We start from the raw sequence: 111,880 nt of genomic DNA, 5'->3' as shown, positions 1-111,880 counted from the left end.
CGTGGCTGGCGCTACGTCACCGACGAGGCGATCGCCCTCGACCCGGACACCCTGGCCGTGCACCCGTACCCGAAGCCGCTGGCGATCGACCCCGGCTCGTGGGAGGTCCTCGCCGACCTCAACCCGGGGCACCCCCCCGGTCTGGCCGAGCGCTTGCCCAAGCAGTGGCAGGTCGCGCCCGAGACGATCCGCGCCGACGCGGTCTCGGCGGGCGGACAGCCACGGCTGGTGGTGTTCCCGAGCTACGAGCCCGGTGCGGCGACCTCCGTCGAGCCGATCTCGCGCGCGGACACGTTGCTCGAGCTCACCCGGTGCGCGTTCGAGTTCGCCCCAGAGCGTGACCTCGCGGTGCTCGGGCGCCTCGCCGCCACCAGCGCGGGCTATCGTGTGACCTTGAGCGACCTCGACGCGGGCTGCGAGGCGGTCGAATCGCTGTGGGCCGGGGACGCGACGGACCGGAAGGGTGAGTAGCGATGACGGGCGCGCCCGGGATCGATCTCGACACGGTGATCCGGCGCCGCGACGACCTCGCCCACGTCGAGCTCGACGGCGAGCTGGTCATCCACTCCACCGACCACGGCACGACCCACAAGCTCGAACCGCTCGCCGCGGGGCTGTGGCACTGCTTCGACGGGCGGACGACGCTGCGCGACCTCGCCACCGCGCTCGCCGGCGAGTTCGACGAGGACCCCGAGGTCGTCGCCCGCGATCTGATCGGCTACGCACAACAGCTGTGCGACAACGGCCTCGCGGAGCTGGTCGGCGCGCCCGATCCCAGCGGCCGGGGCGAGGCGTAGCGCGCGCATGACCAGCGTCGTCGTGCCCGCCCACAACGAGGCCGCGAGCATCGGCGGTTGCCTCGACGCGTTGCTGCCCCAGCTCGCGCCCGGTGACGAGGTGATCGTCGCCTGCAACGGCTGCACCGACGACACCGCCGCGATCGTCCGAGCGCGCGCCCCCACCGCACGGGTCCTCGAGCTCGCCACCTCCTCGAAGATCGCCGCGCTCAACGCCGGGGACGCGGCCGCAACCCAGTACCCGCGCCTCTACATGGACGCCGACGTGCAGTTGGCGCCGGGCAGCGTCGCCGCGATCGTCGACGCCCTCGCCGGCGAGGACGTCTGGCTCGCCGCCCCGGTGGCCGCGCACGACCTCTCCACGAGTTCCTGGGCCGTGCGTTCCTACTACCGCATCTGGTCGCGCCTGCCCTCGGTCCGCGACGACACCGTGGGCAGCGGGCTCTACGCCCTGTCGGACCGTGGCCGCGCACAGTTCGACGCGTTCCCCGACGTCACCGGCGACGATCACTTCGTGCGCGACGCTGTCCCCCCGGAACGCCGACACGTCGTAACCGCCGCTCGCAGCACCGTGCAGGCACCGCGCACCTTCGCCGGGATCCTGCGCCGCAAGACGCGCACCGTGCTCGGCAACGCCGAGCTCGACCGGCACGATCCGCGCACCCGACAGCGCGCGGCCGGGCGACGTCAGCAGTGGCTCGAGGTCGTTCGCGCCAATCCGATCCTCGTGGTCGACCTGCCCGTGTTCCTCGTCGCCGCGTTGTGGCCACGGGCGATCGCGACGTGGCGTCGACGCGTTGGCTCCCCCACTGGCTGGGACCGCGACAACAGCCGTCGCCCGGATTGACACCGAGCACGGCAACTGCCACGAACTGTCAGAAGGACGGTCGAGTCGGAGAAGGTCTGCACCGAGCGATCGTGTGATTACTCTCCGTGTATGCATCTCGACCCGTGTGCCCTGGATATCCGCACACTCCACACCTCGACGCATTCGCGCATTGACGGACCGTGATCAGAGCGGCAAACTACGATCACAGTGATGAGGGCGGGTTGTGCGGTTCGAGGGATTCTCGGGCACTGAACGTGACTGCGGCGGGAACCGAGCACGACCAGACGCAAGGACAAGCGCGGTGGACGATCTGCGGGACACAGAAGCAGGGCGCGGAGCGAACGACGCTCCCGATGGCTCCGAGTCCGTCGAGCGCCGCGGTGTTGCGAACGCCGTCGTCTCTCGCCGTAAGGCCATGCACCTCGGCGCGGCCGTGGGTCTGGTGTGGGCCGCCCCGGGCATCAAGACGCTGACCGCAAGCCCTGCGTACGGCGCCACCCCTCCACCGAGTGACGATCCCGACCCCGATCCAGACCCAGATCCCGATCCCGACCCAGATCCCGACCCGGACGATGAGCCCGACCCGGACAATGAGCCCGACCCGGACAATGAGCCCGGCCCGGACGATGAGACCGGCCCGGACGATGAGACCGAGGTCGAGGACGACACCGACGAGTCGGAGGACGACGAGGAAGACGACGGCACTCCGGAGGACGAGGACGAGACCGAGGTCGAGGACGAGGACGACACCGACGAAGACGAGGACGAGCCGGACGACGACCCCGACCGCGAGCCGGAGGACGAGACCCGGGTCGAGGCCGAGCCCGAGGACCAACCCGAGGAGATCGCGCAGACCGGCCGCGACATCGGGTGGCTCACCGCGGCGGGGGGCGCTGCACTCGCGGGCGGGGCGGCGGCCCTGCGGGCGAGCCGCAAACGGCAGGCGGCAGCTGAGCCGGCCGACGGGACCACCGACACCGGCGCGTTCCGTCCCGAGACCGGCGAGCCCGACGACACGTAAGCCCACCGGCAGCGGCTGACGAACGCCCCGGGGAGATCCGGCGCCCGCTGACGAAGGCCCTGGAGCGAACCGGCGCCGGCTGACGGACCCGATCCGGGGGGTTCGGCGCCTGCCGGCGGGGCGGTGCCGGCCAAGGGGGATCGAGCGGCGGACCAGCACGCCGGCGGACGAACCACCGCTCGAACGCCGGGGGAGCCGGTCGGCGGCACGGGGGAAGCGAACAAGGCGGGGCGTACGCGTCCCACGAGGGAGGCCTGATTCGGTGGGAGCTCGTTGGGGATGGCGCGCAGCGGGCGCACCGCTCCTGCTCTCCGCCGCGGTGCTGCTCGGCCTGCCGAGTGCCGAGGCCATCGAATCGCGCGTCTACGAAGGCGAGGACACCGAGGACGGCGAGCAGGAGACCACCGCGTTCGTGTGGCACGTCGAACACGCCGAGGACAGCAACGCGATCGAGGAGGCCCGCGACTGCAGCGGCGCGCTCGTGGCACCCGACTGGGTGGTCACCGCCGCGCACTGCGTCGCCGAAGACGACCGCACGACCTACGTCGGGCTGGGTCTCGATACCACCGACCAGGCGATGCAGCTCGGCGAGTTCGTGACCGCCGAGCAGGTCGAGCGCCACCCGGCCGCCACCGACCCGACCGAGCATGCCGACCTCGCGCTGCTCCGGCTGCCCGAACCGGTGGAGGCCGAGCCCCACACCGTCGCGGGCTCACAGCCGCCCGAGGGCACCGACACCACGATCGCGGGCTGGGGCCGCAGCGGCCCGGGCCAGGACGACTACCCCGATCGGCTGCAGGTCGCCACCGCGCCCGTGGTGGCCGACGAGGTGTGCGACGAGGCGTTCGGACCGGCCTACATCGCGGACACGATGATCTGCGCCGGCGAGGGTGGGCCCGACAGCCCTGACACGTGCGCGGGCGACAGCGGCGGGCCGCTGATCGACACGCGTAACGGCGCGGTGGCGGGGATCACGAGCTTCGGACAACCCGGCTGTGATGGCAACGCCGTCGGCGTCTACACCGCCACCAGCGCGCACCTCGACTGGCTCGACGAGGTCACCGATGGCGCGATCACGGTCATCGAGGACGAGACCGAGGTGCGCGACGACGACGTCACCGATCCCGACGACGACCGCGACGGTGCCTCCACCGAGCCCCGCCGCCTCGCCGGCGACGACCGGATCGGGACCGCCCTCGCGGTCGCCGAGCAGTGGGATCGCGCGGACACCGTGCTGCTCGCCACCGCCCGCGACTTCCCCGACGCGCTCGCCGCCGGCGCGCTCGCGCAGGCCGAGGGAGCGCCGCTGCTGCTCACCGAGCCGCACGGCCTGCCCACCGACGTCCGCGACGCGCTGGTGCGCCTCGACCCGGACGCGGTGACCGTGCTCGGGGGATCCCGCGCCGTGGCGCCCGCGGTCGAGGACGAGCTCGCCGCCCTGGGCCTGGAGGTCGAGCGCGTGGCCGGGCAGACCCGCGCCGATACCGCCGGACGCCTCGCCGTCCACGCGGGCGCGCCCGGCAACGAGGTCGTGCTCGTGGACGGCCACGGGTTCGCGGACGCGGTGAGCGCCGGGGCGCTGCTCGCCACGGAGACACCCCCGCCCACCCTGCTGGCCGCGGGCGACGGGCTGCCGGCGGGCACCCGCGATGCGCTCGACGAGCTCGAGCCGTCGACGGTGACGATCGTGGGCGGCGAGGCCGCGGTCCCACAAGCGGTGGAGGACGAGCTCACCGCCCAGGGGATGGAGACCCGCCGGCTCGCGGGCGGCGACCGATACATCACGTCGCTGGCGGTGGCGGCAGAAGCGCTCGCGCGACAGGACGCCGAGGGCGTCCCCCCGGACCACCCGCGGCCCCTGATCACCGCGACGGGCGCCGGCTTCGCCGACGCGCTCAGCGCCGGCGTGCTCACGGGTCACCAGCGCGGAGTCCTGCTGCTCACGGCGAGCGGTAGCCCGGCCCCCGCCGTCGCCGACACGCTCGGCGCTTACACGTGGTCGACGTTGACGGCCGTGGGCGGCACCGCCGCGGTCTCCGACGAGACGCTCGAGCACCTGTACGCCACGGTGCGCGAAGAGCCCTGAGCGGTCGCGGTCAGGCGAGCGCCCGACGCGCCTCAGGCGTCGTCGGCGTCGGGCTCGGGGGAGGCGATGAGGTCCGGGAGGTCGAAGGCGAGGTCGGCCAGGTGACCGGCGCAGCAGCGATGCGCGTCGAGGTGGCCGGGCATCTCCTGCTCGACCGCCTCGCGCAACGCCCGCACCCGCGCCGTCGCGTCCTGAGGTACCAACTCAAGCGCGTCGGTGCTCTCGACCGCAGTGTGGACCACCTTGCGGCAGCAGGCGAAGACGGGCGTGTCATCACGCCACGCGCCCTCGAACTCCTGCGTCAGGCGGTTGGCGGCGGTCAACGGTGTGGCCGTCATTCTCGCTCCCGTCTGCGCGTGCGCCGTCTACCGTGGACTCTACCCGGGGTCTGGCAACCCGCAACGGCTCTCGTGTTGCGTCTTGATTTCCACGGCCGAGCTCGGGGCCCGTCAAGGGCCAGCCAGGGTCCCCCACCCAGGCAGGGTCGCCCCGCCGAACACCGGTCATCCCGAGGCGAGCTCCTCGCCGCGGCGCTTGGCGGCCTCGACCGCGTTGATGAACGCCGCGCGCACGCGCTCCTCCTCGAGCACGCGGATCGCGGCGATCGTCACCCCACCGGGGGAGGTCACCGACTCGCGCAACTCGACGGGGTGGCGGCCCTGGTCGCGCAGCATGTGCGCGGCGCCGACCATCGTCTGGGCGACCAGGTCGGTCGCGTCGTCGCGGCTGATGCCGAACAGGATCCCCGCGTCGATGAGCGCCTCCGCGAGCAGGAACAGATACGCCGGACCCGACCCGCTGATCGCGGTCACTGCGTCGAGCTGGTCCTCGGGCAGCGTGATGACCCGACCCACCGCGCCGAGGATCTCGCGGGCGACCTCGACGTCGGCGTCGGCAGCGTGCTTGCCGGGGGCGAGCACGCTCATCGCCTCGTCGATCTGGACCGGGACGTTCGACATGACCCGCACCACGGACACGTCCTCGGGGGTGGCGGCCTCGATGCGGCGGGTGCGCACGCCGGCGGCGACGCTGATGACCGTCTGCCCCGAGTGCATCTTCGGCCCGACCTCGTCGAGCAGGGCCCCGAGGTTCTGGGGTTTCGCGGCGAGCACGATCACGTCCGCCTCGGCGGCGGCGCTCGCGCTCTCGGTGCGCGCGTCGACGCCGTAGGTGTCGGCGAGGTACTGCGCGCGCTCGGCGCCGCGCACGCTGCACCGGACCTGATGGGGCTTGACCCAGCCCACCCGCAGGAGGCCGCTGAGCAGCGCCTCCCCCATGCGGCCGGTACCGAGGATCGCGAGTTGTCCGTCCATGACGCGTCAGCCTAACTGCGACCGGCGCGGTCGCTCACCCCTCCGCCCGCGAGGTCCAGGCGGCGTCGATGCGGTAGGCCAGCTCGACGAGCCCGTCGTCGCCGGCCTCCTCCGCCGCGGCCCGGGCCAGCTGCGCGTCCAGGCCCTCCCGGTCCTCGTCGGGCAGCGCCGCCACCTCGGGCAGCGCGAGGAAGCGGCCGGCGACCGCCTCGGGCCCGAGCAGTTCGACGTGCTGGAAGACCTGCCAGCGCAGGCGGGCGAACCTCCGGTCGCCCTCCAGGGCCGCCGGCCACGCCCGCACACGTTCGCGGCGGCCCTCCTCGACGCGGGGGTCAAGCATGCGCTCGAGGTTTCGCACACGGCCGTCGCGACCGTCGAGCACGACCTCGGCGACCCCGATCCGCCCGCCCGGCACCAGCACCCGCAACACCTCGTCGAGGGCGTCGCGCGCGGTCGTGTGGTCGCTGATCCCCGCGAGCACCACCGCCGACGCGCCCCCGTCGGTGACCGGCCACACGGGGCGGGCCGCCGCCGGATCACGGGGCTCGATAACCCGGGGACAGCGCGAACGCAGCGCATCGACCGTGGCGGAAGTCGCGCTCACCGCGACCGGGCTGGCGGCATCGAGGCGCAGCTCGTCGACGAACCACTCGATCACGGCCTGCGGCGGGGCGGGCTGACCAGATCGTTCGGGTTGATCGGGTGGTCCGGGCTGGGCGGCCATGGCTAGGAGATCGGGTTGCGGGGCAGGCCGCTGCGGGCGCGCCATTCCTGCTCGCGCTCGATGTACGAGGCGAAGCCGGTGCGCAGGGCGTGGACGAACGCCTCGTCGGCGGCGGTGAGCAGCTGACCGACGAGGCGGTCGAGCTCCTCGTGGGTCACCGCAGTGTGGGGCAGGACGCCGACGAGCAGTACGTCCCCGTCGGGGTGCAGCGCGAACCGCAGCGCGTAGGTGCGCAGGTTGCGGCGCAGGAGGTACTCGTAGAGCTCCTCGGCGTTCTCGTCGGGGGCGCGCATGAAGAACGACTGAAGGGTGAGGGTGTGCTCGCCGAGCTCGAGGTGCACCGGGATCGTGCGCTTGTGGTCGCCGGCGAGCATGAGGTCCCACCCGGTCGGGCTGACCCGGGTGGCCTGCAGGTCCTCCGGCTGCGCGTCGACCCAGGCGGCCACGACGTCGCGCGTGGCGTCCTCGGGCATCGTGGCCTCCGCTCAGCAGGCGCCGGCGTGCGCGTCCGCGACCGCCTCGACCGGCTCGGCGCGTGCCTCGTCGAGAACCTCAGCGTAGACCCCGGCCGCCGCCGCGGCCGCGCGATCCCAGCCGAGCCGCTGCGCGTGCCGGGCCCCGGCGAGGCCGGCGGCCGCGAGGCGGTCGGGCTCGCTCACGAGGCTGGAGACCGCGGCGGCGTAGTCCTCGGGCCGGTGACCGCGGACGAGCCGACCCGCGCCCTCCCCCAGCGCGGCTCGCAGTCCTCCGACGTCGGCCGCGACGACCGCGGTGCCGCAGGCCTGCGCCTCGAGCGCTACCAGGCCGAACGACTCCGAGCGACTGGGCATGAGCACGACGTCGGCGGCCCGGTAGAGGCTGGCGAGCGCCCGCTGCGGCCGGGGCTCCAGGAACCGGACCGCGTCCTCCACCCCGCACTGGCGGGCGAGGCTCGCGAGCCCCTGCGGGTCGGTCGTGCCGACGCCGGTGCCGCTGGCGCCGCCGACCACGACCAACTGCGCGGCCGGCTCGCGCTCGCGCAGCGCCGCGAGGGCCTCGATGGCGACGTCCGGGCCCTTCAGGGGCTGCAGGCGGCCCACGAAGAGCAACAGGGGTCCGTCGACGCCGAGCTCGACGCGGGTGCGCTCCCGGTCGGCGGCGTCGGGCGCGAACACCTCGGTGTCGACCCCGAGCGGGGCGACCCGCACCCTGCCGGCGCTCGCGCCGTAGCAGGTACGCAGGAGCGAGGCCTCGTCCTCGGTGGAGGCCAGGACCGCGTCGGCCTCCTGAGCGATGCGCTCCTCGGCGGTCGTGCGCAGCGCCGGCTCCGGCGCGTCCCCGGGCGCCAGCGCCGCGTTCTTCGCGCGGGCGAGCGTGTGGAAACTCTGCACGAACGGGACGCCGTGACGCTGGCGCAGCTTGCGGGCGACCCAGCCGCTCATCCAGTAGTGGGCATGCACGAGGTCGAGCTCGTGAGCGATCGGGTCGACCGCCATCGACAGGTAGAAGGCGCAGAGATGGTTGGCGAGCTCATGCTTGGCAAGCTCCGGAGGACCCGCGGGGACGTGGTGCACCCGCGCGCCGTCGCCGATCTCGACCGTTCCCGCTGACGCGTCGTCGGTCGCGCGGGTGAACACCTCGACGGTCGCGCCGCAGCGCACGAGCTGACGACCGAGCGCGCAGACGGCGACGTTGAGGCCGCCGCTGTCGCCGGTGCCGGGCTGGGCGAGCGGCGACGTGTGCACGCTGAGCAGCCCGACGCGTGTCCCGGAGAGGTCGGGCGTCGGCTGGTGTGGCCAGGCAGCCGGTCCCGCCACGTCCTCGACCCGCACGCGCGCTCCTCGTCCGCGGTTGTCGGTCAACACGTGCCCTGCGGCGACGAGCCGGGGTTCGACTCGTAGCGGCCGTGTCAATCGTCCGGGACGGCAGGCATCCAGGATGGCAGGGCACGGACCCGTCCGAGGATACCTACCCGCCGCTCGCTCACACGCCAGCGCTCTCGACGGTCCCCGTCGCGCGCACGCGAGCCGCCGGCGAACGGGCCCGATGCGCACACGCGAACCGCGCGCGAACGGCCCCAGTGTCGGCATGCATGCACGCCACACCGGGGCCGCGGTCCCCGCGAGCAGCTCGTGCCCGCGGATGGTGGGCTACTGGTACTGCTCGAGTGCGCGAATGAGTTCGGCCTTGTTCATGCCGGTCCGGCCCGGGACGTCGTGCTGGCGAGCGAGCTCGCGCAGCTCGGCCACGGTCCTGTCCTCGAGCAGCCCCTCGACGGGAGGGCCGGTGCCCACCGTGCTGGCCGCGTGGCTGGCGGCCTCGGCGGTGCGCTCGGCCGCGGTCCGGGTCGCGGTCGCGGCGCCCTTGGCGTGGCTCACGGTCTGCTCGGCCTGCTCGCCGGTCCGCTCCGCCTGCTCGCGGACCTCGCCGACCTGCTGGCGGGCCCGGCCGACGGTCTTCTCGGCGGATTCGGTGGCAGTGTCGACCGTCTTGCGGGCACTGGTCACGACGCCCTTGGCCTGCGCCTGGGCCTGCTTCGACTGCTCGCGGGCCCGTTCGGTCACGGGGCTGTGGCTGAGACGGTCCACCACGGTGCGCCCGCGAGCCACCAGCTGCTCGTACTCGCGCTGCGCCTGCTCGCGCAGCTCCTGCACGCGCTGCTCGACCTGCTCGGGGTCGGCGGTCTGCTTGACGGCCTCGGGCGCCTCGGTGCGGGCAGCGCGCAGCCGCTCACCGACCTCGCGCAGTTGGCGCACGACCGCGTCGCCGGCGCCGACGGTCGCGTACGCGCCGTCGCGCAGGACCGTCGTGACGGTGCGCTCGGTGTCCGAGCCCGCGGCATCGGCGGCCCGACGCACGTTGGTGGCGGTCTCGGTGACCGCCTTGCGGGCCTGGCCGGCCACCTCGTCGACGGTCTTGCGGGCCTGGCCGGCCACCTCGTCGGTGCGCTTGCGGGCCTGCTCGGTGAACTCGTTGAAGTTCGGGATCGTTGGCATGGTGCAGCTCCTCTCGTGCGGATAACGGATGGCTGTGCGGGGCGGTAGGCGCTCATCCGGCGTGTCGGTGGGGTTCACCGCGAGGCGGCATCCCCCGTCCCCTCGGCCTCACCGGACGCCCGGAACGAGCGGTAGATCTCGTGCAGCGCCCGCTTCTGCACCTCGGTGAGGTGCGGGTCGGCGAGGATCCGCTCGCCGAGGTCGTCGCTCGGCTCGTCGAGGATCCCGGCCTGGATGTACAGGGTCTCGGCGCTCACCTCGAGCGCGTCGGCGACGCGCTGGAGGATGTCGGCGGACGGCTTGCGCAGCCCGCGCTCGATCTGGGACAGGTAGGGGTCGCTGATGTCGGCCATGCGGGCGAGCTTGCGCAGGCTGAGTTGCGCGGCCTTGCGCTGCTCGCGGATGTAGCTCCCGACCTCGCGGACGGTCGCGGCGGCAGCGCCGGGCGCTTCACTCGGTTCCACTGGCGCGACCTCCCCCGGACGGCCCGTGCCCCTCCCTGATGCTTCCCGAAGTTATCCACTTCTTAAACTTTTGCAAGCAGTTCACGCTGCCCCAGAGGGGTAGCCCACGCCGACCCGGGGTCACGGTTGCCCGGTTCAGAGCCCGGTTCAGAGACCCAGTGCGGCCGTCAGGGCGTCGGTGGGGGCGAGCGACCCGTGCGGCTCGCCCCCACCGAGCACGGTCGGTGTACGCACGCCGTCGGGCACGCGCGCACCCACCGACGCCAGCGCCGCCGCCGCGACCGGACCCGCCGCTCGACCCGCCCCGTCCTCGACCTTGACCGCGATCCCGACCGGGCCCGCGGGGGCGAGCACACCCGCGACGAGCGTCCCCTCAGCGCCGCGCTTCGCGAGCACGCGCTCGTCGCCGAGCATCAGCGCGCTGTCGGGCGCTTGCGGTCCCCCAACGAGCAGCGGGTACGCGCCCATCGCCTCGCGCACGCGCGCGAGCGGGCCGCGGGGGGCCGCCACGAGCCGCGCCATCGCCCTCGCCAGTCCGTCCAGCGGGAGCCGCCACGCGGGCGCGCCACAGCCGTCGACCCCGGGCCCCTCGGGCCGCACGCCGCACGCCTCGGCGAGCACGTGGGTGACCCGCTGCTGGATCGGGCTGTCGGGATCGCGGTAGCCGTCCGGCCGTCCGGTCGCGACCGTCTGCGCCCACGCCATCGCCGCGTGCTTGCCGGAGCAGTTGTGCGCGAGCCGCAGAGGCCGCTCCTGCTCGCGCACCGCCGGCATGTCCGCCGGCCACGCCGGCGGGCAGCCGAGCGCGTCCTCGTCGAGCCCGCCGAGCGCGAGGACCTGGGCGACCTCGACCTGGTGGTCGATGCTCGCCTCATGGCTCGCGCACGCGATCGCGAGGCTCGGGCCCGAGAGCCACTGGCCGACGACCTCGACACAGGCGGCCGCCTGCAGCGGCTTCACCGCCGAACGGGGATAGCACCACACCGCGGGGTCGCCGGCCCCGCCGACGAGCTCCCCCTCGGCGGTCGCGAGCGCCACGTGGGCCCGGTGGCGCGCCTCGACGAACCCGTCCCGGGTCGCCTCGACGGCGAGCACCGCGGGCCCGGAGGCACTAGCCCCGGTCGTCATCGCCGGCGCGGTCCCCACCGGACGGCGCTGACGGCGACACCACCTCACCGATGTGTGCACGGCCGTCGCGATAGCGTGCGACGAGCTCCGCCTGCAGCCGGTCGAGATGATCCAGCACGACCCGCCGCTGCTCACTCACGCGCCGCTCGACCTCCTCGATCTCGGCGAGGAACTCGGCCAGCCCGCGCTCATCGAACTCGGGCAGCTGCGCCAGCGCGGAATCGTCGAGGACACGGTCCTCCACGCGCCGGCCCTCGCGCTCGCCCGGCTCGTAGAACCCGAGCGCCCGCGCCGCGCCGCGCGAATTCTCGTCCCCGGCCAGGATCTCCGGGAGGCGCGCGAGGATGTCGTCATCGTCGCCGCTGCGTCGCAACGCCTCGGCGCGGGCGATGTCCAGCCGCCCGTGCAGCAGCCGCCGCGTGTACGAGAGGCGCGCCTCCTCCTCTCGGCACTCGTCCCGCAGTTGGCGGACCCGCCCGGTCGGCAGCTCGGGTATCTGGTTCGGCAACGACGGATCGGTGACGCGATCGATCCGCCGGCGGCCGGTGCCCGCCCAGGTCTCCCCCTCGGCTCCGCTCATCGAGGCTCCCTTGCCGGTCCGGCGCCCCCGGTCGCGGTGGACGCCCTGCGCGAGCCGCAGTGTAAAGCCCCCGTGCGGACGCGGAGGCTCCACCGGCCGGCGGACTCGGTGGGGCGGACAATCACGGTCGAAGCTGGTGGGCCGGGCGCTGCGAGCGCGCCTAGTGTCCCGGCCCGTCGGGGCTGCACAGGTCGCGGGCCAGCGGATACGGGTTGACGCGCTCGTCGCCCCCGACCCGCAGCTCCCAGTGCAGGTGCGGCGGAGTGCCGCGCGCGTTCCCGGTGTCGCCGTTCGCGCCGATCTGCTCGCCCGCCTCGACACGGTTGCCGGTGTCGACGTGCAGCTCGGACAGGTGGGCGTAGTAGTAGCGATCGCCGTCGTCGGCCGTCAGGTAGATCACGAGCCCGCCGAGACGATTGCTCGAGGTCCTGACCTGGCCGTCCTCCACCGCGTAGATCGGCATCCCGTGCTCGGCGAACATGTCGATGCCCTGGTGCTGGCGACCTCCGGGGCGCGGCGCCAGCCACGAGTCGGTGAACCCGTGCGGGCTGCCGATCGGGCAGACCATCCCGTCGACCGCCGGGGGCGGCTCGGCGTCCTCGGCGGCCTCCGCCGCCTCGACCCGTCGTCGCACGGCCTGCACCCGGTCGCGGGCGGCCTCGACCCGACCCTCGACCTCCTCCAGGTCCTCGCCGGCCTCCGCGGCCGCCTGCTCCGCGCGGATCGCGTCGCTCTCGGCGCGGGCCGCGGCCTCCTCGGCGTTCGCGAGCGCGAAGTCGAGCTGCTCCTGTGTCTCCTGCAAGCGGTCGGCGGCGTCGTCGAGCCCGACGGCGACGACGTGGTGCTGCTGTGCCTCGTCGGTCGTGCGCTCCTCGAGGTCGCGCGCCGCGAGGAGCCGATCGGCGCCGAGCTCCGCCGCCCGGCCGACGAGGTCCGCGCGGTGCAGCGCGTCGGCAGCGTCCTCGCTCGCGAGGACGAGCTCGATCATGCCGAGGTCCTGCGGGGGGCGCTTGTAGACCTCGGCCAAGTGCTCGCCGAACGACGTGGCCTGCTCGGCCTGGGCCTCGGCCGCCGCCTCGACGCGATCGACCTCTCGATCGCGTTCGCCGGCGACCTGCTCGTAGTGGCCGCGGGCCTCCTCGTACGCCGCGACCGCCTCGTCGAAGGCCTCCTGGTGCTCGACGACCCGCGCCTGCGCCTCCTCGGCCTCCTGACGCGAGACGTCGGCGGCCTCCTCGGCCTCCCGCAGGCGTTCGCGCGTGGACTCGGCCTGCTCCTCGGCCTCCTCGACCTGCTCCTCGACCTCGTCGATCGACGCGATCGCCCCGGGGGCCGCGGCCGCGAGGAGCGGCAACGCAGCGAGCCCGCAGCCCGCGATCGCGACCCGCACAACCCGATTCATCACGGTACGTGATCGGCATCGCCGCGTCGGACCTTGAGCACGAGGACCCTGGAGAGCGCTGCTAAGCTGCCGATGTGGACGCCCGAGCCGGGGACTTGGCGGGACGCGGCGCAGACCAGCTGCTCCGCGACTTGGCCGCTCGTCGGGCGACCGGGCGGCTGACCCTGGGATCGGACGCGCACACCGCTCGCGTCTGGATGCGCGACGGCGCGGTGCTCACCGCGAGTGCCCCCGAGGCGCGGGCCCGCCTCGGCGACCGGCTGACCGGCGCGGGACTGCTCACCCAGCACCAGCTGGACGATGCGCTCGCGATGCAGCGCGGCCTGCGGGAGCGCCGCCGGCTCGGGGAGCTGCTCGTCGAGCAGGGCCACATCGACCGCAGGACGCTCCGCGAGTACGTCGTCGATCAGATCACCGACTCGGTGAGCGCGCTACTCGCGTGGCGCGAGGGCTGGTGGGCCTTCGACCCCGGCGTCGAGACCCACGAGGACATGGCGCTCGACACGAGCGTGGAGAACCTCCTGATGGAGGCCACGCGCCGCTGCGAGGAGTGGCAGGTCATCCGCGACGCGCTCGGGTCGCTCGACTCGGTCGTCGACTTCGTGCCGCGTGAGTCGGGCGCCGAGCTGGCGCTCACCCCCGACGAGTGGTCGCTGCTCACCCGTATCGACGGCAGTGCGACCGTGGCCGAGATCGCCGAGGAAGCGGGCTACGGGCAGGTCGAGACCGCGCGCATCGTCTACGGGCTCGTCACGGCCGGGGTGGTGCAGGTCGTCGACCGGGGGGACGCCGACACGCAAGCGGGTGCGCCCGGCGAGCGGGCGGCTGGCGGTGCGGGCGGCGGGGACGCGGCTGCCGCCGGCGACGCGGCCGGTGGGGACGCGGCTGCTGGCGAGACGGGAGTCGGGGAGGCCGGGTCGCAAGGCGGCCGACCCGAGGGGGCTCCCGACCGCGAGCGGCTGCTCGCCGAATTCGCCGGTCTCGACGACCCGCCCGCCCGCGGCGCGCCACCACCCAGCGGCACGCGGAACCCGACGGGCGACCCCGCGCGGCAGGCGCGTCGGTCACCTCCCCGCCGCGACGAGCGGAGCGAGGGCGACGACCGACGGGGCGGCTTGTTCGGTCGGCGGCGACGCCGCTAGTGACGCGCTCGGGTGTCGCCGCTCGCGGGCCGCGGACCCGGGCGGTCACCGACGAGACCGGATGGACGTGGGTCGAGCCACGAGCCGCGCTACGACGTGCCGCGGCGGCCGCGGTCGTCGTCCCCGGGATCGTGATCGCGGCGTTGCTCGCTGCGGTCGTCGGGCAGCTGCCGACGTTGTTCAGCCTGACGTTGGTGCTGCTGCTGCTCGCCGCGGTCGTGTTCGCGGGGCGGTGGCTCTGGCGCCTGGCGAGCGCGCGGGCAGCCGTCAGCCCGATCGGGTTCGCGGTGCAGCTGGGTGCGGCGCCCACGGAGTTGGCCTGGCGAACGGTCGAGCGGGTGCGCGCCAGCGAGCCGAGCGCCTGGGGGCTCGTCCGCGTCGAGATCGTCCACGAACGTCAAACGACCACCGTGCCCGTGCGCCTCGACCGACGGGTGGCGGCCGCGTGGCTGGGGCGGGCCGCCGAGCTCGCTCCCCCGGGCACCGACGTCGACGTGCCCTCGGCGTAGCGGGTCGACGTAGCGGGTCGAGGTAGCGGGTCGACGTAGCGGCCAGGGTCGCCCGGACGAGGCCGGTCGCCCCCGGATCACTCAAGGCGTGAACGCGACCTCCCACGGCATGATCGGCGCGCGGGGCAGGTTGCGGAAGCGCTCGTAGTCGGCCTCGAGCTCGGTGAGGGCGTCCTCGCGGCTGCCAAAGCCCTCGATGGTCACCCCCTCCTGCTCGAGGTCCTTGTAGATCGAGAAGAAGTGGGCGATCTCGTCGAGGAGGTGCTTGGGAACGTCCGAGAGCTCCTTGACGTACGACCAGCGCGGATCGCTGTCGGGCACGCCGAGGATCTTCGTGTCCCGCCCCTTCTCGTCGGTCATGTAGAAGACCCCGACGACGCGGGCGTCGATCGTGCAGCCCGGGAACGTCGGGTCGGACAGGATCACCATCGCGTCGAGCGGGTCGCCGTCCTCCCCCCACGCGTTGGACACGAACCCGTAGTCACCCGGGTAGTGGACAGCGCTGAAGAGCATCCGGTCGAGCTTGAACCGGCCGCTCCTGGTGTCCCACTCGTACTTGTTGCGCGATCCCTTCGGGATCTCCACGAAGATCTCGACCACATCGCTCATCGTGCGTTCCCCAGTGCCGTGACAGGTGACAGGTGACGTGACAGCGACCCGCGAAGACTCCCCGAGAGTCGGTCGCCGACCCGCAGGGTAGCCGTCGGTGCGCGAGTTTCCCTCGTCGGGGCCTCGTCCGCCGCTGCCGCCGCCGCCGAGGCCTCGCCCGCCAGCACATCGGTCGCCCGCCGGGGCCTCCGCCGCCGCGTCGCGATGGCTCGCGACCCCCCACCCTGACGCGGCGTACACCTCCCCGCGCCTGCGCGGGCAACCGCACCATCCCGCGGCGCGGCGCGGGTAACTGCACCACGAGCGCGCAGCCCTCCCCCGCACACCCGAGCCACCGTGCGGTTACCCGCGCGGGCGCGGGTAACCGCACCACGGCCAGGAGCCGCCCACCTCCGGAGTCCCGTCGCGGTACAGCAGCCCGCGCCGACGCGGGTGACCGTCAGCGCCGAAACGCCCTCGCGGGTAACTGCACCACGAGCGACACGTGCATCCCTCGCCCCGAGCGGGCGCGACCGCGTGACACCCATGGGCGCCCACCCGAACGTCACGATCTGGCCCCGACCGAACGTGACTACCGGACCACGACCGGTAGTCACGACCGAGCCTCGCCCCCGCTACCAGCCGAGCGCGTCGAGCCGGCTGCCCACCGCCCCGGCGAAGCCGGCACCGAAGAGCTCCACGTGCACGAGCAGGTGGTAGAGCTGCAACGCGGGGCGACGGCGCTGCCACCCCTCGGGGAGTGGCCACGTCTCGGCGTACCCCTCGTGGAACGCCGGGGGAAAGCCCCCGAACAGGTCGGCGAACGCCAGCTCGAACTCGCGGTCGGCGCGGTGCACCGCGGGGTCGATCAGCCACCGACCGTCGACAACGTTGCCGTTCCACAGGTCTCCGTGGACGAGGCTCGGGGGGTTGCCGGTCGCGAGCAGGTCCTGCAGCGGCCCGTCGAGGGCTCGCTCGAGGCGGCGCCGCAGCTCCTTCGGTAGGGCGGTGGCGCCGAGCCACGGACGCAGCCGCCGCTCCGCGTAGAACCGCGGCCAGTCGTCATCGGGGTCGTTGGCCTGCGGGAGGCTGCCGATCAGGTTGTCCCGATGCCAGCCGTAGGCCTCTCCCGTATCGGCGTGCATCCCCGCGAGCGCACGGCCGAGATCCCGCCACTCGGCCTCGCCCGGCGGGCCCGCTCCGACCTCCTCGAGCACGAGCACGTCGTCCCCGACCCCCAGCACGGCCGGGACGGGGGCGCCGGCGGCGGCGAGCGCGGCGAGCCCGTCGGCCTCGACCCCCGCGGGGTAGGGCGTGCGCTTCAGCACCGCGGCCCGGCCGTCGGTCAGCTCGACGCGCCAGACGTCGCAGATCGAGCCGCCGCCGAGCGGACGGCCGTCGCGAGCGGTGAGCCCTTCGGGCAGGTCGGGGAGTCGCATGAGTGTCCGGTTAGCGCATGCGTGGCGCTGTCCGGGCGGGCTCGTGTGCACCAGTGCACATGCCTCCGCCCGAACAGACTGCGCCGCTGTCGGTCCGGGCGGGATCGTGTGCATGAGTGCACCGAGGTCCGCCCGGGCGGTACACCGTCGGGCCGGTCACGCGGCCTCCGGCCCGCCACGAACCTGCGCGGGCGCCGTCGGGGCGGTCACGCGGCCTCCAGCTCGCCACGGACGTGCGCGACGACGCCGCGGGCGGCCCGGCGGGCGAGTTCAACGACCTCCTCGAAGCCCTGCGGCCCTCCGAAGTAGGGGTCGGGCACCTCCGCGTCGGCGGGCGCCTGCGGATCGAACTCGCGGAACAGCCGGATCCGTTCCTGGGCATCCTCGGGCGCCATGCGCTGCAGGTCCCGCAGGTTCGCGCGATCCATCGCGAGGACGAGGTCGGCGTGCTCAAGGTCCTCACGCGTGACCTTGCGGCCCTTGCCGTGCAGGTGTAGGCCCGCCTCCTGCGCGGCGCGGCGCATCCGGGAGTCCGGGGGCTCACCCTCGTGGTAGCGACTGGTCCCCGCGCTGTCGACCTCGACGCGAGCGTCGAGCCCCTCCTCGGCGAGCGCTTCCTCTATCGCGGCCTGCGCGGTCGGCGATCGGCAGATGTTGCCCAAGCAGACGGTCACGATTCGCATACGGACGAGCGTAGTACGCAGCGCGCCGCGAAACCGGTTCGCGCTCAGCGCGCCGAGCCCGGCTGGCGCTCGGCGCCGGGTTGCGGCAGCCCCTCCCCGACGCGTGACCGCACTCGCCCGGACACACCGTCGACGGTGACCTCCCCCTCTCCGCGGAGCGCGCCCTCCCGGTCCACCGGCACGAGCGCGAGCGCGATCGAGCCGGCTCCGTCGGGTGCGGCGCTGGTGACCTCGCCCTGCTTGCCGCCCGCGTCGAGCGCAGCGCCCGCGGTCACCGGGGCGTCGAACTCGACCACGCAGAGCGACCGCCGTGGACGACCCAGGTTGTACGTCTTCGCGATCGATTCCTGGCCCGGGTAGCAGCCCTTGTCGAGGTGCACGTGGGTGGGCAGCAGGCCGAGCTCCTGCGGGCGACGGCCGGTGGTGATCTCGGCGCCCCAAGCCGGCTCGCCGAACGCGATGCGCCAGCGGTGCCAGTCCTCGGCCTCCGCCTCGGGCAATCCGAGCGACTCGGCCGCCTCGGCCACCCAGGGAGCGGGGCCGGCGAGATCGATTCCGCCGGACCGGTCCCGCAGCACCACGCCATCCACGCCGACACGAGCCCGCATCGGCGCGTCGGGCGCCCCGACCGCGGAGCCGTCAACGGGCTCTGGACCACGGGCCCGCGCGATGACCCAGTCCGCCGACCGGTCCTCGTTGGGTGCGTCGAGCAGGAACGTGTACCGCGCCAGCTCGTCGGCCAGCGGTGCCGCGACGTCGGGGGGCGTGAGGAGCAGCACGTCGTCCTCGCGCACGACGAGGCGACCGGTGGCCTTGGCGTTGCCCTTCGCGTCGAGGTAGAGGAAGTCGGCCACGTCGCCGGCCTCTCGGCGCTCGGCGTCCTGGCTGAGCAGCGACTGCAGGTAGTTCAACCGGTCGGCGCCGGTCACGACGACCGCGCCGGTGTTGTCGCGCACGTAGGCGGGTGTGTCGACCAGCGGGCTCGCATCCATGCCGCAAGTGTGGCGAGCGCGGGCGACCCCTGCAGCCGCGCACCGGGGCCCGCGCGCGCTGCAGCTCCGGGACGCGGCGGTATGGGGTCGCCGGCGTCCCGCACCGTGGGCCCGCGCGACAGCTCGCAGCCAGAGAGAGGCGCCGGCAACCGCCCTCGGTGGGGGTCGTCGATCGGTCAGGTGGGAGCATGTGGACCACCGATCGTTGCCGTGCGGCGCTGCGACTGTCATGCTCTGAATCACGACGGAAAGGAGGTGGTCCAGTCAATGCATTCCGATACGGCTGTGACGGTCGAGGTGACGAGGCGCTAGGCGTCTCCCGGTCGTACGAAGCTTGAGGCATCCGACCGGATTCTGAGGTGCCTCGCGAATCCAACCTCGTCGCCCGCCCGGCGTCCGTGGGAGCTCGTCACACCCACCCACTCGGACCACCTCCGGTGATCCGAGGCCGAGAGTAAGGAACGGCGGGCGCGAGATGCCTCGCGGCCCGGGCCCAGTGGCCCGGGCCGCTTGCATGTCCAGGGGGGTCCGGAGCGCCCCGACCGGGTCCCGCCGGGAGTTCCGCGGCAGACTCTCCCCGCCATCCGAGGGCCTGGGAGCTACCAGTTCAGCACGGCGTCGGCCTCGGCGAGGCATCCCGCGAGCCGGTCCACCTCGAGCAGCTCAACGCCGTCGACGAGCGCCGCGACGCCGAGGCCGCGCGCGGCGGCGTCCTCGGCGATGGCCTGAACCCGCACCCCGGACTCGACGAGCCCGCGCAGGTCCGCGGCCGAGCTCGCGAGCACGCTCGTCTCGCGCCCGGACGGGCCGGCGACCGCATGCTCCACCGCGTCACCGCGGAGCACGAGCACGAGATCCACGTCGACCGCCAAGGCGTACGCGGTCGCGTCGAGTGCCGGATCCCGGACGCACCACGCCGCGGGCCCCCGCCGCAGGATCGCCACGACCTGTCGCGCCATCAGCGCTCCTCCCCGGCGCCGTCGGCGCGGCCGTGCCCCGGTTGGTCGGGCGCACCGGGCTCCCGCTCGACTCCGTCGGCGCGGCCGTCCCCCGGTTGGTCGGGCACGTCGGACTGCTCCCGACCGCCGGGGTCGGCGGGCCACGCTTCGCCGGTACCCGACCCGGGACCGCCCCCCGAGCCCGGGGAGAGAACGACGTCGGCGGCGCGGACCAGCGCCCACAGCTCGCCGGCATCGCCCTCGACCACCCCGGCGACGTGCCCACGCTCGCCCGGTCCGGACGCGCCGTCGACGCCCGAGCCGGAGGCGCCGTCGACGACCCAGTCGACCGGCGCGTGCTCGACCCCGCGACGCAACAGCCCTGAGATCCGCTCGGCGGCGTGGCTGCCGTGGTGCGACAGCTCCGTCGCCTCGCCGTGCGCGGCGACGCTCACCCGGTGCCCGCGCGCGTGCAGCCGCTCGGCGAGATCGAGGGCCGTGCTCGCCGACTCGTCGCAGCCGCCGAGCACGATCACCACGCGTCGACCCGCCGACGTCACAGCAGCACCACCGCCGCCAACATCACAGCCACACCACCGCCTCCGCCTCCTCGGCCACCAGCACCGCGAGCGTCTCGGTGTCGCATACCTCGACCTCGGTGACCGGGGCGCGCAGACCGCGACGCGCGAGCGCCGCGTCATGCGCGAGCACCCGCACGCCATCGGCACGGGCCGCCCGTAGCGCCGGGCCGTCGACGTGACCGGGCCGCGCGCAGGCCACCGCCGCGTCGAGCAGCGCCACGGTCACGTCGTCGCCCTCGCGGGCCCACCGGCGGGCGGTCCGCAGCTCACGGGCGGGATGGTGGGAGACCAGCAGCGCGCGACGGCGCGACCTCCGCGCCGCGGTGCTCACCGGTCGCCCTTGCGGATCAGCAACCGGATGCCGGGTCGCCCCTGCTCGTCGGTCGCGCGCTCGACCGCCAGCAGTTGGTGCGCCGCCCGGTCCGCCCATCGCGCGAACGCGGCGGGCGAGCCCGGCCCTCCGGCGATGACCTCCAGAACCTCACCGGGATCGAGGGCCGTGATCTCGCGCATCGCGCGCACCACGCCGCTCTCCCTTGGGAGGGCGCGCGCGTCGAGCCGTCGCGCGATGAGCGGCCCCTCCGACCCTCCGCGCGCGAGGCGGAGGCGGCGCACCGGCTCACCCTCGCGTGCGGGACCGTCGCTCACCGACACGGGCAGCTCCGAGCCGGCGAAGACGCCCTCGAGCAGGCCACGCTCGAGGGCATCGGCGAGTTCGGGGCGCTGCTCCCGCACGAGCTGGAATGCGGTGGCGACCCCCGCAACGTCGACGTGGTCATCCCCGGCACCCACGACACGGGCCTGGGGCGCGTGCGGGCGGAGCGCGCCGAGGCCCGACCGCACGGCCGCCTCGAGGTCCTGCGACGGCGGGTCGGGGAGGTCGGCCGGGAACTCCTCGGCGAGCCGTCGTCCCTCGGCGACCGCGATCGCCCGGGCTCGGGCGTCGGCGGGGCGGGGCTCCCCCTCCGCGGGCGCGTCCGCGAGCGCGGCCAGCAACGCCACCTGCAGGCGTGCCCCCGGCAGCACACCGGTCGTCGCCGCGGCCGGGGCGCCGTCGTCGGCGCGGTAGACCTTCGCGGGTCGTCCGCCGCTGGGATGCTTGCGCCGGCCCACCGACAACAGGCCCGCGTCGGCCAGCAGCTCCAGATGGCTGCGGGCGACGTTGGGGTGCAGGTCGAACGCGTCGGCGACCTCCCGCACGCTCCAGGGCTCGCCGTCGGCCAGGAGCCGCTCGTGGATCTGCGCGCGCGTCTGGCTCGCGAACGCGCGATCGACCGACACGGTCTGCTCGCGCCGCTGCCACTGGTCGGCTGGCGCCGTCGTCGTCACCCAGTCCTCCACCACGGGCTCGGCCGCCCGCCTCGGCGCGCCGCACGCTCGGTTTGCACCGTCTGCCAGGTTCCCACTACCTCGACCATGCCAGTATCGGCCAGCACAGTGGGGGAGGCTGCGCGGAAACGGTCACAATGCCCACCCCGTCGATGATGCGAACAGTGCAAACCCGCCCCCGCTGAACGGCGGCAGGAGCGCGACCTCCGCCCCGTCCTCGACCGGCGTGTCGGCGTCGTGGTCGACCGTGTTCCCGTCCACGAGGACGGAGGCGAGCGCGAGGCGGCTCGTGAACGGCTCCCCGTACCGGCGCCGCACCTCCGCGAGGACCTCGGCGACGCTGCCGGCGGGCACCTGGGTCTCGGTCTCCCCCGCGGCCTCGCGCAGGGCCGCGAACATCCGTACCGTAACCGCCACGAAACACCTTCCTGCCATCATGGGTCGCTGAGGGATCCTGGCGGCCCTCCCCTACGAGTCTCGCGCGCCGGCCCGAGGCTCGCCCGGGGTGCGTGGGCCGCCCCGCCGGTCGACGGGCGGGCTGCTACCGTCCGCGCCAGGGACACATCGGGAAGGATCGTTGCGTGCGACTCCTCGTGTTGTCCGACGACACCGCTCGGGCCAAGCAGATGCTGCCCGCACTGGACTTCCTCGACCACGAGCTGGCCACGGGGGACCTCGCCGCCGCGGCCGCCGAGGCCCAGACCGACGTCGACCTCGTCCTCGTGGACGCCACCCGCGACCTCGCCGGGGCGAGCACGACCTGCCGCGAGCTGGCTGCTCGCGACCTCGAGATCCCGGTTCTCGTGGTCGTGTCCGACGGTGGTCTCGCGGCGCTGAAGGCCTCGTGGGGCTTCAACGACTGGTTGCTGCCGAGCGCTCAACCCGCGGAAGTCGAGACCCGGATGCGCCTCGCCGTCGACCGGCACCAGCGGGAGGCCCCGGCGCGCGCCGCGAACGTCGGTGACCTCCAGATCGACGAGGAGACCTACATCGTGCGGCTGCGCGGCCGGCCGCTGGACCTGACCTTCCGCGAGTTCGAGCTGCTGAAGTTCCTCGCCAATCATCCGGGGCGGGTCTACACACGCAGCCAGCTGCTGCAGGAGGTGTGGGGATACGACTACTTCGGCGGCACCCGCACCGTCGACGTGCACATCCGGCGTCTCCGCGCGAAGCTCGGCGCCGAATACGAGCAGCTGATCGGGACGGTGCGCGGCGTCGGATACAAGCTCGATCCTCAGGGGGCGGCCGCCGGCGGGCGCCCCGACGAGCACGGCCAGCAGGGGGACGGGTCCGAATCGCGTTGACCCGGCCCGTTCCCCGAAGCGCATTGACCCGGCCCGTTCCCCGAAGCGCGTTGACCCGCCTCGTTCCGCCGGGCGGCGTCAGCCAGCGGGGCGGCGCAGCTCCGACTCGGGGGCATCGATGGCGGGCGGGACGTTCCGCTGGTAGCAGACCTCGGAGTAGCGCACCGTGAATCCGCGAGCCTCGTAGAGCCGCACCGCCACCTCGTCCTGCCGGTCGACGTACAGCACCGCGATCCGGCATCCGCGGTCGTGCAGGTGGGCGAGCCCCACGTCCAGCAGCGTCCGGCCGAGGCCGCGGCCCTGTACCGCCGGGTCCACGCCGAGGACGTAGACCTCCCCGACCGGCTCGTGCGCAGGCACCTCGTCGGCGTCGTGTCCGTGCCACTTCGTCCAATGGAACCCGAGGAGCTGGTCGCCCTCCCAGGCCATCAGGAGATCCTCCGGGTCGAACCAGGCCAGGGCGCGGCGGCGCTCGAGCTCGGCATGGTCCCAGTTGCCGTTCTCGGGATGCCCCTCGAACGCGGCGTTGTTGACCCGCAGCAACTCCGCGTCGTCGTGGCCGGGGCGGTGCGGGCGGATCTCGACCCCCTCGGGGATCCGCGGCTCGGGCCGCTCGGTCAAGGGGCGGCTCATGAACGCGAGCTCGCGCTGCACCTCGTAGCCGAGCTCGGCAGCGACGGTCCGCCGCGGATCGCTGACCCGATGCACCCACAGGAACATCACCCCGCCGCCCGCGCGGGCGAGCACCCCCTCGGTCTCGGCGAGCAACGCCTGCGCGACCCTGCCGTCGGCGCGCCACTGCGGGTGCACGACGACCTCGACCGCGACCCGCGGGTAGTCGCCGAGCGCGTTCCAGCGCGTGTGGGCATAACCGACCAGCCGGTCGCCCTCGTAGGCCAGCACCCCGGTCCACCCGGTCGCGCCGACCACGAGATGGGCGTACTTGTGCTCCCCGACGGGCTGGTGGCCGTCGAGGCGCGTCGTCTCCTCCAGCAGCTCGACGATCGTGTCGAGGACGTGCTGCTCGAGGCTGGTGTGAAGCTCGATCCGGGCCATGGAGGCGACAGGCTAGCCCGCGACGGGCATCATGCGGACATGGACGTTGGCCAGCGGCTTCGCGATTCCGGGTACCGACTGACGCCCCAGCGGCAACTCGTCTGGGACGTGCTCCGTCACGCCCGGGGGCACCTGACGGCCGAGGAGATCCACGAGCGGGTCTCCGAGACCGTCCCCGACTTCAACGTCGCGAGCGTTTACCGGACGCTGTCGCTGCTGAGCGAGCTCGACCTGGTCCAGGAGGTCAACCTCGGAGACGGCAAGGGACACTGGGAGATCGCGCACAGCGATGAGGACTTCCACCTCGTCTGCCGCGGCTGCGCGACGGTGGAGCACCACACCGGGGACCTCGTGGAGCGACTGCGCGGCCACCTCGGCGAGCAGCACGGCTTCGTCGCCGAGCAGGTCGACATCGTCGTCCACGGCGTGTGCGAGGCCTGCCGCACCGGGGAAGCGACTGGCTAGCGAGCCCCGCACCGGCTCGCTACACTCTCGTCTGCTGCTGCGGCGCAAGCCATGCGTCGTGGGCCGTTAGCTCAACGGGTAGAGCTCCGGACTTTTAATCCGGCGGAGCGGGTTCGAGTCCTGCACGGCCCACGCTCGTGCGGCGGCGAGACCAGGTCACGCTCCGAAGCGAGCGCGGCAGCGCGAATCACATAGGGACCTGTGGAGCAGTCTGGAGTGCTCACCTCCCTGTCAAGGAGGAGGTCGCGGGTTCAAATCCCGTCAGGTCCGCCCTTCGGCCGGCGCCGTGAAGGCGCCGGCCGCATCACCGGGCCACCCGGTCACCGGCCGGGTCGGCAGGTGACCGGGTCAGGTAGCTCAGTAGGTAGAGCGTCCGCCTGAAAAGCGGAAGGTCGGCGGTTCGACCCCGCCCCTGACCACCAGCCACATCGCCTTCTGACCTGCACTTCAGTGTGGTTGACGCTGCTGTGGGTGTCATCGTCGCTCCCTCCTTGCTCACGAATTGCTCACGAAAGCTCTTCGGGGGGCTCGTCGCCGGGGCCCAGCACGAGGTCCGCGATTCGCTCCGCTGCCTGCTGCTGCATGCCGGGGATCACGTGCGAGTAGATGTCGAGTGTGAAGGCCGTCGAGTGATGGCCCAGGCCGGCTGGCTGACCGCCGCTGCGGCGGCCGGCACGGCCCGGATCAAGGTGAAGATGGACCAGGCGGTCGAGTTCGCTGCCGTCTACGGCAACGACTCGGTGGATACCGCGCTGGCGGCCGCGGCCACCGCCGGGCGGTTCGCCGAGGGCGACCTCGCCTCGATCCTGCGCCACCAGCAGCGCGCCGCTGATCCCGACCGGGTCGTGGTGCCCATCAGCGAAAGCCGCAGCCTGCAGCCGGGCACCGCCCAGTGGAAGGAGCTCAGCTGATGAGCACCCCCACTTCCACTTCCACTTCCGAGCAGCTGGCCGGCGAGGTCGACGCGCTCGCCCGCCAGCTGCGCCTGCCGCACCTGCGCAAGGCCGCCGCCGACGTGCTGCCCACCGCCAAAGCCCAACGGTGGGACCCCGCCGAAGTCGTGCGCGTCCTACTCGACGAGGAAGCCCAAGGCCGTGCTGCGGCCACCATCCGCAACCGCCACCACCGCGCCGGGTTCCCCGCCGGCAAGACCTTCGACTCCTGGCACGAGCACGCCTCAACGATCCCCACCGCCACCCAACAGGCGCTGCGCGGCCTCGAGTGGCTCGACCGCGGCGAGAACCTCGCCGTCGTCGGCCCCTCAGGCACCGGCAAAAGCCACCTGCTCGAAGCGCTCGGGCACACCGCCATCGACGCTGGCCGCACCGTCGCCTGGTTCACCATCGAGGGCCTCGGCCGACTCGTCGCCGGCCACCGCGCCGACGACACCGTCACCAAAGCCATCAACCGCGCCATCAAAGCCGACCTCGTCGTCATCGACGACATCGGCCTGCTCCCAGTGCCCACCGAAGCCGCCGAAGCGCTGTTCCGCGTCATCGACGCCGCCTACGAACGCCGCTCCATCGCCATCAGCTCCAACGTCCACCCCGGCGGGTTCGACGAACTCCTCCCAGCAACCATCGCCACCGCCGCCGTCGACCGGTTCATGCACCACGCCCACATCGTCATGACCGAAGGCGACTCCTACCGCTTCGCCCAAGCCCGCGACGGCAAGGGGCTGACCCCACTGACCTGACCCCCGTGGGGAGAACTCGTGACCGCCACTGGGGAGAACCCATGTCCGCCAGCGGGGAGAACTCACGACCGCCACTGGGGAGATCCAGATGTCCGTTGACACTGGAGGACTCCGTGGCGAGGTGTCGCTGGGAGGATCCGCCACGCCCGGAAGCGCAGCGGCAACCCACCCGACGCGCACGAAGCGGCCACCGACCGCCACTCCGTGCTGCCCGCGAACACGCAGGCGCGCCCTCTCGCACCCACCCGCGACGCCTCACGCCGACGACGAACTCAACCGAAGGGTCGCCACCCCCACCCCGGAACCCTTGCGAAGCTGCACGAACAATCTCGGCAAGCCGTTCGGGATGGACGTGTCCGACACTCCCACGCGGATCCAAGAGTTGGCCGTGTAACAATGCCGGGTCGTCCTACATATGCGAGGTGAGAACCTTGGACCGGAGAGGAGCGGTGGCGTGGGCGACCCGGCGTCGTGGCAGCGATTCACGCGCCTGTTTGAGCAGCACTATCGTGCTGTAGTGGCATACGTCTGGCGTCGTGCCGGCGAGCAGGTCGCGAAGGACACTGCGTCGGAGGCCTTTCTCGTGGCGTGGCGACGGCTCGATGAGCTGCCTGGGGGGATGGAGCGGGCGTGGTTGTTCCTCACCGCGCGAAGGGTGCTGGCCAACCACTGGCGCCGACACCGGGAAGCGCTAGGCGACGGGGCGACCTGGGAGTCGCCGGGGGAAAGTTCCGCCGATCCCGCAGACGAAGTGGTGCACCGGCTGCAGGCTGACCGGGTCCTGAGCGCACTGCCTGACTCGGATCGCGAGGTCGTGATGCTCGTCGCTTGGGAAGGGCTCTCCCTCCAGGAACTCGCCGTGGCACTGGACTGCCGGCCCGGGACAGCCAGGGTGCGCTTGCATCGCGCGCGACGCCGTCTCGAGCGGGCCTTGGCTGACGGCGACGGGGAGCCCACGCGGATCGCGTCTGGCCGCAATCGGGAGAGCGCACCGGAGAGGTGAGTGTCAATGAAGCGGATCACGCGGGCGACCGACGATGCGGAAGCGATTCGCGTGCACCTCGCGAACCGCAACCCCTTGGGAGAGGACGAGGTTGCCGAGCGGGTGGACCTGGCTGCAGCCCGCGAGGAACTCGAGCGGGCGATCTCCGATGAGCCGCCAACAGCCGAATCGACCCGCCCGTCTGCGGCGTGGCGCCGGCGCCCGATGGCGACGGCGGCCACCGTGGCGGCGGTCGCCGTCGTCGCCGTGGCGGCACCCGCCCTGTGGCCATTCGGCGAGCAAGGCAGCCCGGGCGCACCCGCGAGCCTCGCGCCGCAGGCGCTCGCCTACTCAGACCAGGCGTACGACAGCGCCGAGGAGCTTGTCGCCGCACTACCCGAGCCCGGCGTGCCGCCGCCGGACCGACCCGTACGCTACGTCCAGGGCGAGGGCATCGGCCTCGACCAGGCGGTGGCCGACGGCGACACCGCGAGCCGCATCGTAGCCAGCCACACCGAGGACTGGATCACCCCCGAGGCGCAGCGGCACACCGTTCGGGGGCACCAAGCACCGACGTTTCCCTCCAGCGAGGACGAGCGCCGCTGGCGCGAGTGGTTCCCCCCGGACGAGGCCGAGCCTTCCGAGCACAGCACCGATCTCTCCGCGCGAGCCGAGGAGATGCGCGAGTTGCCCGCCGAGCCGGACGCCTTGCGGGACCACCTGACCGAGCATTACGAGATCGATGAAAGCAATCAGTCGAGGTTGGTCGGCATCCTCGATCAGTACCTTGGCTCGCCGGTCGCACCTGCCGAGCTTCGGCGCGCCGCCGCCGAGGCGCTGGCCGCGGTGGACGGAGTCGACGCGCTGGGCCAGACGAGCGACCGACTCGACCGCGACATCGTCGCGCTCGGATTCGAGTCCGACGCCTCCGGCTGGCACACCCGCCAGGAGTGGCACTTCGACCCGCACACCGGCGACCGCGTCGGGCAGGAGGAGGTCCTGCTAGAAGATCGCTCCGAGTTCGACCTGGAGCGCGGCCAAGTCATCTCTGGTGGGTGGGTCCTGGAGACCGCATGGGTCCGCGAGGTAGGCGACCGTCCCGACTGACGGGACCGGGGCCGCGCTTCGGGCTTAGGGGACCAGGGGCTCGCCGCAGTCGTAGAGGGCCTTTCATCGCTTGGCAGACCTCCCCGACGGTCGGCCTCGCAACCGAGCCCATGGGCAGATGTCAGCATCGTCACCGCCCTTGCCGGTTCTTGCCTCACGAACACGAGCCGCCCAGAGGACCGAGTGTGCCCCCACCTCCACTCTCTTCGCCGGGCTCGAGGGCACCCCACAGAGGTGGTCGTGGCAGACGACGCGCCCGAGATCCGCGCCGCAGCGCAACCGCGCTGGCCCGACGCAGGCCGCCACCGCGGCGCCAAGCCCTACCCTGCTCGCGTGCCACTTGCACCTCGCCCGGCGCCTGCGCGAGCTGCTCGCCCAACACGAGCTCGACCCCGCGACCCTGCCGGTGGGCGAGGACCTCGCCGCCGCGCTCGACGGCGCCGAGGCCTGGGCTCAGCTCAACGCTCGGCTGCGGCGGGTCGGGTTGTCGCTGGCGTCGACGATGCGCACGGCGCGATGGTCGGCGTTGCCGTCCACGCGGGACGTGTCCAGGCCGTTTCGCCCGGGGAGCGGGCCGGGTGGGGAAGATGGCGGTGAGATACCAGCCATCGCCCTTGCGCGCGTCCGGGTCATAGCCAGCTGGTAGCTCGCGGGCCGCTCGCGCGGCGGCGGGGTTGTCACCGCGGTGAGCGGACGCGGCCGGGTGGCCGTTCTCGTCGACCCACAACAGGCGGCTGCCGCCCGACGCGCACTGGTGCCAAGAGGCGCGCAGGTTGCCGCGGCGGACGGTCCACTGCATGAGATCTGGACCTGGGCACCTTGATACACCGCCAACTGCGGCACGCGACCAAACCACCGGAAACCTGCCCATGATATTGACCGGCATGATAATAGTCCAACGGATACATCACCCTACGCATGCGTCCATGGGCAGTTCATCAGCATCTTCATGTCAAGTGCCCCTCTAGCCGGGCATGTAAGTCACCGAAGCAGTTGCACGGACGGTCAGGCAGCTACCGCACGACCAAAGGAGGGTCACGCGACCAGGCCCGCAAGGAGCGCAAAGGCTGTAGACCAAGAGAATCGGACGCACCTGAGAAGTCTGGCAACTGGTCCCACCCACGTGTGGAACGAATCAGCAAGGCTGACACGAGGAGATGAGAACATTGCCCACTACACGAGTTAACATGATGTCACTGCCCATCATGCTCCTTCTCTTGCTCATGGTGGCGGGTGCCCTCGCGCCGGCCGCGCAGGCCTCCGATCGCGAAGCGAGTGCAGACGAGTCCCAGATGACTACGCCCGCCACCTTCGAAGGCGACCAGATCGATCTCGCGGAGGGGTGGGGCGAGGCTCGGATCTGCCTTGTCTATACCGAGGACCATATCGAATGCTTCGGGTCCGAGACCGATGTGGAGCAGCACTTCGAGGAACGAGCTCGCGCTGCCGGCATCGACCCGGATGAGCAGCCTGCTCCGCAGAACGTCGGTGCGGATGCGTGTCCGGGAGGGTGGTTCGAGGACGAATGGTTCTGCCTCTACGAGTACCGGACCTTCAACGAGGATGCCCCGGCTGGGGTCACCCCGCGGCGCTTGCAGTTTCAGGACGTTGGGCCGTGTCAGAGCCTTTCCCCGTACGGGTTCGCGGAGCAAGCGACATCATGGGTCAACAACCTATCTAACGATACCCGAGTGTTCGACGGTGCCGACCCGAACTGCAACCAGACCGCGGGCTTTCTGACCCTTTCGGGTGAAGCTCAAAGTGCACACCTTGGTGCGTGGAACAATCGCATTTGGTCAATTAGGATCCTCCCCTAGCCCTGACTATTCGCGGGGGTGAGGCGCGGGGTGGGCCGCCTAGGATGAGATGGACCCCCTGGCCTGCGAGGATGCTGCTTGTCGAGAGCACATCCCCAGAACCAGGGGGTTCATAGTGCGGGTGAAGGCTAGCAGCACCGCGGGGCGTTTCGACGTCACCGGCGACAGCGGCGGGGTGGAGGGTCGCGCGGGCGTGTAGGTCGCCAATTGCACGGAGCTGACGCGGGCGCTGTCGGGCGCGCGGTCGGGGGTGCGGTCGTGGCGCGAGCACGACCCTGGGGTGGTGGTCCGCGATTTGGCGGTGATGCTCATCGACGGCGGCGAGTGCGTCTCCGACCTCGCGCTCAGGGATCCTTACTTGTTCGGTGAGCGCGCTGGGCAGGCGACCGCATCGCAGCCCACCGCGTGGCGCACCATCGAGGCCATAGGCGGTAGTGCGGTTCGCTGAACTGCTCCCCGGCGATGAGCTTCTCCTTGAGCCGGGTGGCATCGCCGCGGCCCAGCGGGTTCCACACACCGGGGCCCTCGGGGGTCCACTGCGCGAACGGCACGCCGGCGTGGGCGGCTTCGCCGCGCAGCTGCTCGGCGACCTCGGGGTCGCCCTTGAGGTCGATCACGGCCACGGGGTGCTGCTGGTGCACCAGCGTCCCGGTGAGGTGCAGCGCGGTGGTGGTCTTGCCCGAGCCGCTCGCGCCGACCAGCAGCGCGTGCGCGGCTAGCTGCTCGGTGGTCACCCGCACCGGGTCGCCGCGCGGGTCCATGCCCAGCACCACCGCACCCGCCGGGCGCGACGCGTCGCGCTCGAGGCGGCGGCGCATGCGCGCCGCGCGCCGCGGGTTCGCCCGCGCGGTGGACGATTCGGAGCGCCACGACGGGGCCCGCAACACCGCCCAGCCGCGCGTCGCGGCGGCAGCGAGGCTGCCCGCGGCCACGCTGGCGGGCGCCAGCGCCAACACGCGAGCGGTCCACCCGTCGGCGAGCTGGTCCCACCGTTGCGCAGCGACGAGTTCGCCGAGGGTGCGGTAGACCGCCGCGTACTCCTCGACGATCTCCTCGAGGCCCACCCCGAAGGTCCAGGCCACACCGATGCCAGCTGGCAGCAGCCCCCACCACCAGCTCGCCTGGGCGACCTTCAGCAAGCCGTGCAGCACCAGCCAGACGGCCAGCGCCACCGCCGCCGCGGCGACGACCGCGGCCGCCCCGGCGGCGCGCAGCAGCGTGTCGCGTTGGCGCTGCTGCTCGGGGTCGGCGCCGCCCGATGGCTGCCAGGTGCGCGGCGCGCCGCGGGGGGCCTCGCGAGCGGTGTCGGTCATCCCACCTCCCCGATGCCGTCGCTGGCCGGTGGGCTCCACCCCACGACGCGGACCAGGTGGGTGGCGTCGAGCTCGCGCGCGACCCGTTCGACCAAGCGGCCGACCGTCGGAGTCGGCGTGTAGTAGGTCACCCCGCGCTGCAGATGCCGGCTGCGCACGAACGCGCGCAAGATGCCGCGCAGCCGGCGGGTGCGCTTTGCGGTGAGCTCGAGCTCGACCGCCTCCAGCTCGCCGTCGGGGTGGCGCAGCACCAGGTCGGGGATGTGCAGGTGCGGACGCGGGGACGCGCCCGAGCGATCAGCCAGCGCGACGGCGTACTGCAGCTCGCCGCGCGACTGCGCCGACCCGTCGGCCCGGCGGATCTCGCGCTCGGTCCACAACGCCTCGGCATCGGCCTCCAGGTCGATGGCCAAGCTCACCAACGCCAGGGAGTGCCGGTAGGTGCGCAGGTCCACCGTCGCCGCGGTCAGGTCGACGCCGGTCATGCGCAGCCCCGCCCGCGTGGCGAAGAACACCCCCGGCGCGCCGTGCAGCACATGCCGATGGCCGACCAGGCCCAGCTGGCGCAGCTTGGCCAGCCGCCGGTAGGCCACACGCCAGTGCACCTCCCCAGCGGCGCTGCACCTGCCTGGCCGTCGCGAACCGGTGCCGGCCCAGCCACGCCACGATCTCGCGATCGCGTTCGGTGACCGCCGCCCGCGTCCCCGAGCCCCGCACCGACCCGCCACCGCTTCCCTGCGATCCCGCGCCGCGCCGACGCGCCCGCGCCAGCTCGCCCGAGCCCTGCGGCCAGGCCCACCCGGCAGTGCCCTCCAGCCCGTGCAGTTCCTGCTGTTCACCGTGCTCCCCCATCACCACCGCACCCCGTCCCGCTGCTTCGACTCGCCCGACTCCCCCCGACCGTTCTGGTCTCCGCACCCCGGCCGCTCCAGAGGGACGAAGAGCGGGCGGGGTGCGGAGACGACGAAGGAGAAGAACGGGCGGTCAGCGGGCGATTCGAAGCAGCGGCCTGTACCACCCCGTTGTATAGCGGATTCTACACCCCTTCTGCAATTATCGTGCTGATTATACCCAAACAGCTACTTCCACCGAGCCGGTAGTTCTCGATGGCTCCCCAAACCAAGAGGTAGGCGAAGTAGTAGGACAGGGGCACGACGAGCTCGTCGGCGATGCGCTGGTCGATGTGCTCGAGGTCGTCGGCGTGGCGGGTGACCTCGTGCTCGATCTCGGGAATGACGTCCTCGTGGGCGACAGTCACAGCGGCTCCTTTCACAGCCGGCGGCTGAACTCGGGCAGCGCGCACCGGTCAGCCAGGCGACGCGGTCCTCGTCGAGCAACAGCGCCACGGCCGGGTGGTCGCCGACGAGCACGACCAGCTCGTGGCAGCGGTGACCGACACACGCCGAGCCGTGGGGCGGCAGCGCGCCGCACACGCATCGGCCCTCGGTCCAGCCGGCCCGCTGGCGCCGTTCGTTGAGGTGGATCGCGGGATCGCAGTACACGCACCAGCACGCGCCCGACCGCCCGCCTAGCGCCGCGACCGTGCGACACCCGACGGCTCGGCGGCGGTCCTCATCGGCGCGTCGGCGCTGCCGCGCCGCGCGGTCGGCCTCGGCTCGCGAGGCCAGCGCGCGCTCGTGCTCGGGATCCAGGTAACGCGCCAGCCGACCCGGGTCGCCGCTGGCGGGGTGGCCGGTGTTGGCGGCCGCGAAGCGCACCGGCAGCGGCCAGCCCGCGGGCGTGCGCAGCTGCTGCACCTTCGCCGCGGTGACCACGTCGCTGATGCGCTGCTGGTCGTGGCGGCCCGCGAGGTCCGCGGCGACCGCGGCCGACACCCCCAGATCGCGCAGCCAGTCGACGGCCGCAGGCTCGCGCTCGGGCGGTTGCTGTTGTTGTTCTGTAACAACATCAACATGTCTATAGAGGTGTCCGAAATCACCATGTCCGGTGAACTCGGACACGGGCTCACGCTCGCCCGTGTCCGAATCCTTCGGACACGGCTCACCGCTCCCGCTGGGTGTGTGGGTGAACCGCTCCACACACGCCGACGGGTCCAGGACGTAACGGCACACCTCCCACCGGCCCCGCGCGGGGTCGCGGTACTCCTCCTGGAACACGAAGCCGTACTCGCGCAGCCGGCGCAGGTGCTTGCTGACCGTGTCTTTGTTCAACCCAAGGTTCTCGCCGATGCGGCGCACGTTGGTCTCCGACACCAACCGGCCGTGCTGGTCGATCACCGCGTCCAGCGCGATGTCCTCGAGCACACACCAGGCCGCCAGGCCCACCGCGCGCTTGACCTCGCGGCTGCTGGCAAAGACCTTCGCGAACGGCTCCGCCCGCCCGACGATGCGGCCGTCGGAGAGCACGCGGCCGGTTTCCTGACCGAACGCCATTGCATCGCGGGCCTCGGTGGGCTCCACCCGGGTCGTTTCCTGCGCAGCCACGGGGCTACCGCGTGCCGCGTCCGGCCGCCTTGCTCCTTTCTGGAGCGCTTGGTGGGGTCCGCGGCTGGGCCACCGGGATGCTCACGAGGTGCTCACGATCGCTGCGGAACCCGGAGGGCGAAGGGTGCCGATCGAGGTGTCCCGTGTCAGCGAAACCGCTGGTCAGTGACGCTACGGGAGATCGGGGGGCACGCCTTGGCCACGCTCGTGGCCGCCTGAAAAGCGGAAGGTCGGCGGTTCGACCCCGTCCCTGACCACCAGCCTCATCGCCTTCTGACCTGCAGCTCAGTGCGGTCGGCGCTGCTGCGGGTGCCATCGTCGCGGCTACGCGCTTGGAAGCGGTCCTTCCCGGCGAGGACCCAACTCCGCGGCAGCGCGGAGGGAGGTTGGACCGAGGTTCCTGCGGCTCTCCGCCCTTCGCACGGTGCTGCCCACCGGGACGACCTGGACGACGCTGGGCCGGTGCAGGAGGATGCGATCAGCGGTGACGATCACTGCGGGGTGTCGGAGAGCGGCTACGGAGCCTGCCGGAGGCGCACTTCCTCGTGGGTCGCGCGATCGATCCACACGGTCGTCTTATCGCTACGGGTAGCAGGTGAACCGGGCACCCGATCCGTCCGTAGTAGTGGGCGGGACCGCTCCGGTCGCTGCCCACTCTGATCGGAGTTGTATGGCCCGGGCCGGACGGCGGTTGCTGTACGCGGCGGCGACCAGCGATCGGCTGGAGGGGTTGGTCACGCGTTCTGCGTTCCTACGCCGGCGGGCCCTCGCGCACGCGCGGCGGTACGTGGCCGGCGAGACGCTCGCGGACGCGCTGACCACCACCCGCACCTTGGTCAGTCAGGGACTGGCCGTCAGCGTGGACCGTTTCGGGGAGGGGCTGCACGATCGCGAGGCGATCGGCGCGATCGTCGACGAGTACTGCGAGATGGCCCGCGCGATCGCGAACGTCGATGGGGACCTGGACCTGGAGGTCGTGCCCTCCCACCTCGGGATCGACCTTTCGGTCGAGTACTTCTGCGAGCAGATACGCCAGATAGCGGCGGTCCTGCCCGAAGCGGCTCGCCTGGAGATCAGCGCCGAGGAGAGCCACCGCACCCCGGGCATCGTCGACGCCGAGTTGGCGCTGGCCGCCGAGGGGGTGCCCGTCGTTGCGACCCTGCAGGCGAACCTGCGACGAACGGCCAGCGACGCGCGTCGGCTGGTCGACGCGCAGGTACCGATCCGGCTGGTCAAGGGCGCCTACCTGGAACCGGCGAACGTGGCCTACCCGTGGGGGAGATCGGTCGACGTCGCGTTCGTCCGGCTCGCCCACCAGATCAACCACGACGGTGGCAGGCTGACGCTCGCCACCCACGATGCGGTCATCCGTGAAGCGCTGCTGCCGGCCGTGGACGGTGTCGGGATCGAGATGCTGCTCGGCGTACACACCGAGGATGCGGTCGATCTCCTCGCTCGGGGACACCACGTGCGGATCTACGTGCCCTACGGCAGCGAGTGGTTTCGCTACTGGATGCGACGCGTCGCGAGAGCCGCGGCGCCTGACCCGGTCCAGACCTGCCGAGAAGTCACCAGCGCCGCAACGGTGCACTGATCGTCAACGGTTCCGGGGCGCGTCCGAAAGGCAGGGACCGAGGCAGGATCTCGTGGCTTCCGCGGGTTCGGTGTCCGCTGTCAGGTCTTGATGCGGCCCGTTTCGTAGGCCCACATCGCGATCTCGACGCGGTTCCGGGCGTCGAGCTTGCGCATGAGGCTGGCCAGGTGGGTCTTGACGGTGCTGATGCTGATATGCAGGTCGTCGGCGATCTCGCTGTTGGTCCACCCCTGGGCGACCGGCATGAGGACCTGCTCCTCCCGGCTGGTGAGCGGTTCGATCGGCTGCGGGGGGTTCGGCTGGCGCGGGTGTCGGCGAAGGCTGCGAGGAGCCGCGCGGTGACACTCGGCGCGATGAGCGCGTCTCCGTGCGCGGCCGCGTGGAGCGCCTGGGTGAGCAGGGCGGGGCCGGCGTCTTTGAGCAGGAACCCTCGGGCGCCGGCCTTCAACGCCGCGTACACGTAGTCGTCCAGGTCGAAGGTGGTGATCACCACGACCGCCAGCGGGTCGGCCACGTCGGGTCCGGCGAGCTGGCGGGTGGCCTCGATCCCGTCCAGGCGGGGCATGCGGATGTCGAACAGGCAGACGTCGGGGCGGAGCGTGCGGGCGAGTGCGACCGCCTCGCTCCCGTCGGCCGCCTCGCCGACCACCGCGATGCCCGGCTGGGCGTCGAGGATCATCCCGAGCCCCGCGCGGACGATGTCCTGGTCGTCGGCGATGAGCACGCGAATGGTCATCGCGTCGCGACACTCCGCGGCAGCACCGCGTCGACCGTCCAGCCGCCCTCGGGGTCGGGTCCGGCTTGCAGCATGCCGCCGAGCAGGCTCGCACGCTCGGCCATGCCGATGAGCCCGTAGCCTCCCGGCTTCTGCGCGGTGGTGCGGTCAGCGCCGTCGTCGTGGACGGTCAGGCGTACCCGGTCGCCCTCGTCGGCGACCTGGACGATGATCCGGGTTGCGTGGGTGGCGTGGCGCACCGCGTTGGTGACCGCTTCTTGGGCGATCCGGTACAGCGCAGCCCCGACGGCGGGGCTCACGTGGTCGAAGGCGCCGGACAGCTGCACGTCGACACGGGGAGCTCCCCCGTCGCCGCGGGCGAGCTGTTCGATGTTCGCCACGCTTGGTTGCGGGGCGCGGTCCGGTTCTGCCCCCTCGCGTAGCACGCCGACGATGGAGCGCATCTCCTCCAGCGTCCTCGACGCCGCTTCCTCGATGGTTCCGAGCGTGACCAGAGCGCGGTCCGGGTCGGATGCTGCCACGGCGCGCCCGGCCTGGGCCTGGATGGCGATGGCCGAGACGTGGTGGCCCACCGTGTCGTGGAGCTCGCGGGCGAGATCGTTGCGCTGGCGGAGCGTGGCCTGCTCGACGTCGCGGATGCGCGTGTTGGCGTAGAAGCGGATCGCGGCGCCGAGCGCGGCAGAGAACAGGAAGAACCCGTAGCCGGCCACCACCTCGGCCGCGCCGGCCGGGTCGGCAACGTGAGTGGCGCCAAGCCAGACCACGACGATCCCGAGACCGATCGCGGCCTCGCGGCCGGCGCCCCAGCGAAACAGGGCGTAGGGCAGGAGCAGCGCAGCCGCCACGCTCCACAGCAGCCCAGTCTCGCCGGCGGCGAAGATCCTTGCGACGTCGACGACGGTGAGGGTTGCGAATGAGACCGCCACGGCGGCCAGGGGATGGGTGCGCCGCCACAACAGGCAGAGCGCGACCACGAGGCTGGCGGCGAGCATCACCGGGCGCCACGCCAGCTCCTGGCGCAGCAGCACCTCCATGAGCGACCACGACCCGAGCGCGCCGACGAGCGCCCAGTCCCACCACACCCGGACGGGCGCATGCGCAGGGCGGGGTTCGGTCCACAGCACCCGGAGGGCGTCTCCCACCATGCCCAACAGCGTAGGGACATCGCGCCCCTGGCGGATCAGCCAAAGGGACGAGACACGTGTCGTGCCCGCGGCCAGGACAAGCCGAGCCGGCAGACCGATGTGCCCATCGAGGTTCCCGGTCATCTTGAGGTCCATCCGCTCGATCAGGGAGAACCCATGTCAACGTCAAAGCACCTCGCCCGGACAGCCGGCGCCCTGTACCTGCTCATGGCGGTCCTGGGCGGGATCGCCCACCTCGGTGTCCGCGCCGATATTCGCGTGCCGGGCGAGGCGGCCGCCACCGCAGCCAACATCGCCGCCAACCCGACCCTGTTTCGGTTCAGCCTCGTCGCCGACATCGCGATGGCCACAATCTTCGTGTTCGTTGGCGTCGCGTTTTACCTGCTGCTACGCCACGTCGACCGGCACGCCGCCGGGTTGCTCGTGATCTTCGTGGCCGTGGCCGCCGGGATGATCCTGGTCAACCTGGTGTTCCACCACGCCGCTCTGCTCGTCGCAACCGACCCCGCCGCCTACGCTGTCGACGCCCACAGCGCCGACAGCCTCGCGTTGCTGCTGGTGGACATGCACCACCACGGCTACACGATCGCCGGGGTCTTCTTCGGCCTGTGGCTGCTGCCGCTCGGCTACCTGGCCTACCGATCCGGTCTGTTCTCCAGGGTGCTGAGCGTCCTGCTCGTCGTCGCGGGTGCCGCCTGGATCGTCGGCACGCTGGTGGAGGTCCTCTGCCCCGACCTGCCCGCAGTCGTTCACGCGATCATCAGCGCGCCCACCATCGCCGAGTTCTGGATGGTCGCCTACCTGATCATCAAGGGCGTGCGGACACCGACGTCCGACCAGCTCGCCACCCCGGCCACTTGAGCGGCCCCGATCAAGGAGCCGCCCTGGCCTGGCCCTTGCCCTGACAGGGGTCCACCACGAGGCTCGAGTGAGGACGATCGCAGGTCCACGGTGGAGGATGCGATGGGGTACAAGGAGACGTTCATCCTGGTGGCGGCCGACTGCCCGGTCGAGACCGCCGTGACGCCCCAACCTCGCGGCGGCAAGCCTACGATCGCCACCATTCAGCATGAGTTGCTCTCCGCACGGCCCTATGCCCTGACACAGGAGGACGTGCTGTTCGAGACGCACCTGCGCCACAAGGCCGTGCCGGAGGCCCAAACCGCGGCGCGACGCGACGAATCGCGCGAGGAGTTCTTCGCCAAGCCGCAGCCCTGCCTGCGGACGTCACCGCTGCCGAAGCGCTACGGGTGGGGGTTGCACTTCGACGTCCAGGGCCGCATCGGGCTGTGGCCGAGGGAGTCCGAGGAGTACCAACGCCTCGCAAGGGGCGAGCGGGGCGTAAAGGTGCTGCAAGCCATGCGGACCCAGCGCTCGTGAGGGCCGCACCACGCCGAAGGCTCTGGTCATGGGCGTGCACCGCGCCTCGGGGCTGATCTCAACCGCCCACGAGGAGCAAGCCCGCGGCAGCAGGCCCGCGGACGGCCCGCCAAGCGGCGGCGAGATCACCGTTTCCACGCGGTGATGGGGTGTTGGAACGTCGCGCGGACGTCAGTAGGGGCTGGTCAGGTGCGGGAACATCGGGAAGTGCTTCAGGTTGCGTGTCCAAAGTTGAGCTTCGAGTTGCTCGGCGGTGGCCGCGATGATGTAGTCGTTGGGATCGACGCCGGAATGGGACCGCAGAAACCGGTTCGCCATTTGCCCCGCACGCTCGGCGATGCCGTCATCGACGGCGATCCACTCCACAGCGCGGAACAACGTGCGGGTGGCCTCTTCCTCGGAGGCTCGCATGCCCGCGAGGACCTCGACCTTGGTGACCACCGAGGCCGTGAGGGGCTCTCCGTGACTCAGCGCCCTGCGCAGCGCTTGCCTCGCCTCCTCGCGGCCGCGCAAGTGGTCGACGAGCACCGAGGTGTCCAGCAGCACCGTCATCGGACCGTCAGGCGCCGTTCCATCCCCCGGCGGAGCTCGTGGACGTAGTCGGCAGCGTCGTCCTCGTGGTCAGCCCAGGCGCCGAAACTCGCCTCCAGCGCCTCGATGCGTTCGCGCTGCGGTGTGGTTCCGTACGTTCGATCCAACGCGCGACGCACCAGCTCCGCGAGCCCGGTGCCAGTGCGCTCGGACTCCGTCCGGAGCCGTTCGTACTGCTCATCGCTTAATGTGATCTGCGTACGGTGGCTCATGATGTAAGCTTACATCATGCGTCGGCGCTGATCAGCGCCGGAGTTCGAGCCATCCCGGCAGGGACCGCACTCGGCGAGGGTTTGGAGGGATATTGGGCCGTGTTCGGCCGCCGATCCGTATGCGATGCCCAGGGGCAGCCGACCTTCAAACCGTGACCCGACTGGGCTGGTAACGCAGAGCGACTGCCCCCGCCCGGAATTCCTGGCGCCCCACGAGCTGCAGCTCGAGCCGCTCGCTCAGGCCGGCGAACAACGTCGGCCCGTGGCCCGCCACGATGGGCTGCACGACGAACTCGTACTCGTCGATCAACCCCAGATCCGCCAAGGCCAGCGGGAGGGTCACGCCTCCCACGAACAGGCCTTGGCCAGGCTCGCTCTTGAGCTGCCGAACGGCCTTCTCCAGGTCACCCTGCACGAGTTCCGCGTTCCAATCGGCCTGGTCCAGGGTGCCCGACACGACATACTTCTCTGCCCTGTCGATCGTCCGGGCGAAGGGGATCATCCAATCAGCCATCCAGTCAGGCCACGTTCCCGTCGCCGGCTGTCGCCACGCTGCCTCCATCATCTCGTAGGTCACCCGACCGAAGAGCAGGGCATCGGCTCGTTCCAGCTCGTCGGCGAAATGGCGATGCAACTCTTCGTCCGGCACCCCCACTTGGTGATCGCAGCAGCCGTCGAGGGTGACGTTGATCGAGTATCGGAGCGGTCTCATAGGTTGCTCTCCCTCGCTGCGGTCGCAGGTATCTGGCGGCACGTAACCAGACCGGCGCCGCCGCCGTTTCTCATCGGTTCCCCCGGCCGGACCTGCTGGGAAGGCGCGAGGATCCGCACCCGTGGCACTGAAGGGCCGCGCCCGCCCCGAATAGCCGGTGGAGGGCGGCACCGGCAGGGCTGTCGTGACCCCCCGCCAGTCCCCTGCAGACGTGAGGCCCGTGAGTGGGTGGGTAGCGAACGGGTGGCCAATCCCCAACTTCTCCTCGCCCTGGCGGGCGCTGACGGAGAGGTCATACCTCAGGTCGATCGGTTTCGGCCAACCCGGCGAAGTCCGCGTTCGCCGGGGCCATCGGCGTAGGTTAGACCGGGTTCGCCCCGATCAGTCCCCCACGAGGCAAGCACCAGCAACACTTCCGTAGGCCGCGGGTTGGGCGGACCACTCAGGGGGTCGTATGCGCATCGACTGGAAAGATCCAGCGGTCCAGCATCAGTACGAGGATATGGTCGCCGTCTTGCTGCAGATCCTTCACCCCGACGCCGTTCACATCGAAGGGTCGGGGGGTGATGGCGGCCGCGACATCGTCCGCAAGACCGACCGCGGCCTTGTCATCTTCGAGTGCAAGCGTTTCGCCGATCGTCTCACCGATGGGCGCAAGGACCAGATTCGCCGGTCGCTTCGAAAAGCAGCTGAGCACGAGCCTGTGGAGTGGAACCTCGTCGTGCCGGTCAACTCCACTCCCGCGGAGGAGAAGTTCTTCGAGCGCCTGCAGAGGAAGTATGACTTTCCTCTCCACTGGTTGGGCCGAAGCTGGCTTGATGCTCAGATGGCAAGTCGGCCTGTTGTACAGAGGTACTTCCTTGAGGGAGCGCGCGAAGAACTGCACCAACTGCTGCAGGATCTCCCGTTCGCCGTCGACCAGATGCAATCCGCCGCTGACGCGCTGCCCCGGATCGAACGCATTCACACCCGCTTGAACGAGCTGGACGTCCACTACCAGTACTTCCTCAGCACAGGTTCCGGGATGCCGCACCGCGCCTCAAAGCAGACAGTGCTGTCGGTGCATCGGGGTGACGTCCGCCTTGACGTTGTTCCACGCCATCGGGGAGCACTTGCGTCCCGTCCAATCAACGGCAGGTTCACAGTCAGCTTCACCGCCGGAGATGCTGACATTCAGGAGGCATTTCTACGTGCCATCCACTTCGGCGAGGACGTCGAGCTTCCACCCAGCACTGTGGAGGGTATGACGCTTGACGCTCCGGGCGGTCTAGGGGGTGACCTGAGCGGAGGGGCCCTTCGGCTAGAGGGCGTCATCCACCAGCGTCCTGAACCGCTTCCACTCCGGGTCCGTGTTCTTTCTGCCGAAGGGCAACTCGTGCAGGAACTTCCACTGAACATGAGCCGACATCGCCAAGGCACGCGAGGAGGCACGCTTTACGGTGCCGACAGCACCGATCAACTCCAAGTGGAGCTTCATTACGATCGGCAAGCCGGAACTGGGACGATGAACTTTTCATACCGCCCGAATCCGTTGCCACCGTCGGCGGTGGTACCGGTCGCAGCGTTCCTCGGGTCCTTCGAAGAAGGCCACCGCCTAGAACTGGTGATTGGCTCGTCTTCCCGCGCGGCGTTCGGGACGGACTTGGGCCCCAATCCAGAACTGCTGCCTGCGTGGTTCGCGGACCTCACGTCGGCACTTGACCGACTCCAGCGGCGTGCACGTAGCATCTTCGATTTGCCTACAGACCTCACCGAACCGGAAATGCGAGAGATCTTCGAACTCGATGAAGAGCTCAGTCCATCAGGGCGTCGCTTCACTTGGACGGAACTCACGATGACGGTCAAGGGCAGTACGAGCGACCCCGGCCTTGAGCGCCTGCTTTCACCAGAAGGCGGCACTCTGCTCGTCGTCCGTGACCTCGCGTGGGAGTTCCGGGGACAAACCTACAATCTAGGCCCACAGCGGGTGATCTTCGAACACGTTGTGGTTGATGACCTTGACGGAGCACGACAACGCTTGACTGCAAGCCGTAGGACGCAAGTCCGGCTTGTTCCCGGCGGCAGCGAAGACGCGATTGCCCGACTCGTAGACCCCCAAGACCCTGCCCGCACTCAGAACGCTGGAGATACGGAGCCCACCATATGACCGTCCTTGGCTTCCACCTATCCCGTCGAGGGTTGAAGTTCGGAGCGGTCGCCAAGGACATTGGACCGCAACACCACTGCATGGTCTATCGGGGGCATGCCGGTACGTTCGGGCCGACGCGTAGCCTTGATTTCGGTCGCGCCGCTCAGGACCCCGTCCAGGGCTGACCATCACGGCGGAGCTTCTCGCCTTTGGCGCAGCAGCATGAGCGCACCGACACGTGGGACGAACCAGCGAAACGGCGGACGGTCCAAGACGCTCTCAAGGCCGGTCCTCGACGTCGAGCTGGGCATCCCGAAGGGCAAGTTCGGGTGCTACTCCCCGTCACTGCTCGAGCCACGTCGGCGCGTGGATCGGGTGTTCGCGGTCTCCAGTCAGGGTGTGCCTGCAACGCCCGCTTCGATGATGCGCTGGACGACTTCGGTGCGCCACACGCGACCCAAGTCCGAGCCTTCTGAAGTACGCCCCGAGTACACCCCGAGCAATCGACCTGTCGACTGCCCCGTGCCTACTGACAGGCTGCCCCCCTCTGTGTGGACGACACCCTTACCACTGGCGTGCAAAATGACCGGCGAGCCTGACTGGCCCCTTCTTGTGCGTGCGTCAACAAGGAACATAGGAAGTTCGTCAAAGTCAATCTCGGGTTCGGATGCGGTCGAACCACGCACCCAGACGGCGAAGTTGCTGCCCGCCGTGCGACCGAAGGGGAAGCCGATAATGAACACTGGATCAGCCACGTCCCATTTCATCGGATCGGTGTCTTCAACCGGATACGACAGCACAAGTATACCTTGCGTTTGGTTAATGGGCAACGCGGCGACATCTGCTCGTGGACCTAACTCCGGGTCCTCCAACCATCGCGGTTACTGCATGTCCGGATCTAAGTACAGGGGTTCGAGTATCGCGTTCCAGTCAATGGGATTATCATTCACCATGTAGAATACGCACAAGCTGTCCGGCCATGCGCCAGTTTCTTTGTCGAGTGTCTCGTCGGTCTCGTTGTCGCGGCCGCGAACGTTGTGCCGGTTTGTGATTAGAAAACAGTCTCCCGCACTGTTCCCTACGACGAAGGCCGTCCCTGACGCGACGCGGTTCTCGCCGTACTGGGCTTCTATGAGCAGCGACGCAGCGGACTGCCCTGCTACCTGGGCCAGGGGGACCATGGACGACCCTTACGCAATCGCCTCCTCGGACTCAGGCCTGAGCTCCAGATACCGCAAGTTGGGGGAAGGCTAGCACTGCAAGAGTGACTTCGACAGTTTCGCAATGACCGATACGTTGGTACTGACTAGGCCTCCGACCATCAGGTTGGTCATCATGAAGGATCGGAACCCTTACGGGCGGCCGGATCCATGGGGGTCCAAAGCCGTACTGCCGTATCGATCCTTCCGCTGGTAGGGCCGTAGCGCCACAACCGCCGTTATCCGGTATCGAGAGAACCGCCGTTGGGCCGCAGCGATCAAACCGCCGTAGGCCCGCATCGGCCCATCCGCCGCAGGACCGTATCGGGACATCCGCCGCAGGACCGTATCGGGACATCCGCCGTGGGGCCGCAGCGGTCCAACCGCCTCAGATGGCTGACCACTCACGTCGACATCAGGTTTGGGACAAACCCGGCGAGGGTTGAAGTTTGGGGCCACGTCATGGGGGCGTGGGTCGGCACTGTGAAAGGCCGCCTGCATGGAAGCCATGGAAGAGTCGATGCGCTCCTCCGGGCAGGACGGCCCCAAGGTCGACGTGCCCGCGGCCGCAGACCCCAGGCCCGGATGACCGGCTTCATCGGACGCGACCCGTCCTGGCAGCCAAACCGACGACCCCGCCCGGGGTCCATGGGCGCACCTTCGCCGCGAGAACCGCAGTGGTGAGACGCGGAGATTGCCAGGCGTCCGAAGCTGGACGTCCGGCTCACGCGGGAAGCGGTGGAGGTCCCACGGTTCTCCCAGGTTTCCCGCGAACGTCGTCAACTGGGTGTTCGGCTCCGACGAGGTCTCGATCGTTTGGATCATTGTCGTCTCCGCCATCCTCGGCTGGCTGGTCGGCATCGTCACCGGTGCTCTTATCCGCCACAGCACCCGCGACGGGTCTGAACCGCTCCTGGCCCGTGCGCCGGGAGGCGCGGGGCTGACCGGCCCACACGGCAAGGACCGCTTTCGGGAACCTCGTCATCCGCCCGCGGCGCGGCGCCAGTTCGAGGGTGTCACGCCGTGCGTCCTGCGGAAGGCACGCGTGAAGTAGGCGGGGTCGACGTAGCCGACGCGATGTCCGACCTCGCTGATCGACAGGTCGGTCTGCGTCAGAAGGCGCCGGGCCTGCGTCATGCGCCGCTCGGTGATCCATTCCAGCACGGTCCGGCCGGTGCGACGCCGGACCTCCGTGGTGAGGTGTCCGGGGGTTAGGTGGAGGGAATGCGCGACGTCGGCGAGCGAGATGCCTTCGTGGTAGCGCTCTTCGATGACGGCGAAGACCCGGGGGAGCAGCGGGTCGTGTCGAGCCGGCACGTCGGTGGACATCGGTCCGGCCAGTCGGGCCACCTCGACCAGCAGCAGGGTCAGGTGGGCGTGTACAGCCTCGCGGTGGGCGTCGTCGCGGCGGTGCAGCTCCTCCCACATTGCTGTCAGTCGCTCGGTCCAGGCGGGACGTTCCTGCGACGGTACCTGAAAGCGGCGAGGCATCCCGCCCACTCCGTCCACGAACGGGAAGAGCAGCGGGTTGGCGCGCCAGGAGAGCCGCACCCCCGAGCCAGCTGACCCCAGCGCCTCGGGCTGGAAGAACACCCCCCAGCCCAGCGGCTTGGACAACTCCGTCTCCGCGGGCTCGTACGCGACCACCGCTCCGGGCGCGACCAGTACCAGGTCGCCGGCACGGATGGGCCAGCGGTCGCCTTCGAGGGTCAACGTCCCGCCCTCACGCTCGAAGTAGGACAGGGCGACGAAGTCGTGCGCGTGTGGCCGTCCCGCCGGCGGCTGCGGGGAGTGTGGCGCGCCTTGACGCAGCATGCCGACCGGCGGCACGCCCGGATCGGGGCTGAGCGCGAAGACGGGTGCTCTCTCGCCACGAGTCCGCAGCGCGGTGGTCTGCGGCGGCGACCCAACAATCGTCCTAGAGGTCTCAACTTCTCGACCTGTCATGCCGCTGAACATACATGCAGGCTTCGATCGTCGTTGAACATCATCTAAGTCCCCGCTGTGAGAGGAGGCGTTATGGCCGCCCTGAGCAGACACGACCACCACCGCCCCGGCCTCGGACATGCCCGGCTGACACCCTTGTACGACACCGTCGTCCGGCTGCTCGGCGTGCCGAGGCTGCATGGTCGACTGCTGGAGCAGGCCGACGTGCGCCCCTTCTGCGCCGTGCTGGAGATCGGCTGCGGCACGGGCAACCTCGCCCTCCAGGTCAAGCGCACCCAGCCCGCTGCACACGTGACGGGCATCGACCCGGACACGAGGGCGCTCGCCAGCGCGCAGAGGAAAGCGGCGCGCACCGGCTTCGACCTCAGCTGGGACTGCGGTGTCGCCCAGCAAATGCCTTACTCAGACGGCGCCTTCGATCGCGTCCTGTCCTCCCTCATGCTGCACCACCTCGACGCGGAGCAGCGGCGGGCCGCACTCGCAGAGGCGCGGCGCGTCCTGGCCGCTGACGGGTCGCTGCACGTCGTGGACTTCGGTGGCACGGTCGATCACCGGGACGGGTTCATCGCGCGTCGGCTCTCGCACACGGCGCGGCTGGCCGACAACTACGACAACGGACTCCTGTCCGCGATGAACGAGGCCGGCTTTGCACGAGTTACCGAAGTCGAGCAGCGCGTCTCGCGGGTCCTTGGCCGGATCGCCTTCTATCGGGCGGAGCGATGATGGCCGGCCGGACAACCAGACTGCTGTTGATCGTTCATGTCGCCGTTGCGGCCGGTCTGGTCGGTGCAGCGTTGACGCTCATCGTGCTGGGCGTCGCCGGAGTACGAGGCGCCGACCCGCGGATGGTCTATCCGGCTGCCCACCTCGTTGACGCCTGGGTGGTGGCACCGCTTGGGCTAGTGGCGCTGATCAGCGGGATTATCCAGGCGCGCGTCACCGGCCGCAGCCTCCTTCACACGAGGTGGGTGCGGGCGAAGCTGCTCATCACCGCCGGCATGACCGCAGTAGTCATCTTCGTCCTGGAGCCGCGACTGGCTGCGTCGGCGCGCGATGCACTGGCGGACCAGGCCTTCGTCAGCACCGACTTCCTGCCGCTGGCGGCAGCGCCCGTCGTCGCGCTGGCTCTGGTGCTGGTCAACGTCACCCTCGGTATGAACGCTCGAGATGGCAGAACGCGGCCGAGTCGATCGGCTTCCTCCCCCGCGTCAGAAGCCACTCGTGAGGCCTAGACATCGGCGACGAGCCGCTCGAGAACAGCGCGCAGAACCAGCCTCCACCACGAAGCGAGGCCGGTCAGGAAGGCCGGCAGAGAACGGTCCGACCTGCGTGGTTGCGGCTGACTGTTGCAACAGTCAGAATGGTGATCATGGCAACAGCACCGTCCCGCGAGGAGGACCGCACCGCCCGCGCGCGCATTCGCGACGCCGCGATCGCGCGGTTCGCGGCGCACGGCGCGGCCAGCACGAGCGTGAAGGAGATCGCCGGGGACGTGGGGATCTCCCCGGCGCTGGTGTTCCACCACTTCGGCTCGAAGGAGGGGTTGCGCACCGCGTGCGACGAGCACGTGGTGGCGGTCCTGAACGAGCAGAAGCAGGCGGCGATGCGGGAGGGCCCCCAGCTCGACGTGTTCGAGGCACTGCGACAGGCAGCCGACGGGCCGCCCGTAATGCGCTACCTCGGGCGCATGCTCGCCGAAGGCTCGGAGCAAGCGCGCCCGCTCGTCGACGGGATGGTCGACGTGGCGATGGCGGCACTCGAGGAAGGCGCGCGGTCGGGGATGCTGGAGCCCATCGACGAGCCCAGGGACCTCAGCGTGGTCCTCGTGCTCTGGTCACTCGGGCTGTTGGTGCTGCACGACCACGCCGAGCGGCTCCTGGGCGTCGAAATCGCCGGGACTCCCGAGGACCGTGCCCGGTACGTGCGAGTGGCGATCGAGGCCCTGCGCGGCCTGTTCACCGAGGAGGCCTACCATCACAGCCGGGCCCAGTTGGCCGGCGATTCGCTCGAGAAAGAAGAAGCCGATGACTGAGCGTGAACTCGCGATCTCGGTGCAGGGCCTGCAGAAGGCGTTCGGCCCCGTGCAGGCCCTGGACGGACTGGACCTCGCCGTCGAGCCGGGGCAGGTGCACGGGTTCCTGGGCCCCAACGGGGCCGGCAAGACCACCGCCATCCGGGTGCTGTTGGGACTGCTCCGCGCCGACGGCGGGCAGGCGCGCGTGCTGGGGGGCGATCCCTGGCGCGACGCGGTGGCGTTGCATCGCCGCTTGGCGTTCGTCCCCGGCGACGTCGAGCTCTGGCCCAACCTCACCGGCGGCGAGGCGATCGACCTATTCGCCCGCCTGCGAGGCCGGTTCGACCGCGCCCGCCGCGACCAGCTGTGCGAGCGGTTCGACCTCGACCCGACCAAGAAGGGCCGCACCTACTCCAAGGGCAACCGGCAGAAGGTCGCGCTGATCTCGGCCCTGGCCAGCGACGTCGAGCTGCTGCTGCTCGACGAGCCGACCGCCGGGCTGGACCCGCTCATGGAGGCCGTGTTCCAGGAGTGCATCCGCGAGGCGAAGAGCGCCGGTCGGACGGTGCTGCTCTCGAGCCACATCCTCGCCCAGGTGGAGGTGTTGGCCGACCGCATCTCGATCATCCGCCAGGGCCGCATCGTCGAGTCCGGGACACTGGCCGAGCTGCGCCACCTGACGCGCACCACGGTCACCGCGGAGACCGAGCAGCCCGCCGAGGCGCTGGCCGAGCTGTCCGGTGTGCACGGCTTCGAACACCTCGACGGGCAGATCCGCTTCGAGGTCGACGGTGAGCGGCTCGACGAGGCCGTCCGGGCGCTCGCGCCCCTTGGCGTGCGCTCGCTCGTCGCCCATCCGCCCACCCTCGAGCAGCTGTTGCTGCGCCACTACGGCGACGAACTCGCGGCCCGCACCAACAGCGCGACCTCGAAGGCGCAGCCATGACCGCCACCACCCACTCTCCTGCCAATACCGAACGCGCCCCGTCGAACGGCCACGCGCTGGCCGGGACCGGCACGCTCGTCCGGTTCATGCTCCGCCGCGACCGCATCCGCCTGCTCGCCTGGACGGCCGGGTTCGCCGCGTTGACGCTCTACCTCGTCACGGCCTTGCCCGTCGCCTACGAGACGGAGGCCGACCTGGCCGCAGCCACTCAGCTGTTCGCCGATCCCGTCGGCCGGATGCTGATCGGCCCGGGGTACGGATTCGACGACCCCTCGTTCGAGCGCTTCGTCGCCAACGGCTACGGCCTCTACTTCTTCATCCTGTCGGCGCTAATGAGCATCCTGCTCATCGTCCGCCATACCCGACTGGAGGAGCAGACCGGGCGCGCAGAGCTGGTCCGCGCGAACGTCGTCGGCCGGCACACCGCCCTGACCTCCGCACTGATCGTCACGGTCATCACCAACCTCGTCATCGGGGCGGCCGTGTTCGGGGTCATGGTGGCCGTCGCGGGCTTCGGCGCCGGTGGTTCGGCGCTGTTCGCCGCCAGTATCGCCGCGGTGGGGGTGGGCTTCGGCGGGATCGCCACGATCACCGCACAGCTCACCGAGTACTCGCGGGCGGCCGCCGGCATCGCCGGCGCCGCTCTGGGGGCGGCATTCGTGCTGCGCGCGGGTGGGGACATGGCCGCCGAGGGCGGCAACGCCCTGTCCTGGACGTCCCCGCTGGGCTGGGGGCAGCAGACCGCCCCGTTCGTCCTCGACCGGTGGTGGCCCCTGGCGCTGCCGCTCGGCCTGGCCGTGGTCGCGGCGGCCGTCGGCTACGCGCTGGCCGTCCGACGTGACGTCGGCGCGAGCCTGTTCTCCGCGCGCCCCGGCCCAGCGACTGCGGCCCCGTCCCTGGGCACACCCCTCGGGCTCGCGCTGCGTCTGCAGCGCGCCAGCATCCTCGGCTGGGGCGCCGCGCTCATCATCGGAGGGCTGGTGTTCGGCGCCTACACCGACGCGCTCATTGAGGCGCTGGCCGACATGCCCGACGTGTTCCTGGAGCTGTTCGGAGGGGCGGAGGACATGGTGGCCGGGTACCTGGCCTACATGGCGGAGTTCATGGCCTACCTCGTCGCCGCCTTCGCGATCATGGCGGTCCGGAGCCTGCGCAACGAGGAGACCGGTGGCCGCGCCGAACCGGTGCTCGCAACACCGGTCAGCCGCTGGGCCTGGCTCGGCAGCAATCTCGCCGTCGCGGCCGCCGCGGTGGTGGTGCTCATGGGCCTGACCGGTGCCGCCACCGGCGCAGGAGCGGCCATCGTGACCGGTGAGGCCCACCACGTGGGGGAGCTCACCGCCGCGCACCTCAACCACGCGCCGGGGCCGCTGCTCGTGCTCGGCGTGGCCGCCCTGCTGTTCGGTGTGTTCCCGCGCGCCGTGCCGATCGCGTGGGTGCTCGTGGGCTATGGCCTCGTCGTGGGCACGTTCGGCCCTCTGCTCGACCTGCCCGAGGCCGCCTTCGACCTCTCGCCGTTCGAGCATCCCGCCGAGATGCCCCTCGAAGGGTTCGCCCTCGCCCCGGTCGCGATCCTGACCCTGCTCGCGATCGTCGCCGCCGCGCTCGGGTTGCTCGCCTTCCGCCAGCGCGGGGTGAACGTGACCTGACCCAGCCACCCACGACCGCCCTCACGGAGCGGGCTCGGCGTAACGCAGCAGCTCCTGCCAGTCCCGGCCACCGTCGGAGGAGCGCCACAGCGCGCCATCGGCGGCCGCGAGCAGTTCGTCCTCCTCGACCGTCAGCGCCTCCGGGGGCCCGGGGAGCTCGCCGATCTGCTCCCACTCCCCCTCCTGCGTGCGCTCCCACACGCCACCGCTCGCGTCCGCTCCGATGAGCGCGCGGTGGTCAGCCCAGTCGAGCCGCACCAGTGGAGGACCCTCGACCTCCTCGAAGCTCTCGCCCCCGTCGCGACTGGCGACCAACCCTTGCGGCTCGAAGGCGCCGGCCGCGCCGATCACCTGCGATTCGTCGTCGGGGTCCACGGCCAGGTCGAGCAGATCGGGCCCGCCGAGCTCCTCCCACTCCTCGCCTTCGGAGGAGCGCAACAACCGAGCGTTGTTCGCGTCGAAGCCCCACAGCTTCCCGTGGGCGGTCGTGAGCGCGTGGAAGTCGGCCTCGCCCCACAGCGAGCGACGCACCCACGTCTCACCCGCATCGGTCGTCTCGATCAGCCCGAGGTGCGGTGGGATCTCGTCGGTGAGCGGGGGATGGCCGCTCGCGAGGAAGTGGTCCTCGCCCACCACGGTGAACCCCATGAGGTCGAGGTGATGCTCGCCGACGCGCTCGGCCGACCCGTCGTCCTCCACGCGCCAAAGCCCGAAGTGGGTCGCGACGTACAGCAGCCCGTCGGCGGGATTCCGGCCGAGGCCATGCACGTGCTCGAGGCCGACGTCGTCGTCGATCGGCGTCTCGGGCACGACCTCGCCGTCGGGTTCGTCCTCCCCGCAACCGGCCAGCGCGAGGGCGAGCGGCAACACGCACGCGACCAACCGCCGCCGGTGGACCAGGATCCTCGGCCCGTCGTCAGGGCGTCCCATCGGAGCCGAGGCTGCCACGTCAGGTACGCGACTGCCGTTGTGAGGCCACCCTGGCAATGGTGGGAACGTCGGCCGGTCCCGGGGTCGGGGCTTGCCGCCTCAGGTTTGCGATTATACCCTAGGGGGGTAGGGTGCGGACCGAACCCTGATTGACGTACGGTGACCCGACCGGCCGCCGTCGGGGCGCCTACCCAAGGCCGAAGAGGAGATCAGCCCGATGCCGGAGCCCACGAACCCGGAACGGTCCACCCACGCCGGGGCCGACTCCCCCGACCCCGCACCCGCCGCACCGGGCGGGACGGCGACGGACGAGCACGGAGCGCCCGACGAGCACGCGCACGCCCAGGACCACGCGGACCATCAGGGGCACGGCGGGCACAAGGGGCACGGCGGGCACGATCATGGCGACCACGCGGCGATGTTCCGCGAGCGGTTCTGGGTGTCGCTGGTGCTCACCGTCCCGGTGGTCGTGTACGCCGAGGCCATCCAGGACTGGTTCGGCTACACCGCGCCCACGTTCCCCGGGTCGGCGTGGCTCGCGCCGGTGTTGGGCACCGCGGTCTTCCTCTACGGCGGGTGGCCGTTCCTGACCGGCGGGTGGAGCGAACTCAAGGCCCGCCAGCCCGGGATGATGCTGCTCGTCGCGATGGCGGTGACCGTTGCGTTCGGGTCGAGCGTGGCCACGACGCTGGGGCTGGTCAACCTCGTGGACTTCTGGTGGGAGATGGCCCTGCTCGTCAGCGTCATGCTGCTGGGCCATTGGTTGGAGATGCGCGCGCTGGGGCAGGCGCGAGGCGCGCTCGCCGCCCTGGCGGAGTTGCTGCCCGACACGGCCGAACGGGTTACCGACCACGGGAGCACGGAATCCGTCCCCGTCGGCGATCTCACGATCGGCGACGTCGTGCTCGTCCGCCCCGGCTCGCGGGTTCCGGCCGACGGTGAGATCGCCAGCGGCCGCGTCGAGGTCGACGAGTCGATGATCACCGGCGAGTCGAACCCGGTCGCCCGCAGCGAGGGCGACCGGGTCGTCGCCGGCACGGTCGCCACCGACTCGAGCGTGCGCGTGCGCGTCGACGCGGTCGGTGAGGACACCACGCTGGCTGGCATTCAGCGCATGGTGGAGGACGCGCAGCGCTCCAGCACCCGCGTGCAGGCGCTGGCCGATCGCGCCGCCGCGCTGTTGTTCTACGTTGCCCTCGGGGCCGGGTTGATCACGCTGATCGTCTGGCTCGGCCTGGGCGACGTCGACATGGCGATGGCGCGTACGATCACCGTCCTGGTGATCGCGTGCCCGCACGCGCTGGGCCTCGCGATCCCGCTGGTGACGTCGATCTCGACGAGCCTGTCGGCCCGCAACGGGATCCTCGTCAAGGACCGCCTCGCGCTCGAGCAGATGCGGACCATCGACACGGTGCTGTTCGACAAGACCGGGACGCTGACCCTGGGTGAGCACGCGGTGGTCGAGGTCGCGGTCACCAGCGGCGCCGACGCCGACCGGACCCTCGCGTTGGCGGCGGCCACGGAGGGCGACAGCGAGCATCCCCTCGCCCGGGCGATCGTCGCCCACGCCCACCAGCACGGCCTGGACGTGCCGAGCGCCTCCGACTTCCGGGCGCTGTCCGGCCGTGGGGTCACCGCCTCCGTGGACACGCACGAGGTGGCCGTCGGCGGCCCCGCGTTGCTGCGCGAACGCGGCCTGGAGGTCCCCGGGGACCTCGACGACCGGATCGAGTCGTGGCAGGCCCGCGGCGCGGCGGTCCTGCACGTGGTCGTCGACGATGCCGTCACGGCCGTGCTGGCGATGGAGGACCAGGTGCGTCCGGAGTCCCGGGAAGCCGTCCGCGCGTTGCGCGAGGCGGGCGTCCGGGTCGCGATGGTGACCGGCGACGCCCGGCAGGTCGCCGATGCGGTCGCGGCCGACCTCGGCATCGACGAGGTCTTCGCGGAGGTCCTGCCCGAGGACAAGGACAAGAAGGCCACCGAACTGCAGCAGCGGGGCGAGGCGGTCGCGATGGTCGGGGACGGCGTGAACGATGCGCCGGCCCTGGCCCGGGCCGACGTGGGGATCGCCATCGGTGCCGGAACCGACGTCGCGATCGAGTCCGCCGGCATCGTGCTCGCCAGCGACGATCCCCAGGGGGTCGTGAGCGTCCGAACCCTGTCGCGCCGCACCTACGGCAAGATGATCCAGAACCTCGTCTGGGCCGCCGGGTACAACGCAGCGGCGATCCCGCTCGCTGCCGGGGTGCTCGCCTGGGCCGGGTTCGTGCTCCCCATGAGCGTCGGTGCCGCGCTGATGAGCCTGTCGACGATCATCGTCGCGCTCAACGCGCAGCTCCTGCGACGCGCGGAGAGCGAGATCGCGATCCCCGCGTGAGCGCGGTTCACGGGGACACCCACGGCTGGACGGCGATCCAGACCCAGGACGCCGCCGTCAGGACGCCGATGCCCCCGCCCAGCACCGCGAGCGTGAGACGCCACCGCCGACGATCGCGCACCCACGCCGCCACGCCCCGTCCAGCCAGAGCCGCAGCCGCGCCCAGCGCCATGAACTGCGCCGTGAAGCCCGCGTGTGGCGGCGGTCCCGAGGGCTCCATCCACACGATCACCAGGACGACCAACCCGCCGCCGACGGCGCCGGCCACGGCCACCGCCCCCCACTCGGCCAGCGGATGGTGCCACCACACGCGGCGGGCGAGCGACGCGACGGGGATCCCGAAGGCGTACACGACCGGGCCCGCGAACACCACCCCGTAGAGGCCGAGCACGAGGGCGGCCCCGAGGGCTGCAGGGCCGTCGGCACCCACCGACACCAGGACGAGCAGACCCACCCCGCTCGCCAGCGCGGCCGCGGCACCCGCGAGCAGTTCGGGCACGCGCCACGTCTGCGGTGGGCGCGATGCCGCCGCAGCTGGCGTGCAGATGCTCTCGGCGTTCGGACTGTCCATCGTGAGCCCCCTTCGCGGGTGCGTGACGCGGGACCCTGGTACGCCGACGAGTTCGCACCGCTCACCGGTTTGAGCGACTGCTCAAACAGCGTAGCGCACGCTTGAGCATTTGCTCAAGCGTGTGATGATCGGCGAATGAGCGACGACGAGCCTCTGTCCACACGCGCGCGATTGCGCACCGCAGCGCTCGACACCGTGCACCACGAAGGGATCGTCGGGACCTCGGCCCGGGCCATCGCCCGGCGGGCGGACGCGAACCAGGCGCTGATCTTCTACCACTTCGGCACCGTGGACCAGCTGTTGGCCGAGGCGTCCCGTTCGCTGTCGCAGCAGCGGGCACGGGCCTACCGCGAGCGGCTGGCTGCGGTGACCACCATGCGGCAGCTCGCGACGGCCGCGCGCGAGCTCCATCACGAAGAGCGCGCGAGCGGCACCGTCGCGACGCTCGCCCAGCTCATCGCCGGCGCGCGCACCTTCCCGCTGCTCGCCCAGGCGCTTCGCGAGAACCTCGACCTGCTGACCGAGCCGGTCGCCGACACCCTCGGGCGCCTGGTCGGGGACACCCCGCTGGAGGCGGTGGTGCCGGCCGACGAGCTGGCCCGCAGCGTCGCAGCCGGCTTCGTCGGCCTCGAGCTCGTGGACGACCTCCACGAGCACCACGACCCCGAGCTGTTCTCCGCCCTCGACGGGTTGGCCACCCTTGCCGACGCCCTGCGCGACGCCGGCGCGCTCGAGGCGTCCTGGCTACGCCGCCGCCTGCGCTGACATCACCCGCGAAACGGCAACGCGAGGGGCCCGACCGGGCCCCGACCAACCGGTGCGGTTATCCGGCGGGTGCCGTCCGTGGCGTCGCGCCGGCGCCCGCCTCGGGAGCGCCCGGCCCGGGGCCTGGCGCGGGCACGGGCTCGGGTCCGCCGGGGTCGAGGCGGAAGGGCGGGTACTCGTCGGTCATCAGGGCGGCGTAGGCCAGGACGCGGTAGACCCAGCGCTGCAGGCCCATCACCAGGTCGAACAGCCCGGACGGGTAGCGTGCGGTGAACAGCAGCGCGACGCCGGCGATCAGCACCAGCAACCCGATCAACCCACCGCCCAGGGCGACCTGCCAGGTCTGGTCGCCGGCCTGGTAGGCGATCGTGCCGGCCCCACCGGTGAACACGGCGACGACGAAGTAGTGCGGGAGTGCGAGCAGCCACCACTTGACCAGCACCAGGCCGCGGGACAGCCGCTCGGGGTAGGCGACGTCGAAGTCGGCGGGATAGTCGGTGCGCGACAGCCTGAAGGGCGGATACCGGTCGGTGCCCAGCACGCCGTAGGCGTAGTACTGCACCCGCCAGCTCCAGCGCACAACGCCGACGTTGAAGTCGAACAGCGATCGGGGATAGCGCGCGGTGAACAGAATCGCGACACCGGCGACGAGGGTTAAGACCGCGAACGCGATCCACAGGAAGAACAGCACGACGAGGTGCGGGATCGCCAGCAACCACTTCACCAACCACAGCGCCCGCGACGGCTCGTCCAGTCGAGCGTCCAACGTGACCGGATGTGCCGGGCCGGAGTCCATGACCGTTCCTCTCGAGTTCCCTCTGCTCGCGAGGAGCAGGGCGACTCGGTCAGGGAGCCCCGGTGGCTCCCGTGCACGGCCGGGTCACACTCCAAGCATGCCCCGTCAGGGCGCACCTGGACCCTGTCCCGGTGGAGAAAGCAATCCGTTCGGCCCACGAGCCGGGCCGTACGACCCGTGCCGAAGGGCCGTTGGACCTCCCCAAGACCCTTCAGTGAGGGCATAATGGGCGCTACGGGGTACATGTCGCCGACTCGAGCGACGGCGCCGTAGGGGAAGATCGACGGGAGCGGGCATGGGGGTACGGGGGCGGGCGTCTCGTGTCCGCACGGCGGTCGTCGCGGTGATCGGCGGATCCATTGCGGTGATCGTGGCGATGGGCGTGGCCGTGGTCGCGTTGGCGCACCAGGAGTTCGACAGCGGCCGACTGCTGGCCGGCACGACGATCGCGGGCGTGGACGTCGAGGGCCTCGCGCCCACCGAGGCGGTCGACGTCGTGGCCGCGCACCTGCTCGACGATGAGCAACCGCTCGTGACGGTGGAGGTCGACGACCGGCAGTGGCCAATGCACGCCACCGAGGCCCTCGACGCCGACGCGCTGTCGCGCGAGGTGGCGGACGCGATCGAGACGTCCCACGCCCGCTTCCGCGAGCTGTCGCCGTTCGGGATGGTGTCGGCGCGCTGGCTCGGCCGCTCCCCCGGGATCGCGGTGGACGTCCGCCTACCCACCGACCGGGACGGGGTCGACGCCTTCGTCCGGGACGTGGCCGGCGAGGTCGACGAGGCCGCGGTCGACGCGGAGATCGCGGTGGTCGACGGCTGGATGGAGTTTCGCGCCGAGCGCACCGGGCGAGACCTCGACCGGGTCGCCACGAGCGCCCGGGTGCGCGAGGCCGTGAAAGCGGGCGAGGCCGAGGTCACCGGCACGGTACGTACGGTGCAACCACAGCGGACGCTCGACGAGTACGCGGACGTGCTGCTCGTGCGACAGGGGGATCGCCGCCTGTATCACTACGTCGACGGAGAGATCGAGGCGGAGTGGCCGGTCGCCGTCGGCGCCGGGGGCAGCCCGACCCCGACCGGCCGGTTCGTCGTGGGCGCCAAACGCGCCAGCCCCACGTGGCACAACCCCGCCGCGGACGGGTGGGGCGAGGACATGCCCGAGGTCATCGACCCGGGTCCGGACAACCCGCTGGGCTTGCGGGCGCTGAACTGGCTCGGTGAAGACGGCGCGGACACGCTCGTGCGGTTCCACGGCACCGCCGATGGGGGTTCGATCGGCCAGGCTGCCTCACGCGGCTGCGTGCGCCTGTCCAACGAGCACGTCATCGAGCTCTTCGACCGCGTCCCGCAGGGCGCCACGATCATCTCGATCTGATCGGCTGCGCAGCGACCGAGCAGCGATTCGTCGAACATGGTACCGAGGCGCCGGCGGCCAACGCCCGCCGCCGTGAACAGCCCTGCCGACCAAAGGACCAGCGTGCCCGTCCCGCTCTCGATCCTCGACCTCGCCGAGATCGGCGAGGGTGACACCGCCGCCAGCGCGTTCGACGCGAGCGTGCGGCTCGCCCAGCAGGCGGAGGCCTGGGGGTACCGCCGCGTGTGGTACGCCGAGCACCACAACATCCCCGCCATCGCCTCGGCCGCCACGAGCGTGCTCATCGCGCACGTCGCCGCCCACACCCGGCACATCCGAGTCGGCGCCGGCGGGGTGATGCTGCCCAACCACGCACCGCTCACGATCGCCGAGCAGTTCGGCACGCTCGAGACGTTGCACCCCGGCCGCATCGACCTCGGACTCGGGCGCGCGCCCGGCACCGACCAGAACACCCTCCGCGCGCTGCGTCGCGACCCCGCGGCCGCGAACGACTTCCCGCAGGACGTGCTCGAGCTGCAGGGCTACCTCACCGGTGAGACGCGCATCCCCGGGGTCCACGCGACTCCCGGGCACGGGACGAACGTGCCGCTCTACATCCTGGGCTCGTCGCTGTTCGGTGCGCGGTTGGCCGCCGGTCTGGGGCTCCCGTACGCCTTCGCCTCGCACTTCGCCCCACAGGCGCTGGGGGCCGCGGTCGCGGCCTACCGCAGCGAGTTCCGCCCGTCCGCGGAGCTCGATCGGCCCCACGTGATCGCGGGCATCAACGTGATCGCCGCCGACCGGCGCGCCGACGCCGAGCAGCAGTTCCTGGAGGCCAAGCGCCGCCGGGTCAAGTTGCTGCTCGGGCGCGGTCGGGCGCTCACCGACGAGGACGCCGACGCGATCCTGGATTCGCCCCAGGCGGGACCGGTGCTCGAGATGGTGCGCCACACCGCCGTCGGGACGCCGGACGAGGCGATCGCCCACCTCGAGCGGTTCGCCGCCCACGCCGACGCCGACGAGCTGATGCTGGCCTCGGCCGCGCCGGACAAGGCCGCGGCGCACCGTTCGCTCGAGCTCGTCGCCGAGGGCTACGGCCTCGCCTCCGTCGCCTGATCGTGCCCGACAGGGCGGCGACGGCATGGCCCGTCACGCTCAGGCGGCGCCCGGGAGGCGGGCGGCGAGGTACTCCGCGATGTGGCGGACGTCGATCGTGCGACCCGACGCATCGACGCCGCCCTTGAGGTGCAGCAGGCACCCGGGGTTGTCGCTCACCAGGGTGTGCGCACCGGTGCGGTCGACGTTGGTGAGTTTGCGACCCAGGATGCGGCTGGCGACCTCCGGGTTGGCGAGCGACGTGGAGCCCCCGAAGCCGCAGCACTCGGTGGCCTCGGGCAGCGCGACGACGGGAGCGCCGGCGACGTCGCGCACCAGGCGCTCCATCTCGTCACGCCGGCCGAGCGTGTTGGTCGACTGGCAGAACCGGTGGACGGTCACCGGGCTGCGATCGCCGGTGTCGAGCGCACCGGCCGGCAGGCGCGCGGGCCCGGTGAGGTAGTCCACGAGGTCGTGGGTGCGGGCTGCCAGCCGCCGCAGGCGCGCGGCCTCCCCGGGCTCGTCGCGCAGCAGGCGCGGTGCCTCGTGGCCGAGCATCGCCACGCAGCTCGGGGCGGGCGTCACGACGTCGTCGACGCCGTCGAGGGCATCGAGGGTGTCGCGCACCATGGCGGTCGCGCGGTCCCAGTCGCCCGCGTCGAACGCCGGCAGCCCGCAGCAGTGCTGTTGGCGGCGCACGACGACCCGGGCGCCGGCCGCGCGCAGCAGGCGGGCCGCCGAGACCGCGATCGCCGGGGCAAGGCGGTCGGTCACGCACTGCAGGAACAGCAGGACCGTCCGGCCGGTGACCGCGGTCTCACCGAGCCGCCCCACCTCGGGCTGGCGGCCCGGGCGCAGCCGATCGCGGGCCGGCGTGCGGGCCGGCGCGGGCGGGGTGCGCCAGGACGTGCGCCTCGCGAGCGCGGGCACGCCCGCCAGCGGCCGGGGCACCCTCGCCAGCCCGTCACGCGTCACGGGCCCGGCCAGCAGGCCGGCTGCCCGCGTGGCCGACCCGACCAGCCTCCGCGAGGCGAACGCACGGAACACCAGCCGTCTCAGCCGGGCATCACGGGTCTCGGGACGGTCCCGCATCACGCGGTGGCGCGTCTCGAGGATCTGCGTCGGCAGCGGGATGTCGACCGGGCACACGGTCGCGCACGCGCCGCACGACACGCACAGCGACTGCGGTCCGGCCGCGGCGTCGACCCCGTGGTGCCACAGCGTGTTCACCAGACCGATCGCGCCGGTGTACACGTGCCCGAAGGCGTGCCCGCCCACGACCGCGTACGGCGGGCACACGTTCGCGCACGCGCCGCAGCGGATGCACCGCAGCGCGCTCGCGACGTCCGGGTCGGCGGCCATCGCCGCCCGGCCGTTGTCGACCAGCACGATGTGCTGCTCCTGCCCGGGACGTGGGCCGGTGACGAAGTTCGTGTACACCGTGATGGGCTGCCCGGTCGCCGAGCGTGCGAGCAGGCGCACCTGGGCCACGGCGTCGGCGAACGTCGGCACCAGCTTCTCGGCGCCGGCGGTCACGACGTGCAGCTTGGGCAGGGCCACGCTCATGCGGTTGTTGCCCTCGTTGCACACCAGCATGACGGTGCCGCCGCTGGCCACGAGCGCGTTCGCGCCGGACAGCCCCACCCCGCCCGCCAGGAACCGGTCGCGCAGCTCGGTGCGTGCGACCTGCACCATGCGCGGGACGTCGTCGGGCGGGAACTCACGGCCGAGGACCCGCTCGAGCAGCGCGGCGATCTGCTCCTTGCGCTTGTGGATGGCCGGCATGACCAGGTGGCTGGGATGCTCGCCGGCGAGCTGCAGGAGCCACTCCCCGAGGTCGGTCTCCACCGGGGTGATCCCCGCAGCCTCGAAGGCGTCATTGAGCCCGATCTCCTCGGACACCATCGACTTGCCCTTGACCGCGAGGTCGACCCCGCGCGCACGGCACAACTCGATGATGAAGCGGTTGGCCTCCTCGGGGGTCCCGACGCGGGTGACGGTCGCCCCGGCGGCCGTGGCCCGTGCCTCGAACTCGTCGAGGTAGTCGTCCCAGTGCTCGAGCACGTGATCCTTGACGGCGGCCAGCTCGCCCCGCAGCTCGTCGAACGAGCGGCCCTCGGCCTCCTCCAACGCCGCGACCTGCGCGTCCCGGCCCGCTCGCCAACCCTGCTGGAACGCCTGCAACCCGCGTGCGACGTTCTCGTCGGCCAGCGCCTCGGCGTAGCGTTGCTCGAACGGCTTCATTCTCCCGCCTCGCACTCGCCGGGCACGGCCGGGCTCACCCGACCACCACGACGTCGACCTCGTCCGGTCCCTGCACCCCGATCGTGAGGCTGCGCTCGATGTCGGCGCTGCGGCTCGGACCGGTCATCAGGCTCGCGAATCCGGGGGCGCCCGCCCGGTCAGCCAGCCACTCGGCGGCCTCCTCCAGGCGCGGGACGAGCCGTTCGCGCGGCACCACCTGCACGAGGCGTCGGCACAGCATCGACACGACGCGATCGGCGAGTGCGTGCTCGGACACGAGGACGCTGCCGGTCTCGGCGACCGCGAGCTCGCCGCGGACCACGCCCACGGCCACGTCGGCGACCTGCTCGGCCGGGTCCCCCGCGTCGTCGGGCACGACCAGGCACACGCCGTGGGCGCGCAGGGCGTCGGCGACCTCGTCGTCGGCCAGCCGGCCCGCCACCGCCACGGCCCCGCCGTCGGCGAGCGTCGCCACCAGCCGCACGGCCTCGTCCAACGTTGCGACCTCGTGCACCGTGCTGGCGGCGGCCCGTGCCTCCTGCCGGAAGGCATCCACCATCGACGCTGTCACACGCGCTCCTCTCCGCGGCCGGGACGACGAGCGTCGCACATAGCCATCGGGGCGGGTAGCGGGGGCACCGTGGTCGGCTACACGGCCGCCCACGGGACGGGGCGACCGGCGGACGCGGTCCATCGCCGTGCGGCGGTGAGATCCTCGAACCGTCCGAGCGCGATGCCCTGCACGAGCGCGTTGCCCAGCGCCGTGGCCTCGGCGGAGCCCACGGTGATCGGCAGGCCGGTGTGCTCGGCGAACAGCCCGTTCATGAGGTCGGTGCGCACCCCGCCGCCGACGACGAGGACGTCCTCGACGCGAGCGCCGGTGGTGGTCCCGAGCTCACCCGCGACCCTCGCCGTCGCCGCGGCGATCGACGCGAGGACGCACCGCACGACCTCGCCCCGCCCGGCCTCCTGGCCAAGCCCCGCCGCCGCGCGTACCTCGGCGTCCATGTCCGCGGGGGCGAGGAAGCGCTCATCGGTCGCGTCCACGGTGGGCACGAGCTCGGCGCCGGCCGCGGCCGCCAAGAGCTCCTCGCGCGGGGGGTCGCCCCAGGCCGCGCGGCACTGTTCGAGCATCCAGAAGCCCATGACGTTCTTCAGCAGGCGGGTCCCACCGAGCGCGCCGCCCTCGTTCGAGAAGTTGCGCTCCCGCGCGTCGGGCGTGATCACCGGTGCGTCGCGCTCGGCACCCACCAAGACCCACGTGCCGCTGGAGATGATCGCCGTGCCTGGCCCCGGCACGCCGGGAACGGCGACGAAGGCGGAGGCCGTGTCGTGGCTCCCGACGGTGTGCACGGGAACGCCCCGCCACGTGCCAGCACGCCGGCCGGCGGTGTCGATCGGGGGGAGCAGCCGCGGCGCGACGCCGACCTGCTCGAGCAGCTCGGTCGACCAGGAACCGCTCGCGCGGTCGACGAGCGCGGTGGTGGAGGCGTTGGACCACTCGGCCGCGTCGCGACCGGTCAGGCGGTGGACGACGAGGTCGGGCAGCAGCATGAGCCGCTCCGCGCGCGCCAGCTCGTCGCGGTCGTGCGCGGCGAGCTGGAACAGCGTGTTGATCGGCATGAGCTGGATCCCGGTCCGCTCGTACAGCGCTGCGGGCCCCAGCCGTTCGGCGACCTCGCGCCAGCCCGCGGTGCGGGCGTCCCGGTGGGAGAAGGGCGGCGCGACGAGGGCACCGTCGCGATCGAGGAGCGCGTAGTCGACCCCCCAGCCGTCGACCCCGATCGACGCAGCCGGGCCGGCGGCCAGCGCTTCGTCGAGCCCACGCTCGACCGCGGCCATGACCCCTTCCCAGTCCCACCGCAGCGTCCCGTCGCGGTGCTCGACGGGACCGTGCGCCCAGCGGTGGACGATCTCGACCCGCGGCACGTCGTCGTCGAGGTCGACCGAGGCGACCCGCACCGAGGTCGCCCCGAGGTCGACGGCCAGGACGCGCGTCGGGGCGGTGCTCACCGCAGGAACGCCTGCGCGAGGCCGCTGTCCACGGGCACCAGCAGGCCGGTCGTCTGGTGCAGGTCGCCCCCGACGAGGGCGAACACCGCCGCCGCGACGTGCTCGGGCAGCACCTCCTGTTGCAGCAGCGTGCGGCCCGCGTAGAACTGGCCGAGCTCCTCCTCCTTCACCCCGTAGACCTCCGCGCGCTTGGCTCCCCATCCGCCGGCGAAGATCCCCGAGCCCTGCACGACGCCGTCCGGGTTGATGCCGTTGACGCGGATGCGGTGCTCGCCGAGCTCAGCGGCCAGCAGCCGCACCTGGTGCGCCTGGCTGGCCTTCGCCGAGCCGTAGGCGACGTTGTTCGGACCCGCGACCACCCCGTTCTTGCTGGCAATGTAGACGATGTCGCCCCCATCGCCCTGGGCGGCCATGACCCGGGCGGCTGCTCGCGAGACGAGGAACGAGCCGCGCGCCATGACGTCGTGCTGGCGGTCCCAGTCGTCGACGTCGGTGTCGAACAGCGACTTCGACAGCGAGAGCCCGGCGTTGTTCACCACCAGGTCGACGCCCCCGAACCGCGTCACCGCCTCGTCGACGGCAGCCTGGACGCTCGTCTCGTCCGCGACGTCGGCCTCCACCGCGATCGCGTGGTCGCGCGCACCCAGCTCGTCGGCCACGTCCCGGGCGGCGGCGCCGTCGAGGTCGGCGATCGCGACGACCGCGCCCTCCGCCGCGAGGCGACGGGCCGTCGCCCGCCCGATGCCGGAGCCGCCGCCGGTGACGAGCGCGACGCGTCCCGTCAACGGCTTCGGCGCGGGGCGGCGGCGCAGCTTCTTCTCCTCGAGCCACCAGTACTCGACCCGGAACTTCTCGGCCTCGGGCACCGGGTCGTAGGTGGAAACCGACTCCGCTCCGCGGATCACGTTGATCGCGTTCACGTAGAACTCGCCCGCGATGCGCGCGGTCGGCGAGTCGCCACCGAACGAGAACATGCCGACACCGGGGACGAGGACGATCGCGGGATCCGCCCCGCGCATGGGCGGCGAACCCTCGTCGGCGTGCCGCCGGTAGTAGGCGGCGTACTCCTCGCGGTATTCCCGGTGGAGCTCGCGCAGCCGTTCGATCTGCTGCTCGAGCGGCGCGTCGGTCGGCAGGTCGAGCAGCAGCGGCCGGACTTTGGTGCGGATGAAGTGGTCGGGGCAGCTCGTGCCCAGGGGCACCACACGCGGGGTCTCCTGGCGCGCGATGAAGTCCAGCACGAGCGGGTCGTCGTTCCAGTGTCCGACCACCGGCTGGTCGGTCGAGGCCAGCCCCCGGATCACCGGTGCGAGGGCCGCGGCGCGGCGATGGCGCTCGTCGGCGGGCAGCGGCTCGAACCCGGCGCGCACCGACCCCAGCGGCTCGGGGTCCCCCTGCTCGTCGAGGAAGGCCTGCGCCCGGCGGATGAGCTCCCAGGAGCGCTGCTCGCAGGCCTCGTTCGTCTCCCCCCAGGTGGTGAGGCCGTGGCCGCCCATGACCACGCCCTTGAGGTCCGGGTTCGCGCGCAGCAGCTCCTCCATCCGACGCGCGAGCTCGAAGCCGGGCCGCCGCCAGGGGGTCCACGCCACCTCGTCCCCGAAGCAGCGCTTGGTGAGCTCCTCGCCGTCGGCAGCGGCCGCGAGCGCGATGATGCTGTCGGGATGCAGGTGGTCGACGTGCGCGGTCGGCAGGAGCGCGTGCATCGACGTGTCGATGCTCGGCGCGGCCCCAGCGCCGAGCGTGCAGAGGTCGAGCAGCTCGTGCATCTCGTCCTCGTGCTCGGGCCCCTCGTAGACCTGTTTGAGGCCGTTCACGCGGTCGAGCACCAGGGTCGACAGCCCCTCCCGGGTGAGGGTGCCGAGATCGCCGCCCGAGCCCTTCACCCACATCACCTCGACGTCCTCGCCGTCGACGGGATCGGTGCTCGTGCCCTTCGCGGAGGTGTTGCCCCCGCCGTAGTTGGTGGTCGTCGGGTCGGCGCCCAGCCGGCGGGACCGTGCGACGAGGTCGTCGACGGTGGGATGGTCTCGCGGATCCTTCATCACGGCATCCACTCCTGACCTCGTTGAGCCGTCTCGATCGCGTCGGGGGACCCGGCCCGGGTCGCGCGAAGGTCGGCCGCACCACTGGGTGCCCCGGGTCCGTCGGGCCCCGGGCGCATTGCCCGGAGCCCGATCCGATCGACCTAGAAGTCGTAGTCGCCCATGTTCGACTCGTCGAAGACCGTCGGCGGGCCGAGCAAGACCTCACCGGTCTCCTCGACAATGTCGACCTCGCCGATTCGGGCGGCGTCGAACGTGCCCTCGTCGGGCATGTCACCGGTCACCTGAGCGACCGCGACCTGGACCGCGAGATAGCCGAGGTCGACGGGGTCCCAGAGCACCCACTCCTCGACCGTGCCGGTCTCGACGTAGGGCGAGACCTCGCTCGGGACACCGAGTCCCGTGACCGCGACCTCACCCGACAGGCCGAGCTGATCGACCGCGTCGGCGGCACCGGGCAACGCCACCGACGTGATCCCGAACACGCCTGCGGTGTCGGGATTGGCCTGAAGGTAGCTCTCGGTGACCTCGACGCCGAGCTCCAGGTCCTCTTCGCCCGGCTGCACGGACGCGACGGTCATGTCCGGGTACTCCTCCTCCATGTGGGTACTCATGGCCTCCATCCACTCGTTCTGGTTGGGGGCGGTGAGTGACCCGGTGACGATGAGGAACTCGCCCGCCCCACCGGTCTGCTCGGCCATCGTGTCGACGAGTTGAGCGCCGAGCGCCTCGGGGTCGACCTGGTTCACGAAGAACTCGCGGGCCTCCTCGACGACATCGGCGTCCCACGAGCCGGTCGCGATGCCCTCCTCCTGGGCCGCCTCCATCGCGGGCGCGAGCGCGTCGGGGTCGTTCGCGGACACGGTGATCGCATCGCAGTCACCCGAGCCGGTCCATTGCTCGATCAGCTCGACCTGGTCAGCCGTGCTGTCCTCGGTGGGGCCGTCGAACTCGAGAGTCACGCCGAGCTCGTCCGCCGCCTCCTGAGCGCCCTCCTCGGACGCGTTGAAGTACGGAATGCCGACGAGCTTGGGCAACATGCAGACGGTGATGTCCCCGTCGGGCTCGTCATCGGCGTCCTCGTCGGCTTCGTCTCCGGCGTCGTCGTCGGCGTCCTCCTCACCGTCGGCGGTATCGGCATCGTCCTCGGCGGCCACCTCGTCGGTGTCGTCGTCGAGCTCCTCCTCGGCGCCTTCGCCGACCTCGCCCTCGCAGGCGGCGGTGAGCAGTGCCAGCGCAGCCATCAGCGCGACAAGGCCAAGCATTCTGTAGCGGGCGAATCGCTGTCTCATCTTCGGGCTCCTTCCATTCGGCTCTCGGACGACGGATTGGTTGCAGGTGTCGTGGTCAGCGGTCCGCGCGGCGGAACCGCTCGTTCAAGAAGGCAGCGACGAGCAGGAGGACGCCGAGCAGGAACAGCCTCCAGGTACCGCCGACGCCGGCGAGCTGGAGCCCGTTGCGCAGCACCGCGATGATCAGCACACCGAGGACGGTCCCGGGAATCGACCCCTTGCCGCCGTAGATGCTCGCGCCGCCCAGGACGACCGCTGCGACCACTTCCAACTCGAGGCCCGCGCCGATGTCGGCGCGCGCGCTCGACACCCGGGAGGTGAAGATCGTGGCCGCGACCGCGGTCAGCAAGCCGGTGACCGCGTAGAGCGACAGCTTCACGCGCCGAACCGGGATCCCGGCGGCCCGCGCGGCCTCCGTGCCCGACCCGATCGCGTAGACCCACCGTCCGACCACGGTGCGGCTCAGGACGAGCCATGCGATCGTGATGGCCCCCACCAGCACGAACAGCTGGCCGGGTACGGGCCCGAGATAGTACTGGCCGAGGTAGTCGAAGCCGGCCGGGAAGGTCGAGACGGCGTCGGCGTCCGACACGCCGAACGCGAGCCCTCGATAGAGGGCCAGGGTCCCGAGCGTCACCACCAGCGGATGCACGCCGAGCTGGGTGGTGATCGTGCCGTTCACCGCCCCGGCGGCGATCCCGACCACCAGGCCGATGACAACCGCCATGGCGATCGGCACGCCCGCGGCGAACGAGAACCCCACCGCCACGGACACCAGCGCGAGCTGCGAGCCCACCGAGAGGTCGATTCCCCCCGTGATGATGATGAGTGTCATCCCGAGGGCGATCAACCCGATCTCGGTGAAGAACCGCGTGGTGCGCAGCAGATTGCCGAGGGTGAGGAACTGCTCGGAGAGCAGGCTCATCACCAGGACGAGAGCGATGAGCACGATGACCAGGACCGTCTCCCGTGACGGCGAGAGCAGCCGGCGCCGGGTGTCGGCGTTCCCGAGCGCGGTCATGTGACCTCGCCCGCCCAGCGTCGCCGGACACCGTCAGCTGAGATCGCGAGCAGGATCAGACCGCCGAGGACCGCGTCCTGCCACACTCCGGGCACGTTCATGAGCACCATCCCGTTCAGGATCACCCCGACGAGCAGCGCGCCCACGAGCGGGGCGAAGGTGGATCCGCGACCGCCCGCGATGCTCGTCCCGCCGATGACGACGGCGGCGATGATCTCGAGCTCGAGCGCGAACCCGGCGTTCGGCTGCACACCACCGGTGCGGCCGATGTAGACGAGGCTGGCGAGGCCCGTGGCGAGACCGGTGCCGAGGAACGCGAAGAAGCGGGTCCGGTCGATCGCGAGCCCGGTGAGGCGCGCCGCCCCGCGGTTGCCGCCCACGGCATAGACGTCGCGTCCCCACGTCGTGTGGCGACCCACGACGGCGAGCAGAGCGGCGGCAGCCGCCACCAGGATCAGCGCCCAGTGGAGCCCGAACACCTCGTCGCGCCCGAGGATCCGGCTCTCTAACGGAATGCCCGATACGGAGTCGCCCCCGGAGATCAACAGCAGGAGCCCGCGCAGCGTGTAGAGCATCCCGAGTCCGACGACGATCGCCGGGATGCGCGCCTTGACAACCAGGAAGCCGTTGAGCGCGCCGGCGGCCCCGCCCACGAGCAAGCCCGTCAGCAACGGAAACAGCAGGCCGCCGACCTCGACCGCGACCGTGCCCACGAGCATCGCGCAGAGGCCCAACATCGACCCCATGGAGATGTCGATCTCCCCGGCCAGGACGACCTGATTCACACCCAGCGCGATGAGCGCGACGATCGAGCTCTGCACGACCACCGACTGGAGGTTCGCGGCGGTCAGGAAGCCCGGAGCGATGATCGACAGGAGCACGCCCACCACGAGCAGCACGATCGCCGCTGGCGACTCTGGACGGTGCGCCAGCACCTGCCAGCGGCTGCGCGCCCCGACCTCGGGGAGCTCGGGGGGCTGGCGCGTCGTGGTCATCGCGGGGCCTCCGCCTGCTCTTCGGCGGGGACGCCCTCCTCGGCGTTGGCGGACGGGTCCTCGTGATCGGAATCGCCCGACGCGACCGTGCCGGTGGCAAGGCCGATCACGCGCTCGCGGTCGGCCTCCGCGCGGTCGAGGTCGGCGACGAGGCGTCCCTCCCTCATCACGAGCACGCGGTCGGCGAGCCCGAGAACCTCCTCGAGCTCGCTGGAGATGACGAGCAGCGACTTGCCCGCCTTCGCGAGCTCGTCGATCTGGCGATAGATCTCGGCCTTCGCGCCGATGTCGATGCCGCGTGTGGGCTCGTCGAGGAGCAGGATGTCCGGGTCACGAGCCAGGCAGCGTGCGAGCATCGTCTTCTGCTGGTTGCCCCCCGACAGGTGGTTCACGGGGTCGGTGAGCCGCGCTCCGCGCACGTGCAGACGCTCGGCCAACTGCTCGGTCATGGACCGCTCGGTGCGCGGGGTGATCCAACCCGCATGCGAGACCTGACCGAGGCTGGACAGGCTGATGTTGTGCCGGATGATGAACGGTAGCACGAGCCCCTGCAGCTGGCGGTCCTCCGGTACGTACGCGATCCCCTTCGCGAAGGCGTCGGCCGGACCGCTGATGCGGACCTCGTCCCCATCGAGAAGCACCCGCCCCGCGTCCGCCTTGCGCAACCCGAAGATCGTCTGCGCGAACTCCGTGCGACCGGCGCCGATGAGCCCGGCAACACCCACCACCTCGCCCGCGCGGAGCGCGAACGAGACATCGCGGAACTCCCCCTTCTTGGTGAGCCCCTCGACGCGGAGCCGCTCCCGGCCCGGCTCGACGTCAGAGCGCAGGTAGTGCTCGGTGAGTTCACGACCCACCATGTGGCGAACGACACCGTCGGCGGTGAGCTGCCGCGTCGCGTCAGTGATCACACGGCTGCCGTCGCGCAGCACCGTGACTCGGTCCGCGAGCCGGAAGACCTCCTCGAGCCGGTGCGAGATGTAGACGACACCCACGCCCTGCGTCCGGAGGTCCTCGATGATCCGGAAGAGACGTTCGGTCTCGCGATCCGACAGCGCCGACGTCGGCTCGTCCATGAACAGGACCCGCGCGTCCCCGATCAGCGCGCGAGCGATCGCGACCAGCTGCCGATTCGCCGTCGAGAGCTGGCCGACCGTCGCTCTTGGGGGAACGCACAGCCCCAGCCGCTCGAACACCTCCGCGGCGGCGCTGGCCATCGTCTTCCAATCGATGCCGCCCCACGCCGTGCGGGGGCGCCGCCGGCCGACGAAGAGGTTCTCCGCGACCGTGAGCTCTCCGAACAGGTCCAGTTCCTGGGGGATCAACGCGATGCCCGCCGCTTCGGCCTCGCGCGGCGAGGCCAGGCGGGTCGCCTTCGAACCGATGAAGATGCGACCCTCGTCGGGCTGGTGCACACCCGCCGAGACCTTCACGAGCGTGCTCTTGCCCGCCCCGTTCTCCCCTACGAGCCCGTGGACCTCGCCCCGACACACCGAGAAGCCGACCCCGTCCAGGGCCACCGTGCTGTCGAACCGCTTGTGGATCCCTTGGAGCTCCAGCAGCGGCGTCGGCTCGCTCACCGTGCACCTCCCAGGAGCCGGACCCTCACTACCGACTCCAGGTGGTTGAATGGTTTCAAGAGTTTAGTCCAGCCACCCGCAGCATTGTCAACACCGGATCGTGACGACTTCCCGCCAGAGCGCGCCCTGCGACCACGTGCGAGGATCAGAGTCCCGTGGCCACCGCGGCGGCGCCACGCTCAGCGATGCGCGCTCGTCGGTACCCGACACCGCGGAGCGCCCCGACCGGATCGATCGCCGCACCGTTGCGTCGGCGTGCCTCCGCCGCCAGCGGACCCACGTCGAACCGGAACGCGCGCTGCAGGATGGCCTCGCCCATCGCCGCGTCCCCCTCGTCCTGTGCGACGGCGAGTGCCGTGCCGTCGACCAGCAGGGCCTGTCCGACCGCATGCTGCAGCGCGACCGTCGACTGGGCGATGTCCTCGAGGGGGTCCTTCACGTTGCAGCTCTGGTCGATCATGTAGGCGAGCTCGGGCATGCGACCGCCGCCGTACGCGACCAGCTCACGGACGATCAGGAACAGCTGGTACGGGTCGATCGAACCGACCGTGAGGTCGTCGTCGCCGTACTTCGAGTCGTTGAAGTGGAAGCCGCCGAGCCGGTCGACCATCGCGAGGCGCGCGACGATCTGCTCGATGTTCGCGTTCGGCAGGTGGTGCCCCAGATCCACGAGACACTTCGCCTGCGGGCCCAAACCCTGGGCCAACAACAGCGACGAGCCCCAATCGGCGTTGACGGTCGCGTAGAACGCGGGCTCGAACGGCTTGTGCTCGGTGTAGAGCTCCCAGTCGGGCGGCAGGTGCGCGTACACCTCGCGCAACCCCTCGAGCACACGCTCGAACTGGCGCCGCAGGTCGGCTTGGCCGGGATGGTTGATGCCGTCCGCCAACCAGATGGTGATCGCACGCGAGCCCAGTTCGACGCCCAGGTCGATCACCGCGGTGTTGTGCGCGACCGCCGCCTCGCGGACCGCGGGATCGGGATTGGCGAAGCTGCCGTGCTTGAAGCTGACCTTCCCGTCCTGGGTCGTCTCGGGGTTGTCCTGGAAGGTGTTGGAGTTCATCGCGTCGATCGCCAACCCGAGCGACGCCGCGCGCTCGCGGATCGCGCCCGGATCACGGGGCAGGTCCCAGGGCACGTGGAGGCTCACCGAGCGCGTGGCGCCGGTGACCGCGTTGATCGCCGCCACGTCCTCGAGCTTCTCCTCGAGCGTGCGGGGCTCGCCCCCGGTGGGGAACCGCCCGAACCGGGTCCCACCGGTTCCCAGCGCCCAGGAGGGCGCCGCGGCACTGAACGCCTGTAGTGCCCCGATCACGACCTCGGCGTCGATCCCCCTCCGCTCCAGGCACGCCGCGACGGCCTCCAGGTCGGCCTCGTGACCAGCGAGCAGCGTCGTGTTCTGGGCTTCCACTCTCTCTGGTTCGATCATCTCGGTACTCCTCCTCGTGCTGCTCCGGCGCCGGAACGTTGAGGGGTCAGCGCCCGGGGATCGCCGCGGTCGTCGCGAGGGTGTAGCCGCCGTGGGACGTGTCGAGCCGCGAGTGCTGGACCGTGACCGGCTCGTCGCTGTCGACCTGATACGCGAACGGCGTGTCGACCGGTAGCTCCAGCCCGAGCGCACCAGCGTCGTCGAGGCGGATGTGCCAGGTACGACGCCCCTCCACCACCAACTCGCGACTCTGGTCAGGCTCGCGGTCCTCGAAGTAGAACGTGAGGCGGAGCCGCGCGGCCTCACTGCCCGTGTTGAGCACGCAGACGGCCTCGTGGCTGATGGCTCCGCGTCCGGAGGCGCCAGGCAGGAAGGCGTCCGGCACCAGCCAACATCGACTGCCCGTCGGGTGCGCGCGCTCAGTCATGCGACCGCCCGATGCCGGCATGACGGCCCCGGTGCCACGAGGCCGTGACCTGCCCATGTGGGTACGCTATGTGTGTCCATGAATTGAAAGCATTCAAGCAGTCCGCACGGGACCCGTCAACGGGTGTCACCGGACGGGCCACCGGGGGGTCACGGTACCCTTGCGGCTCAGGCCGACGGGAGGCGACAGAGTGCGGTCCTCCAGCATCCACGACGTCGCCCGCCGCGCGGGCGTTTCGGTCGGCACGGTCTCGAACGTGCTCAACCATCCCGAGCTGGTCGCCGCTGCGACGCGCGGGCGGGTCGAGTCGGCGATGAGCGAGCTCGGGTACGTGCTGAACGGCTCGGCCCGGAACCTGCGCACCGGCCGCAGCAACATCATCGGGCTCGTGGTCCTCGACGTGCGCAACCCGTTCTTCACCGAGGTGGCCCGAGGCGCCGAGGACGCCGCCAACGAGCACGGGTACGCGGTCATGCTGTGCAACTCCGACGACAGTGAGGACAAGGAGGCGCACTACCTCCGCGAGCTCGAACAGCAACGCGCGATGGGGGCCCTGATCACCCCTGTGAGCACGTCGCCGGAGCTGCTCGATGCCATGGTGGCCCGGGGTCTGCGCGCCGTGCTCCTCGACCATCCGAGCCCCACCGGGGAGCGCTGCTCGGTCGCCGTCGATGACGTGCGCGGTGGCGAACTGGCCGCCGCTCACCTACTCGAGCAGGGCCACGAGACCCTGGCCGTGATCAACGGGCCGCGCAGCATCCAGCAGTGCGAGGACCGACGCGAGGGCGTGCGCCGTGCCGTCGCCATCGCCGGCGGCGACCCGGACACGGACGTCGTCGAGCTCGAGATCGAGTCCCTCAACGCACCGGGGGGTGAGGCCGCCGCCACCCAGCTCGTGGAGCACCGCCCCTCGCCGACCGGGGTGGTGTGCGTGAACGACCTCGTCGCGCTCGGGGCGCTGCGAGGGCTGCGCAGCCACGGTTACGACGTCCCCGGCGACGTGTCGATCATCGGGTACGACGACGTGGAGTTCGCCTCGGCGCTGCGCGTGCCGCTGACCACGGTGCGCCAGCCGAAGTACCGGCTGGGGCGCGCGGCCGCGGAGTTGCTCCTCGAGGAAACCGGCGACCCCGACCACACCCACCAGCAGGTGCTGTTCTACCCCGAGTTGATCGTGCGCGAGTCCAGCGCCCCGGCCACTGCGCGCACCTGACTCGGCACGGGCACCGAACCCCGCACGCGCGCCGGAACCGGCGCACGGCCTGACGGGGCGGCTCACTCCGGGGAGTAGGCGTCCGGCATCGGAGTGTCGAGCGCCTGGGGGCGCCCCAGCAGGTACCCGGCGGCGGTGTCGCAGCCGAGAGCGCGCAACTGTGTCCATTGGGAGGCGTACTCGACGCCCTCGGCCGAGGCGCTCGCCCCCAGGGCGTGGGCGAGCTGGATGATCGCGCCGACGATGGCCTGCCCGTTCCGCTGGTCGAGCTGCCCCACGAACGCACGATCGACCTTGAGCACGTCGATCGGATGGTGCTGCAGCGCACTCATCGACGAATAGCCCGTACCGAAGTCGTCGATCGCGATGCACACGCCCAGACCGTGCAGACGGTCGAGTTGCGCGGTCACGGTTTCGGGATCGCGCACGAGCGTGCGCTCGGTCAGCTCGATGCCCAGCTCGCCCGACCGCACCCCGTGCGTTCGCAGCCTGTCGCTGACGTGGTCGACGAACTCGCTGCTCGTCAGCTCATCGGGGGACACGTTGATCCAGACCCGGCGGAACCCGTTGCCCCGGTGCCGGTGCGCCACCAGGGTGCGACACGCCTCCTCGAGCACCGACTCACCGATCACCCCCGCCAGCCCGCTCTCCTCGGCGGTGCCGATGAACGCCCCGGCGGCCAGCAGGCCGCGACGCGGGTGATGCCAGCGCACCAGGGCCTCGGCACAACTGCGTCGGCCGTCGGCCAGCCGAAAGATCGGCTGGTAGTGCAGCGCGAACTCGCCCCGCTCGCATGCCTGACGAAGATCCTGCTCGAGGTCGAGGCGCTCGAGCGCGTCGTGGTGCAGCGCCTCGTCGTAGACCGCTGACTGGTCGCGGCCGCGCCGCTTCGCGGCGAACAGGGCGGCGTCGGCGTTGCGGATGATCGTGGCGGCGCGCTCGCCCGGTTCGGAGGGCGCGACCCCGACGCTGGCCGAGATCGTGACGGTGCGACCCTGAACCTCGTACGGGGCGCGCAGCGCCGTGCGAAGCTGCTCCCCGATCTCGAGCGCGCGGTTCACCGACACCTCCGTGAGGGCCACGATGAACTCGTCGCCCCCGAACCGGCACGCGAGCGCATCGGACGACAGATGCGCACGCAATCGCGACGCGATCTCGCACAACAGGCCGTCCCCGACGCGGTGACCGAGACTGTCGTTCACGATCTTGAAGTGATCCAGGTCGAAGAACAGGAGCACCGGCGCGCCCTCGCCAAGGCCGCGGAACTCGTCCACCCGTCGCTCGAAGGCGCCGCGGTTCAACAGCCCGGTGAGGTCATCGTGGGCCGCGGCGTGCGCGAGCTCGGCCTGCGCGGCCTCCGCGGCCTCCCGGGCCGTGCGCTCGGCGTCGAAGAGGCGGCGCTGCTCGACCTCGCGGTCGACGCGCTCGGTGATGTCGACGAAGAAGACCGCCACCCCGCGCTCGTGGGGGAAGACGCGCTCCTCGAACCAGCGCCCCCACGGTTCGAAGTGGGCCTCGAACACCTGCGGCTCCCCGGTCTCGGCCGCCTTCAGGTAGTAGTACTCGAAGTCCGTGCCGATCAGGCCCGGGAACGCCTCCCACAGCAGCCGCCCCTCGAGCTCCTCCCGGGGGAGACCGAACGCCCTCTCGGTACTGCGGTTCACGTGAGTGAACCGCCACTCGCGGTCGAACGAGATGTAGCCGTCGCTCACGCTGTCGAGGGTCTCGACCACGCGCTGCGCAGCGTCCTGGCGGTCGGAGACGTCCATGACCACGCCATCGATGCGCTCGATGCGCCCGTGGGCGCCGGGCGCGGCGCGGGCCCGTTCGAGCACCCAGCGCGCCGAGCCGTCGTGATGCTGCACGCGGAACGTCCGCTCGTACGACCCGCCCTGCTCGGCAACCCGATACAGGGCGGTGCTCAGCGCCGTGCGGTCGACCGGGTGCACGGCCTGCAGGCAGTCCTCGATGGTGAGGGGCGGCCCGTCGGGGTCACCGTCGAACATCTGCGCGCAGACCCGGTCGTGCCTGAAGACGTCGTCCTGAACGAGGTACTGCCACGTACCCAGCCGCCCGGCCTCGATCGCCAGCCGCCGTTGCTCGGCCACGGACGCCAGGTGGCGCTGCTGCTTCTCGCGGGCGGTGACGTCCCGCTGCGTCGCGAGGAAGTTCGTGACCCGGCCTCTCCCATCGCACACGGCGGTGATGTCCAACTCCACCCAGAAGCGCGAGCCGTCGGCACGCTCGTTCTCCACGACCGTGCGCACCGGTCGGGCGCGCTCGAGCCCCTCGCGGAGGCGGGCCAGGTCCGCGGGGTCGGTGCCGTCGGTCTGCAGGAAGCGCGGCGAGTGCCCGACGACGTCCTCGGGCGCGTGGCCCGTCATCTCCGCGAACATCGGGTTCGCGTACACGATCCTGGGGCCGGGCTCGTCGAGCTGGGCGTCCGTGACGATCACGGCGACGCGCATGTGCTCGAGCACGGCGACCGACAGGCCGCCCAGGTCGGGCGGCGTCCCATCCGCCGCTCCGTCATCGCTGAACGCGCGAACCCGACCGCCCGCGTCCCCCGCAGACGATCCGTTCGCTCCTACAGGATCCATTGTCATCGTGGTCCCGACGGTGACGGCGCCTTGCCGGCGACCCCGATGCGAATCCCCCCGGCATCGGCGTCGGTATCCGGACCGTCGACGAGTGTTCTGTGTGTATAAGTGCGAATCCTAGCGGGTTGCCGTCAACACGCGACAGGACGGGCCTCGACTCGCCGTCTGGTGCGGCGACCGGTAAGACACGCCCGCTTCGGCGGTGACGAGTTGCATGTACGACCGCAAGACGTCCCGGCGCACGGAACGGTCACGTCCGAACGAGGACCGTGCGCGGACACCTCCCGCCGACGAACTCGACGAACCCGTCAGCTGACCGCTCGATGCCACCGCAGCGAGACGAACACGCGCGTGCCCGGGCTAGCAGCCCGGGCACGCGTGGTGGAGCGTTGGTGTACGGGGCCGCTACTCCGCGGGACTCTCGACGATCCGCCCCTCGACCTCCGGAGCGACCGGCGAGTTCTCCCGGACGTAGCGCTCGACGTCGAGTTCCAGGGGGTTCTGGAGGCTGTAGACGTCGTCGGTGAGGACCGGGTAGCCGTCACCGCCGGCGACCATGAAGTCGTTCGTCGCCACCTGGTAGGTGGCGTCGGCCGACAGGTCGACCGGCGTGCCGTCCTCCTCGGAGCGGTGGTCCCAGTACTCGACCGTGTGGACCTCGCCCTGGGGGAAGTCCCCGGACTCGTCGACGATGTCGTACTCGATCCGCAGGCCCGAGACCTGAATGAAGCGGCCACCGCCGACCTCACTCACCCCGTGGTTGAGGTACTCCTCGAGCTGGGCGCCGGTGATCTCGACGAGCTCGGTCTCGTTGCCGAACGGCCAGACGTCGAGAATGTACTCGAGCCTGATGTTGTAGCGGCCGTCCTCCATGTCGTCGTCGTGGGTCATGTCGGCGCGGAGCCCTCCCGAGTTCTGGAACGCGAAGTCGACGTCGTGGACGTAGGTGAGCGCGTCGGTCGCGAGGTTGCCCTGCGCCGACTCCTCCACGCGCGTCGTCCTCGGGATCTCCACCTCGGACTGGCCGACGACCTCGGCGAAGATGTCCTCGCCGATGTCCTCCCAATCGTCAATCTGTGCCTGCACTTCGGGATCGGGCTCGACGTGATGGTGGACGAGCTGGTTCTCGGCCGACGAGTCCACGACGCCCTCGCCAGGCTCGATACTGAGCGAGATCTCCGTGAACAAGTTGCCGTACTCGTTCGCCTGAGTGACGAGCGTGTCGTCGAATGCCTCGTCGCAGACGTACGTCTGGTGGGTGTGACCGGTGACCATGAGGTCCACGGCCTCATCCATCTCGTCCATGATCGGCACGAGCGCGCCCTCGGGCTCGATGCACTCGTTCATGCCGCCGGCCTGGCGACCGCCCTCGTGCATGAGCACGACGATCGCGTCCGGGTCCTCCGCCTGCAGGTCCGGCACCGCGTCGGCCACCGCCTCTGCCTCGCCGAGGAACTCGAGACCATCGATGCCGTCGGGGTGGACGACCTCGTCGGTGCTCTCGGTCGTGACACCGAGGAACCCGACGCTCGCGTCGCCGAACTCGGCGACGTGGTACGGCTGCGTCAAGGCATCCCCGGTGTCCTCGTGCACGACGTTCGTCGACAGCGTCACGAAGTCTTGGCCCTCGTGCTCGCGGTCGAGCGGGAAGTCCTCGGGGTCACCCGGGTACTCGCCGCCGTCACGGCGCCACAGGAGTTCCTCCTGCCCGGCGTCGAACTCGTGGTTGCCGACCGTCTGCACGTCGAGGCCGATCTCGTTCATGATCTCGACGGTCGGGACGTCGTTGAAGTAGCTCGACAGGACCGGCGTGCCGCCGACGAGGTCGCCGGCGTCCACCATGTACGTGTGCTCGTGCGCCTCGCGGAACGCGTCGATGTGCGCCCCCAGGTAGGCGGCGCCGCCGACGTCCTCGGCCACGACATCGTCGGCGATGGCGGCCTGACCACCGATGACGCCGAGCGATTCGCGTGCCTCGAACGTCTCGGAGATCCAGTCGGCACTGGCCTCGGACGCACCGCGGTCCTCACCGTGCACCAACACGGGAATAGCGCCCGCCTCGGCCGCCGCGGCCCCCGAGGTGACGCCATCGGGCCAATTCAGGCCGGTCACCAGCCATGGCTGGGTCTCGTCCATGCCGGCGTCGGCAGCGGCCTCGGCCACGGCCACGCTCGTCGCGTAGCGGTCGTCGCCCTCCAGCCGATCGGCCAGGGCGATGCCGAGGTCCTCGAAATCGGCGTCGACCTCGTTGCCGAGAGCCGCCGAACCCCCTACCAGCGTGGCAGTCTCGACCTCGAGCGCGGTCGCGCCCTCCGCGGTGGCCTCCGGCACCCCGTCCTGCTCGGCGAGCAGGATCGGTCGCTGCTCGTACGCCGCGAGCGCCGAGATCGCCATCGCGTCCGGCCAGCCTCGGAACTCGTCGGGGTTCAGCCCCTCGACGACGTACGCGTCGCTGAACGCGTCGACGCCGAGTTCCTCGCCCATCGCCTCGGCGATCGCGATCGCGGTCTCGAAGCGCGTCGGGCCGTCCAGACGTGTCGTGTCAACCTCCGCCTGCTCGACCTCGTCGGCGGCGTCGTCGCTGATTGCCGCGCTGCCCCCGAGTAGGTACGCCGCGTCCGCCCCCAGGCGGTCGATCTCGTCGAGGGTCTCGGACGGCACCTCGCCGGTACGGGTCAGCAGGATCGGCGCGTCCGCTGCCGAGGCCAGCGGTGCGCCGGCCAATGCGTCCGCGAACTCGTCCGCCCGCGCCAATACCACCGCCTCGGCGTCGTCGTACACGTGCTGCGACACGTCGACGGCCGTGGCGACTCGGTCCGCGCCCTCGAGGCGAAACACGTCCTCTGGCACAAAGCTCGCGCCCTCGGGCGTGAGACGCCCGTGGTAGTCGTTGATCGCCGCGAGATTGACCTCGACCTGATCCCCGCCGTCCCCGTTGTCGTCGTCATCGTGCTCATCTGCCGCGGCCGCGGGTAACAGCAACCCGAGTGCCACGGCGGCGGCAGCCAGCGCCACCGCGTAGCGTCGCCAGGAAGTCGCCCCTGGAGCGACTCTGTCGGACGAACCCATGCCAACCTCCTTGTTGGTGGGCCCCTGAGCGACCGGCCCAGGAGCGAGCGTCCGCGGAACCTTACAGAGCGGGTACCTCACGGCAAGCGGTGAGCAGCCCCGAGGGTCCGATCGCGGTGATCGGGAGCCTCCGGCACCGCACCGTCGCGCCGGACCTCACGCGACCTCGCTGCGGGGTGCGCGGTCGTGGCGGGCGAGGTCCTGCACCCCCGCGCGTGGGGGGACCGCGAACTGGGTAGGGCTCGCGGACCCGCCCGAAGCGGGCGGGCCGCAGCCGACCCAAGCGAGGAGGACGCCATGGCGGAGAACGTCTACAAGGTCATCGAGCTCGTCGGCACGAGCACCGAGTCCTGGGAGCGCGCCGCCGCCGCGGCAGTGGAGAAGGCTGGCCGCAGCCTGCGCGATCTGCGGGTGGCCGAGGTCGTGAAGCTCGACATGACCATCGAGGACGGCGGCGTCGCGCAGTTCCGCGCGAAGGTCAACGTCTCGTTCAAGTACGAGGCCTGAGCACCCACCCGGGAAACGGCGCGGGTCGTACGAGCTCTGCCGGGCAGGGGCTGCGGACAAGTCCGTCGATGTTCGGCATCCTGCGCCCATGGACGACGTCGCGCGGGTCCGCCCCAGTGATCTGCCGCAGCTCGATCGGTGCCGACGGCGGTTCGTACGGACCGTGACAGGCAGCGGGCTCACCCATGGCCCCAGCACGCACTCCCGGCGCCGCTTCGCCCTCGCCAATGCGGTCGTCGACGCCGCGCGGCGCGCCCACGCCCAGGCCGAGTCCGAGGGCGTCGCCCCGAGCGAGATCCTCGACGACACCGCGCCGCCGCGCGACCTCGAGGCCGAGGAACGGGCCGTCTTCGACGATGCCATGGCCGGCTACGGCGACGTGGCCGACGCGCGCGGGGGCCGACCCGTCGACCCGGCGCCCGACGCCTTCCCGGCGCGGACCAGCCGCAGCGGCCGGTTCAAGCTCTCGGTGACCATCGATGTCGCCCTCGTCGTCGACGGCATCACCGAGGTGCGGCGGCTGGCGTTCGGGCCGAGCCCCCACGGTCGATTGGCCGACGACCCGCGCGCGCGACTCACCGCGCTGGTCTGTGGCGGCACCGAGCCGCTGCGCTACGTGCACGTCGACGTGCTCCGCGCCTCGGCCTCGGTGGTCGACACCGACGCCGAAGAACGGCGCCGCTGGGGGGACGAGCTCGGGCCCAGGATCATCAGCGCACTCGACGAACCGGAGCCGGCCGCGACGCCGGGACCCTGGTGCAGTTCCTGTCCCGCGGTGCGGGGCTGCCCGGCGATCGGCGCCTCCGACCTGGCGTCGCCCCTCTCGTCCGCGGAGCGCGGGGGACCCGGCACGGGTGAACGCCCCGGCACCGACGAGGCGCCCGGCGCGAGCGAGAGCCCCACCACGGGTGGGAGCCGCGGCGCGGCGGGGATGGGCGGATGAGCGCGGCGGTCGGAGAGGGCGCCGAGCTGCCGGGTATCGAGCTCGCGCGAGAGCCCTACATCACCGTGTGGCCCTCGCGCCTGGCCGAGCTGGATCGTTGCGGGCGCGCGTACCGCAACCGCTACGTCCTGGGTCTGCGGGGCGAGGAGGCGCCCTCCCACCCCGCCCTCGAGCTCGGCCTCGCGGTGCACCGCGAACTGGAGAAGCGCCACACGGCGCCGGGCCGTCACGACGAGCCCGAGCCCATCCTCGAGCACGACCCGCAGACCCTCGAGGCCGTCGCCCGGTTCGTCGCCGCGCATCGGACCGTCTGCCCCGGCGGACCGCAGGGCGACGCCGCATACCGCGGCGGCGAGCGCACGCTGGGCTGGCGCTTCACCGACGAGCGCGTGCTGCTGCTCGCCACCATCGATGCGGTCTGGGAGCGCCCCGACGGCACGATCGAGCTCCGCGACTACAAGACCGGCGGCCTGGCCCCGGACCCCACCGAGGATCCGGCCGCAGCGGTGCACGCACTGCTCGGACGGCTGACCTGGCCCGACCGGCCGCTGCGCGTGGTGTACGAACGGCTCGCCCACGACCCGGTCCTCGCGGCCGTCGACGTCGACGAGGAGGTCGTGGCGGGGGCGGCCCGTCGGGTGCGCCACCACGCGGCCACGCTGCGGGCGGGGGACCTGCCCGCGCGCCCCGGCCCGGTGTGCGAGCCGTGCCCCTGGCGGTCGACCTGCCCGGCATCGGTGGCCACCGGAGCGTAGGACGCACGGGGCGGATCGACGGCGTCCCGTGCCCACCCGCCCCACGGCAGGCGGGCGGTCGGCTACGCGCGCTTGCGGGCGGTCGGCTACGCGCGCTTGAGGGCCGCGTCGGCGAGCGCGTCGCAGGCCTCCCCCAGGCGCAGCCCGACCACGTCGAGGCGCCGCAGCAACTCGCGTCGGGCCAGCACGTCACCGGTGACCGGCTCGGTGAACAGCTCCCGCAGCCCCTCCACGAAAGCGACGCGCACCCGGCTGACCCGTTTCGCGTCTCGCGCCGCGGCCGCCAGTCCCGCGATCGACCCCCCGTCGAGCTGCCCGATCACGGCATGCAGCGCGTTGAGCCCCGCCCAGAGCTCGTCGAGGGGCCGAACACAACCGCTCGGGTCACTCACCCGGAATGCGTCGAGTGTATCCGCCAGGTCCCGCAGGTTGTCGACGACGTTGTCGAGCGCCCGCGACAGGCGCATCAGGTCCTCACGGTCGAGCGGCGTCGTGAGCGACCGGTTCAGCTCCGCCACGAGGGTGTCCCGTGTCCGGTCGGCCTCGGCCTCGACCCGGCGCACCTCCGCGAGGGCCTCGTCGAGGCCCGTGTCGCCCGCAGCCGCGTCCCGGAGCCACGCGGCCGCCGAGATCCCGCAGTCGACCTGGCCCTGCAGCATCCCGACGAACTCGCCGTCGCGTCGCCCCGTCAGATCACGCAGCAGCGTGCGCAGCCACCTCATCGCTCGTCCCTTCCCGTCAGAGGAGCCCCAGCATCGCGCCCAGCACGACACCCGCCAGCGCGCTGGAGGGCAGCGTCAGCACCCACGCGAGCACCAGCCGCCCCGCAGCTCGCCAGCGCACGTGCCGCCGCCCGCGCGTGAGGCCCGCACCCACCAGGGAGCCGACGATCGATTGCGTCATGCTGACCGGCGCGCCGACCGCGGAGCTGCCGAGCACCGCGACCGCCGAGGCGGCCTCCGCGGCGACCTCGTCGCGAGGGCGGGTGCGCAGGACCCCACCTCCCGCGAGGGTCCCGCGCGCTCGCCGTACGCCGAGCGCCGCACCCACGCCGAAGAGCACCGGCACGACGACGAGCATCCACACCGGCGGCGCCACACCTGCCCCCACCGGCGCCAGCGTCGCGGCCGCCATGGCCGCATAGGTCTTCTGCCCGTCGTTGGCCGCGTAGGCGAGCGCCTGACCGGCCACGGTCACGACGTGCGCGCTGCGCACCCTCGATCTCGGGATCGCCCCGAGCCCGCGCAGCGCCAACCCGAGGGCACCGCCGACGAACGGCGCCGCGATCCCGACCAACACGACGACACCGACCCGGGACCACTCCACGCTCTCCCCCGCCCCGACGCCGGCGCCGACAACACCGCCGACGAGCGCGAGGGTGAGGCTCGTCGGCAGGCCTCTGCGGTTCAAGAGCCCGACGACCAGCAGACAGGCCGCCAACCCGGCGGCCAGCAACGTCCGACGGGTCGAGGGGTCAGCAGGGACGAGGCCGTCGGCCAGGGTCCCCGCGACCGCGGCGGCCCCGAGCGCGGGGACCAGCGCCAGGGTCGCGCAGATCAGCCCGATGACGGTGAGCGGGCGCAGCACCGGGGTCTTCAGCGATGCGGCGACCAGGGCGCCCCCATCGTTGACGCCGTTCAGGACCACGAAGCCGAGCGCAGCCACCAGGAAGACGAGCCCGAGCGGGTCGGTCACCGCCGGTCCTGTTGCCGCACTGCACCCTCCTCTTGCCCGCGGGCAGCGTCGACCGGCCACGCTCGGCCGCCCGCGGGCCCGTGCCCTTCGACGCCGCGCAACGCCGATGCGTCGACGGACCGACGCGCGCTCCGCATCATGGACCAGGCAAGATGGTTACACTCAACATCTGGGAGCCGTGCGCCCTGGGTTCGCGGGACCACGCGAACTCGAGCTTTCGCGCCGCCGTGGGCCGCTGCGCGCTGTGGTTCGGCCAAGGACCGCGGCACGGGCCACGTCGGCGGGCGACCCAACGATCAAGGTGACGAGTATGAGTGCGATCAGAGCCAACGGGCTCTTCAAGGTGTTCGGGTCCCACCCCGAGCGCGCCGTGGAGCCGTTGCAGGCGGGCGAGGATCGCGACGAGGTCTACGAGAGGACCGGCCAGTTCGCTGCTGTCGTCGACGCGACCTTCACCGTGGAACCGGGCCAGCTCTTCGTCGTGATGGGCCTGTCCGGCTCCGGCAAGTCGACCCTCGTGCGGATGGTGAACCGCCTGCTCGACGCGACCGCCGGCACGTGCGAGATCGACGGCACCGATATCGCGAGCCTGAACGATCACGACCTGCGCGATCTGCGGTCCCGCCGCATCAGCATGGTGTTCCAGAGCTTCGCGCTGTTCCCGCACCGCACCGTCCTCGAGAACGTCGGCTATGGGCTCGAGGTGCGCCGGATCGACCGTGAGGAGCGGGATCGACGCGCCAACGAGGCCCTCGAGATGGTCGGTCTCGAGGGCTGGGGAGAGCGCAAGCCGCACCAGCTGTCGGGCGGGATGCGCCAGCGAGTCGGTCTGGCCCGCGCCCTCGCGACCGACGCGGACATCATGCTCATGGACGAGCCGTTCAGCGCGCTCGATCCGCTGATCCGGCGGGACATCCAGGGTCAGCTGCTCGAGCTGCAGAGCACTCTCCAGAAGACGATCATCTTCATCACGCACGACCTGAACGAGGCCATGCGCCTCGGTGACCGGATCGCGGTAATGAAGGCCGGGGCGATCGTCCAGAACGACGAGCCCGAGAAGATCCTGAACAACCCCGCGAACGACTACGTCGCGGATTTCATCCAGGACGTCGACCGCTCTCGGATCCTCACCGCCGGGACCGTCGCGGTCGATCCCATCGAGACGCTCTCTCCGCGACACGGCCCCAAGGTCGGCATGCTCCAGCTGCGCGAGCGCCAGGCCCAGGGACTCTACGTCGTCGACCATGGCCGGAAGCTCGTGGGTGCGGTCCGCGACCAGGACCTCGCGGAGGCCGCGAACCGCGGTGACGCCACCCTCGAAGGGGTCGTTCACACCGAATACGAGGTCGTCTCACCGGACACCGCACTGTCGGACGTGCTCGAGATCGCGGCCAACCAGGAGCTGCCGGTGGCGGTCGTCGACGATGCCGGGGAGCTCGTCGGCGTCCTGCCCCGCGCGCTGCTGTTGTCGTCCCTCACGACCCCGGCCGAGCACCAGACCAACAGCGGAGAGGGGACTGCACCCAGCGGCGCGGTCGAACCGGAAGGGGCCCCCAGTGCTCAGTGACGCCATCGCGCCCACGGCCCAAGCCCTGCCGCGCATCCCGATCGGCGAGTGGTTCGCGGACTTCATCCGGTTCCTCACCAACGAGTTCGCTTGGCTGTTCGAAGGGATGCGGGCGGTGTTCGCAGCTTCCGTGGGCACCCTCGAGAGCGTGCTGCTGTTCCCGCACCCACTCGTGTTCATCGCGATCGTCACCGCGCTCGGCTGGTACCTGCGGGGCCCGGGCTTCGCGGTGTTCACGTTGCTCGCGTTCCTGCTCATCGACTCGATGGAGCTGTGGATACCGACGATGGATACGCTCGCGATGATCCTGATCGCGACGATCGTCGCGATCGCGGTCGCGATCCCCGTCGGCATCTGGGCCGCTCGCAGGGCCACGGTGAGCACGATCGTGCGGCCGATCCTCGACTTCATGCAGACGCTGCCGCCATTCGTCTATCTGATCCCCGCCGTGTTCCTCCTCCGCGTCGGCACGCCACCCGGGCTGCTCGCGACGCTGATCTTCGCGATCCCGCCGGGCGTGCGACTCGCCGAGCTCGGCATCCGGCAGGTCGACAAGGAGGTCGTGGAAGCCGCCGAGGCCTTCGGGGCCAGCAAGCGCCAGATCCTCTGGCGGGTCCAGGTGCCCCTCGCGATGCCGACGATCATGCAGGGCGTGAACCAGGTCATCATGCTCGCCCTGTCGATGGTCGTCATCGCGGGAATGATCGGTGCCGGTGGTCTTGGCTCCGAGGTCGTCGAAGGCGTCACACGTCTGCGGCTCGGGACCGGGTTCGAGGGCGGGATCGCCGTCGTGATCCTCGCCATCTTCCTCGACCGCATCACGAGCTTCATGCGCGATCGCGCCCTCGCCGAGTCGTAGCCGGTGATGGCCGAGGTTCAGCGATGCGCGCTGAGGGCACGATTCCAACGAGCCCGATAGCAGGGCCGCGTCCAGTGCGTTACCGTCGACTCACGAGGGGCGGGGTTCACTGTCCCCCTGTGTAGGATCGCCGTGAGATGAAAGGAAGTGAGGAGCCATCAGAAACAAGCCGCTCTTGTTCCTGTCGTTGCTCGCCGCACTGATGCTGCTGGTCGCAGCCTGTGAGGAGGACGTGGCAGACGACCCTGACGATGAGCCCGACGAGGAGGAAGAGGAAGAGCCCGACGAGGACCCCGACGAGGACGAAGAGGAAGAGCCCGACGAGGACCCCGACGAGGACGAAGAGGAAGAGCCCGACGAGGAGGAGGCCGAGGAGCCGGCCAACGGCGAGGTCTCGTTCGCGTGGATCCCCTGGGAGGAGAACATCGCGAACACCTTCCTCTGGGTCGAGATCCTCGAGCGTGAGGGTTACGAGGCCAGCGAGGAGCAGTACGACGTCGCGCCGACCTTCGCCGCCGTTGCCGGGGGCGACGAGGACGTCTTCCTCGACATGTGGCTCCCGACCACCCACGCCGACTACGAGGAGGAGTTCGGCGACGAGCTCGAGGAGCTCGGCGTCTGGTTCGACGACCCCGCCACGGTCGAGCTGACCGTGCCGGAGTACGTGTGCGAGGACGAGGGCGTCTGCTCGCACGAGGACCTCGCGGAGAACCCCGACCTCTTCGGTGGGGAGATCACCGGCATCGAAGCTGGTGCCGGGATGATGCAGACCCTCGACGAGGAGGTCATGCCCACTTACGGCCTCGACGAGGAGTTCGACCTCATCGACTCCTCGACCTCCGCGATGCGCGCTGAGCTCGAGACCGCGTACGACAACGAGGAGCCGATCGTCGTCACGCTGTGGACGCCGCACCCTGAGTACGCCGACAAGGACCTCCACATCCTGGAGGACCCCGAGGGCGCCTGGGGCGAGGGCGAGGAACTCCACGGGGTCGCACGGCCCGGCTTCAGCGAGGACATGCCCGAGGTCGCGGAGTGGCTCGAGAACTTCTCGATCGGCTCCGACGACATGGGTGCCCTGCAGGCCACGATCGAGGAGGCCGGCGAGGGCAACGAGCAGGAAGGCGCCGCCGAGTGGGTCGATGAGAACGAGGACCTCGTCGACGAGTGGCTCGGCCGCTAGGCGGTCCACGACCGTACACGCACCGACCCGTTGGGGGAGGGCCTTGGGCCCTCCCCCAACGGCTGTCGCCTCGTCCGGCGGGGCGAGCGGGGAGGGTGCCCCGGGTCGGTCCGGCTCGGCAGACTCGCGGAGGCCGTGCGCGAGCAGCGCGGCGGCCCGGACCGGGTCGTTCGGGTCGGGGGACCTGACCGCCTCTCCACGTGCGAGCCACCATGCCCCGCAAGCACCACCGCCGCCCACTCGCGTGGGCACTCGTCGGCGCGGCCGCGCTCGTGGCCGTGATCGCGTTGGCCGTTCCGGTCACCGCGCCCTCGCCGGAGCTCGAGGTCAACAGCCCGGAGGACGGCGCCGTGCTCGACGCCGACGCGGCGGAGGAGGCCACGTTCGTCGTGACCGCCAGCACCGCCGAGGCCGCGCGGGAGACCCACCTGCGGGTTGACGGCGAGGACGCGACCGGGATCGCCGAGCGCAACGGACGTCGGTGGCACCTCCCCTTGGCGGGGCTGGACGATGGGACCCGCACCGTCACGGCCGAGCTCACCGGCGGTGTCGGGCAGCGCGCGAGCGAGACACGAACGGTCGAGCTCGACACCGAACCTCCAGCGATCGAGCTCGACGCACCCGAGCCGCCAGTCGTGGCCGACGAGCCCTTGGTGGTGACCGGCCGGCTCGACGACCCCGACGCCGAGGTCCGGGCCGAGGGTGCGGAGGTCGAGCGCGACGGGGAGCGCTTCTCGGTCACCTACGACGCTGCGCCGCAGGGCGAGCTCACGATCGAGGCCGAGGACGAGGCCGGCAACGTCGCCGTGGCGAGCGAGTCGGTCGTGACGGTGCCGTCGCGGGTCGAGGCCGACGACCTGCGCAGCGTGCACGTCTCGTTCTGGGCGTGGACGTCCGAGAGCCTGCGCGAACCGGTCCTCGACCTGGCCGACCGCGGGCTCATCAACTCGGTGCAGCTCGACCTCAAGGACGAGTCGGGTACGGTCGGTTACGACTCCGAGGTCGAGTTCGCGCACGAATACGACGCCGTCGACCCCATCTACGAGCTCGACGAGGCGGTCGCCGAGCTCCACGACCGCGACGTGCACATCGCCGGGCGCATCGTGGTCTTCCGGGATCCCATCGTCGCCGAGCGGGCGTGGGAGGACGGCGAAGAGGGTCTCGTCGTCCAGCACGCCGACGGCAGCCTCTACGAGGGCTACGGGGGTTTCACGAACTTCGCGAGCGAGCGGATCCGCGAGTACCACCACGAGCTCGCCGAGGAAGCGGCACAAGCCGGTGTGGACGACATCCTGTGGGACTACGTCCGGCGTCCGGACGGCGATGAGGAGGAGTTCGCGTTCCCCGGTCTCGACGACGACACGACGCCCTCGGAGTCGATCGTCGAGTTCATCGCGGAAGCCGACGAACGACTCGAGCCGTACGGCGTCGGTCACGGCGCGTCGGTCTACGGGATCGCCGTCGATCGTCCCGACGAGATCGCCCAGGACATCGGGGGGATCGCCGAGCACGTCGACTACGTCGCGCCGATGGTCTACCCCTCGCACTGGGCGCCCGGGGAGTACGGGATCGACGACCCGGACGGCCAGCCCTACGACATCGTGCGGGCTTCGCTCGAGGACTTCCTCGAGATCACCGGGGACCGCCGCGCCCGCGTCGTGCCGTGGCTGCAGGACTTCTCGATGGGACAGACCTACGGTCCCGACGAGGTGCGAGCCCAGATCGACGCCGCCGCGGACCTCGACGTCGAGGAATGGATCCTCTGGGACGCGGGCGTCGACTACACGGAGGAAGCGCTGGAATAGCAGCGCGCGAACGAACGAGGACAGGGTCACGCGACCCTGGATCCCCGCGCCCCCGGGCGACCACCGGGGCTAGCGGGACTGGGACCCGCGCTCCTCCTCGAGCAACGCGTAGATCTCGGCCGCCCGGTAACGGCGGTGGCCACCGAGCGTGCGGATCGACGAGAGCTTCCCGGCCTTCGCCCATCGCGTCACGGTCTTCGGATCCACCCGGAACAGCTTCGCGACCTCGGAGGGCGTCAGCAGCTCGTCGTCCTCGGGACGATTCCCGGCCTCGGCTGCCATCTCGATTACCTCTCTATTCGTTCCGCGTGAACAAGCCGATGCCACGCCGGCCACCCAGGTCCCCCCTGGCTCGCACCCGATCCCCCGGGCGGGCGCCGAATCGGGCCTGCCTGGACAAAGCGTACTCCACGGACGCGTCCACCGACATTGGACCCTCTCGCACGTGGGAAACGCGTCACTACGACGCAGTGTTCCCAATCGTCCGGCCATTCACCGACGACCGTCGGTAGCATGCCGTTACGGTCCCGCACACCCCGCGGCGACCGTGACCGGAGCCCGCCCCACGCGCGCGGATCCGCGCGTGGGCCGACAAGGAGCGCTGTCAGCGATGCGAGGACCCTTCGCCGCGTTCAACGGGCACGAACAGGTGCTGTACGGCGCCGACGACGAGAGCGGTCTGCGCTGCATCATCGCGATCCACTCGACCGCCCTCGGCCCCGCGCTCGGGGGCACCCGCATGCTCCCCTACGAGTCCGAGGAGGACGCGCTCGAGGACGTGCTGCGCCTCTCCGAGGCCATGACCTACAAGGCCGCGGTCGCCGGCATCGACACCGGCGGCGGCAAGGCCGTCATCATCGGGGACCCCGAGACGGACAAGACCGAGGCTCTGCTGCGCGCCTACGGGCGCATGATCGGATCGCTCGGCGGCAGGTACACGACGGCGTGCGACGTCGGCACCTACCCCGACGACATTGCGACCATCCTCCGCGAGACGCCGCACGCCGTCGGAGCCCCGCCCGAGGAGCACGGGTCCGGCGATTCCGGCGTCTCCACCGCGCTGGGGACCTACGAGGGGCTGCGCGCCTGCGCCGAGGAGCGGTGGGGTGACCCCCGCCTGGGCGGCAAGCACGTCGCCGTTCAGGGCGTCGGCAAGGTCGGTCACCGGCTCGTGCACCACCTCGCGGAGGAGGGCGCGCGGGTCTCGGTCGCCGACGTCGACGAGGACCGCGCCGCCCGCTGCGCAGAGGAGACCCGCGCCGAGGTGGTCGCGCCCGACAAGATCCACGCGGTCGACTGCGACATCTTCAGCCCGAACGCGTTGGGCGAGGTCGTCACCGACCGGACGATCGGCGAGCTGTCCTGCGAGATCGTCGCCGGCGCGGCCAACAACCAGCTGAGCCGTGCGGACCTCGCCGACGAGCTCCGAGCCGCGGGCATCCTCTACGCCCCCGACTACGTCATCAACGCCGGCGGCCTGATCCAAGTGGCCGACGAGCTGCGCCCAGGTGGGTATCAGGAGCCGCGGGCCCGTCGGCGCGTCGCCCGCATCGGTGACCGCCTACGCGAGGTCTTCGCCCTGTCGCGTCAGGAGGACGTCTCGACCGAGGAGGCCGCGCACCGTGTCGCCGGGCGGCGCATCCACGCGATCAGCCGGCTGACCACCCTGCGGCTACCCGGCCGCGACTAGGCACCCGGCCTGCGACTGCGCGACTAGGCACCCGGCGCGGTGAGACCCGCGAGCTCCACACCCTCCGCGCCCGCACGGACCTCGCCGCACTCCCAGGCGTCGACGCCGCGGGCGCGCAGCACGTCGACCGCCGCCGCGCCGTCGGGCACGACAGCGAGCATGCCGGCGCCCATGTTGAACACGCGCCACATCTCCTCGGGCGCGATGGGCCCGTGCTCGGCGAGCACCCCGAACACGCCGGGGACCGCGAACGTCGTCGTGTCCACCAGGGCGCCGTGGCCGTCGGGCAGCACGCGCGCGAGGTTGCCGGGCACGCCCCCGCCGGTCACGTGGCAGAGGGCGTGGACGGGGGTCTCGCCGAGCAGCGCGAGGCAGTCCGGCGCGTAGATCCGGGTCGGGCGCAGCAACGCGTCCCCCAAGGTCTGCACCTTGAGCCCGTGGTCGGAGGCCAGGGCCAGTCCCGCGGCATCGACCACGCGCCGCGCCAGGCTGTAGCCGTTGCTGTGCAGCCCCGTCGACGCCATCGCGACGACGGCGTCGCCCGAGCGCACGCGGGCCGGCTCGAGCGCCTCCGCACGCTCCACGACGCCGACCCCGAAACCGGCGAGGTCGTACCGGTCGCTCGGCAGCACGCCGGGGTGTGCGGCGGACTCGCCTCCGAGCAGCGCACAGCCCGCCTGGACGCAGCCGTCGGCGATGCCCGCGAGCAGCTCGTCCACAACATCGGGGGACAGCTCGCCCGCGGCGACGTAGTCGAGGAACAGCAGCGGCTCGGCCCCGGTGCAGACGAGATCGTCGACGACCATCGCGACGAGGTCGACTCCCACGGTGTCGTGACGGCCGACGGCGTGGGCAAGCTCGAGCTTGGTCCCCACCCCGTCGCAGGACGCGACCAACAGCGGATCGGCGTACCGGTCGCGATCGAGTGCGAAGAGACCCGCGAACCCACTGGCGCTGTCCACCACCTCGGGGCGGGTGGCGCGGCGAGCGTGGTGTCCGGCACGCTCGGCCACCGCGTCGGCCACCTCGAGGTCGACCCCGGCGTCGCGGTACGTGATCCCCTCGCGACCGGACCGCGGGCCGCTCACGCGTCGCTGCCTTCCACGTGCGGGGGCGCCGGCGCGGCCACGGACGTCCCAGGCGACAGGTCGGTGAACAGGCTGGCTTGGGCGAGGGCCGGCTCGTCGGGGATCGGGATCGGGTACCGCCCGTCGAAGCAGGCCGTGCAGAGCGCGTCGCCGGGACGACGCGTGGCCTCGACCAGCCGTTCCTGGGGGAGGTAGGCGAGCGAGTCCGCCCCGACGAAGGCCCGGATCTCGTCGATGGTGAGCCCCGAGCCGATCAGCTCGGTCGGGGTGGCCATGTCGACGCCGTAGAAGCAGGGATGGCGGATCGGCGGGGACGTCACCCGCAGGTGGATCTCGCGTGCCCCGGCCTCGCGCAGCATCGCCATGAGTTGACGGCTGGTGTTGCCCCGCACGATCGAATCGTCGACCACCACGAGCCGCTGCCCGGCGATCACGTCGCGCAGCGGGTTCAGCTTCAGACGCACCCCGAGTTGGCGCAGCGACGGGCTGGGTTCGATGAACGTGCGGCCGACGTAGCGGTTCTTCACGAGGCCCTCGGCGTACGGGATGCCCGAGGCCTGCGCGTAGCCGGCCGCGGCGGCCGTGCCCGAGTCCGGAACGGGGACGACGAGGTCGGCGTCGGCAGGGGCCTCCTCGGCCAGCGCCTGCCCGAGCCGCCGGCGCGCGGCGGCCACGCTCGTCGTCGACCCGTCGGCGGCCGGCTCCACGTGGTCGGGCCGCGCGAGGTAGACGTACTCGAAGGCACAGAACGCGGGGTGGGCGGACGCGAACCGGCGCGTCCGCAGTCCGTGACGGTCGACGGTCACGACCTCGCCGGGCGCGACCTCGCGGATGAGATGCGCGCCGAGGATGTCGAGGGCGACCGTCTCGCTCGCCAGCACGTACCCGCCGGCTGGCAGCCTGCCGACCACCAGCGGTCGAACCCCGTGAGGATCGCGGGCCCCGACGATCGCGTCCTCGGTGAGCGCGACCAGCGAGTAGGCGCCCATCGCCTCCGAGCAGACGTCGGCCGTGGCCGCCTCGAGCCCCCCCTCGTCGAGGCGCTCGGCGAGCAGTGTCGCGAGCAGCTGGGAGTCGGTGCCGCACGCCCGCGTGCGACCCCCGGAGCCGGCGAGCGCCTCGGTGTTCGTGAGGTTGCCGTTGTGCGCGAGCGCCACGCCGGCGCCGCTGCCCGCCACCGTGAACGCGGGCTGGGCGTTGTCCCAGCTCGACGTCCCGCTGGTGGAGTACCGCACGTGCCCGATCCCGCGATCACCGGGCAGGCCGGCGAGGCGGGCCTCGTCGAACGCCTGGCTCACCAACCCCATCTCGCGGGACACGAGCAGCCGCGCGCCCTCGGACACCGCGATGCCGGCCGACTCCTGCCCGCGGTGCTGCAGCGCGTAGAGCGCGTAGTAGCAGAGGCGCGCCACCTCCTCGCCGGGCGCGCTGACCGCCACCACGCCGCACTCGTCACGGGCGCCCGTGGTCGCGGCCATCGCTCTCGCCTCCCTTGACGCGGCGCCCTGGCTGACTGTGCGCAGGATAACGGGCGTCCGCCAAGCGCGAACGGGGCCGGAACGGCCCGCAGTCGGTGTGGCAGGCTAGGGGCCGAGCCGGCACACCGTCCCGCGACCGCCCTGCCGACACGAGGGAGCTTCATGAGCGACTCAGCCCACGAACGTGGCGAGCAGGCGCGGGAAGTCACCCGCGCCGCTTTCGCCAAGGCGCTCAGCAGTACGGCCGCCGGCCTCTCGGCCGCGGCGAAGGCGTTGCAGAGCACGGCACAGCAGCTCCGTCCCCCGGACGACGACGCCGCGTCCGCCAAGGGCCGTCCCTCGGCCGGCACCACCACCGAGCCGCCGAAGCCGCCTTCGAGCCCGGGCAGCACCGCACCCGACGCATCCGGCTCGGCCGACGCCGCGAGCAGCACGAGTCCGGCGGCTTCGAGCAGCAAGATCGAGTCGCTGGCCGAGAAGCCGGTGCGGGCGCTGTTGGGCGAGCTCGACGCGTTGAAGCCGAGCGAGCTGCGGGCGCTGCGTCAAGCCGAGAACGCGAGCAAGCAGCGCAAGACCGTCCTCGACGCCATCGACCGCAAGCTCGGCAGCGCTTGACCCCTGCGGACCGACGCACCACGCCCGGTTCCCCGCACCGGGCCGAGGTCGATCACCCTCGCGCGGGTGCGCCCGCCTGCTCGTCCCCGGTCGACGGCCCGTCCGGGTCCAGCGCGCGGGGTAGCACGGCCCGCTGAGCGGCCTCCACCTCCGCCAGATCGAGAGCGAGCCAGTCGCCGATCGCCAGACGCGGCGTCGCGGTCACGGTGCCCAGCGCGCGTGCGGCGATTCCCTCCGCCGCGGCCCGTTGCGCGAGCGCGGTGGGACGCTCCGTGATCGCCAGCACCCGCGTCGGGAGCTCACCGAGCAGCCATGCGAGGGGATCGACGACGTCCGTGCGGTCCCCGTCGCCCACGGGCGCGATGTCGGCGCCGAGCCCCGTACCACGTAGCGCCTCGACCAGCGCCACGAGCAATCCCCCGTCGGCGACGTCGTGTGCACCAGTGAGCTCGTCGGCCTCGTTCGCCGTTCGGAGCACGCGGTGCAGCGCGGCCTCGGCGGCCAGGTCGACCTCGGGTGGGCGCCCGGCGATCCGGCCGGCCACGTGCCACTGCACCGCCGACCCGGCCAGGGCTGCCGCGGCGGCCTCTTCCCGATCCGCCGGTTCCGGCGCCGCCAGGAGCACGACCGTGTCCCCCGCACGGCGCGCCCACGGTCCCACGGCCTCGGCGACGTCGTCGAGCACCCCGAGCACCCCGACGACCGGGGTGGGGTGGATCGGCCGGTCGCCCGTCTGGTTGTAGAACGACACGTTGCCCCCGGTGATGGGGGTCCCGAGCGCATCAGCGGCCGCCGCGAGCCCGTCGACGGTGGCGGAGAAGGCACCCATCACGTCCGCCCGTTCCGGGGCCCCGAAGTTCAGGTTGTTGGTCGCCCCGACCGGCTCCGCCCCGACGCAGGCCACGTTGCGCGCGGCCTCGGCGAGGACCAGGCGGGCTCCTCGTCCGGGATCGAGGGCACAGCGCCGGGGGTGCCCGTCCACCGCCACCGCGACCGCGCACGTCGAGCGCCCGGCGGGGTCACCGTCGAGCCGCTCGGTCGGCAGGCGCAACACCGCCGCGTCGGCGCCGGGTCCGAGCACGGTCGCCGCTCCGACGATCGCGTCGTACTGCTCGGTGATCCAGTCACAGGGCGCGACGTCGGGGGCGGTCAGCACCGTCCAGGCCGCGTCGTCGAGGTCGATCCCGAGGAGGTCGGCGCGGGCGTCGTCCTGCCCCGCCGGATGGGCCCACGTCCCCACGGGCCGCTCGTAGACCGGCCCGTCGTCGGCGAGCGAGACCGCGGGGGCGTCCATCACGATCTCGCCCTCGTGGGTGGCGACCAGGCGGTCCCCCGTGGTGATCTCGCCGATCGGGGTCGCCGCGACGCCCCAGCGGGCACAGACGTCGAGCACGGACCCGAGTCGGTCGGGGTCGACGAGCGCGAGCATGCGTTCCTGCGACTCCGAGCACAGGATCTCCCATGCCTGCATCGACGGCTCCCGCAACGGCACCCGGTCGAGGTCGAGGTGGATGCCGAGTTCCGCGGCCGCGGCCATCTCCGCTGCGGAGCAGACGATGCCGGCCGCGCCCATGTCCTGGATCCCCGACAGCAGCTCGGCGTCGACGAGCTCCAGGCAACACTCGATCAACAGCTTGCCGGCGAAGGGGTCGCCGACCTGGACGTTGGGGCGCTTCGCCTCGTCGGCGTCCGACGCCCCGAACCCTGCCGAGGCGAGCACCGACGCGCCGCCGATTCCGTCCCGCCCGGTGCGCTGGCCGACGAGCACCGCGACGTGCCCGGGACGTTCCGCGCGGGCGAGCTGCACGCGGTCGGCGGGGACCGCCCCCACGCAGAGCACGTTCACCAGCGGATTGGTCGCGTAGGCGGGATCGAAGTCGGTCTCGCCGCCGACGGTCGGCACCCCGATCGAGTTGCCGTAGCCTCCCACGCCACGGACGACACCGTCGGCGACGCGCCGAGCCACCGGGTCGTCCGGATCCCCGAATCGCAGCGCGTCGAGCAGCGCGATCGGACGGGCGCCCATCGTCAGGACGTCGCGGATGATTCCCCCCACCCCGGTCGCCGCGCCCTGGTAGGGCTCGACGAAGCTCGGGTGATTGTGGCTCTCGATCTTGAAGGCCGCGGCGAGTCCCTCGGCGACACTGACGACGCCCGCGTTCTCCCCCGGGCCCACGAGCACGCGCGGGCCTTGCGCCGGCAGACGACGCAGGTGGATCCGCGACGACTTGTACGAGCAGTGCTCGGACCACATGACCGAGTACGCGCCGAGCTCGGCGGACGACGGGTCGCGACCGAGCGTGCGTCGGATCGCGGTCAGCTCGTCCTCGGTGAGACCGAGCTCGCCGGCGAGCCCATCCGGATCGGGGGCCGACGCCGGGGTTCCGGTGGGGGCGGGGCTGGTCATCGCGCCAGACGCTAGCCGACGGTGCGCCACCGTGCCCGTCGAACGGGCCGACCGGACGGGTCAGGTGACCGAGGGGACACGTCGCAGTCCGCCGGCGACTCGGCACATTGGCTGCGTTCCCACCCAACCACGATCCGGACCCAGCCGATGCCCGACTCGCACCGTCCTCCGCGTGTCCCGCGTCAGAACGGACGGCTTGCGTCGGCCGTGGCCGCCGCCGCCGCCATCCTCGTCGTCATCGTCCTTCTCGCCGTCGGGCTGACCACCGGCAATGGCGACGTCGCCGGCACGGGTGGGCTGCACGAGCGCGTCCAGTTCTCGGAATCGTCCGATTGACGACGCGGCGCTGAGACCCACCCCGGAGCACTACCCGACCCCGGAGCACTACCCGACCCCGGGGCACTACCGGAACCCGGGGCACTACCCGGCGCCGGCCCGCACGCTCCCGGGAGTGCCCACCGTCCCGAGGACGGCCCTCCCGTCGGTCGGGCCGAGCAGGGCCTCGACGGCGTGCTCGGGGTGGGGCATGAGGCCGGCGACGTTGCCGCCGCGGTTGGTGACGCCAGCGATCCCCCGCACCGAGCCGTTCGGGTTCGCGGCGTCGGTGACGGCCCCGTCGGCGTCGCAGTAGCGGAGCAACACCTGCCCCGATGCGGCCAGGCCGTCGGGATCGTCGACCACGTAACGGCCCTCGCCGTGCTTGATGGGCAGCTCGAGCACCGCACCAGTCGGCGCCGCGAGCCACGGACCGGTGCGCTCGACCCGGACGGGCTGCCGACGGTGCACGAATCGCAGCCCCACGTTGCGCACGAGCGCGCCGGGCAGGAGCCCCGCCTCGCACAGCACCTGGAAGCCGTTGCAGATCCCGAGCACGCGTCCCCCGCGCTCCGCGAAGGCGGCGACCGCCGACATGATCGGGGCGAACTGCGCCAGGGCACCCGTGCGCAGGTAGTCCCCGTACGTGAAGCCGCCGGGCAACACGACCGCATCGACGCCATCGAGCCGGTCGTGGTCGTGGCGGATCAACACGGGCTCGGCACCGAGCAGCACGAGGGCACGTACCGCGTCGCGCTCGTCGCACGAGCCGGGGAACTGCACGACGCCGATCCGCATGGGCGCACGCTAACACCGCCGACGAACAGACGGTCAGGGGAGGCCGACGTGTGGACGGTCAGCGGAGATCGACGTGTGGACGGTCAGCGGAAGCCGGCTGCACGCAGGCGCTCCACGGCCTCCTCGCGCTCGAGCGCGAGCAGCTCGGCGGTGTCCTCGCACGCCCGACTCGGCCGGTCGAGGGCCGCCTCGCAGGCCCGGGCCTGGCGTGCCCGCGCGTCGAGCGCGGTCCGTGCGCCGTCGAGCTCGTCCCCCCGGTCAGCCGCGCGGAGCAGGTCCGCCTCGTGGGCCAGCAGCGGCACGATCAACTCGGCGGCCTGTTGGGCGTAGCGCGCGTTCGCGTACACCACCGGCGGGTCGGAGACCAGGTCGGTCGTCACGTCGACCCCTGTCGCCTCGAACGTCGCGAAGCGCAGGATCGCGCCGTGATCGGCTAGCGGCTCGAGCCCGTCCGCGAGCTCGTCGACCTCGCCCAGGGAGTCGCAGGCCGCGTCGACCGCTCCGTAAAGCGTTGCCCGGTCCTGCTCGGTCCCGGCCACGCGCAGCCCCTCCGCGGCCGAGCAAGGCGCGTCGATCCGTTCGGGATCGGCCTCGCCCGCGACGAGCTCGCCCACCCCGGTAGTATACGGCCCCTCGGGGGGCGGACGGCGCTCGGCCGCCGGCACGTCCTCACCCCCCAGCAGGCCGGTCCCGAACCCGAGGAACGCGATGCCGCCGACGACGAGGACCAGAGGCACGAAGGCCAGCGCGGTGAGGACGAACCAGCGCGGCAGGATCGGTTCCCCGAGCTCGTCGTCGACCGGCAGCCCCTCGTAGGGATCCTTGCCGGACCGGCGCGCGAGCCGCTCGGTCAAGCGGCGAGCCGGTCGGGTGCGCCGCTCGCTCACCGGCGTTCGTCGTCGGCGATGCGCCAGCTGAACCGCTCGATCACGGGGTTGGCGAGCAGCCGGTCCGCGAGCCCGTCGACCGTGGTCGCGACGTCGACGTCGTCGGGCACGGACAGCTCGATGTGCTTGCCCACCCGCACGTCGCCGATCCCGTCGTAGCCGAGCTGTGGCAGCGCGGCCTCGATGGCCTGGCCCTGTGGGTCGAGGATCTCGTCCTTGAGCATCACGTCGATGTGCACGCGGGGCACCGGCACTCCTTCTTCGCTGCTCTGATCGATCATCAGGGCTCGCCGTCGCGCGATCGGCGGGTTGTGCCTCGTGGTCGGCGGGTCGTACCTCGTGATCGGCCGTCGTGCCTCGGGATCGGCGGTCAGGCCTCGGGATCGGCGGTCAGGGCCCGGGAGCGGCCCAGGCCGAGAAGGGCCGGCCGGTCAACCGCTCGTACGCGGCAACGTAGCGTTCGCGCGTCGCGGCGACGACCTCGTCGGGCAGCTCGGGGCCGGGCGGGCGACGATCCCAGCCACTGGAGGTCAGCCAGTCGCGCAGCGGCTGCTTGTCGAACGAGGGTGGCGGGCGGCCGGGTTCCCACTCGGCCTCGGGCCACAGGCGCGACGAGTCGGGCGTGCCGACCTCGTCGATCAGCACGAGCTCGCCGTCGATCAGGCCGAACTCGAGCTTCGTGTCAGCGAGGATGAGGCCCGCGGCGCGGGCCCGCTCGGCGAGGCGCTCGTAGACCTGCAGCGTGAGCGTCTCGAGCCGCTCGGCCAGGTCCCCACCGACGAGCCCGGCCACGGCGGCATGGTCGATGTTCTCGTCGTGCGCGCCCTCGTCCCGGGCCTTCGTGGACGGCGTGAACACGGCCTCGGGCAGCTCGGCCGCCTCCACCAGGCCGGGCGGCAGCGGCACGCCGCCGATGGTTCCCGTGGCGCGGTAGTCGGCCCACCCCGAGCCGGCCAGATATCCACGGGCGACGCACTCGACGGGCAACGGAGCCGCCTGCCGGCAGAGCATCGCCCGACCCTCCAGTTCGTCGGCGAACGCCGCGAGCCCCGCGGGCATCGCCGCGACGTCGCAGGTGATCCGGTGGGTGGGCAGCAGGTCCGCGAGCTCGTCGAGCCAGTGGTCGGTGAGCCCGGTGAGGACCCGGCCCTTGTCGGGGATGGGCGTGGGCAACACGACATCGAAGGCGCTGATCCGGTCGCTGGCGACGAGCAGGATCGCGTCGTCACCGACCGCGTACCGCTCGCGAACCTTGCCGGGCTCGAGTCGCACCACTCGGGGGAGCTCGGCAGGGTCCGCGGGGCGGGTCGGCTCGAACATGCTGACAGGCTACGCAGCCGGCGGCTTTCGACGCCAGCGGGTCAGGTGCCGAGTGGGCGCGGCGCGGGTAGGACGTGGCCGGCGCCACCGACAGCTGGAGTAGGGGATGCGACGAGTGCACGTGACGATCGCCGGGAAGGTGCAGGGGGTCTTCTTCCGCGCGTCGCTCGACGACGAGGCGCAGCGCCGGCAGGTCACGGGCTGGGTGCGCAACACCCCTGACGGGCAGGTCGAGGCCGAACTGCAGGGCCCGGACCTCGCGGTCGAGGAGGTCCTGGCGTTCTGCCGCGAGGGACCGCCGGCGGCGAGCGTGGAGCACGTCGAGACGGCCGAACTCGATCCCGATCCGCGCCTCACCGGGTTCACGGTCCAGTGAGCGGTCGGGCCGACGCCTCCCGGCCGGGCCTGTCCAGCCCGGACAAGGTGCTGTGGCCACCGACCTCGGGGACGTCGGCCGTCACGAAGGCCGACCTCCACGACTACTACCGCGCGGTCGCCGACCGGCTGCTCCCGGCGATCGATGACCGCCCCGTGACCCTGCGGCGCTACCCGGACGGGATCGAGCGCGAGGGCTTCTTCCAGAAGGACGTCCCCGACCACGCTCCCGCGGAGATCGGCCGCTACCGCCAGTGGTCCGACACGAGCGAGCGCGAGGTGGCCTACGCGCTCCTCGCCTCCAAGGGGGGACTCGCCTGGTGCGCGCAGGTCGCGGCCCTGGAACTGCACGCGGGCCTCGTCCGCATCGACCGGCCCGATCGCCCCGACGCGCTGACCGTCGACCTCGATCCCGGGACGATCGAGCTCCCCGTGGCGCGCGCGGCCCACTGGGTCCGCGACGAACTGGAGGGTCTCGGCCTCACGACGCGCGTGAAGACCAGCGGCAAGCGGGGCCTGCACGTGCAGGTGCCCATCGAGCGGCGTTACGACAGCGCCTACGTGCGCGCCGTCGCGCTCGCGCTCTGCCGGCACTGCGCGGCCCGACACCCCGACGAGCTGACCGTCGAGATGCGCAAGGCCCACCGGGGCGGGCGGCTGCTGCTGGACTGGTCGCGCAACACCGCGGGCCAGACGGTCGTCGCGCCGTGGAGCCCGCGGGCTGCTCCGGGCGCGCCGGTGGCGACGCCGCTGCGGTGGGAGGAGGTGGACGAGGCCTTCGACCCGGCCCGGTTCCGCATCGGCACGGTCGAGTCCCGCGCCGACCCCTGGTCCGAGGCGCCGGGCAGGCAGCGACTCGAGGGCGCGGCCCGAGCGCTCGATCGGGCCGGCTTCCCGTTGGTCGACGTCAGCCCGCGGGGCGGGCGACCGACCGAGGAACGCCTCCGCGGCACCCCCTCACCGTGACGTCGCGCCGGTCTCGCCTCCGGCGGTCTCGCCCTCCGAGCCGGCCCTCGGAAGGTCCGCAGCGGTGCCCGCGCTACCGGCGCGTGACCTCGACGCCGCCGAACAGCGCGCTGGCCTCGATCTCGTAGGCGACCTCGCGGTGCGAGGCCTCGTGCACCTTCGATTCGACGCTCCCGAACAGCCCACTCCGTCGGATGATCCGCACCGGGACCGACTCCGGAACCTCGATGTCGACGCCGCCGAAGACCGCGAGCGCGGAGAGCCGGGCCCCGGATGCGGGCTCCCGGTCGGCGACGCGGACCTCGTAGCCGCCGAAAATGGCGGTCACCGCGTGTGCGGCGGGCTCCGACGGGTCGACCTCGCGCTCCAGGCCGCCGAAAAGAGCAGTGCTGCCCAGCGCCCCTCCCGGCCGGCGGACCGCGCCGGCGATGATCCCGATCCCCACGGCGATGATCAGGATCGGCACGATGAGTTCGAAGCCGACCCCGGGCGTCACGCCGGTCGTCGACCCGAGCAGCAGGAGGCCGATCAGCGTGATCGTCGCGCCCTCGAGCCACCGCCGCTCGAGGAGCATGCCTCCGCCGACCGCCACGAGCACCAGCGGCCAGAGCTGTCGGACCGCCGCCCAGACATCGACGTCGAGCACGCCGAGCTGACCGAGCGCGAGGGTGCCTCCGAGGACGATGAACACGAGGCCGGCCAACAGCGGACCGACCCGAAGGGGCTCGCGTGTGCGACCGGGTCGTATTGACTCGGTCCCGGCCGGGCGTGCGGAATCCGGGGGCTCGGGGTCCGGGGCGCGCTCCGCGTCGCGGGGGCGTGGATCGATCGGCATCGTGTTCACTCCGGTTCGGTCGGTACCGCGCCGGCTCGCGGGGCGGCCCATGACGGAAGCCTCACCCGTGGTCTGACGGATGACAAGGCCGATCGGCCCGGTCTCCCGAGGGCCTCAACGGAACCGTTGTACCGCGTCGCGCCGATGCGCCCACACCGAGAACGCGCCGAGCGCGGCGATCCAGGCAGCGAGCGCCGCCCACCATCCAGGCGGTGCCCCCTCGCCGAAGGCCGCGGCGGTCGCGACCTCGACCCACGGGCGCATGGGGGTGGCAGCGCCCACGATGCGCGCCCAGTCCGGCAGCTGCTCGAGCGGCAGGAAGAGACCGCCCGCGAACGCCATCGGGAAGAACGCGATGTTGGCGACCGGCAGGGCGGCCTTGAAGGGCAGCGCCATGCCCAGGCCGAGCCCGAGCAGGGTCATGCCGAGCGCGCCGGCCAGCACCGCGACGGCCAGGAGCGGCCATCGGGCCACGGGCACCTCCACGGCCGTGCGGGCCGTGATCAGGACGACGGCGGGTAGGGCGCCGATGACCGCGAACACGAGGCCGACCGCCACCCGCCCGGCGATCACGACGGTGGGGCGCACCGGCAGCGTCCGCTGGTAGTCGTACCAGGGCAGGCGACGTTCCTCGGCGGTGCCCGCACCGAACGTGAACATCGCGATCATCGTGAACGACAGCAACAGGATGCTCACCAGCCCGTAGGTCGCGGCCTGGGGCACGTCCTGGGCTGCGGGCACGATGAAGAACAGGGCGATCATCAGCGGGAACGCGACGGTCGGCCAGATCGCGATGGGCGTGCGCAGGTACTCGAGCGCGCGGTAGCGCAGATGGGCGGCGAACACGGTCACGCTGTCACCTCCGTGGCTGCGCGTCGGGGGACTGGGTCGTGGTGTCGGGACGATCGGTTGCCGCGGGCGCCCCCACCTCGAGGACGGACTCCATCGCCGCCCGGTCGGCGGCCGGACCCTCCGCGCCGTGATGGTCGTCCGTCAGCGCGAGGAAGGCGTCCTCGAGGCTCGCGGGGGCGACCTCCAGGTGGCTGAACCCGATCTCGTGGCGGACGAGTCCGCGCACGAGCTGGTCGGCATCCGGGGTCAGCACCTCGACGCTCTCGTCCCGCCGCTCGACCTGGGCCACGGGGCCGAGGGTGGCGAACTCGACGTCCTCAGCGACGCGCACCCGCACCTTGGTCAGTCCCACGAGGCGGCGGATCTCGTCGACGGTGCCCTCGGCGAGCACCCGCCCGCGGCCGAGCACGACGACCCGGTCGGCGAGGGCCTCGACCTCCTCCAGGTAGTGGCTGGTCAGCACGACCGCGCGACGACCGCTGCCGTAGCGGCGGATCGCGTCCCACAGCGACCGCCGCGCGCCGACGTCCAACCCGGTCGTCGGCTCGTCGAGCAGGGCGACCTCGGGGTCGCCCACGAAGGCCAGCGCGACGGTCAGCCGCCGCTGCTGCCCGCCCGACAGCCCGCCGAACTGCTTGTCGGCGAGGTCGTCGAGGCCGAACTCGGCCAGCAGTTCGTCGACGTCGCGCGCGGCCGGATAGTGCGTGGCGGCCCACTTCGCGAGCTCGCGGACCTTGAGCACGTCCACCATGCCGGTTTGCTGCGCTGTCACTCCGAGCCTGGTGCGGGTGCGACGGTCCCGGGGGTCCCCGCCGGCGAGCCGTACCCGACCACCGTCGGGGCGCCGCAGCCCCGCCAGCAGGCTGACCGCGGTCGTCTTGCCGGAGCCGTTCGGTCCCAGGAGGCCCAGCACCTCGCCCCGATGGACGGCGAGGTCCACGCCGTCAAGGGCCCGGGTCGGCCCGTAGTCCTTGGTGACCCCCTCGAGCGCTGCGACCACCTCGCTCATCCTCGTCCCTCCGTGTCGTCGATCTGGCCGTGGACCTCCGCCTCCGCGTCCCCCGGCACCGGGGCGGCCCGTGGCTGGGCGTCCGATCCGGCGTCGTCGGGTCCGGGATCCAGGAGCGCCTGCAGGGCCTCCCGGTACTCGCGGAAGGCGAGGCGACCACGGTCAGTCAGACCCACCCAGGTGACCGGCGTGCGCCCTTTATGGGCCTTCTCGACCGAGACGTACCCGGCATCCTCGAGCTTGCGCAGATGCGTCGAAAGGTTACCAGCGGTCATGTCGGTAAGCTCCTGCAATCGCGGGAAGGCGAGGACATCGCCGGCGGGCACGCTCGCGAGTGCCGTCACGACCTTCAGGCGCGCTTGTGCGTGGATCACCGGATCGAGATCGGGCATGCCCTCCACCGAGCGGCTCATCGGTCCCTCCGGAACCGGAGGTCGCGCAGCACCCCGCCCACCACGAACCCGCCGCCGCCGAGGACGGCCAACAGAGCCCCGTAGTGATCGGGGAAGGCCAGCGCCGCGAGCACGTTCACCGCGCCCAGCCAGAGCCCCGAGCCGGTCCAGAGACGATCGTTCTCGTACGCACCGATGACGAGGAACAGCACGGCGAGCGTGAACACGAACAGCATCGCCGCGTCCCAGAGGACCACCGGATCGTCCCCGGGATTCTCGGGCAGCAGGTCGAGCATCGGGATCAGCGCCGCGGTCAGGACGATCGCGGCGCCGTACGCGAACCCGACCCGCGACTCCTGTCGGACCGTCCGCCCGCCGCGCCCCCGCGTGTGACGGGCGATGTAGATGGACTGGAAGGCGATCCCCCCGCCGATCGCAGCGGGCCAGAGCAGGGCGAGCACCAGGTCGGGCAGGCCGCCCAGCGGGGCGGGCGGCTCGGCGGCGAGGTACGAGACCCCGAACGCGAGCAGCCAGGCGAGCCCCCAGACGTACCAGATGGGCGCCTCGCGGCCCCCCAGCTCGCGACGAGCACGCGCGTCGGTCGCGTCGATCAGCGCGAGGGACTCCTCGGGGCTCGGGGGCGCCTCGCCCACCTCGGGCGCGTCGTCCCGATCCGGCGGCGCTCCTTCCGAATCGCCGCTCCCTCCCGCGTCGGCTCCCGGCTGCGGTGTGGCTCCGCGCGGCTCGTTGCTCATGCCTTGACCTCACCTGTTCGGCACCAGACGGACTCGGGTTGCGTTCTCGGAGTTGCGTTCATAAACGGCTTTGCAATACAAAGCTAGCAGCGATACAAAGTCTCCGCACACATTCGCCGACGCGATCACGGCGTCCGCTGGATGCACGAGGGGATGACCCTCTCGCGACGTCAGGGCGGACCATCCACCGCAACGCCAGCCCGAGACCAGGAGGGCCGACCCGTGCCAACTCCCCGTTCCGCACCTGATCGTGCCCCGCCGACTCGCTCGGTCCCGCTGGTCCTGCTCCTGGCGCTCGCGGCCACACTCACCGCCTGCGGCGCGCCCGACGGGAACGTCGACCTCACGGTCGACGACGAGATCGACATGGTCGACGGCCTGCCGGTCGAGGTGGACGGGGTGCCCGCGGGCGAATCCGTGACGGTGTGGGCACGGCTGGTCGACGCGCAGAACCGCCCCTGGACCGCCTGGGGTGCGTTCGAGGCTGACGGGCAGGGGCGGGTCGACACCGCGGCACAGGTGCCACTCGCGGGCACGTGGGAGACCGTGGACCCGCACGGGCTCCTGTGGTCCATGCGACTGCCCGACGGACACCACCCCGACCCACCGTTCGCGCTACTCACCGAGCCCTCCCACACCATCGAGGTCGGTGCCGACATCGGCGGCCGCACCGCAACGCGCACCACCGTCGCGCGCCAGCAGTACGACCCCGGGGTGGACGAGAGCGACGTTCGCGACGACGAGCTCGTCGGCACCCTCTACCGCCCGCCGGGCGACGACCCGGCTCCCGGCGTGGTGCTGTTCGGCGGCTCCGAGGGAGGGCTGCCGGCACCCGGGCTACCCCGAGCGCTCGCCAGCGAAGGCTACGCGGTGCTCGCCCTCGCGTACTTCGGCGTCGAGCACCTGCCCGCCGGCCTCGAGGAGATCCCCGTCGAGTACGGCGTCGACGGCGTGGAGTGGCTGGCCACCCACGACGCGGTGGCGGATGCGCCGATCGCCGTGGTCGGCGCGTCGAAGGGCAGCGAGTACGCGCTGCTCGTCGGCGCCGCGAGCGACCTCGTGGGAGGTGTCGCAGCGGCGCTGCCGAGCGGCTACGCGTGGAGCGGTCTCCCCGCGTTCGAGGAGCAAGCGAACGCCGAGGTGCGCTCGTCGTGGACTCGGGGCGGTGAGCCCGTCGATCATCTCGAGATCGGCGGTGACGCCCGGGCTCTCGGCGCGATCGTGGACGGTCTGCGCGGGCATCCGGTGGCGCTGGATGTGACCTACGACGCCGGGATCGCGGCCGCGGACGAGGACGAGCGCCGCGCCGCCGAGCTCCCCGTCGAGGAGGTCGAGGGGCCCGTTCTGGCGCTGGCCGCGGGCGACGACGCGTTGTGGCCTGCGCGGCTCGCGGACGTCATCGAGGTTCGTGCCGAGCGCGAGGGCGTCGCGGAACGGGTGACACGGAGCACCGCCGAGGATGCCGGTCACCTCATGTTCGACCAACCCGGCCTGCCCACCACCCACATGACCGGCATGCCGTACGTCGCCGGGATCTGGATCGACGCGGGCGGCGAGCCGTCGGCCACCGCGGCAGGCGCCCGCGAGGGGTGGGCACACCTCACCGACCTGCTCGCCGACGCGACGAGCGACCGGAGCGAGCCGTGACCCGCATCCGCCCGACCACCGACCCGGCCCCAGAGGTCCGCCCATCCCCCGCATGGCCCCGCGCGCTGCTTCCCGCGGCGGTCGTGGGTGCGGCCACGGGCCTCTTCCTGATGGGGGCGGCCGCTCTGCTCGGCTACACCCCCCTGGCGGGCTCGGCCCTGCCCCACATCACCGTCCCAGTCGCCGGCGTGGGGCTGGTCACCGCGCTCGCCGCCTTCGCGTGGACCCGGGGACGACGGGTGCCGGGGATCCTGGTGGGTGTGATCCTCGCGATCACCCTCGTCGCCGAGCTCGCGACGCCAGGGCCCGAGCAGGCCGTCGTGGCAGGGGTCTCGGTGACCGGCGGCGTGCCGGTGCTCGCGGCCCTCGCGTCGACGTGGCCCCTGCTCGCCATCGCCGTCACGGTCGCGTGGCGCACCGAGGCGCGCCGTGCCGACCGCGCGTCCGGGCGTGCGAGGCCCGCGCTGCGCCACGTCGCCGCGTGGGCCGTGGGCACGGGGGGCGCCTGGGCGGGTGCGGTCGTGCTCGCGCCCGCGCTCGTCCCGGGTGGCTGGCACGTCGGCGGCGCGCTGGGGGGTTGGGGCGCGATCGGTCACGGGCTCGTCTGGGGCCTCGCGACAGCGGTCGCGGTCCGCCGTGGCGCGATCCTGCCGGTCGCGGTGCTCGGCACCGGCGGCGTGCTCGCCGTCGCCGACCACCTCGCCCAGTCCGTCGGCGACCCGCTGGGCGCCTACCTGGCACTTTGGCCCCTCTACGGCGTGGTGGCCGCGTTGTTCGGCCTCGTCGAGTGGCTCGTGGGCCGGTGGCGGGCGCGCCGCGGCTGACGCGTCCACACCGCGCGCTACGGCTCCAGCGCCTCCAGGCGCTCACGGACCACGTGGTGGCGCTCGAGGAACCGCTCCGGCGCGAGCGCCTCCTCGTCGAGTTCGACGCCCTCCTCGGCGAGGGTGTCGCGGAACGGTCGGCCGCTCTCCCAGGTCCGCATCGCCGCAGCCTGCACGACCTCGTAGGCCGCGTCCCGGCTCACGCCGAGCCGATCGACCACGTCGAGCAGGACGCGGCTCGACACGACCAGGCCGCCCGTGGCGTCGAGGTTCACCCTCATCCGCTCGGGATCGACGCGTAGCCCCTCGACGACCTTGCGGGCGAGATCGAGCTGGTAGTCGGCCACGATCAGGGAATCCGGCAAGACGACCCGCTCGGTGGAGCTGTGGCTGATGTCGCGCTCGTGCCACAGCGCGATCGACTCCATCGCCGCGACGGCGTTGCCGCGCAGCAACCGCGCGATGCCGACCAGCCGCTCCGAGCGGATGGGATTGCGCTTGTGCGGCATCGCGCTCGAGCCCTTTTGCCCGGAGCCGAAGGACTCCTCCGCTTCCCGCACCTCGGTGCGCTGCAGGTGGCGGATCTCGGTGCCGAGCTGCTCGACCGACGCCCCGAGCATCGCGAGCGCGCTGAGCAGCTCGGCGTGCCGGTCACGGGCGACCACCTGGGTGGCGACCGGCTCGATGCCCAGACCCAGCTTCTCGCAGACGTATTGCTCGACGAACGGGTCGATGTTCGAGTACGTACCGACCGCGCCGGAGATCGAGCCCACCGCGACCGCCTCGCGCGCGGCACGCAGCCGCGTGCGGCCGCGGTCGACCGCGAAGGCGAACTGGGCGAGCTTGTGCCCGAACGTGGTCGGCTCCGCGTGCACCCCGTGGGTGCGCCCGACGCAGACGTCGTGCCAGTGTTCGAGCGCGCGTCGCTTGAGGACGGCGACGAGGCGATCCGCCTTGTCCAGCACGAGATCGGTCGCGCGGGCGAGCGTCGCGCCGAGCGCCGTGTCGATCAGGTCGGAGCTCGTCATCCCGTAGTGCACCCAGCGGCTGGGATGCTCGCCGTCCGCGGTGCTCTCGCCGGTGTCGGCGGGCGCGTCGACCTCGCGCTCGGCCCCGGGGATCGTCTCGGCGAACGCGGTGAGGAAGGCGATCACGTCATGGTCGGTGGTCGCCTCGATCTCGGACACGCGCTCGGGCGTCGGCGGTTCCCCCTTCCGGATCGCGGCGAGGTCCTCGGCCGGCACGACGCCGAGCTCGTGGTGCGCCTCGCACGCGAGGATCTCGACCTCGACCCACGTGGCGAGCTTCGCCTGGTCGGTCCAGAGCGCGCCCATCTCGGGCAGCGTGTAGCGCGGGATCACGCGGGCCTCCTCGGGCCTGGTGGCCGAACGTGCAGCGGGGGCGGGAACGCTCCCAGTGTGCCCGCGGGCGGAGGCACAGGTCGCGCCCGCGAGCAAGAGCACAGGTCGCCCGCCCGCGGGCAGAAGCACAGGTCGTGCCCGCGAGGAAAAGCACAGGTCGTACCCGCGAGGGACTCAGAGGTCCTTCTCGAAGTGATGGCTGGCGATCCGGTATCCCTCCCGCAGGTAGAAGCGGTGAGCGCCGTGCCGGGTCACCCCCGAGTCGAGCCGCAAGCGCGCACACCCGTCCGCGCGAGCCCACTCCTCCAAGTGGCGCAGCAGCCGCGCCCCGACGCCGCCAGACCGCGCCTGGGTGGCGGTCACCAGATCGTCGAGGTGCAGCGTCCGCCCGTCGGCGAACGTGGTGAACACTCGCCAGCCGGCGACCCCCAGGCACGTGGCCCCGTCGAAGGCGGCGGTCAACCGGTAGCCCTCGGCGTGCTGCACCGCGAAGCGCTCGGCGACCGAGTCGGGAGTGTGCTCGGGTCGCAACTCGCGCAGCACCGCCAGTGCCGCGTCGAGACCCGGGGCGCCCGGTTCGAGGTCGGTAAGACGCATCGCGCGGCAGCATGCCTGATCGCGGGCGCCGACACACACCGGTCGAGCGGCAGCGGCCCCGCGCCACGATGCCTAGAACGCGACGCCATCCGGCAGGTACGGCACGGGCGGATCCATGCCCCGGGTGCACAGGGGCCCCTTGGGCTGCAGCCGCAGGCCGGCCTCGAGGCACACGTCGACGGCCCACTCCTGCTCGGCGGTGAGTTGGCGCACCACGACGGGGGGAGACGTGGTCGGCTCGTCGGGGTCCGGCCGCGTGGCGGCGAGCGCTGCGCGGAGCACCCCGGCGCCGGTCTCGGGATCGGTCGCGCCGAGTTGCGTGACCTGCGAGTCGCGAACGAACGCCCATCCCCGCCGGTCCCCGCGCTCGACGACGACGAGGTGGTTCCGGTCCTCCCCCAGGCCGTCGAGGTCCGGGCCGTAGCCACCGCCGCGCAGTCGCCGGCCGAGCTCGTGGATCCATTCGTGGTCCGCGCCGGTGCCGGCGCGCGCCTCCGGCACGGCCGGCAGGGTGGCGGGGTCGACCGTGCCTTCCGCGTGCAGGCAAGGATGCAGGCGGTAGCCCGCCAGGCGGTACCGCGCGGTGGCTCGGGGGTCCTCGCTGGCGACGATCATCCCGTACGGCGCGTCCTCACCCGACTCCAGTGCCGCCTCGAGCAGCATCCGCCCGACCCCGGCGCTCTGGTGCTCGGGGTGGACGAGGAGCGTCGACAGACCCCAGAAGGCCTCGCGGCGGCGGGCGAGCGCGATCCCGACCAACGCGTCACCGTCCCACGCGCCGGTCGACGAGCTCGGGTCGTTGGCGATCGCCCGGCGCAGCCGCGCGTCCCTCCGGGCGATCTGCTCGTCGGTGCTCCGCGGCCGCTCGGGACGTCCACGGGCGATGTCGTAGGCGCGCCACACCCGCTCAGCGAGCTCCCCCACCGCGGGCGCCTCGTCGGGTGTCAGCGGGCGCAGCTCGGGCAACCGGTGGAGCATCGGCGTCACCTCGGGTAGGGCTCAAGCGTCGGCGATCGCGGTCCGCTCGCGGAGCAACTCCGCGCGGCGGGCGAGCACCCGACGGCGCAGGCCGTCCAGGTCGCGGCACATCTGCTTGGTGACGACGATGACCGTCCAGCCGGCGGCGCGCAGCCGATCGCGACGCTGGCGATCGTAGTCGCGATCGCTGCGCAGGGTGTGGTGATCGGTCCCGTCGTACTCGACGACCAGGCCGGCGTCACGCCAGACGAGGTCGACCCTGATGTCGGGCAGCAGGAACTGCTGGGGCTCCGGCGGTGGGTCCACGTCGGAGAAGAGGTCCGCCAGCAGCCGCTCCCCCTCCGATTCGGTCGCGAGCCCCCCGCTCTCGAGCAACCGGAGAACCACCGCGGCCCCGCGCTGCGGCCTCGCCCGCATCGCGGCATCGTGCAGGCGGTCCTCGCCCGTCAACCCGAGCCGTCGGGCTGAATCGATCACCGTCCGCAGCTCCCGGCCGCGCAACTCTGCGGCGCGGTCGACCAGCATCCGGTGCGGACGGGCGATGGGGATGCGGTTCAGGGTCGCGCGATCGCGCGGGTGGAGCGGACCCACGTACCGCACCCGGAACGGGGCCGCACGCACGCGTTGTCCACGCCGCCCGATCACGTCCGGCACGGCATCCGAGCGGTTGGCCTCCACACCGAAGAGGCCGAGCCCGGGCTCGCCGGTCAGCACCGCCTCGTAGCCGACGCGCCAGACCGCCGCCAGGTGGATCTGCTCGGCGGGCCGCGCGCTCCCGGCCGCGCGGTAGACACCGCGGTGCACCACCCCCCACCGGCCACGGCGCAGCAGCCCGTCGACACGCTTCGCACCGAGCAGGCTCACCGCCTCCGACCGTTCGATGAGGCCGTGGTTGGCCGCCATCCGCCGATACGCCTCCGCCAGCTGCTCGTCCATGCGGCGAGCATCCGGCCAGTGGCACCCGGGAGCCCGAATCGGGCGCTCCGGGGGTGTGGACGGCTTCCATGCGGCGTGCGGACGCCCTACCGGCCCTTCCGAGGCACGGTGCGGTTACCCGCGCTGGCGCGGGTAACCGCACGACGAATCGGCGGACGCCCCCACGCCGACCGCTCACCCACTTTTCGCGGTACAGCTACCCGCGCGCCCGCGGGCAACCGCACCACGATCACGGGTCGACACCGGGCGCGCGGGTAACCGCACCACGACGCCACTCGACCGAACGCTCACCGCACACCCCGGGCGCCAACCGGCCCGCCGGCCACCGCCCCACGGTCAGCCGCGTCGCACCGTCGGCGGCCCCGATCACCATCCCACGGTCAGCCGCCGAGCGGCCGAGCCGCGATGTCCTCCCGCCGTTGCTGACCCGCGAACCAGATCCGGTCCGCGGCCTGATACGAGATCGCCCGCGCCTGGGCGACGGTCGCCCCCAGACCCGAGACGGAGAGCACCCGCCCGCCCGCGGTGACGAGTTCGCCCTCCTCCACAGCCGTGCCGGCGTGGAACACCAGCGCGTCCGGCACCGCGGCGGCCTCCCTCACGCCCGAGATCGGGTCCCCCGAGGAGGAGGAGGCCGGATACCCGGCCGAGGCCAACACCACCGTCGCGCAGGCCCGCCGGTCCCACGCGAGCGGCGGTGCACCGGGAAGATCGCCGCGCGCAGCAGCGGACAACAGCAAGCCGAGGTCGCCCGGACCGTCGGCGCGCAGGCGCGGCAGGAAGGCCTGCGCCTCGGGGTCGCCGAAGCGCGCGTTGAACTCGAGCACCTTCGGGCCGTCCGGCGTCATCACCAGCCCTGCGTAGAGCACTCCGACGTACGGGGTGCCGCGCTCGGCGAGAGCCGCGGCCACCGGACCGAGTATCGCCTCGCCGAGTGCCTCGACCGCCGCGTCGTCGAGCGCGGGTACCGGGGAGTACGCCCCCATCCCGCCGGTGTTCGGGCCGGTGTCGTCGTCGCCGATCCGCTTGTAGTCCTGCGCCGCGACGAGCGCGCGGGCGTACTGCCCGTCGGCAACGCCGAAGAGGCTGACCTCCGGGCCCTGGAGGAACTCCTCCAGCACGACGCGTCGGCCGGCCTCACCGAACGCACCGGTCACGAGCGCCTCGTCGACGGCGTCCTCGGCCTGGGACCGGCTGCTGGCGATCACGACACCCTTCCCCGCGGCGAGCCCGTCCGCCTTCACCACGTAGGGCGGTGCGAACTCGTCCAGAGCGGCGCGGGCCGCCTCGGCGTCGTCCCCGGTCCACCAGCGGGCCGTCGGCACCCCCGCGGCAGCCATGACCTCCTTGGCGAACGCTTTCGAGCCCTCGAGCCGCGCCGCATCGGCGGAAGGACCGAACACCGCCACACCCGCCCCGCGCAACGCGTCCGCCACGCCCGCGACCAGCGGCGCCTCCGGCCCGACGACGACGAGGTCCGCGGCCAGTGCCCGGGCGAGCGCCACGACCTCCTCGTCGTCGGTCACGTCAAGCGCGCGGACGTCCGCCACCTCAGCGATGCCGGGGTTGCCGGGCGCGCAGACGACCTCCTGCACCGAGGGGGAACGGTCGAGCGCCCAGCACAGGGCGTGCTCGCGCCCGCCGCCCCCGAGCACGAGCACCTTCACCGGTCAGCGACCCCGTTCGAGCGTCTGGCTGCGGGCCGGGCCGACCGAGACCCACCGGACGGGGACCCCGCCAAGCTCCTCGATGCGCTCGACGAAGGCCTGCGCCTCCTTCGGCAGGTCGCTGAACTCGGTCACCCCGGAGATGTCCTCGTGCCAACCGGGCAGGTCCTCGTACACCGGCTCGGCGTGGTGGATGATCGACTGGTGAGGGGGGAAGTGCTCGTACTCCTCGCCCTGGTAGCGGTAGGCACGGCACAGCCGCACCGTCTCGAACTGGCTGAGAACGTCCAGCTTGGTGAGGAAATGCTCGGTCAGGCCGTTCACCCTCGCCGCGTAACGGGCGAGCACCGCGTCGAACCAGCCCACGCGCCGGCGACGGCCCGTGGTCGTGCCGTACTCGGCGCCCCGGTCGGTGATCCGCTCGGCGATCTCGCCGTCGAGCTCGGTGGGGAACGGCCCCGACCCGACCCGGGTGACGTACGCCTTCGTGATCCCGATAACCTGCTCGATGTCGTTCGGGCCGACACCGGCGCCGGTCAGCGCACCCCCCGCCACCGGGTTCGAGGAGGTGACGAACGGATAGGTGCCGTGGTCGAGGTCGAGCAGCGTGCCCTGGGCACCCTCGAGCAGCACGCGCTCGCCGCCGTCCATTGCGTCATGCAGCAGGCTGACGGTGTCGGCGATGTACGGGCGCAGGCGCTCGGCATAGACCGCGTACTCGGTCTCGATCTCGGCGGCGCTCATCGGCATGCGGTTGTAGACGCGCGAGAGGACCGCGTTCTTCTCCTTCAGCACCGTGTCGAGCTTCTGGCGGAAGATCTTCATGTCGTACAGGTCCTGCACGCGCAGCCCCACCCGTGCGGCCTTGTCCGCGTACGCGGGCCCGATGCCGCGCTTGGTGGTGCCGAGCTTCTGCTTGCCGAGGTACCGCTCGGTCACGCGGTCGAGCTCACGGTGATAGGGCATGATCAGGTGCGCGTTGCCGCTGATCGCGAGCTTCG

Annotated in this window: 108 protein-coding genes, 4 tRNA genes and 3 pseudogenes (2 of these 115 running past the window's edge); 48 read left to right on the top strand and 67 right to left on the bottom strand. The window is 71.9% G+C overall.

Translation table 11 applies throughout. The features are described from left to right. The 5 genes from ER308_RS12270 to ER308_RS12250 all read left to right on the top strand — a co-directional run. Positions 1 to 471 carry the 3' portion of a hypothetical protein gene (locus ER308_RS12270; protein WP_131155261.1) on the top strand. Its footprint begins 438 nt before the window's first position, so the window shows 471 of its 909 coding nt (coding positions 439-909); the start codon falls outside the window, past its left edge; its stop codon occupies positions 469 to 471. 2 nt (positions 472 to 473) lie between these two features. Next, positions 474 to 797, top strand: a complete 324-nt coding sequence (locus ER308_RS12265) for a PqqD family protein (RefSeq protein WP_131155260.1) — start codon at positions 474 to 476, stop codon at positions 795 to 797. A gap of 7 nt (positions 798 to 804) precedes the next feature. After that, positions 805 to 1,644: a glycosyltransferase family 2 protein gene (locus tag ER308_RS12260; RefSeq protein ID WP_131155259.1), complete on the top strand. Its 840-nt coding sequence runs from the start codon at positions 805 to 807 to the stop codon at positions 1,642 to 1,644. 397 nt (positions 1,645 to 2,041) lie between these two features. Further along, positions 2,042 to 2,647 carry a hypothetical protein gene (locus ER308_RS21620; protein WP_165492041.1) on the top strand — a complete coding sequence of 202 codons (606 nt, stop codon included), beginning with the start codon at positions 2,042 to 2,044 and terminating at the stop codon, positions 2,645 to 2,647. Positions 2,648 to 2,909: 262 nt separating this feature from the next. Beyond that, the gene (locus ER308_RS12250; protein ID WP_131155257.1) at positions 2,910 to 4,733 is read left to right on the top strand and encodes a cell wall-binding repeat-containing protein; all 1,824 of its coding nucleotides are present in this window, start codon (positions 2,910 to 2,912) and stop codon (positions 4,731 to 4,733) included. Positions 4,734 to 4,765: 32 nt separating this feature from the next. On the opposite strand, the gene ER308_RS12245 is transcribed toward ER308_RS12250, so the two are convergent. The 10 genes from ER308_RS12245 to ER308_RS12200 all read right to left on the bottom strand — a co-directional run bounded on the left by ER308_RS12245 (position 4,766) and on the right by ER308_RS12200 (position 13,319). Then, positions 4,766 to 5,071: a hypothetical protein gene (locus ER308_RS12245; RefSeq protein ID WP_131155256.1), complete on the bottom strand. Its 306-nt coding sequence runs from the start codon at positions 5,069 to 5,071 to the stop codon at positions 4,766 to 4,768. A gap of 165 nt (positions 5,072 to 5,236) precedes the next feature. After that, complete coding sequence (proC, locus tag ER308_RS12240; RefSeq protein ID WP_131155255.1) at positions 5,237 to 6,046, bottom strand: pyrroline-5-carboxylate reductase; 810 nt, start codon at positions 6,044 to 6,046, stop codon at positions 5,237 to 5,239. Between the two features lie 34 nt (positions 6,047 to 6,080). Then, entirely contained in the window at positions 6,081 to 6,770 is a 690-nt protein-coding gene (locus tag ER308_RS12235; protein WP_131155254.1) for a hypothetical protein, read from the bottom strand. 2 nt (positions 6,771 to 6,772) lie between these two features. After that, the gene (locus ER308_RS12230) at positions 6,773 to 7,243 is read right to left on the bottom strand and encodes a YbjN domain-containing protein (RefSeq protein WP_131155253.1); all 471 of its coding nucleotides are present in this window, start codon (positions 7,241 to 7,243) and stop codon (positions 6,773 to 6,775) included. A gap of 12 nt (positions 7,244 to 7,255) precedes the next feature. After that, positions 7,256 to 8,581 carry a glycosyltransferase gene (locus tag ER308_RS12225; protein WP_205745587.1) on the bottom strand — a complete coding sequence of 442 codons (1,326 nt, stop codon included), beginning with the start codon at positions 8,579 to 8,581 and terminating at the stop codon, positions 7,256 to 7,258. 318 nt (positions 8,582 to 8,899) lie between these two features. Continuing rightward, entirely contained in the window at positions 8,900 to 9,745 is an 846-nt protein-coding gene (locus tag ER308_RS22820; RefSeq protein ID WP_131155251.1) for a Rho termination factor N-terminal domain-containing protein, read from the bottom strand. Between the two features lie 74 nt (positions 9,746 to 9,819). Continuing rightward, positions 9,820 to 10,209 carry a helix-turn-helix domain-containing protein gene (locus ER308_RS12215; protein WP_131155250.1) on the bottom strand — a complete coding sequence of 130 codons (390 nt, stop codon included), beginning with the start codon at positions 10,207 to 10,209 and terminating at the stop codon, positions 9,820 to 9,822. A 147-nt stretch (positions 10,210 to 10,356) separates the two neighbouring features. Then, positions 10,357 to 11,337 carry an asparaginase gene (locus ER308_RS12210; RefSeq protein ID WP_131155249.1) on the bottom strand — a complete coding sequence of 327 codons (981 nt, stop codon included), beginning with the start codon at positions 11,335 to 11,337 and terminating at the stop codon, positions 10,357 to 10,359. Beyond that, positions 11,321 to 11,917, bottom strand: a complete 597-nt coding sequence (locus ER308_RS12205) for an RsiG family protein (RefSeq protein WP_131155248.1) — start codon at positions 11,915 to 11,917, stop codon at positions 11,321 to 11,323. The genes ER308_RS12210 and ER308_RS12205 overlap by 17 nt, the downstream gene beginning before the upstream one ends. A 160-nt stretch (positions 11,918 to 12,077) precedes the next feature. Next, the gene (locus ER308_RS12200; RefSeq protein WP_131155247.1) at positions 12,078 to 13,319 is read right to left on the bottom strand and encodes a M23 family metallopeptidase; all 1,242 of its coding nucleotides are present in this window, start codon (positions 13,317 to 13,319) and stop codon (positions 12,078 to 12,080) included. 74 nt (positions 13,320 to 13,393) lie between these two features. Between ER308_RS12200 and ER308_RS12195 the strand changes: the two genes are divergently transcribed. Both ER308_RS12195 and ER308_RS12190 read left to right on the top strand, forming a co-directional pair. Next, positions 13,394 to 14,461: a DUF4388 domain-containing protein gene (locus ER308_RS12195; protein WP_131155246.1), complete on the top strand. Its 1,068-nt coding sequence runs from the start codon at positions 13,394 to 13,396 to the stop codon at positions 14,459 to 14,461. Next, positions 14,461 to 14,970: a hypothetical protein gene (locus ER308_RS12190; protein ID WP_131155245.1), complete on the top strand. Its 510-nt coding sequence runs from the start codon at positions 14,461 to 14,463 to the stop codon at positions 14,968 to 14,970. Before ER308_RS12195 ends, ER308_RS12190 begins: the two co-directional genes overlap by 1 nt. Before the next feature lie 81 nt (positions 14,971 to 15,051). Here ER308_RS12190 and ER308_RS12185 read toward each other — a convergent pair whose 3' ends face one another. The 9 genes from ER308_RS12185 to ER308_RS12145 all read right to left on the bottom strand — a co-directional run bounded on the left by ER308_RS12185 (position 15,052) and on the right by ER308_RS12145 (position 21,937). Next, the gene (locus tag ER308_RS12185) at positions 15,052 to 15,579 is read right to left on the bottom strand and encodes an inorganic diphosphatase (RefSeq protein WP_131155244.1); all 528 of its coding nucleotides are present in this window, start codon (positions 15,577 to 15,579) and stop codon (positions 15,052 to 15,054) included. 614 nt (positions 15,580 to 16,193) lie between these two features. Next, positions 16,194 to 16,997, bottom strand: a complete 804-nt coding sequence (locus ER308_RS12180; protein ID WP_165492040.1) for a fructosamine kinase family protein — start codon at positions 16,995 to 16,997, stop codon at positions 16,194 to 16,196. Positions 16,998 to 17,203: 206 nt separating this feature from the next. Further along, the gene (locus tag ER308_RS12175; protein ID WP_131155242.1) at positions 17,204 to 17,680 is read right to left on the bottom strand and encodes a low molecular weight protein-tyrosine-phosphatase; all 477 of its coding nucleotides are present in this window, start codon (positions 17,678 to 17,680) and stop codon (positions 17,204 to 17,206) included. A gap of 44 nt (positions 17,681 to 17,724) precedes the next feature. Continuing rightward, entirely contained in the window at positions 17,725 to 18,672 is a 948-nt protein-coding gene (gene ygfZ / locus ER308_RS12170; protein WP_131155241.1) for a CAF17-like 4Fe-4S cluster assembly/insertion protein YgfZ, read from the bottom strand. 599 nt (positions 18,673 to 19,271) lie between these two features. Beyond that, a complete protein-coding gene (locus ER308_RS12165; RefSeq protein WP_131155240.1) occupies positions 19,272 to 19,631 on the bottom strand; it encodes a DsrE family protein in 360 nt (119 codons plus the stop codon). Then, positions 19,631 to 20,149 carry a hypothetical protein gene (locus tag ER308_RS12160; RefSeq protein ID WP_131155239.1) on the bottom strand — a complete coding sequence of 173 codons (519 nt, stop codon included), beginning with the start codon at positions 20,147 to 20,149 and terminating at the stop codon, positions 19,631 to 19,633. Before ER308_RS12160 ends, ER308_RS12165 begins: the two co-directional genes overlap by 1 nt. 43 nt (positions 20,150 to 20,192) lie before the next feature. Further along, on the bottom strand, positions 20,193 to 20,522 hold the full coding sequence (locus tag ER308_RS12155; protein ID WP_131155238.1) for a hypothetical protein: 330 nt from the start codon (positions 20,520 to 20,522) through the stop codon (positions 20,193 to 20,195). Next, positions 20,519 to 21,520 carry a helix-turn-helix domain-containing protein gene (locus ER308_RS12150; RefSeq protein ID WP_131155237.1) on the bottom strand — a complete coding sequence of 334 codons (1,002 nt, stop codon included), beginning with the start codon at positions 21,518 to 21,520 and terminating at the stop codon, positions 20,519 to 20,521. The genes ER308_RS12155 and ER308_RS12150 overlap by 4 nt, the downstream gene beginning before the upstream one ends. Before the next feature lie 132 nt (positions 21,521 to 21,652). Further along, positions 21,653 to 21,937 (bottom strand): MoaD/ThiS family protein, encoded by a 285-nt coding sequence (locus tag ER308_RS12145; RefSeq protein WP_165492039.1) that lies wholly within the window; start codon positions 21,935 to 21,937, stop codon positions 21,653 to 21,655. A gap of 164 nt (positions 21,938 to 22,101) precedes the next feature. Here ER308_RS12145 and ER308_RS12140 point away from each other — a divergent pair, with 164 nt between their 5' ends. Further along, entirely contained in the window at positions 22,102 to 22,824 is a 723-nt protein-coding gene (locus tag ER308_RS12140; protein WP_205745586.1) for a winged helix-turn-helix transcriptional regulator, read from the top strand. A gap of 78 nt (positions 22,825 to 22,902) precedes the next feature. Here ER308_RS12140 and mshD read toward each other — a convergent pair whose 3' ends face one another. After that, complete coding sequence (gene mshD, locus ER308_RS12135) at positions 22,903 to 23,880, bottom strand: mycothiol synthase (protein WP_131155235.1); 978 nt, start codon at positions 23,878 to 23,880, stop codon at positions 22,903 to 22,905. A gap of 39 nt (positions 23,881 to 23,919) precedes the next feature. Here mshD and ER308_RS12130 point away from each other — a divergent pair, with 39 nt between their 5' ends. The 10 genes from ER308_RS12130 to ER308_RS12085 all read left to right on the top strand — a co-directional run bounded on the left by ER308_RS12130 (position 23,920) and on the right by ER308_RS12085 (position 29,947). Beyond that, positions 23,920 to 24,345, top strand: a complete 426-nt coding sequence (locus tag ER308_RS12130; RefSeq protein ID WP_165492038.1) for a Fur family transcriptional regulator — start codon at positions 23,920 to 23,922, stop codon at positions 24,343 to 24,345. 60 nt (positions 24,346 to 24,405) lie between these two features. Next, positions 24,406 to 24,477: transfer RNA gene (locus tag ER308_RS12125), tRNA-Lys, on the top strand. 63 nt (positions 24,478 to 24,540) lie between these two features. Next, positions 24,541 to 24,615: transfer RNA gene (locus ER308_RS12120), tRNA-Asp, on the top strand. Between the two features lie 76 nt (positions 24,616 to 24,691). Next, positions 24,692 to 24,767, top strand: a tRNA-Phe gene (locus tag ER308_RS12115). Positions 24,768 to 24,977: 210 nt separating this feature from the next. Continuing rightward, positions 24,978 to 25,256, top strand: a complete 279-nt coding sequence (locus ER308_RS21615; RefSeq protein ID WP_205745585.1) for a hypothetical protein — start codon at positions 24,978 to 24,980, stop codon at positions 25,254 to 25,256. Beyond that, positions 25,256 to 26,041, top strand: a complete 786-nt coding sequence (istB, locus tag ER308_RS12105; RefSeq protein WP_131155233.1) for an IS21-like element helper ATPase IstB — start codon at positions 25,256 to 25,258, stop codon at positions 26,039 to 26,041. The genes ER308_RS21615 and istB overlap by 1 nt, the downstream gene beginning before the upstream one ends. A gap of 415 nt (positions 26,042 to 26,456) precedes the next feature. Further along, the gene (locus ER308_RS12100) at positions 26,457 to 27,044 is read left to right on the top strand and encodes an RNA polymerase sigma factor (protein ID WP_131155232.1); all 588 of its coding nucleotides are present in this window, start codon (positions 26,457 to 26,459) and stop codon (positions 27,042 to 27,044) included. A gap of 6 nt (positions 27,045 to 27,050) precedes the next feature. After that, a complete protein-coding gene (locus ER308_RS12095) occupies positions 27,051 to 28,130 on the top strand; it encodes a CU044_5270 family protein (RefSeq protein WP_131155231.1) in 1,080 nt (359 codons plus the stop codon). A 340-nt stretch (positions 28,131 to 28,470) separates the two neighbouring features. Next, positions 28,471 to 28,776, top strand: a complete 306-nt coding sequence (locus tag ER308_RS12090) for a hypothetical protein (protein WP_131155230.1) — start codon at positions 28,471 to 28,473, stop codon at positions 28,774 to 28,776. 541 nt (positions 28,777 to 29,317) lie between these two features. Then, complete coding sequence (locus tag ER308_RS12085; RefSeq protein WP_131155229.1) at positions 29,318 to 29,947, top strand: hypothetical protein; 630 nt, start codon at positions 29,318 to 29,320, stop codon at positions 29,945 to 29,947. Between the two features lie 344 nt (positions 29,948 to 30,291). On the opposite strand, the gene ER308_RS12080 is transcribed toward ER308_RS12085, so the two are convergent. The 3 genes from ER308_RS12080 to ER308_RS12070 form a co-directional block, all read right to left on the bottom strand. Then, on the bottom strand, positions 30,292 to 31,260 hold the full coding sequence (locus ER308_RS12080) for an FtsK/SpoIIIE domain-containing protein (RefSeq protein WP_131155228.1): 969 nt from the start codon (positions 31,258 to 31,260) through the stop codon (positions 30,292 to 30,294). Further along, positions 31,257 to 31,865 (bottom strand): hypothetical protein, encoded by a 609-nt coding sequence (locus ER308_RS12075; RefSeq protein WP_131155227.1) that lies wholly within the window; start codon positions 31,863 to 31,865, stop codon positions 31,257 to 31,259. Before ER308_RS12075 ends, ER308_RS12080 begins: the two co-directional genes overlap by 4 nt. Positions 31,866 to 32,339: 474 nt before the next feature. Then, on the bottom strand, positions 32,340 to 33,704 hold the full coding sequence (locus ER308_RS12070; RefSeq protein ID WP_131155226.1) for a transcriptional regulator: 1,365 nt from the start codon (positions 33,702 to 33,704) through the stop codon (positions 32,340 to 32,342). A gap of 160 nt (positions 33,705 to 33,864) precedes the next feature. Here ER308_RS12070 and ER308_RS12065 point away from each other — a divergent pair. Together ER308_RS12065 and ER308_RS12060 are read left to right on the top strand one after the other, a co-directional pair. After that, positions 33,865 to 33,964, top strand: a tRNA-Phe gene (locus ER308_RS12065). A gap of 410 nt (positions 33,965 to 34,374) precedes the next feature. Next, positions 34,375 to 35,298, top strand: a complete 924-nt coding sequence (locus tag ER308_RS12060) for a proline dehydrogenase family protein (protein WP_131155225.1) — start codon at positions 34,375 to 34,377, stop codon at positions 35,296 to 35,298. An 80-nt stretch (positions 35,299 to 35,378) separates the two neighbouring features. Here the strand turns inward: ER308_RS12060 and ER308_RS22815 are convergent. Both ER308_RS22815 and ER308_RS12050 read right to left on the bottom strand, forming a co-directional pair. Next, positions 35,379 to 36,034: pseudogene (locus tag ER308_RS22815) on the bottom strand (response regulator). Next, a complete protein-coding gene (locus ER308_RS12050) occupies positions 36,031 to 37,179 on the bottom strand; it encodes a sensor histidine kinase (RefSeq protein WP_131155224.1) in 1,149 nt (382 codons plus the stop codon). Before ER308_RS12050 ends, ER308_RS22815 begins: the two are co-directional and overlap by 4 nt. A 156-nt stretch (positions 37,180 to 37,335) precedes the next feature. Here ER308_RS12050 and ER308_RS12045 point away from each other — a divergent pair, with 156 nt between their 5' ends. Then, positions 37,336 to 38,040, top strand: a complete 705-nt coding sequence (locus ER308_RS12045) for a DUF4386 domain-containing protein (RefSeq protein ID WP_165492035.1) — start codon at positions 37,336 to 37,338, stop codon at positions 38,038 to 38,040. Positions 38,041 to 38,142: 102 nt separating this feature from the next. Beyond that, entirely contained in the window at positions 38,143 to 38,559 is a 417-nt protein-coding gene (locus ER308_RS12040; RefSeq protein WP_131155222.1) for a DUF6157 family protein, read from the top strand. A 171-nt stretch (positions 38,560 to 38,730) separates the two neighbouring features. Here the strand turns inward: ER308_RS12040 and ER308_RS12035 are convergent, their stop codons facing one another. The 3 genes from ER308_RS12035 to ER308_RS12025 all read right to left on the bottom strand — a co-directional run bounded on the left by ER308_RS12035 (position 38,731) and on the right by ER308_RS12025 (position 40,074). Continuing rightward, entirely contained in the window at positions 38,731 to 39,111 is a 381-nt protein-coding gene (locus tag ER308_RS12035) for a type II toxin-antitoxin system VapC family toxin (protein ID WP_131155221.1), read from the bottom strand. Next, positions 39,108 to 39,362: a ribbon-helix-helix protein, CopG family gene (locus ER308_RS12030; protein ID WP_131155220.1), complete on the bottom strand. Its 255-nt coding sequence runs from the start codon at positions 39,360 to 39,362 to the stop codon at positions 39,108 to 39,110. Before ER308_RS12030 ends, ER308_RS12035 begins: the two co-directional genes overlap by 4 nt. A gap of 145 nt (positions 39,363 to 39,507) precedes the next feature. After that, positions 39,508 to 40,074, bottom strand: a complete 567-nt coding sequence (locus ER308_RS12025; protein ID WP_131155219.1) for a dihydrofolate reductase family protein — start codon at positions 40,072 to 40,074, stop codon at positions 39,508 to 39,510. A 454-nt stretch (positions 40,075 to 40,528) separates the two neighbouring features. On the opposite strand from ER308_RS12025, the gene ER308_RS12020 reads away from it, so the two are divergent. Together ER308_RS12020 and ER308_RS22430 are read left to right on the top strand one after the other, a co-directional pair. Then, positions 40,529 to 42,220 carry a hypothetical protein gene (locus tag ER308_RS12020; protein WP_131155218.1) on the top strand — a complete coding sequence of 564 codons (1,692 nt, stop codon included), beginning with the start codon at positions 40,529 to 40,531 and terminating at the stop codon, positions 42,218 to 42,220. A 194-nt stretch (positions 42,221 to 42,414) separates the two neighbouring features. Then, positions 42,415 to 42,577: pseudogene (locus ER308_RS22430) on the top strand (transposase); the annotation flags it as partial. Between the two features lie 17 nt (positions 42,578 to 42,594). On the opposite strand, the gene ER308_RS22425 reads toward ER308_RS22430, so the two are convergent. From ER308_RS22425 to ER308_RS12010, 3 genes are all read right to left on the bottom strand, one after another. Then, entirely contained in the window at positions 42,595 to 43,074 is a 480-nt protein-coding gene (locus tag ER308_RS22425) for a serine protease (RefSeq protein ID WP_240732151.1), read from the bottom strand. Positions 43,075 to 43,083: 9 nt separating this feature from the next. After that, positions 43,084 to 43,383, bottom strand: a complete 300-nt coding sequence (locus ER308_RS21610; protein ID WP_165491681.1) for a hypothetical protein — start codon at positions 43,381 to 43,383, stop codon at positions 43,084 to 43,086. A 999-nt stretch (positions 43,384 to 44,382) separates the two neighbouring features. After that, positions 44,383 to 45,348, bottom strand: coding sequence for an AraC family transcriptional regulator (locus ER308_RS12010; protein WP_165492033.1), 966 nt, complete (start codon positions 45,346 to 45,348; stop codon positions 44,383 to 44,385). Between the two features lie 72 nt (positions 45,349 to 45,420). Here ER308_RS12010 and ER308_RS12005 point away from each other — a divergent pair, with 72 nt between their 5' ends. The 5 genes from ER308_RS12005 to ER308_RS11985 all read left to right on the top strand — a co-directional run bounded on the left by ER308_RS12005 (position 45,421) and on the right by ER308_RS11985 (position 49,957). Beyond that, on the top strand, positions 45,421 to 46,071 hold the full coding sequence (locus ER308_RS12005) for a class I SAM-dependent methyltransferase (protein ID WP_131155215.1): 651 nt from the start codon (positions 45,421 to 45,423) through the stop codon (positions 46,069 to 46,071). Beyond that, positions 46,068 to 46,580: a hypothetical protein gene (locus ER308_RS12000; protein ID WP_131155214.1), complete on the top strand. Its 513-nt coding sequence runs from the start codon at positions 46,068 to 46,070 to the stop codon at positions 46,578 to 46,580. Before ER308_RS12005 ends, ER308_RS12000 begins: the two co-directional genes overlap by 4 nt. Positions 46,581 to 46,717: 137 nt before the next feature. Further along, positions 46,718 to 47,380 carry a TetR/AcrR family transcriptional regulator gene (locus ER308_RS11995; protein ID WP_131155213.1) on the top strand — a complete coding sequence of 221 codons (663 nt, stop codon included), beginning with the start codon at positions 46,718 to 46,720 and terminating at the stop codon, positions 47,378 to 47,380. Then, the gene (locus ER308_RS11990; protein ID WP_131155212.1) at positions 47,373 to 48,308 is read left to right on the top strand and encodes an ABC transporter ATP-binding protein; all 936 of its coding nucleotides are present in this window, start codon (positions 47,373 to 47,375) and stop codon (positions 48,306 to 48,308) included. Before ER308_RS11995 ends, ER308_RS11990 begins: the two co-directional genes overlap by 8 nt. Then, on the top strand, positions 48,305 to 49,957 hold the full coding sequence (locus ER308_RS11985; RefSeq protein WP_131155211.1) for an ABC transporter permease: 1,653 nt from the start codon (positions 48,305 to 48,307) through the stop codon (positions 49,955 to 49,957). The genes ER308_RS11990 and ER308_RS11985 overlap by 4 nt, the downstream gene beginning before the upstream one ends. Before the next feature lie 21 nt (positions 49,958 to 49,978). Here the strand turns inward: ER308_RS11985 and ER308_RS11980 are convergent, their stop codons facing one another. Then, positions 49,979 to 50,887: a F510_1955 family glycosylhydrolase gene (locus ER308_RS11980; protein ID WP_131155210.1), complete on the bottom strand. Its 909-nt coding sequence runs from the start codon at positions 50,885 to 50,887 to the stop codon at positions 49,979 to 49,981. A 217-nt stretch (positions 50,888 to 51,104) separates the two neighbouring features. Here ER308_RS11980 and ER308_RS11975 point away from each other — a divergent pair, with 217 nt between their 5' ends. Continuing rightward, a complete protein-coding gene (locus ER308_RS11975; protein ID WP_165492032.1) occupies positions 51,105 to 53,264 on the top strand; it encodes a heavy metal translocating P-type ATPase in 2,160 nt (719 codons plus the stop codon). A 7-nt stretch (positions 53,265 to 53,271) separates the two neighbouring features. On the opposite strand, the gene ER308_RS11970 is transcribed toward ER308_RS11975, so the two are convergent. Then, entirely contained in the window at positions 53,272 to 53,835 is a 564-nt protein-coding gene (locus ER308_RS11970; RefSeq protein WP_131155209.1) for a hypothetical protein, read from the bottom strand. 135 nt (positions 53,836 to 53,970) lie between these two features. Between ER308_RS11970 and ER308_RS11965 the strand changes: the two genes are divergently transcribed. Further along, complete coding sequence (locus ER308_RS11965; protein WP_131155208.1) at positions 53,971 to 54,600, top strand: TetR family transcriptional regulator; 630 nt, start codon at positions 53,971 to 53,973, stop codon at positions 54,598 to 54,600. A 58-nt stretch (positions 54,601 to 54,658) separates the two neighbouring features. Here the strand turns inward: ER308_RS11965 and ER308_RS11960 are convergent. After that, positions 54,659 to 55,378 (bottom strand): annotated as a pseudogene (locus tag ER308_RS11960) (DUF4389 domain-containing protein); the annotation flags it as partial. Positions 55,379 to 55,691: 313 nt separating this feature from the next. Between ER308_RS11960 and ER308_RS11955 the strand changes: the two are divergent. Continuing rightward, complete coding sequence (locus ER308_RS11955) at positions 55,692 to 56,774, top strand: L,D-transpeptidase family protein (protein ID WP_131155206.1); 1,083 nt, start codon at positions 55,692 to 55,694, stop codon at positions 56,772 to 56,774. 102 nt (positions 56,775 to 56,876) lie between these two features. Continuing rightward, positions 56,877 to 57,869, top strand: coding sequence for an LLM class flavin-dependent oxidoreductase (locus ER308_RS11950; RefSeq protein WP_131155205.1), 993 nt, complete (start codon positions 56,877 to 56,879; stop codon positions 57,867 to 57,869). 39 nt (positions 57,870 to 57,908) lie between these two features. Here ER308_RS11950 and ER308_RS11945 read toward each other — a convergent pair whose 3' ends face one another. The 10 genes from ER308_RS11945 to ER308_RS11900 form a co-directional block, all read right to left on the bottom strand. Further along, the gene (locus ER308_RS11945; protein WP_131155204.1) at positions 57,909 to 60,092 is read right to left on the bottom strand and encodes an LUD domain-containing protein; all 2,184 of its coding nucleotides are present in this window, start codon (positions 60,090 to 60,092) and stop codon (positions 57,909 to 57,911) included. 34 nt (positions 60,093 to 60,126) lie between these two features. Further along, entirely contained in the window at positions 60,127 to 60,663 is a 537-nt protein-coding gene (locus ER308_RS11940; RefSeq protein WP_165492031.1) for a LutC/YkgG family protein, read from the bottom strand. 77 nt (positions 60,664 to 60,740) lie between these two features. After that, positions 60,741 to 62,105 (bottom strand): rhamnulokinase, encoded by a 1,365-nt coding sequence (locus tag ER308_RS11935; protein ID WP_131155202.1) that lies wholly within the window; start codon positions 62,103 to 62,105, stop codon positions 60,741 to 60,743. Then, a complete protein-coding gene (gene rhaD / locus ER308_RS11930) occupies positions 62,102 to 64,147 on the bottom strand; it encodes a bifunctional rhamnulose-1-phosphate aldolase/short-chain dehydrogenase (protein ID WP_131155201.1) in 2,046 nt (681 codons plus the stop codon). Before rhaD ends, ER308_RS11935 begins: the two co-directional genes overlap by 4 nt. A gap of 143 nt (positions 64,148 to 64,290) precedes the next feature. Next, the gene (locus tag ER308_RS11925) at positions 64,291 to 65,439 is read right to left on the bottom strand and encodes an autoinducer 2 ABC transporter substrate-binding protein (RefSeq protein WP_205745584.1); all 1,149 of its coding nucleotides are present in this window, start codon (positions 65,437 to 65,439) and stop codon (positions 64,291 to 64,293) included. A 55-nt stretch (positions 65,440 to 65,494) separates the two neighbouring features. Further along, positions 65,495 to 66,460, bottom strand: a complete 966-nt coding sequence (locus tag ER308_RS11920; protein WP_131155200.1) for an ABC transporter permease — start codon at positions 66,458 to 66,460, stop codon at positions 65,495 to 65,497. Beyond that, positions 66,457 to 67,455 (bottom strand): ABC transporter permease, encoded by a 999-nt coding sequence (locus tag ER308_RS11915; RefSeq protein ID WP_131155199.1) that lies wholly within the window; start codon positions 67,453 to 67,455, stop codon positions 66,457 to 66,459. Before ER308_RS11915 ends, ER308_RS11920 begins: the two co-directional genes overlap by 4 nt. Beyond that, positions 67,452 to 69,035, bottom strand: coding sequence for a sugar ABC transporter ATP-binding protein (locus ER308_RS11910; RefSeq protein ID WP_131155198.1), 1,584 nt, complete (start codon positions 69,033 to 69,035; stop codon positions 67,452 to 67,454). Before ER308_RS11910 ends, ER308_RS11915 begins: the two co-directional genes overlap by 4 nt. Positions 69,036 to 69,180: 145 nt before the next feature. Next, the gene (locus tag ER308_RS11905) at positions 69,181 to 70,464 is read right to left on the bottom strand and encodes a sugar isomerase (protein ID WP_131155197.1); all 1,284 of its coding nucleotides are present in this window, start codon (positions 70,462 to 70,464) and stop codon (positions 69,181 to 69,183) included. A 46-nt stretch (positions 70,465 to 70,510) separates the two neighbouring features. Further along, positions 70,511 to 70,891, bottom strand: a complete 381-nt coding sequence (locus tag ER308_RS11900) for a sensory rhodopsin transducer (RefSeq protein WP_131155196.1) — start codon at positions 70,889 to 70,891, stop codon at positions 70,511 to 70,513. Between the two features lie 190 nt (positions 70,892 to 71,081). Between ER308_RS11900 and ER308_RS11895 the strand changes: the two genes are divergently transcribed. Then, complete coding sequence (locus ER308_RS11895; protein ID WP_131155195.1) at positions 71,082 to 72,104, top strand: LacI family DNA-binding transcriptional regulator; 1,023 nt, start codon at positions 71,082 to 71,084, stop codon at positions 72,102 to 72,104. 62 nt (positions 72,105 to 72,166) lie between these two features. Here ER308_RS11895 and ER308_RS11890 read toward each other — a convergent pair whose 3' ends face one another. Both ER308_RS11890 and ER308_RS11885 read right to left on the bottom strand, forming a co-directional pair. Further along, the gene (locus ER308_RS11890) at positions 72,167 to 74,710 is read right to left on the bottom strand and encodes an EAL domain-containing protein (RefSeq protein ID WP_131155194.1); all 2,544 of its coding nucleotides are present in this window, start codon (positions 74,708 to 74,710) and stop codon (positions 72,167 to 72,169) included. A gap of 399 nt (positions 74,711 to 75,109) precedes the next feature. Next, the gene (locus ER308_RS11885) at positions 75,110 to 77,773 is read right to left on the bottom strand and encodes a cell wall-binding repeat-containing protein (RefSeq protein WP_131155193.1); all 2,664 of its coding nucleotides are present in this window, start codon (positions 77,771 to 77,773) and stop codon (positions 75,110 to 75,112) included. Positions 77,774 to 78,070: 297 nt separating this feature from the next. On the opposite strand from ER308_RS11885, the gene ER308_RS11880 reads away from it, so the two are divergent. The 3 genes from ER308_RS11880 (at position 78,071) to ER308_RS11870 (ending at position 79,978) form a co-directional block, all read left to right on the top strand. Next, a complete protein-coding gene (locus tag ER308_RS11880) occupies positions 78,071 to 78,280 on the top strand; it encodes a dodecin family protein (protein WP_131155192.1) in 210 nt (69 codons plus the stop codon). 88 nt (positions 78,281 to 78,368) lie between these two features. Beyond that, a complete protein-coding gene (locus ER308_RS11875; protein WP_131155191.1) occupies positions 78,369 to 79,223 on the top strand; it encodes a hypothetical protein in 855 nt (284 codons plus the stop codon). Further along, positions 79,220 to 79,978 carry a PD-(D/E)XK nuclease family protein gene (locus ER308_RS11870; protein ID WP_131155190.1) on the top strand — a complete coding sequence of 253 codons (759 nt, stop codon included), beginning with the start codon at positions 79,220 to 79,222 and terminating at the stop codon, positions 79,976 to 79,978. Before ER308_RS11875 ends, ER308_RS11870 begins: the two co-directional genes overlap by 4 nt. Positions 79,979 to 80,064: 86 nt before the next feature. On the opposite strand, the gene ER308_RS11865 is transcribed toward ER308_RS11870, so the two are convergent. Together ER308_RS11865 and ER308_RS11860 are read right to left on the bottom strand one after the other, a co-directional pair. Beyond that, the gene (locus ER308_RS11865; protein ID WP_131155189.1) at positions 80,065 to 80,700 is read right to left on the bottom strand and encodes a DUF47 domain-containing protein; all 636 of its coding nucleotides are present in this window, start codon (positions 80,698 to 80,700) and stop codon (positions 80,065 to 80,067) included. Between the two features lie 16 nt (positions 80,701 to 80,716). Continuing rightward, positions 80,717 to 81,673: an inorganic phosphate transporter gene (locus ER308_RS11860; RefSeq protein ID WP_131155188.1), complete on the bottom strand. Its 957-nt coding sequence runs from the start codon at positions 81,671 to 81,673 to the stop codon at positions 80,717 to 80,719. Between the two features lie 310 nt (positions 81,674 to 81,983). Here ER308_RS11860 and ER308_RS11855 point away from each other — a divergent pair, with 310 nt between their 5' ends. From ER308_RS11855 to ER308_RS11840, 4 genes are all read left to right on the top strand, one after another. Beyond that, entirely contained in the window at positions 81,984 to 83,240 is a 1,257-nt protein-coding gene (locus ER308_RS11855; protein WP_131155187.1) for a quaternary amine ABC transporter ATP-binding protein, read from the top strand. Continuing rightward, positions 83,230 to 84,099, top strand: a complete 870-nt coding sequence (locus ER308_RS11850) for an ABC transporter permease (RefSeq protein WP_165491680.1) — start codon at positions 83,230 to 83,232, stop codon at positions 84,097 to 84,099. Before ER308_RS11855 ends, ER308_RS11850 begins: the two co-directional genes overlap by 11 nt. Before the next feature lie 175 nt (positions 84,100 to 84,274). Further along, entirely contained in the window at positions 84,275 to 85,282 is a 1,008-nt protein-coding gene (locus ER308_RS11845) for a glycine betaine ABC transporter substrate-binding protein (protein WP_131155185.1), read from the top strand. Between the two features lie 200 nt (positions 85,283 to 85,482). Further along, positions 85,483 to 87,087, top strand: coding sequence for a putative glycoside hydrolase (locus tag ER308_RS11840; protein WP_165492030.1), 1,605 nt, complete (start codon positions 85,483 to 85,485; stop codon positions 87,085 to 87,087). Between the two features lie 69 nt (positions 87,088 to 87,156). Here the strand turns inward: ER308_RS11840 and ER308_RS11835 are convergent, their stop codons facing one another. Further along, complete coding sequence (locus ER308_RS11835; RefSeq protein WP_131155183.1) at positions 87,157 to 87,369, bottom strand: BldC family transcriptional regulator; 213 nt, start codon at positions 87,367 to 87,369, stop codon at positions 87,157 to 87,159. Between the two features lie 328 nt (positions 87,370 to 87,697). Between ER308_RS11835 and ER308_RS11830 the strand changes: the two genes are divergently transcribed. Beyond that, complete coding sequence (locus ER308_RS11830) at positions 87,698 to 88,777, top strand: Leu/Phe/Val dehydrogenase (RefSeq protein WP_131155182.1); 1,080 nt, start codon at positions 87,698 to 87,700, stop codon at positions 88,775 to 88,777. Between the two features lie 23 nt (positions 88,778 to 88,800). On the opposite strand, the gene purM is transcribed toward ER308_RS11830, so the two are convergent. Together purM and purF are read right to left on the bottom strand one after the other, a co-directional pair. Next, positions 88,801 to 89,865, bottom strand: a complete 1,065-nt coding sequence (purM, locus tag ER308_RS11825; RefSeq protein WP_131155181.1) for a phosphoribosylformylglycinamidine cyclo-ligase — start codon at positions 89,863 to 89,865, stop codon at positions 88,801 to 88,803. Further along, on the bottom strand, positions 89,862 to 91,343 hold the full coding sequence (purF, locus tag ER308_RS11820; RefSeq protein WP_131155180.1) for an amidophosphoribosyltransferase: 1,482 nt from the start codon (positions 91,341 to 91,343) through the stop codon (positions 89,862 to 89,864). Before purF ends, purM begins: the two co-directional genes overlap by 4 nt. Positions 91,344 to 91,505: 162 nt before the next feature. On the opposite strand from purF, the gene ER308_RS11815 reads away from it, so the two are divergent. Continuing rightward, entirely contained in the window at positions 91,506 to 91,958 is a 453-nt protein-coding gene (locus tag ER308_RS11815; protein ID WP_131155179.1) for a hypothetical protein, read from the top strand. 52 nt (positions 91,959 to 92,010) lie between these two features. On the opposite strand, the gene purL is transcribed toward ER308_RS11815, so the two are convergent. After that, the gene (gene purL / locus ER308_RS11810; protein ID WP_131155178.1) at positions 92,011 to 94,365 is read right to left on the bottom strand and encodes a phosphoribosylformylglycinamidine synthase subunit PurL; all 2,355 of its coding nucleotides are present in this window, start codon (positions 94,363 to 94,365) and stop codon (positions 92,011 to 92,013) included. A 207-nt stretch (positions 94,366 to 94,572) separates the two neighbouring features. On the opposite strand from purL, the gene ER308_RS22810 reads away from it, so the two are divergent. Continuing rightward, entirely contained in the window at positions 94,573 to 94,701 is a 129-nt protein-coding gene (locus tag ER308_RS22810; RefSeq protein ID WP_276319842.1) for a hypothetical protein, read from the top strand. Between the two features lie 84 nt (positions 94,702 to 94,785). Here ER308_RS22810 and purQ read toward each other — a convergent pair whose 3' ends face one another. The 4 genes from purQ to ER308_RS11790 form a co-directional block, all read right to left on the bottom strand. Beyond that, positions 94,786 to 95,478: a phosphoribosylformylglycinamidine synthase subunit PurQ gene (purQ, locus tag ER308_RS11805; protein WP_131155177.1), complete on the bottom strand. Its 693-nt coding sequence runs from the start codon at positions 95,476 to 95,478 to the stop codon at positions 94,786 to 94,788. Between the two features lie 83 nt (positions 95,479 to 95,561). Beyond that, positions 95,562 to 96,365: a hypothetical protein gene (locus ER308_RS11800; protein WP_131155176.1), complete on the bottom strand. Its 804-nt coding sequence runs from the start codon at positions 96,363 to 96,365 to the stop codon at positions 95,562 to 95,564. After that, positions 96,362 to 96,613, bottom strand: a complete 252-nt coding sequence (purS, locus tag ER308_RS11795; protein ID WP_205745583.1) for a phosphoribosylformylglycinamidine synthase subunit PurS — start codon at positions 96,611 to 96,613, stop codon at positions 96,362 to 96,364. The genes ER308_RS11800 and purS overlap by 4 nt, the downstream gene beginning before the upstream one ends. Positions 96,614 to 96,755: 142 nt before the next feature. Continuing rightward, on the bottom strand, positions 96,756 to 97,685 hold the full coding sequence (locus ER308_RS11790) for a phosphoribosylaminoimidazolesuccinocarboxamide synthase (RefSeq protein ID WP_131155175.1): 930 nt from the start codon (positions 97,683 to 97,685) through the stop codon (positions 96,756 to 96,758). A 106-nt stretch (positions 97,686 to 97,791) separates the two neighbouring features. Between ER308_RS11790 and ER308_RS11785 the strand changes: the two genes are divergently transcribed. Both ER308_RS11785 and ligD read left to right on the top strand, forming a co-directional pair. Beyond that, positions 97,792 to 98,061, top strand: a complete 270-nt coding sequence (locus ER308_RS11785) for an acylphosphatase (protein WP_131155174.1) — start codon at positions 97,792 to 97,794, stop codon at positions 98,059 to 98,061. Then, on the top strand, positions 98,058 to 99,026 hold the full coding sequence (ligD, locus tag ER308_RS11780; protein WP_165492029.1) for a non-homologous end-joining DNA ligase: 969 nt from the start codon (positions 98,058 to 98,060) through the stop codon (positions 99,024 to 99,026). Before ER308_RS11785 ends, ligD begins: the two co-directional genes overlap by 4 nt. A gap of 73 nt (positions 99,027 to 99,099) precedes the next feature. On the opposite strand, the gene ER308_RS11775 is transcribed toward ligD, so the two are convergent. From ER308_RS11775 to ER308_RS11755, 5 genes are all read right to left on the bottom strand, one after another. Further along, complete coding sequence (locus ER308_RS11775) at positions 99,100 to 99,861, bottom strand: LiaF transmembrane domain-containing protein (RefSeq protein ID WP_131155172.1); 762 nt, start codon at positions 99,859 to 99,861, stop codon at positions 99,100 to 99,102. Positions 99,862 to 99,975: 114 nt separating this feature from the next. After that, entirely contained in the window at positions 99,976 to 100,713 is a 738-nt protein-coding gene (locus tag ER308_RS11770) for an ABC transporter permease (protein WP_165492028.1), read from the bottom strand. A 4-nt stretch (positions 100,714 to 100,717) separates the two neighbouring features. Continuing rightward, entirely contained in the window at positions 100,718 to 101,722 is a 1,005-nt protein-coding gene (locus ER308_RS11765; RefSeq protein ID WP_131155170.1) for an ABC transporter ATP-binding protein, read from the bottom strand. Beyond that, positions 101,719 to 102,114: a winged helix-turn-helix domain-containing protein gene (locus tag ER308_RS11760; RefSeq protein ID WP_131156998.1), complete on the bottom strand. Its 396-nt coding sequence runs from the start codon at positions 102,112 to 102,114 to the stop codon at positions 101,719 to 101,721. Before ER308_RS11760 ends, ER308_RS11765 begins: the two co-directional genes overlap by 4 nt. 17 nt (positions 102,115 to 102,131) lie before the next feature. Then, positions 102,132 to 102,869 (bottom strand): hypothetical protein, encoded by a 738-nt coding sequence (locus ER308_RS11755; protein WP_131155169.1) that lies wholly within the window; start codon positions 102,867 to 102,869, stop codon positions 102,132 to 102,134. A gap of 222 nt (positions 102,870 to 103,091) precedes the next feature. Here ER308_RS11755 and ER308_RS11750 point away from each other — a divergent pair, with 222 nt between their 5' ends. Together ER308_RS11750 and ER308_RS11745 are read left to right on the top strand one after the other, a co-directional pair. Further along, positions 103,092 to 104,516, top strand: a complete 1,425-nt coding sequence (locus ER308_RS11750; RefSeq protein WP_165492027.1) for an acyl-CoA thioesterase/BAAT N-terminal domain-containing protein — start codon at positions 103,092 to 103,094, stop codon at positions 104,514 to 104,516. Next, positions 104,513 to 105,340, top strand: a complete 828-nt coding sequence (locus tag ER308_RS11745; RefSeq protein WP_131155167.1) for a hypothetical protein — start codon at positions 104,513 to 104,515, stop codon at positions 105,338 to 105,340. Before ER308_RS11750 ends, ER308_RS11745 begins: the two co-directional genes overlap by 4 nt. A 17-nt stretch (positions 105,341 to 105,357) precedes the next feature. Here the strand turns inward: ER308_RS11745 and purB are convergent, their stop codons facing one another. From purB to ER308_RS11715, 6 genes are all read right to left on the bottom strand, one after another. Next, the gene (purB, locus tag ER308_RS11740; RefSeq protein WP_131155166.1) at positions 105,358 to 106,701 is read right to left on the bottom strand and encodes an adenylosuccinate lyase; all 1,344 of its coding nucleotides are present in this window, start codon (positions 106,699 to 106,701) and stop codon (positions 105,358 to 105,360) included. A 174-nt stretch (positions 106,702 to 106,875) separates the two neighbouring features. Next, positions 106,876 to 107,298, bottom strand: a complete 423-nt coding sequence (locus ER308_RS11735) for a GNAT family N-acetyltransferase (RefSeq protein WP_131155165.1) — start codon at positions 107,296 to 107,298, stop codon at positions 106,876 to 106,878. Between the two features lie 72 nt (positions 107,299 to 107,370). Beyond that, on the bottom strand, positions 107,371 to 108,276 hold the full coding sequence (locus ER308_RS11730) for a GNAT family N-acetyltransferase (protein ID WP_131155164.1): 906 nt from the start codon (positions 108,274 to 108,276) through the stop codon (positions 107,371 to 107,373). Positions 108,277 to 108,297: 21 nt separating this feature from the next. Further along, positions 108,298 to 109,212, bottom strand: coding sequence for a DUF559 domain-containing protein (locus tag ER308_RS11725; RefSeq protein WP_131155163.1), 915 nt, complete (start codon positions 109,210 to 109,212; stop codon positions 108,298 to 108,300). A gap of 380 nt (positions 109,213 to 109,592) precedes the next feature. Beyond that, positions 109,593 to 110,879, bottom strand: a complete 1,287-nt coding sequence (gene purD / locus ER308_RS11720) for a phosphoribosylamine--glycine ligase (RefSeq protein ID WP_131155162.1) — start codon at positions 110,877 to 110,879, stop codon at positions 109,593 to 109,595. Positions 110,880 to 110,882: 3 nt separating this feature from the next. Then, positions 110,883 to 111,880: the 3' portion of an adenylosuccinate synthase gene (locus ER308_RS11715; RefSeq protein ID WP_131155161.1), read on the bottom strand. 280 nt of this gene lie beyond the right edge of the window; 998 of the gene's 1,278 nt are visible here — the last part of the coding sequence; its start codon lies beyond the right edge, outside the window; it ends in the stop codon at positions 110,883 to 110,885.

This window comes from Egibacter rhizosphaerae, assembly GCF_004322855.1.
Classification (GTDB): Bacteria; Actinomycetota; Nitriliruptoria; order Euzebyales; family Egibacteraceae; genus Egibacter; species Egibacter rhizosphaerae.
This window is presented reverse-complemented; position numbering and strand designations above follow the sequence as displayed.

What these genes read in the sequence shown, in the direction of transcription:
- ER308_RS12265 (WP_131155260.1), top strand. Translation starts at nt 474, where the DNA reads ATGACGGGCGCGCCCGGGATCGATCTCGACACGGTGATCCGGCGCCGC.
- ER308_RS12260 (WP_131155259.1), top strand. Translation starts at nt 805, where the DNA reads ATGACCAGCGTCGTCGTGCCCGCCCACAACGAGGCCGCGAGCATCGGC.
- ER308_RS21620 (WP_165492041.1), top strand. Translation starts at nt 2,042, where the DNA reads ATGCACCTCGGCGCGGCCGTGGGTCTGGTGTGGGCCGCCCCGGGCATC.
- ER308_RS12245 (WP_131155256.1), bottom strand. Translation starts at nt 5,071, where the DNA reads ATGACGGCCACACCGTTGACCGCCGCCAACCGCCTGACGCAGGAGTTC.
- proC (WP_131155255.1), bottom strand. Translation starts at nt 6,046, where the DNA reads ATGGACGGACAACTCGCGATCCTCGGTACCGGCCGCATGGGGGAGGCG.
- ER308_RS12235 (WP_131155254.1), bottom strand. Translation starts at nt 6,770, where the DNA reads ATGGCCGCCCAGCCCGGACCACCCGATCAACCCGAACGATCTGGTCAG.
- ER308_RS12230 (WP_131155253.1), bottom strand. Translation starts at nt 7,243, where the DNA reads ATGCCCGAGGACGCCACGCGCGACGTCGTGGCCGCCTGGGTCGACGCG.
- ER308_RS22820 (WP_131155251.1), bottom strand. Translation starts at nt 9,745, where the DNA reads ATGCCAACGATCCCGAACTTCAACGAGTTCACCGAGCAGGCCCGCAAG.
- ER308_RS12210 (WP_131155249.1), bottom strand. Translation starts at nt 11,337, where the DNA reads ATGACGACCGGGGCTAGTGCCTCCGGGCCCGCGGTGCTCGCCGTCGAG.
- ER308_RS12205 (WP_131155248.1), bottom strand. Translation starts at nt 11,917, where the DNA reads ATGAGCGGAGCCGAGGGGGAGACCTGGGCGGGCACCGGCCGCCGGCGG.
- ER308_RS12200 (WP_131155247.1), bottom strand. Translation starts at nt 13,319, where the DNA reads ATGAATCGGGTTGTGCGGGTCGCGATCGCGGGCTGCGGGCTCGCTGCG.
- ER308_RS12185 (WP_131155244.1), bottom strand. Translation starts at nt 15,579, where the DNA reads ATGAGCGATGTGGTCGAGATCTTCGTGGAGATCCCGAAGGGATCGCGC.
- ER308_RS12180 (WP_165492040.1), bottom strand. Translation starts at nt 16,997, where the DNA reads ATGCGACTCCCCGACCTGCCCGAAGGGCTCACCGCTCGCGACGGCCGT.
- ER308_RS12175 (WP_131155242.1), bottom strand. Translation starts at nt 17,680, where the DNA reads ATGCGAATCGTGACCGTCTGCTTGGGCAACATCTGCCGATCGCCGACC.
- ygfZ (WP_131155241.1), bottom strand. Translation starts at nt 18,672, where the DNA reads ATGGATGCGAGCCCGCTGGTCGACACACCCGCCTACGTGCGCGACAAC.
- ER308_RS12165 (WP_131155240.1), bottom strand. Translation starts at nt 19,631, where the DNA reads ATGGCGCGACAGGTCGTGGCGATCCTGCGGCGGGGGCCCGCGGCGTGG.
- mshD (WP_131155235.1), bottom strand. Translation starts at nt 23,880, where the DNA reads ATGGCCCGGATCGAGCTTCACACCAGCCTCGAGCAGCACGTCCTCGAC.
- ER308_RS12130 (WP_165492038.1), top strand. Translation starts at nt 23,920, where the DNA reads ATGGACGTTGGCCAGCGGCTTCGCGATTCCGGGTACCGACTGACGCCC.
- ER308_RS21615 (WP_205745585.1), top strand. Translation starts at nt 24,978, where the DNA reads ATGGCCCAGGCCGGCTGGCTGACCGCCGCTGCGGCGGCCGGCACGGCC.
- istB (WP_131155233.1), top strand. Translation starts at nt 25,256, where the DNA reads ATGAGCACCCCCACTTCCACTTCCACTTCCGAGCAGCTGGCCGGCGAG.
- ER308_RS12100 (WP_131155232.1), top strand. Translation starts at nt 26,457, where the DNA reads ATGCGAGGTGAGAACCTTGGACCGGAGAGGAGCGGTGGCGTGGGCGAC.
- ER308_RS12095 (WP_131155231.1), top strand. Translation starts at nt 27,051, where the DNA reads ATGAAGCGGATCACGCGGGCGACCGACGATGCGGAAGCGATTCGCGTG.
- ER308_RS12085 (WP_131155229.1), top strand. Translation starts at nt 29,318, where the DNA reads ATGATGTCACTGCCCATCATGCTCCTTCTCTTGCTCATGGTGGCGGGT.
- ER308_RS12080 (WP_131155228.1), bottom strand. Translation starts at nt 31,260, where the DNA reads ATGACCGACACCGCTCGCGAGGCCCCCCGCGGCGCGCCGCGCACCTGG.
- ER308_RS12060 (WP_131155225.1), top strand. Translation starts at nt 34,375, where the DNA reads ATGGCCCGGGCCGGACGGCGGTTGCTGTACGCGGCGGCGACCAGCGAT.
- ER308_RS12050 (WP_131155224.1), bottom strand. Translation starts at nt 37,179, where the DNA reads ATGGTGGGAGACGCCCTCCGGGTGCTGTGGACCGAACCCCGCCCTGCG.
- ER308_RS12045 (WP_165492035.1), top strand. Translation starts at nt 37,336, where the DNA reads ATGTCAACGTCAAAGCACCTCGCCCGGACAGCCGGCGCCCTGTACCTG.
- ER308_RS12040 (WP_131155222.1), top strand. Translation starts at nt 38,143, where the DNA reads ATGGGGTACAAGGAGACGTTCATCCTGGTGGCGGCCGACTGCCCGGTC.
- ER308_RS12035 (WP_131155221.1), bottom strand. Translation starts at nt 39,111, where the DNA reads ATGACGGTGCTGCTGGACACCTCGGTGCTCGTCGACCACTTGCGCGGC.
- ER308_RS12030 (WP_131155220.1), bottom strand. Translation starts at nt 39,362, where the DNA reads ATGAGCCACCGTACGCAGATCACATTAAGCGATGAGCAGTACGAACGG.
- ER308_RS12025 (WP_131155219.1), bottom strand. Translation starts at nt 40,074, where the DNA reads ATGAGACCGCTCCGATACTCGATCAACGTCACCCTCGACGGCTGCTGC.
- ER308_RS12020 (WP_131155218.1), top strand. Translation starts at nt 40,529, where the DNA reads ATGCGCATCGACTGGAAAGATCCAGCGGTCCAGCATCAGTACGAGGAT.
- ER308_RS21610 (WP_165491681.1), bottom strand. Translation starts at nt 43,383, where the DNA reads ATGGTCCCCCTGGCCCAGGTAGCAGGGCAGTCCGCTGCGTCGCTGCTC.
- ER308_RS12010 (WP_165492033.1), bottom strand. Translation starts at nt 45,348, where the DNA reads ATGACAGGTCGAGAAGTTGAGACCTCTAGGACGATTGTTGGGTCGCCG.
- ER308_RS12005 (WP_131155215.1), top strand. Translation starts at nt 45,421, where the DNA reads ATGGCCGCCCTGAGCAGACACGACCACCACCGCCCCGGCCTCGGACAT.
- ER308_RS12000 (WP_131155214.1), top strand. Translation starts at nt 46,068, where the DNA reads ATGATGGCCGGCCGGACAACCAGACTGCTGTTGATCGTTCATGTCGCC.
- ER308_RS11995 (WP_131155213.1), top strand. Translation starts at nt 46,718, where the DNA reads ATGGCAACAGCACCGTCCCGCGAGGAGGACCGCACCGCCCGCGCGCGC.
- ER308_RS11990 (WP_131155212.1), top strand. Translation starts at nt 47,373, where the DNA reads ATGACTGAGCGTGAACTCGCGATCTCGGTGCAGGGCCTGCAGAAGGCG.
- ER308_RS11985 (WP_131155211.1), top strand. Translation starts at nt 48,305, where the DNA reads ATGACCGCCACCACCCACTCTCCTGCCAATACCGAACGCGCCCCGTCG.
- ER308_RS11980 (WP_131155210.1), bottom strand. Translation starts at nt 50,887, where the DNA reads ATGGGACGCCCTGACGACGGGCCGAGGATCCTGGTCCACCGGCGGCGG.
- ER308_RS11975 (WP_165492032.1), top strand. Translation starts at nt 51,105, where the DNA reads ATGCCGGAGCCCACGAACCCGGAACGGTCCACCCACGCCGGGGCCGAC.
- ER308_RS11970 (WP_131155209.1), bottom strand. Translation starts at nt 53,835, where the DNA reads ATGGACAGTCCGAACGCCGAGAGCATCTGCACGCCAGCTGCGGCGGCA.
- ER308_RS11965 (WP_131155208.1), top strand. Translation starts at nt 53,971, where the DNA reads ATGAGCGACGACGAGCCTCTGTCCACACGCGCGCGATTGCGCACCGCA.
- ER308_RS11955 (WP_131155206.1), top strand. Translation starts at nt 55,692, where the DNA reads ATGGGGGTACGGGGGCGGGCGTCTCGTGTCCGCACGGCGGTCGTCGCG.
- ER308_RS11945 (WP_131155204.1), bottom strand. Translation starts at nt 60,092, where the DNA reads ATGAAGCCGTTCGAGCAACGCTACGCCGAGGCGCTGGCCGACGAGAAC.
- rhaD (WP_131155201.1), bottom strand. Translation starts at nt 64,147, where the DNA reads ATGAAGGATCCGCGAGACCATCCCACCGTCGACGACCTCGTCGCACGG.
- ER308_RS11925 (WP_205745584.1), bottom strand. Translation starts at nt 65,439, where the DNA reads ATGAGACAGCGATTCGCCCGCTACAGAATGCTTGGCCTTGTCGCGCTG.
- ER308_RS11920 (WP_131155200.1), bottom strand. Translation starts at nt 66,460, where the DNA reads ATGACCGCGCTCGGGAACGCCGACACCCGGCGCCGGCTGCTCTCGCCG.
- ER308_RS11915 (WP_131155199.1), bottom strand. Translation starts at nt 67,455, where the DNA reads ATGACCACGACGCGCCAGCCCCCCGAGCTCCCCGAGGTCGGGGCGCGC.
- ER308_RS11905 (WP_131155197.1), bottom strand. Translation starts at nt 70,464, where the DNA reads ATGATCGAACCAGAGAGAGTGGAAGCCCAGAACACGACGCTGCTCGCT.
- ER308_RS11900 (WP_131155196.1), bottom strand. Translation starts at nt 70,891, where the DNA reads ATGACTGAGCGCGCGCACCCGACGGGCAGTCGATGTTGGCTGGTGCCG.
- ER308_RS11890 (WP_131155194.1), bottom strand. Translation starts at nt 74,710, where the DNA reads ATGACAATGGATCCTGTAGGAGCGAACGGATCGTCTGCGGGGGACGCG.
- ER308_RS11885 (WP_131155193.1), bottom strand. Translation starts at nt 77,773, where the DNA reads ATGGGTTCGTCCGACAGAGTCGCTCCAGGGGCGACTTCCTGGCGACGC.
- ER308_RS11880 (WP_131155192.1), top strand. Translation starts at nt 78,071, where the DNA reads ATGGCGGAGAACGTCTACAAGGTCATCGAGCTCGTCGGCACGAGCACC.
- ER308_RS11875 (WP_131155191.1), top strand. Translation starts at nt 78,369, where the DNA reads ATGGACGACGTCGCGCGGGTCCGCCCCAGTGATCTGCCGCAGCTCGAT.
- ER308_RS11870 (WP_131155190.1), top strand. Translation starts at nt 79,220, where the DNA reads ATGAGCGCGGCGGTCGGAGAGGGCGCCGAGCTGCCGGGTATCGAGCTC.
- ER308_RS11865 (WP_131155189.1), bottom strand. Translation starts at nt 80,700, where the DNA reads ATGAGGTGGCTGCGCACGCTGCTGCGTGATCTGACGGGGCGACGCGAC.
- ER308_RS11855 (WP_131155187.1), top strand. Translation starts at nt 81,984, where the DNA reads ATGAGTGCGATCAGAGCCAACGGGCTCTTCAAGGTGTTCGGGTCCCAC.
- ER308_RS11835 (WP_131155183.1), bottom strand. Translation starts at nt 87,369, where the DNA reads ATGGCAGCCGAGGCCGGGAATCGTCCCGAGGACGACGAGCTGCTGACG.
- ER308_RS11830 (WP_131155182.1), top strand. Translation starts at nt 87,698, where the DNA reads ATGCGAGGACCCTTCGCCGCGTTCAACGGGCACGAACAGGTGCTGTAC.
- purF (WP_131155180.1), bottom strand. Translation starts at nt 91,343, where the DNA reads ATGGCCGCGACCACGGGCGCCCGTGACGAGTGCGGCGTGGTGGCGGTC.
- ER308_RS11815 (WP_131155179.1), top strand. Translation starts at nt 91,506, where the DNA reads ATGAGCGACTCAGCCCACGAACGTGGCGAGCAGGCGCGGGAAGTCACC.
- purL (WP_131155178.1), bottom strand. Translation starts at nt 94,365, where the DNA reads ATGACCAGCCCCGCCCCCACCGGAACCCCGGCGTCGGCCCCCGATCCG.
- purQ (WP_131155177.1), bottom strand. Translation starts at nt 95,478, where the DNA reads ATGCGGATCGGCGTCGTGCAGTTCCCCGGCTCGTGCGACGAGCGCGAC.
- ER308_RS11790 (WP_131155175.1), bottom strand. Translation starts at nt 97,685, where the DNA reads ATGTTCGAGCCGACCCGCCCCGCGGACCCTGCCGAGCTCCCCCGAGTG.
- ER308_RS11785 (WP_131155174.1), top strand. Translation starts at nt 97,792, where the DNA reads ATGCGACGAGTGCACGTGACGATCGCCGGGAAGGTGCAGGGGGTCTTC.
- ER308_RS11775 (WP_131155172.1), bottom strand. Translation starts at nt 99,861, where the DNA reads ATGCCGATCGATCCACGCCCCCGCGACGCGGAGCGCGCCCCGGACCCC.
- ER308_RS11765 (WP_131155170.1), bottom strand. Translation starts at nt 101,722, where the DNA reads ATGAGCGAGGTGGTCGCAGCGCTCGAGGGGGTCACCAAGGACTACGGG.
- ER308_RS11760 (WP_131156998.1), bottom strand. Translation starts at nt 102,114, where the DNA reads ATGCCCGATCTCGATCCGGTGATCCACGCACAAGCGCGCCTGAAGGTC.
- ER308_RS11755 (WP_131155169.1), bottom strand. Translation starts at nt 102,869, where the DNA reads ATGAGCAACGAGCCGCGCGGAGCCACACCGCAGCCGGGAGCCGACGCG.
- ER308_RS11735 (WP_131155165.1), bottom strand. Translation starts at nt 107,298, where the DNA reads ATGCGTCTTACCGACCTCGAACCGGGCGCCCCGGGTCTCGACGCGGCA.
- ER308_RS11730 (WP_131155164.1), bottom strand. Translation starts at nt 108,276, where the DNA reads ATGCTCCACCGGTTGCCCGAGCTGCGCCCGCTGACACCCGACGAGGCG.
- ER308_RS11725 (WP_131155163.1), bottom strand. Translation starts at nt 109,212, where the DNA reads ATGGACGAGCAGCTGGCGGAGGCGTATCGGCGGATGGCGGCCAACCAC.